Origin of the sequence: Flavobacterium collinsii (assembly GCF_902804485.1) — a bacterium.
Classification (GTDB): Bacteria; Bacteroidota; Bacteroidia; order Flavobacteriales; family Flavobacteriaceae; genus Flavobacterium; species Flavobacterium collinsii.
The window spans coordinates 1-101886 of record NZ_CADCST010000148.1; the positions used below are offsets into that span (position 1 = coordinate 1).

General features: G+C 33.1%; 89 protein-coding genes and 1 tRNA gene. 72 read left to right on the top strand and 18 right to left on the bottom strand.

The window, feature by feature from the left end; all coding sequences use genetic code 11:
- Nucleotides 1–24: 24 nt before the first annotated feature.
- The 38 genes from FLA105534_RS22030 to FLA105534_RS22215 all read left to right on the top strand — a co-directional run bounded on the left by FLA105534_RS22030 (nt 25) and on the right by FLA105534_RS22215 (nt 42033).
- Nucleotides 25–1170: a glycosyltransferase family 4 protein gene (locus tag FLA105534_RS22030; protein ID WP_173968232.1), complete on the top strand. Its 1146-nt coding sequence runs from the start codon at nt 25–27 to the stop codon at nt 1168–1170.
- On the top strand, nt 1171–2067 hold the full coding sequence (locus FLA105534_RS22035) for an NAD-dependent epimerase/dehydratase family protein (protein WP_173968233.1): 897 nt from the start codon (nt 1171–1173) through the stop codon (nt 2065–2067). It abuts the gene before it with no gap.
- 95 nt (nt 2068–2162) lie between these two features.
- Nucleotides 2163–3128 carry an MraY family glycosyltransferase gene (locus FLA105534_RS22040; protein WP_173968234.1) on the top strand — a complete coding sequence of 322 codons (966 nt, stop codon included), beginning with the start codon at nt 2163–2165 and terminating at the stop codon, nt 3126–3128.
- Nucleotides 3125–3553, top strand: a complete 429-nt coding sequence (locus tag FLA105534_RS22045) for a WxcM-like domain-containing protein (protein WP_173968235.1) — start codon at nt 3125–3127, stop codon at nt 3551–3553. The genes FLA105534_RS22040 and FLA105534_RS22045 overlap by 4 nt, the downstream gene beginning before the upstream one ends.
- Complete coding sequence (locus FLA105534_RS22050) at nt 3543–4682, top strand: DegT/DnrJ/EryC1/StrS family aminotransferase (RefSeq protein ID WP_173968236.1); 1140 nt, start codon at nt 3543–3545, stop codon at nt 4680–4682. The genes FLA105534_RS22045 and FLA105534_RS22050 overlap by 11 nt, the downstream gene beginning before the upstream one ends.
- Before the next feature lie 25 nt (nt 4683–4707).
- On the top strand, nt 4708–5256 hold the full coding sequence (gene rfbC / locus FLA105534_RS22055; RefSeq protein ID WP_173968237.1) for a dTDP-4-dehydrorhamnose 3,5-epimerase: 549 nt from the start codon (nt 4708–4710) through the stop codon (nt 5254–5256).
- Nucleotides 5256–6101, top strand: a complete 846-nt coding sequence (gene rfbD / locus FLA105534_RS22060) for a dTDP-4-dehydrorhamnose reductase (protein ID WP_173968238.1) — start codon at nt 5256–5258, stop codon at nt 6099–6101. Before rfbC ends, rfbD begins: the two co-directional genes overlap by 1 nt.
- 79 nt (nt 6102–6180) lie before the next feature.
- Nucleotides 6181–7065, top strand: a complete 885-nt coding sequence (gene rfbA, locus FLA105534_RS22065) for a glucose-1-phosphate thymidylyltransferase RfbA (protein WP_173968239.1) — start codon at nt 6181–6183, stop codon at nt 7063–7065.
- Nucleotides 7066–7149: 84 nt separating this feature from the next.
- Nucleotides 7150–9120 (top strand): polysaccharide biosynthesis protein, encoded by a 1971-nt coding sequence (locus FLA105534_RS22070; RefSeq protein ID WP_173968240.1) that lies wholly within the window; start codon nt 7150–7152, stop codon nt 9118–9120.
- 211 nt (nt 9121–9331) lie between these two features.
- On the top strand, nt 9332–10198 hold the full coding sequence (locus FLA105534_RS22075) for an ABC transporter permease (RefSeq protein ID WP_173968241.1): 867 nt from the start codon (nt 9332–9334) through the stop codon (nt 10196–10198).
- Between the two features lie 3 nt (nt 10199–10201).
- Nucleotides 10202–11488 (top strand): ABC transporter ATP-binding protein, encoded by a 1287-nt coding sequence (locus tag FLA105534_RS22080; RefSeq protein WP_173968242.1) that lies wholly within the window; start codon nt 10202–10204, stop codon nt 11486–11488.
- Between the two features lie 12 nt (nt 11489–11500).
- Nucleotides 11501–12388, top strand: a complete 888-nt coding sequence (locus FLA105534_RS22085) for a methionyl-tRNA formyltransferase (protein WP_173968243.1) — start codon at nt 11501–11503, stop codon at nt 12386–12388.
- Complete coding sequence (gene rffA / locus FLA105534_RS22090) at nt 12385–13521, top strand: dTDP-4-amino-4,6-dideoxygalactose transaminase (RefSeq protein ID WP_173968244.1); 1137 nt, start codon at nt 12385–12387, stop codon at nt 13519–13521. Before FLA105534_RS22085 ends, rffA begins: the two co-directional genes overlap by 4 nt.
- Entirely contained in the window at nt 13514–14674 is a 1161-nt protein-coding gene (locus FLA105534_RS22095; protein WP_173968245.1) for a glycosyltransferase family protein, read from the top strand. Before rffA ends, FLA105534_RS22095 begins: the two co-directional genes overlap by 8 nt.
- Before the next feature lie 2 nt (nt 14675–14676).
- A complete protein-coding gene (locus tag FLA105534_RS22100; protein WP_173968246.1) occupies nt 14677–15708 on the top strand; it encodes a glycosyltransferase family 2 protein in 1032 nt (343 codons plus the stop codon).
- A complete protein-coding gene (locus FLA105534_RS22105) occupies nt 15705–16547 on the top strand; it encodes a glycosyltransferase family 2 protein (RefSeq protein WP_173968247.1) in 843 nt (280 codons plus the stop codon). Before FLA105534_RS22100 ends, FLA105534_RS22105 begins: the two co-directional genes overlap by 4 nt.
- On the top strand, nt 16548–17450 hold the full coding sequence (locus FLA105534_RS22110) for a glycosyltransferase family A protein (RefSeq protein WP_173968248.1): 903 nt from the start codon (nt 16548–16550) through the stop codon (nt 17448–17450). It begins immediately after the preceding gene.
- Entirely contained in the window at nt 17447–18295 is an 849-nt protein-coding gene (locus FLA105534_RS22115) for a glycosyltransferase family 2 protein (RefSeq protein ID WP_173968249.1), read from the top strand. The genes FLA105534_RS22110 and FLA105534_RS22115 overlap by 4 nt, the downstream gene beginning before the upstream one ends.
- Nucleotides 18296–18302: 7 nt before the next feature.
- Nucleotides 18303–19082, top strand: coding sequence for a glycosyltransferase (locus FLA105534_RS22120; protein ID WP_173968250.1), 780 nt, complete (start codon nt 18303–18305; stop codon nt 19080–19082).
- 32 nt (nt 19083–19114) lie between these two features.
- A complete protein-coding gene (locus FLA105534_RS22125; RefSeq protein WP_173968251.1) occupies nt 19115–20137 on the top strand; it encodes an acyltransferase family protein in 1023 nt (340 codons plus the stop codon).
- A 221-nt stretch (nt 20138–20358) separates the two neighbouring features.
- On the top strand, nt 20359–21429 hold the full coding sequence (locus tag FLA105534_RS22130) for a glycosyltransferase family 2 protein (RefSeq protein WP_173968252.1): 1071 nt from the start codon (nt 20359–20361) through the stop codon (nt 21427–21429).
- Between the two features lie 2 nt (nt 21430–21431).
- Nucleotides 21432–22586 (top strand): glycosyltransferase, encoded by a 1155-nt coding sequence (locus tag FLA105534_RS22135; protein ID WP_173968253.1) that lies wholly within the window; start codon nt 21432–21434, stop codon nt 22584–22586.
- Between the two features lie 79 nt (nt 22587–22665).
- The gene (locus tag FLA105534_RS22140) at nt 22666–23826 is read left to right on the top strand and encodes an acylneuraminate cytidylyltransferase (protein WP_173968254.1); all 1161 of its coding nucleotides are present in this window, start codon (nt 22666–22668) and stop codon (nt 23824–23826) included.
- On the top strand, nt 23819–24697 hold the full coding sequence (locus FLA105534_RS22145) for an N-acetylneuraminate synthase family protein (RefSeq protein WP_173968255.1): 879 nt from the start codon (nt 23819–23821) through the stop codon (nt 24695–24697). The genes FLA105534_RS22140 and FLA105534_RS22145 overlap by 8 nt, the downstream gene beginning before the upstream one ends.
- Before the next feature lie 61 nt (nt 24698–24758).
- Complete coding sequence (locus tag FLA105534_RS22150; protein WP_173968256.1) at nt 24759–26156, top strand: glycosyltransferase family protein; 1398 nt, start codon at nt 24759–24761, stop codon at nt 26154–26156.
- A gap of 6 nt (nt 26157–26162) precedes the next feature.
- Nucleotides 26163–27596, top strand: coding sequence for an MBOAT family O-acyltransferase (locus tag FLA105534_RS22155; protein WP_173968257.1), 1434 nt, complete (start codon nt 26163–26165; stop codon nt 27594–27596).
- A complete protein-coding gene (locus tag FLA105534_RS22160) occupies nt 27596–28477 on the top strand; it encodes a hypothetical protein (RefSeq protein WP_173968258.1) in 882 nt (293 codons plus the stop codon). Before FLA105534_RS22155 ends, FLA105534_RS22160 begins: the two co-directional genes overlap by 1 nt.
- 34 nt (nt 28478–28511) lie before the next feature.
- On the top strand, nt 28512–29834 hold the full coding sequence (locus FLA105534_RS22165; protein WP_173968259.1) for an alpha-1,2-fucosyltransferase: 1323 nt from the start codon (nt 28512–28514) through the stop codon (nt 29832–29834).
- A 3-nt stretch (nt 29835–29837) separates the two neighbouring features.
- Nucleotides 29838–31010: a glycosyltransferase family 4 protein gene (locus FLA105534_RS22170; protein ID WP_173968260.1), complete on the top strand. Its 1173-nt coding sequence runs from the start codon at nt 29838–29840 to the stop codon at nt 31008–31010.
- On the top strand, nt 31010–32545 hold the full coding sequence (locus FLA105534_RS22175) for a glycosyltransferase family 2 protein (protein ID WP_173968261.1): 1536 nt from the start codon (nt 31010–31012) through the stop codon (nt 32543–32545). The genes FLA105534_RS22170 and FLA105534_RS22175 overlap by 1 nt, the downstream gene beginning before the upstream one ends.
- Before the next feature lie 192 nt (nt 32546–32737).
- Nucleotides 32738–34168 (top strand): hypothetical protein, encoded by a 1431-nt coding sequence (locus tag FLA105534_RS22180; RefSeq protein ID WP_173968262.1) that lies wholly within the window; start codon nt 32738–32740, stop codon nt 34166–34168.
- Between the two features lie 6 nt (nt 34169–34174).
- Nucleotides 34175–35044 (top strand): hypothetical protein, encoded by an 870-nt coding sequence (locus tag FLA105534_RS22185; protein ID WP_173968263.1) that lies wholly within the window; start codon nt 34175–34177, stop codon nt 35042–35044.
- Nucleotides 35045–35050: 6 nt separating this feature from the next.
- Nucleotides 35051–36064: a glycosyltransferase family 2 protein gene (locus FLA105534_RS22190; protein ID WP_173968264.1), complete on the top strand. Its 1014-nt coding sequence runs from the start codon at nt 35051–35053 to the stop codon at nt 36062–36064.
- Entirely contained in the window at nt 36061–37041 is a 981-nt protein-coding gene (locus tag FLA105534_RS22195) for a glycosyltransferase (protein WP_173968265.1), read from the top strand. The genes FLA105534_RS22190 and FLA105534_RS22195 overlap by 4 nt, the downstream gene beginning before the upstream one ends.
- Nucleotides 37042–38160, top strand: a complete 1119-nt coding sequence (locus FLA105534_RS22200; RefSeq protein ID WP_173968266.1) for a glycosyltransferase — start codon at nt 37042–37044, stop codon at nt 38158–38160.
- Complete coding sequence (locus tag FLA105534_RS22205) at nt 38157–39233, top strand: glycosyltransferase (protein WP_173968267.1); 1077 nt, start codon at nt 38157–38159, stop codon at nt 39231–39233. Before FLA105534_RS22200 ends, FLA105534_RS22205 begins: the two co-directional genes overlap by 4 nt.
- Nucleotides 39233–40582: an O-antigen ligase family protein gene (locus tag FLA105534_RS22210; protein WP_173968268.1), complete on the top strand. Its 1350-nt coding sequence runs from the start codon at nt 39233–39235 to the stop codon at nt 40580–40582. The genes FLA105534_RS22205 and FLA105534_RS22210 overlap by 1 nt, the downstream gene beginning before the upstream one ends.
- Nucleotides 40583–40638: 56 nt before the next feature.
- Entirely contained in the window at nt 40639–42033 is a 1395-nt protein-coding gene (locus FLA105534_RS22215; protein ID WP_173968269.1) for an exopolysaccharide biosynthesis polyprenyl glycosylphosphotransferase, read from the top strand.
- Nucleotide 42034: 1 nt separating this feature from the next.
- Here the strand turns inward: FLA105534_RS22215 and FLA105534_RS22220 are convergent, their stop codons facing one another.
- Both FLA105534_RS22220 and FLA105534_RS22225 read right to left on the bottom strand, forming a co-directional pair.
- A complete protein-coding gene (locus tag FLA105534_RS22220) occupies nt 42035–43171 on the bottom strand; it encodes a lipoprotein N-acyltransferase Lnb domain-containing protein (RefSeq protein WP_173968270.1) in 1137 nt (378 codons plus the stop codon).
- A 37-nt stretch (nt 43172–43208) separates the two neighbouring features.
- Complete coding sequence (locus FLA105534_RS22225; protein WP_455424121.1) at nt 43209–44276, bottom strand: putative type IX sorting system protein PorV2; 1068 nt, start codon at nt 44274–44276, stop codon at nt 43209–43211.
- 212 nt (nt 44277–44488) lie between these two features.
- Here FLA105534_RS22225 and FLA105534_RS22230 point away from each other — a divergent pair, with 212 nt between their 5' ends.
- Together FLA105534_RS22230 and FLA105534_RS22235 are read left to right on the top strand one after the other, a co-directional pair.
- Entirely contained in the window at nt 44489–45205 is a 717-nt protein-coding gene (locus FLA105534_RS22230; RefSeq protein WP_173968271.1) for a CDP-alcohol phosphatidyltransferase family protein, read from the top strand.
- Between the two features lie 10 nt (nt 45206–45215).
- Nucleotides 45216–46076 carry a glycoside hydrolase family 25 protein gene (locus FLA105534_RS22235; protein WP_173968272.1) on the top strand — a complete coding sequence of 287 codons (861 nt, stop codon included), beginning with the start codon at nt 45216–45218 and terminating at the stop codon, nt 46074–46076.
- A 21-nt stretch (nt 46077–46097) separates the two neighbouring features.
- Here the strand turns inward: FLA105534_RS22235 and FLA105534_RS22240 are convergent, their stop codons facing one another.
- From FLA105534_RS22240 to FLA105534_RS22260, 5 genes are all read right to left on the bottom strand, one after another.
- Nucleotides 46098–46322: a DUF5808 domain-containing protein gene (locus FLA105534_RS22240; protein ID WP_173968273.1), complete on the bottom strand. Its 225-nt coding sequence runs from the start codon at nt 46320–46322 to the stop codon at nt 46098–46100.
- Between the two features lie 82 nt (nt 46323–46404).
- A complete protein-coding gene (gene lptB / locus FLA105534_RS22245) occupies nt 46405–47145 on the bottom strand; it encodes an LPS export ABC transporter ATP-binding protein (protein ID WP_007803831.1) in 741 nt (246 codons plus the stop codon).
- 140 nt (nt 47146–47285) lie between these two features.
- Nucleotides 47286–47636, bottom strand: a complete 351-nt coding sequence (locus tag FLA105534_RS22250) for a carboxymuconolactone decarboxylase family protein (protein WP_173968274.1) — start codon at nt 47634–47636, stop codon at nt 47286–47288.
- Nucleotides 47629–48444 carry a twin-arginine translocase subunit TatC gene (tatC, locus tag FLA105534_RS22255; RefSeq protein ID WP_173968275.1) on the bottom strand — a complete coding sequence of 272 codons (816 nt, stop codon included), beginning with the start codon at nt 48442–48444 and terminating at the stop codon, nt 47629–47631. Before tatC ends, FLA105534_RS22250 begins: the two co-directional genes overlap by 8 nt.
- The gene (locus FLA105534_RS22260; RefSeq protein WP_173968276.1) at nt 48444–49409 is read right to left on the bottom strand and encodes a KpsF/GutQ family sugar-phosphate isomerase; all 966 of its coding nucleotides are present in this window, start codon (nt 49407–49409) and stop codon (nt 48444–48446) included. Before FLA105534_RS22260 ends, tatC begins: the two co-directional genes overlap by 1 nt.
- A gap of 87 nt (nt 49410–49496) precedes the next feature.
- Between FLA105534_RS22260 and recQ the strand changes: the two genes are divergently transcribed.
- A complete protein-coding gene (gene recQ / locus FLA105534_RS22265) occupies nt 49497–51692 on the top strand; it encodes a DNA helicase RecQ (RefSeq protein ID WP_173968277.1) in 2196 nt (731 codons plus the stop codon).
- Nucleotides 51693–51808: 116 nt separating this feature from the next.
- On the opposite strand, the gene FLA105534_RS22270 is transcribed toward recQ, so the two are convergent.
- Nucleotides 51809–52048, bottom strand: coding sequence for a hypothetical protein (locus FLA105534_RS22270; RefSeq protein WP_173968278.1), 240 nt, complete (start codon nt 52046–52048; stop codon nt 51809–51811).
- A 331-nt stretch (nt 52049–52379) separates the two neighbouring features.
- Here FLA105534_RS22270 and FLA105534_RS22275 point away from each other — a divergent pair, with 331 nt between their 5' ends.
- The 5 genes from FLA105534_RS22275 (at nt 52380) to FLA105534_RS22295 (ending at nt 56791) form a co-directional block, all read left to right on the top strand.
- The gene (locus FLA105534_RS22275; RefSeq protein ID WP_173968279.1) at nt 52380–52808 is read left to right on the top strand and encodes a hypothetical protein; all 429 of its coding nucleotides are present in this window, start codon (nt 52380–52382) and stop codon (nt 52806–52808) included.
- Nucleotides 52809–52827: 19 nt separating this feature from the next.
- Nucleotides 52828–54387, top strand: a complete 1560-nt coding sequence (locus FLA105534_RS22280) for an NAD(P)/FAD-dependent oxidoreductase (protein WP_173968280.1) — start codon at nt 52828–52830, stop codon at nt 54385–54387.
- 68 nt (nt 54388–54455) lie between these two features.
- The gene (locus FLA105534_RS22285; protein WP_173968281.1) at nt 54456–55154 is read left to right on the top strand and encodes an SMI1/KNR4 family protein; all 699 of its coding nucleotides are present in this window, start codon (nt 54456–54458) and stop codon (nt 55152–55154) included.
- Nucleotides 55155–55194: 40 nt separating this feature from the next.
- Nucleotides 55195–56274, top strand: a complete 1080-nt coding sequence (locus tag FLA105534_RS22290) for a DUF6630 family protein (RefSeq protein ID WP_173968282.1) — start codon at nt 55195–55197, stop codon at nt 56272–56274.
- 31 nt (nt 56275–56305) lie between these two features.
- Nucleotides 56306–56791 carry a hypothetical protein gene (locus FLA105534_RS22295; RefSeq protein WP_173968283.1) on the top strand — a complete coding sequence of 162 codons (486 nt, stop codon included), beginning with the start codon at nt 56306–56308 and terminating at the stop codon, nt 56789–56791.
- A gap of 93 nt (nt 56792–56884) precedes the next feature.
- Here FLA105534_RS22295 and FLA105534_RS22300 read toward each other — a convergent pair whose 3' ends face one another.
- The 3 genes from FLA105534_RS22300 to msrB all read right to left on the bottom strand — a co-directional run bounded on the left by FLA105534_RS22300 (nt 56885) and on the right by msrB (nt 59260).
- A complete protein-coding gene (locus tag FLA105534_RS22300) occupies nt 56885–57844 on the bottom strand; it encodes a quinone oxidoreductase family protein (RefSeq protein ID WP_173968284.1) in 960 nt (319 codons plus the stop codon).
- A 235-nt stretch (nt 57845–58079) separates the two neighbouring features.
- Nucleotides 58080–58697, bottom strand: coding sequence for a peptide-methionine (S)-S-oxide reductase MsrA (gene msrA / locus FLA105534_RS22305; protein WP_173968285.1), 618 nt, complete (start codon nt 58695–58697; stop codon nt 58080–58082).
- A gap of 8 nt (nt 58698–58705) precedes the next feature.
- Complete coding sequence (gene msrB, locus FLA105534_RS22310; RefSeq protein ID WP_173968286.1) at nt 58706–59260, bottom strand: peptide-methionine (R)-S-oxide reductase MsrB; 555 nt, start codon at nt 59258–59260, stop codon at nt 58706–58708.
- A gap of 293 nt (nt 59261–59553) precedes the next feature.
- Between msrB and idi the strand changes: the two genes are divergently transcribed.
- From idi to FLA105534_RS22345, 7 genes are all read left to right on the top strand, one after another.
- Nucleotides 59554–60081, top strand: a complete 528-nt coding sequence (gene idi / locus FLA105534_RS22315) for an isopentenyl-diphosphate Delta-isomerase (RefSeq protein WP_173968287.1) — start codon at nt 59554–59556, stop codon at nt 60079–60081.
- Between the two features lie 22 nt (nt 60082–60103).
- Nucleotides 60104–60517, top strand: coding sequence for a 6-carboxytetrahydropterin synthase (locus tag FLA105534_RS22320; RefSeq protein WP_173968288.1), 414 nt, complete (start codon nt 60104–60106; stop codon nt 60515–60517).
- Nucleotides 60518–60976, top strand: a complete 459-nt coding sequence (locus FLA105534_RS22325) for a peroxiredoxin (RefSeq protein WP_173968289.1) — start codon at nt 60518–60520, stop codon at nt 60974–60976.
- A 60-nt stretch (nt 60977–61036) separates the two neighbouring features.
- Nucleotides 61037–62005, top strand: coding sequence for a type I phosphomannose isomerase catalytic subunit (locus tag FLA105534_RS22330; protein WP_173968290.1), 969 nt, complete (start codon nt 61037–61039; stop codon nt 62003–62005).
- Nucleotides 62006–62062: 57 nt separating this feature from the next.
- On the top strand, nt 62063–62329 hold the full coding sequence (locus FLA105534_RS22335) for a hypothetical protein (RefSeq protein WP_026982865.1): 267 nt from the start codon (nt 62063–62065) through the stop codon (nt 62327–62329).
- Between the two features lie 78 nt (nt 62330–62407).
- Nucleotides 62408–62481, top strand: a tRNA-Thr gene (locus FLA105534_RS22340).
- An 851-nt stretch (nt 62482–63332) separates the two neighbouring features.
- Nucleotides 63333–63791 carry a hypothetical protein gene (locus FLA105534_RS22345; protein ID WP_173968291.1) on the top strand — a complete coding sequence of 153 codons (459 nt, stop codon included), beginning with the start codon at nt 63333–63335 and terminating at the stop codon, nt 63789–63791.
- 105 nt (nt 63792–63896) lie between these two features.
- Here FLA105534_RS22345 and FLA105534_RS22350 read toward each other — a convergent pair whose 3' ends face one another.
- The 3 genes from FLA105534_RS22350 to htpG form a co-directional block, all read right to left on the bottom strand.
- Complete coding sequence (locus tag FLA105534_RS22350) at nt 63897–64613, bottom strand: DUF4369 domain-containing protein (RefSeq protein WP_173968292.1); 717 nt, start codon at nt 64611–64613, stop codon at nt 63897–63899.
- Nucleotides 64614–64745: 132 nt separating this feature from the next.
- Nucleotides 64746–65576, bottom strand: a complete 831-nt coding sequence (locus FLA105534_RS22355; RefSeq protein ID WP_173968293.1) for a hypothetical protein — start codon at nt 65574–65576, stop codon at nt 64746–64748.
- 187 nt (nt 65577–65763) lie between these two features.
- A complete protein-coding gene (gene htpG / locus FLA105534_RS22360) occupies nt 65764–67647 on the bottom strand; it encodes a molecular chaperone HtpG (RefSeq protein ID WP_173968294.1) in 1884 nt (627 codons plus the stop codon).
- A 204-nt stretch (nt 67648–67851) separates the two neighbouring features.
- Here htpG and FLA105534_RS22365 point away from each other — a divergent pair, with 204 nt between their 5' ends.
- From FLA105534_RS22365 to FLA105534_RS22375, 3 genes are all read left to right on the top strand, one after another.
- On the top strand, nt 67852–68355 hold the full coding sequence (locus FLA105534_RS22365) for a lipocalin family protein (protein ID WP_173968295.1): 504 nt from the start codon (nt 67852–67854) through the stop codon (nt 68353–68355).
- An 18-nt stretch (nt 68356–68373) separates the two neighbouring features.
- Nucleotides 68374–69069: an OmpA family protein gene (locus tag FLA105534_RS22370; RefSeq protein ID WP_173968296.1), complete on the top strand. Its 696-nt coding sequence runs from the start codon at nt 68374–68376 to the stop codon at nt 69067–69069.
- Between the two features lie 105 nt (nt 69070–69174).
- On the top strand, nt 69175–70125 hold the full coding sequence (locus FLA105534_RS22375) for an ABC transporter ATP-binding protein (RefSeq protein WP_173968297.1): 951 nt from the start codon (nt 69175–69177) through the stop codon (nt 70123–70125).
- Between the two features lie 113 nt (nt 70126–70238).
- Here FLA105534_RS22375 and FLA105534_RS22380 read toward each other — a convergent pair whose 3' ends face one another.
- Nucleotides 70239–72653, bottom strand: a complete 2415-nt coding sequence (locus FLA105534_RS22380; RefSeq protein WP_173968298.1) for an alpha/beta hydrolase family protein — start codon at nt 72651–72653, stop codon at nt 70239–70241.
- Nucleotides 72654–72916: 263 nt separating this feature from the next.
- Between FLA105534_RS22380 and FLA105534_RS22385 the strand changes: the two genes are divergently transcribed.
- Together FLA105534_RS22385 and FLA105534_RS22390 are read left to right on the top strand one after the other, a co-directional pair.
- The gene (locus FLA105534_RS22385; protein WP_173968299.1) at nt 72917–73924 is read left to right on the top strand and encodes a 3-oxoacyl-ACP synthase III family protein; all 1008 of its coding nucleotides are present in this window, start codon (nt 72917–72919) and stop codon (nt 73922–73924) included.
- Nucleotides 73925–74116: 192 nt separating this feature from the next.
- Nucleotides 74117–74788 (top strand): copper homeostasis protein CutC, encoded by a 672-nt coding sequence (locus FLA105534_RS22390; protein WP_173968300.1) that lies wholly within the window; start codon nt 74117–74119, stop codon nt 74786–74788.
- Between the two features lie 95 nt (nt 74789–74883).
- Here FLA105534_RS22390 and FLA105534_RS22395 read toward each other — a convergent pair whose 3' ends face one another.
- Both FLA105534_RS22395 and FLA105534_RS22400 read right to left on the bottom strand, forming a co-directional pair.
- Entirely contained in the window at nt 74884–77298 is a 2415-nt protein-coding gene (locus FLA105534_RS22395; RefSeq protein ID WP_173968301.1) for a TonB-dependent receptor domain-containing protein, read from the bottom strand.
- Nucleotides 77299–77689: 391 nt separating this feature from the next.
- On the bottom strand, nt 77690–80104 hold the full coding sequence (locus FLA105534_RS22400; protein WP_173968302.1) for an outer membrane beta-barrel family protein: 2415 nt from the start codon (nt 80102–80104) through the stop codon (nt 77690–77692).
- Nucleotides 80105–80417: 313 nt separating this feature from the next.
- On the opposite strand from FLA105534_RS22400, the gene argS reads away from it, so the two are divergent.
- Together argS and FLA105534_RS22410 are read left to right on the top strand one after the other, a co-directional pair.
- Nucleotides 80418–82196, top strand: coding sequence for an arginine--tRNA ligase (gene argS / locus FLA105534_RS22405; protein ID WP_173968303.1), 1779 nt, complete (start codon nt 80418–80420; stop codon nt 82194–82196).
- Nucleotides 82197–82559: 363 nt separating this feature from the next.
- Entirely contained in the window at nt 82560–83270 is a 711-nt protein-coding gene (locus tag FLA105534_RS22410) for a hypothetical protein (protein ID WP_173968304.1), read from the top strand.
- 510 nt (nt 83271–83780) lie between these two features.
- Here FLA105534_RS22410 and FLA105534_RS22415 read toward each other — a convergent pair.
- A complete protein-coding gene (locus tag FLA105534_RS22415) occupies nt 83781–84683 on the bottom strand; it encodes a DUF6607 family protein (protein ID WP_173968305.1) in 903 nt (300 codons plus the stop codon).
- Nucleotides 84684–84787: 104 nt separating this feature from the next.
- Between FLA105534_RS22415 and FLA105534_RS22420 the strand changes: the two genes are divergently transcribed.
- From FLA105534_RS22420 to FLA105534_RS22475, 12 genes are all read left to right on the top strand, one after another.
- On the top strand, nt 84788–86941 hold the full coding sequence (locus FLA105534_RS22420) for a TonB-dependent receptor plug domain-containing protein (protein WP_173968306.1): 2154 nt from the start codon (nt 84788–84790) through the stop codon (nt 86939–86941).
- 8 nt (nt 86942–86949) lie between these two features.
- Entirely contained in the window at nt 86950–88356 is a 1407-nt protein-coding gene (locus FLA105534_RS22425) for an HmuY family protein (RefSeq protein WP_173968307.1), read from the top strand.
- A 77-nt stretch (nt 88357–88433) separates the two neighbouring features.
- Nucleotides 88434–90062 (top strand): T9SS type A sorting domain-containing protein, encoded by a 1629-nt coding sequence (locus FLA105534_RS22430; RefSeq protein WP_173968308.1) that lies wholly within the window; start codon nt 88434–88436, stop codon nt 90060–90062.
- A gap of 251 nt (nt 90063–90313) precedes the next feature.
- The gene (locus FLA105534_RS22435) at nt 90314–91798 is read left to right on the top strand and encodes an SGNH/GDSL hydrolase family protein (RefSeq protein WP_173968309.1); all 1485 of its coding nucleotides are present in this window, start codon (nt 90314–90316) and stop codon (nt 91796–91798) included.
- Entirely contained in the window at nt 91791–93212 is a 1422-nt protein-coding gene (locus FLA105534_RS22440; protein ID WP_173968310.1) for a GDSL-type esterase/lipase family protein, read from the top strand. The genes FLA105534_RS22435 and FLA105534_RS22440 overlap by 8 nt, the downstream gene beginning before the upstream one ends.
- A 1-nt stretch (nt 93213) precedes the next feature.
- A complete protein-coding gene (locus tag FLA105534_RS22445; RefSeq protein WP_173968311.1) occupies nt 93214–94899 on the top strand; it encodes an MBOAT family O-acyltransferase in 1686 nt (561 codons plus the stop codon).
- Nucleotides 94900–95101: 202 nt separating this feature from the next.
- Complete coding sequence (gene ffh / locus FLA105534_RS22450) at nt 95102–96454, top strand: signal recognition particle protein (RefSeq protein ID WP_173968312.1); 1353 nt, start codon at nt 95102–95104, stop codon at nt 96452–96454.
- A 129-nt stretch (nt 96455–96583) separates the two neighbouring features.
- A complete protein-coding gene (locus FLA105534_RS22455) occupies nt 96584–97468 on the top strand; it encodes a bifunctional 5,10-methylenetetrahydrofolate dehydrogenase/5,10-methenyltetrahydrofolate cyclohydrolase (RefSeq protein WP_173968313.1) in 885 nt (294 codons plus the stop codon).
- A 666-nt stretch (nt 97469–98134) separates the two neighbouring features.
- Nucleotides 98135–98752, top strand: a complete 618-nt coding sequence (locus FLA105534_RS22460; RefSeq protein ID WP_173968314.1) for a hypothetical protein — start codon at nt 98135–98137, stop codon at nt 98750–98752.
- 8 nt (nt 98753–98760) lie between these two features.
- Nucleotides 98761–99051 carry a winged helix-turn-helix domain-containing protein gene (locus tag FLA105534_RS22465; protein WP_173968315.1) on the top strand — a complete coding sequence of 97 codons (291 nt, stop codon included), beginning with the start codon at nt 98761–98763 and terminating at the stop codon, nt 99049–99051.
- 145 nt (nt 99052–99196) lie between these two features.
- Nucleotides 99197–100582 (top strand): DUF4153 domain-containing protein, encoded by a 1386-nt coding sequence (locus tag FLA105534_RS22470; protein ID WP_173968316.1) that lies wholly within the window; start codon nt 99197–99199, stop codon nt 100580–100582.
- 194 nt (nt 100583–100776) lie between these two features.
- A complete protein-coding gene (locus tag FLA105534_RS22475) occupies nt 100777–101703 on the top strand; it encodes a magnesium transporter CorA family protein (RefSeq protein ID WP_173968317.1) in 927 nt (308 codons plus the stop codon).
- Nucleotides 101704–101886: the final 183 nt, after the last annotated feature.

Genomic DNA, 101886 nt, shown 5'->3' on the forward strand with positions numbered 1-101886 from the left:
ATCATATTGGATTAGATTGTATTAATGGAAAAACAAAGAGTTCTACACATTATAACAGTATCGTTTGTTATAAACCATTTTTTTGGAAAACAGTTTCTATATTTAAAGAATAAGACTGGTAATGAATACCACTTAGGTTGTTCTCCTTCAGATGATTTTCTTGAATTTTCTGAAAGATTAGAATATATTCCATTTGAAGTTGAAATAACAAGATCTATTAGTCCATTAAAAGATATAAAGGCAATTATCAAGATTTATAGGTATATTAAAAAAAATAAAATTAATAAAGTCGTAGGGCATACGCCAAAAGGAGGAATGGTTGCGATGATCGCATCATTTGCTGCTGGTATTCCAGATCGAATTTACTTTAGACACGGAATAATCTATGAAACAAGTTTAGGATTTAAAAGAGTGTTACTTAAAAATATAGACCGTTTAACAGGTTTTTTTGCAACAAAAGTGGTTTGTGTTAGTAGATCTGTAATGGAATTTAGTGAAGTAGATAAACTTAACGATCCGAATAAAAACAGAATATTAGGATTAGGAACTTGCAATGGAATTGATACTGATGTAAAATTTAATCCAGCTTTGGCTAATGAAAAATTAGTAGATGATTTAAGAAATCTTTACAGTATTGGAGATTCTAAAATAGTAGGCTATGTTGGGCGTTTAGTTAAAGATAAAGGTGTTGATGAATTACTATTAGCTTGGGAAATAATAAATGAACAGTTTCCAGATGCAAAACTGTTGTTAGTTGGACCTATTGAAGAAAGAGATGAGATTTCGAATTATTCTAAAAAAATGATTATGGAAAATTCATCAATAATTTTTACAGATTTTGTAACTGATGCTTCTCCATTTTTCTCTATAATGGATGTCTTCGTTTTGCCAACTTACAGAGAAGGTTTCCCAACAGTTGCCTTAGAAGCCTCTTCGATGGAGATTCCAGTTTTGATCACAAAAGCAACAGGTTGTCAAGAAGCTATAATTAATAATATTACAGGAATGTTTATTTCTCATGATGTTCAAGATATAGCTCAAAAAACTTTATATTACTTGAAAAATAGTAATATCGCTTCTCAACATGGGAAACAAGGAAGGGTTTTTGTAAACGAAAATTTTGAACAATCTAAAATTTGGGATTTAATATCTAACCAGTTAAAAATATAGATGTTGAAAATTACTATAACAGGTGGAACAGGATTTGTTGGGATAAATTTGCATGATTTTCTCAAAGATGATTATCAGGTTGATCTTTTAAGTGTTCGATTCAAAGAAAATCAGAAAATTACAATTCATTCAGATATTGTGATTCATCTTGCTGGTAAAGCACACGATTTAAAAAAAGTTTCGAAACCAAACGAGTACTATGAGGCAAATTTTGAACTAACAAAGCAATTATTTGATGCGTTTTTAAAATCAGAAGCTTCTGTGTTTATTTTTATGAGTACAGTTAAGGCTGTTACCGACAAAGTTGATGGAATTTTGACAGAAGATTTTATTCCAAATCCTATAACGTATTATGGAAAAGCAAAACTTAAAGCAGAGGAGTATTTGCTTAGCAAAATATTACCTAAAGGTAAAAGAATATATATTCTTAGACCTTGTATGATTCATGGGCCGAAAAATAAAGGTAATCTCAATTTATTATATAAACTAGTTTCAAAAGGCTTGCCTTGGCCGTTAGGCGCATTTGAAAATCAACGCTCTTTTTTGAGTATTGATAACCTTTGTTTTGTAATTAAGGAATTGATTGATAATGATTTAGTTCCAACTGGGGTGTATAATTTATCTGACGATAAAGCTTTGTCTACCAATGAATTGATTAAGATTTTGGAAAAAAGTTTAGGAAAGCAAAATTTAATTTGGAATATTAATCCGTCTTTTATCATAATGCTTGCTAAGATCGGAGATTATACAGGTTTACCTTTGAATTCTGAACGTTTAGAAAAGTTGACAGAAAATTACGCAGTAAGTAACGATAAAATAGTTAATTCAATTGGTAAGTCATTTCCAATGTCAATTGAAGCTGGCTTAATAAAAACTTTTAGATCCTTCAAAGAATAAAATATTTAGGTATAAACTTTGAATTTTTTTGGGGAATTAATATTTATGAACCCTGGTAATAAAATATAAAAATGACTTTGGAATAATTAGTAAAAATGGAAAATATAGTAGTAGGATTTTTTTTGATAATTATGATTTTGCTTTATTTTAAAATAGCAGATCGTTTTAGTATTATTGACAAACCAAATGAAAGAAGCTCTCATACAGAAGTTACACTAAGAGGAGGAGGAATTGTTTTTTGGTTTGCGGCCTTAATTTATTTTTTACAACATCTTAAATCGAATTATTGTTTCTTTATCGGAATAACTTTGATCAGCTTAGTTAGTTTTTGGGATGACATTCAAAATTTGCCCAATAAAACCAGAATTATAGTTCATTTTTTCTCAATTACTCTGATTTTCTATGACTTAAATCTATTTTCCATATTTCCTATTTGGGGAATTATAATTGCCTACATACTATCTATCGGATTGATTAATGCTTACAATTTCATGGATGGAATAAATGGCATCACTGGTCTGTATACTTTAGCTGTAATGGGAGCGTTGTTATATGTTAATACAAAAATTCAGCTATTTATAGATGGTAATTTGATAAAATATGCAATGATTGCAAGTTTAGTTTTTTTATTTTTTAACTATAGAAAAAAAGCAAAATGTTTTGCAGGAGATGTGGGGAGTATTGCAATTGCTTTTTGGATTATTTATTTGGTTTTGAAACTTATTATTACTACCAATTCTTTAGTCTGGTCCTTGTTTTTAGCTGTATATGGAATAGACGCAGTTTGTACAATTATGCACAGGTTGTATTTAAGGCAGAACATTTTTGAGGCGCATCGTTTGCATTTATATCAGGTTTTAAGTAATGAGTATAAAATGCAACATAGATTAGTTGCCTTGTTTTATGCACTAATTCAAATCGCTGTTTCGACTTTAGTTATCTTGTTTTATCAGAAAGTTGGCGATATATTTTTGTTTGTAATTATTTTAGTACCCTTACTTTTGTTTTATACAGTGAAGTTTTATTTGTTAAATAAAATCAATTTGAAAGTAAGCATATGAATTCAAAAATAATTCAAGGTGGAAATTTTTCTGATCATCGCGGCATAATTTCATATGTTAATGATTTTAGCTTTGAAGGAATTGAGAGATTTTATATCATTAGTAATTCTGACGAAAATCCCATTCGTGCATGGCAAGGGCATAAATTAGATTCTAAAAATTTTTATTGCATAAATGGATCTTTCAAAATACATTATGTAAAAATTGATAATTGGGAAAATCCTTCAAAGGACTTGGTTGTCGAGACGGTTTTAATGTCAGAAGCAGAAAGTAAAATAGTTCATATTCCAGCAGGTTATGCTAATGCAATTGAGTCAGTGGAAAGCAATTCTAAATTGATATCGTTTTCAACTTTGCCATTGTCAAATGTTAGTGAAGATGATATTCGATATCCTTCAGATTATTGGAAAGTAAATGCAAAATAAACGTATTTTTCTATCCCTATCACAACAAAGTGGTTTTGAACAACAATATATTCAGAAGGCTTTAGAAACAAACTGGATCACATCTGGAGGTCCCAATGTAAATGATTTCGAATGTGTTTTAGAGAATTATTTAGTAGAGGGATCATTTGTTACTGCTTTAAATTCTGGAACTTCAGCAATTCATTTGGCATTAATTTTATTAGATGTAAAAGATGGTGATGAGGTCATTTGTCAAAGTATGACTTTTTCAGCATCAGCAAATCCAATTTTGTATCAAAGAGCAATTCCTGTTTTTGTAGATAGTGAGCCCGATACGTGGAATATTTGCCCAGATCAACTTGAAATTGCAATTAAGGCCAGAATTAAAAAAGGAAAAAAGCCAAAGGCCATAATTGCAGTTCATTTATATGGTAACCCATATAAAATAGATGAAATTCATGCAATTGCTGATCGATATGAGATTCCGATTATTGAAGATAGTGCAGAAGCGTTAGGAAGTATTTATAAAGGGAAAAAATGTGGAACTTTTGGTGAATTTGGCATCCTATCATTTAATGGAAATAAAATTATTTCCACCTCGAGTGGAGGTGCTTTAGTAACAAATTCAAATAATTTAAAAGAAAAATCTATCTTTTATGCTACGCAATCTAAGGACGATGCAGTACATTATCAACATAGTGAAATTGGATACAATTATAGAATGAGTAATATTTGTGCAGGAATTGGTCTTGCACAGATGCATATTTTGGATAAAAATTTAAAAGCTCGCGAAGAAATGTGTTTTTTTTACAAGAGTATTTTTAATAATATAAATGGGGTAAAGCTTTTTGAAAGTTTAAATAATCATTGTTTTTCTAATCATTGGTTAAGTACAATTGTTGTTGAACCAAATTTAAAAAAAGGTTTAAGTAGGGAAGAATTAAGAATCGCTTTTGAAAAAGAGAATATCGAAAGTAGGCCATTATGGAAGCCAATGCATTTACAGCCAATTTTCGAAAAATATCCATATTATGGTAATAAAGTTGCAGAAGAATTATTTGAAAAAGGATTATGCTTACCTTCGGGATCTAATTTGAGTGATGACGATAGGTTAAGAATTAAAAACGTTTTAGACGTATTTTTTAAATGAAGTTTAAAGTATTATTATTGATTAAATGAAATCAGAAAAAACTTTTATAGAGGATTTATTAATTATTGAGCCACTTGTTTTTGGAGATGAAAGAGGTTACTTTTTTGAATCTTACAGTAAAGCAAAATTTGCAGACTTAGGAATAAATATCGATTTCGTTCAAGATAATCAGTCTTTTTCAAAAAAGAATACCTTAAGGGGGTTGCATTATCAAAATCCACCATTTTCGCAGACTAAATTATTAAGTGTGTTGCAAGGTGAGATTATTGATGTTGCAGTCGATCTGAGAAAAGACTCTCCTACTTATGGAAAAGCATTCAGTGTTTTATTATCGGCGGAGAATAAAAAGCAATTATTAATCCCTAAAGGTTTTGCACATGGTTTTTCGGTCATAAGTGAGACCGCTTCAGTAATGTATAAATGCGATCAGTTTTATAATAAAGCTGCTGAGGGTGGAATTAAATACGATGATCCATCTTTAAATATTGATTGGGGAATGGATCTGAAAGAAGCTATTGTTTCTGAAAAAGATCAAGTGCTTCCTTTTATTGATAATTGCAATAGCTTATTTTAATGAGAAAAATACTTGTTACTGGAGCAAATGGACAATTAGGATCCGAAATTTCAGTTCTATCAGCATCTTATCCAGAATTTGAATGGATTTTTGCAGATAGAACTAAGATTACGCTAGATAATTTAGAGTTGCTGAAAGATCAGTTGAATGAGATTAAACCTGATATTGTTTTTAATTGTGGCGCTTATACAGCAGTAGATAAAGCTGAAACTGAAAAAGAATTGGCATTTACAATAAACCATTTGGCCATAGAGTTAATTGCAAAGTATACATTTGAAAATAATGTAATACTAATCCACATTTCAACAGATTATGTATTTGATGGATCTTCTTCTTCTGCTTTGAATGAAAAGGCAGTCACAAATCCGATAAATGTTTATGGCGCAAGTAAAAGAGCTGGTGAAATTGCTTGTTTGAAAGAGAATCCAAGTTCCATTATTATAAGAACCTCTTGGGTATATAGTAAATTTGGCAATAATTTTGTTAAGACTATGCAGCGATTAATGCATGAAAGAGAAACGCTTAATGTGGTTAACGATCAAATTGGCTCGCCAACTTATGCTGCTGATTTGGCTCAAACAATGATTGATATAGTAAAATTTGCGAATTGGATTCCGGGAATTTATAATTATTCAAATGAAGGAGAAATAAGTTGGTATGAATTTGCGTTGACCATAAAAGAACTGGGTGGATATAATTGTAATGTTAGTGGGATACCATCAGCATCATATCCAACACCGGCAAAACGTCCGGAATTTTCATTATTAGATAAAAAGAAGATTAAGGAAGTTTATAATGTGGATGTTCCTGACTATAAGGAAAGTCTAAAAAAAATGTTTGTTTAAAAATTTAGGATTAGAATTTTAGGTGCTTGAGCAATCAGAATCTAAAATCTTAAAACCTAAAGTCTAAAATTTAAGATTTATGAAAGGAATTATTTTAGCAGGAGGTTCTGGTACCCGTTTGCATCCTTTAACATTGGCAATGAGCAAACAGATGATGCCCGTTTATGATAAACCAATGATTTATTATCCTTTATCAACTTTGATGATGTCGGGTATTAATGAAATTTTGATTATATCGACACCTCATGATTTACCAAATTTTAAAAAATTATTGGGAGATGGATCAACGTTAGGTTGCAAATTTAGTTATGCAGAGCAAATAATTCCTAATGGATTAGCGCAAGCTTTTGTAATTGGTGAAGAATTTATAGGTAAAGATGATGTTGCCCTCATATTAGGAGATAATATCTTCTTTGGATCTAATATGCAGGAACTTTTGAAATCAAATACAAAACCTCAAGGAGGAGTTGTTTTTGCTTACCATGTTTCAGATCCTGAACGATATGGAGTTGTTGAATTTGATGAAAATTTTAAGGCGATTTCAATTGAAGAAAAGCCAATCAATCCGAAATCAAATTATGCCGTGCCAGGATTGTATTTTTATGATAATTCGGTTGTAGAAATTGCCAAGAATATTAAACCTAGTGCAAGAGGAGAGTACGAAATTACAGACGTGAATAAAGTATACTTAGAGAGAGGAGTACTAAAAGTTGGTATTTTAAGTAGAGGTACTGCTTGGTTAGATACAGGGACTTTTAATAGTTTAATGCAAGCAGGACAATTTGTTCAGGTGCTTGAAGAAAGACAAGGTTTAAAAGTAGGCTGTATTGAGGAGATTGCCTGGAGACTGGGGTTTATTAATGATTCTCAATTGGAAGAACTTGCTTTACCTCTTGTTAAATCGGGATACGGGGCTTATTTAATAGAATTTTTAAAACAAAAGAAAAAAGGTGTTAAAGTCTAATTTACCATATGAAATGATTTTTTAAAACCTTTAATTTGTATTTTTGTAAGTCGTACAAAGTTTACAAAATTAAACTGAACCAAATTGGATACAGATAAACAAACCAAAATAGCTTCTTTATTGCTTAATTTATTTTCACCTAGGAATTTACGAGCGAGTATTAATAACCTTAGTTATCTGCCTCGATGGATTATTGTTGCCATAGATATAATGGTACTGATTTTCTCGTTTACTTTTACCTATATGTTGTTTGAAGGTACAGCATTAGGGTATATTATTACCTCTCATCAGTTTTTCTTTGTCTCGAGTTTAATTGTTACTAATATATTTTTCTTTTGGTTGTTTAGAACTTATTCGGGGATTATTAGACATTCTTCTTATATAGATGCTATAAAATTGTTATTTTCTCAAATGTCAGTTTTAGTGTTTTTCTTATTTTTCAATTTAGTTTTTGAATTATATACAGGACATAAAGCATTTTTAAATACAGCACTTTTTATCAATTTAGTATTGTCATTTTGTGGACTGTTTTTATATCGAGTGATCGTAAAGCAGACATTTGAATTGTATTTTTCCGAAAAAACAACCACAAAGTTAATTCGTACAGTAATTTATGGAACAGATGCTAATGCAATTTCGGTTGCAAATGCTTTGAAGTTTGAAACTCCTTCGCGATTTAAAATCGTTGGATTTGTAGACAAAAATAATCAGAATGCTTCTAAGCGAATGCTTGATTTGCCCATTTTGATTTTAAGAAAAAAATTACCGGCTTTAATGCGTTCTGTGGCAGCTGAAGGAGTTATTATTGCTGATAAGAGTTTATCTAAAGATGAGCAGTTAATTATTGTAGATCAATGTTTGGAGTTTAATTATCGAGTATATACAGTTCCGTTGATTTCAGACTGGGAGAATCAAAAAGAAATTTCACAAAAAGTAAAGAACATTCAGATTGAAGATTTATTAGAAAGAAAACCTATTGTTCTAGATAGTAAATCGATTTCAAAACAGTTAAAAGACAAAACAGTTCTAATTACTGGTGCAGCGGGATCTATAGGCAGTGAAATAGTAAGACAGGTACTTGGTTTTAATCCTAAAATGGTGATTATTCTAGATCATGCTGAAACTCCACTTCATAATTTGTGTTTAGAGACTTTAACTTTAGGTTCTGAGTCAAAAATTATAGCAGTAATAGCCGATGTAAGAAGTAAAAAAGCATTGGAAAAAGTTTTCAAAAACTATAACCCTCATGTTGTTTTTCATGCCGCTGCGTACAAACATGTTCCGTTAATGGAAGAAAACCCTGCACAGGCTATTCAGACGAATATTAAGGGGACTAAGAACTTGGCAGATTTGTCTTGTAAGTATCATGTCAAAAAGTTTGTCATGGTTTCTACCGATAAAGCAGTGAATCCTAGTAATGTTATGGGTGCGAGTAAAAGAATTGCCGAAAAATATGTTCAATCTCTGTTCCTGAAAAATCAGAGAGAAAATGGAGGAGAGAGCGTTACTAAATTTATCACGACCCGTTTCGGAAATGTTTTAGGTTCGAATGGATCAGTAGTTCCGTTGTTTACCAAGCAAATTGCCGAAGGTGGCCCGGTTACTATAACGCATCAGGATATCATTCGTTATTTTATGACTATTCCTGAAGCTTGTCAATTAGTTTTAGAAGCTGGTGCTATGGGTAACGGAGGTGAGATTTATATTTTTGATATGGGCAAACCTGTAAAGATTATAGATTTGGCTAAAAAAATGATTAAACTGGCAGGTTTTATTCCGGATAAGGAAATAAAGATTAAAATTGTTGGGTTACGACCTGGGGAGAAATTATATGAAGAGTTATTAAACGATACTTCTAAAACATTGCCAACTTATCATAATAAGATTATGATTGCTCAGGAGATTCAAGACGAGTATGAAAATCTGCATATCGAGATCGATGAACTTATCGGAATAGCCGATTTTTATGACAATGAGGATATAGTAGCGAAAATGAAAAAAATTGTTCCCGAATTCAAAAGTATGAATTCTACTTTTGAGGTTTTAGATAAGTAATTTTACAATATTTGAATTAAGGTTTAATTCGATACAATAAAAAAGGTGTTTTTTTAGAAAACGCCTTTTTTGCTTTTTAAATAAATTTTAAGCATATAAAAATCTTGTTAATTAGACAGGGACGCTGTTCGAATTTTAAAGATTAAATTGATTTTTTGAGAAAAAGTTTTACCTACTGACTTAGTTGCAATCTGCTTGTGACAATTTTAAAATGAATAACAACAATACCCCCAATGATTGGTTGTTTGAAATAACACCTAAGAATAAGTTCTTCTCGTTAAACCTAAAAGAGGTTTGGCAATACCGTGACTTATTATTTCTTTTTGTAAAGAGAGATGTAATTACGGTTTATAAACAAACTGTGTTAGGTCCGCTTTGGTATCTCATACAGCCATTATTTACTTCTGTTACCTTTACAATTATATTCAATAATGTTGCTGGTATCAATACGGGAACAGTTCCACCATTTTTATTTAATCTGGCAGGAATAACCGTTTGGAATTATTTTACTTCATGCCTGACTGGGACGTCAGATACTTTTAAGGCTAATGCTGCAATTTTTGGGAAAGTATATTTTCCGCGAATCATTACACCTTTATCAGTTGTAATTTCAAATCTTGTAAAGTTCGGAATTCAATTTTTGATTTTTGTTGGATTCTATATTTTCTATTATTTTCAGGGAGCTGATTTAAGTTTAAATGGCCTAGTTTTATTTTTTCCTATTTTAATAATCATAATGGGGGTTTTAGGTTTGGGATTAGGGATGCTCATTTCGGCGATGGTTACAAAATATCGCGATTTCAGTCATCTAATTGGCTTCGGGATACAATTACTAATGTATTTGTCGGCAGTCATGTATCCTATGGAGCTTATTAAAGATAAATTACCTAGTTATGGTTGGCTAGTCGAATATAATCCATTAGCTTATATTATTGAGACTGCTCGTTTCATGTTATTGAATGTAGGTGATATTTCGGTTTTGGGATTGGCTTATACTTTAATTGTAACTATAACAGTATTTTTTATTGGACTACTGGTTTTTAATAGAACGGAGAAAAGCTTTATAGATACAGTTTAATTAATGATTTGTTATTCACAGTTGGAAAAAGATATAATATTAAAAGCCGAAAACATTTCTAAACAATATCGTTTAGGACAAGTAGGTACCGGAACCTTAAGTCATGATATTAATCGTTGGTGGCATAAGATTAGAGGTAAAGAGAATCCTTATTTAAAAATTGGGGATACAAATGATCGTTCTACAAAAGGAAATTCGGATTATGTCTGGGCACTGCAAGGCATTAATTTTGAGGTGGAACGAGGAGAAGTTCTCGGAATTATTGGTAAAAACGGAGCGGGAAAATCGACACTTTTGAAGATACTTTCAAAAGTTACAGCTCCAACTACCGGAAGTATAAAATCGCGAGGACGAATTGCTTCACTACTTGAAGTAGGAACTGGTTTTAATGGAGAAATGACAGGAAGGGAAAATATCTTCCTGAACGGTGCCATTCTTGGAATGACCAAAAAGGAAATTTCATCAAAATTAGCTGAAATAATTGAATTCTCAGGTTGTGAACGTTTTATTGATACACCAGTAAAAAGATATAGCTCCGGAATGACCGTTCGATTGGCTTTTGCGGTAGCAGCATTTTTGGAGCCCGAAATATTAGTGGTGGATGAGGTTTTGGCAGTTGGAGATGCCGAATTTCAAAAAAAGGCTATCGGTAAGATGCAGGATATTTCTAAGGGAGAGGGGCGTACTGTTTTATTTGTGAGCCATAATATGGCTGCAATTGAAACATTATGTACTCGGGTTATTAGTATGGAGTATGGTAGAATTTGCAGTAATGGAAATCCAACTAAAGTCATTTCGGATTATTTAAAAAATGCCTCTTTTTCTAAACGTAATATCAGTTTTGATACAATCGAAAAAGCCAAAGGTAATAATCATATACGTATTCTTTTTGCTTCAATTGAAAACGTTTCAGGAGATAATGTTGAGGATGTTATAGATGTGACATCAGCTATAGAATTTAAAATAAAAATTATTAATCAAACAGATAAGGATGAAATTTTTGTAGGTTATGATTTAAGAACAATAAAAGGAGATATCGTATTTAGCTCAATGAAGAATTTTGAATGCCATATAAATCAAATTACTTCTTTAAAGTGCAGTATCCCTGGCAATTTTTTAAATGATGATGTTTATCAGATCCATGTGTATATCCACACAAATAGTATGAATATGCTTTTTCAAGATACAGAATTATTAACATTTGAGATCAAAGATACTAAAAGAGAGTCAGGATACTTAGGAAAAGTTAATGGCTTTATTAGACCTCAATTACCATGGTGTAAATATTAAAAACGCTAAATAATGAATAGTATTTGTAATATTGGCCTTTTTTTAATGGGAAAAAAAGGATTTAAAAGATTGGATTTTATATTAGAAAAAAAAGGTAATTTTGATATAAAATATGTTGTTTGTTCTAGAGACAACTCTATTCTAGACGATTATTTTAAAGATATATATGATCTATGTTCCAGAAATAATATAAAATTTTTTGAAAGAAGTTTTTTTGAAAATGATAGTAATGTTGATATAATTTTTGCTGTTGGCTGGAGATGGCTAATGCACGAAAACTTAAATAAGATTATTGTTTTTCATGACGCATTGCTGCCAAAATATAGAGGGTTCAATCCCCTGGTAACTGCATTAATAGAAGGGGATACTGAGATCGGAGTAACTGCATTAATAGCAAATGAAAAAATGGATTCAGGGGATATTGTTGGTCAGGAAATTATAGAGATTAAGTACCCAATAAAAATTGAAAAAGCAATTGACTATGTTAGTGAGTTGTATTCAGTATTAATGTATAAGATTTTAATTAATTATATTAATAAGGATTTATCACGAAGAGTTCAGGATGAAAACGAAGCGACTTATAGTTTATGGAGAAATAATGATGATTATAGAATTAATTGGAGCGAGAGTTCGTCCAGAATTGAAAGATTTGTTAATGCTGTAGGTTTTCCGTATAATTTTGCGTCAACAATTTATGATGGTAAAGAAATAAAAATTTTAGAGGTGACAGAAACACAAGATTTAAAAATTATAAATCGTGTGCCGGGGAAAATTTTTCAGATATCAGAGAATAAGCCACTAGTAATTTGCGGAGAAGGAATTCTAAAAATAGAAAAAGCTATTTATCTTGATTCTAGAGAAGAAGTAAGGTTCAATTTGCTTAGAGTTAAAATGTCATGAGTATTCCGTTTAATAAGCCTTATCTATCAGGCAAAGAAACATATTATATAACAGATGCAGTGGCTTCAGGTAAAATATCGGGGAACGGTAAATACACTAAATTGTGTCAGCAATTTTTTGAGGAAAATTATGGTTTTAATAAATGTTTGTTAACAACTTCATGTACAGATGCTCTTGAAATGGCTGCTATTTTGATAGATATTAAGCTTGATGATGAAGTTATTATCCCATCCTATACTTTTGTTTCTACAGCAAATGCATTTGTCTTAAGAGGAGCAAAAATAATCTTTGCAGATTCTAGTCCCATAAATCCCAATATTGACGTGGAAAGAATAGAATCTTTAATAACGCCCAAAACTAAAGCAATTGTTGTAGTGCATTATGCAGGAATTGCTTGCGATATGGAAGCTATTTTGGATTTGGCAAATCGCTATAATTTATTTGTTATAGAAGATGCTGCGCAAGCTATTGATAGTTTCTATACTTTTAGAAATGGGATCAAAAAGGCATTGGGTTCAATAGGACATTTAGCAGCTTTCTCTTTTCATGAAACTAAAAATATAATTTCAGGAGAAGGCGGGATGTTGGTTATTAATGATATGAAATTTGCAGATCGGGCAGAAATAATTTGGGAGAAAGGAACAAATAGAACGGCCTTTTTTAAAGGAGAAGTTGATAAGTACGGTTGGGTTGATATCGGATCTTCTTTTTTACCCTCAGAAATTATTTCTGCATTTTTATGGGCGCAGATTGAGCATTTAAAAAATATTCAGGATAAAAGAAAAAAAAATTGGATGCAGTATTTTGAGGGGTTAAAAGAAGTTGCAGCAAATTGTAATTTTAAATTACCACAAATACCAAACTTTGCTACAAATAATGCTCATATGTTCTATTTGGTTTTTGACTCAACAGAAAAAAGAGCAAACTGTATAAAAAGACTAAAAAACAAAAACATTCTTTCAGTTTTTCATTATTTGAGCTTACATAAAAGCCCTTTTTATAAAAATAAGCATTCAGGTGAAGATTTAATGTGGAGTAATTACTATTCAGAGAATTTATTGCGATTGCCAATGTATTATGAATTATCGACTACGGATATTGAATTAATAATTAGTACGATTAAGAATGAATAAGATTAAAATAATATTTTTAGTTTCAGATTTTTATCATAACGGAGCTCAACGGGAAATGTACGAGTTTGATACATCGGTGGACAGGAGTAAATTTGATATTACTATTTTAAGTTTAACACCATTAAATACAAGAGCAGATCTGCCGGATTATTTTTACGAAAAACATTTAGAACTTGGATCGAAAGTTATTTTTTTGGATGATTACTTTAACAAGCCCAATAAATCATTGGCTTATAAAGTTTTAAATAAAGTATCAAGGAATTTTTTTAAAAAAAAGACTAGCTTAAAGAATAATAAAAGTGTAGCAGCTTTATTAAATGATTTTGATAAGGTTGTCTTTATGGGGGAATATGTATATCAATATTTAGCGACTTTTATACCGCATGATTTCTTTCAGACAGTAATTATTTTTGTAATGTGTTTCCGATTTCAATCGGAAAATTACAGGAACTTCAGTAAGGACAACAAGTATTCTTTTATTAGTGTATTTGATGATTTAGAACAAGTAGAATTTGAGTTTCAGGGTTTCAAAGATTATACTTATCAACATATGCCATTAAGTCTGAACATCTCTGATATATACAAAAAATGGAATTTTAAGGATAATAATGAAATAAAAAGAATCGGGATTTTTACGAGGTTACATAAAGATAAACCATTAGATCCATTTTTATATGCTTATCAAATATTGATAAGTCAGGGTGTAAATGTTGAATTACATATATTTGGAATTGGAGATTTTAAACAAGCAGAATATGATCGTTACATTAATCACCTTGGACTTAAGGATAAAGTATATTTTAGAGGACATCAGTCTGACATGAAACAGACAATTTTAGATGAAAAATTGGATTTAATATGGTTTCAGGGCTATAATAATATTCCTGGCGGATATGCCGGGTTAGATGCTTGCTTAACAGGTACCCCCCAGATTTTTTGGGACTTTTTCGTAGGAGAGAATGGTCAGATAAATAAGTTGGATGTTGTTTATCCGCATTATAAAGATGTATTGTTATTTGTTGAAGCAAGTAAGGCTATTTTGTATGATGAAAAAATTGCAAAGTCAATTTCAGACAGACAATTTCAAAATGTTGTGGATAATAGAGATATTGCAAAAAATATAAAAACCGTAGAAGAAATACTTTCAAAATAAGAATGATTATCTCTATTACTCCTAAAATCACAGTTTTGATGCCTGTATACAATTGCGAATCTTTTATAAAGGAAGCAATAGATAGTATTTTGAATCAGACTTTTTCAGATTTTGAGTTTATAATAATTGATGATGCTTCTTCAGACTCAACGGTATCAATTATAAAAAAATATAAAGATTCAAGAATACAATTAATAGTAAAACCCCAGAACTCGGGTTATACTAATAGCTTAAATTACGGATTAAGTATCGCCAAAGGAGAATATATTGCCAGAATGGATGGTGATGATATAAGTTTTCCTGAACGCTTTGCGAAACAAGTTGCTTTTTTAGACAAAAACCAGGAGACCGTTCTTTGCGGGACAGCATTTAAAATAATTGGAACGGATACTATTATTACTGTACCTGAGTATCATGATGATATAAAATTGGCAATGCTTAAAGATTGTTGCATAGGACATCCAACAGTAATGATGAGAAAAAGTTGCTTGAATAATTTTTCGTTAATTTATGATACAAAAAAAGAACCAGCTGAAGATTATGATATGTGGACACGATTGTTAGTTGTAGGGAAGCTACACAACTTGCAAGAAGTTTTACTTAATTATAGGGTTCATAACTCACAAGTGTCTCATAAAAGAAACGAACAACAAATAAATATCGCACTAGAGATTAAAGTTAATTTTTTGACTAATGTTGGTTTTGAAATAAATGATCAAACCCGAAATTTTTTAAAGAAGATAATATCACGTAGAGAATTAGTTTCGTTTAAAGAAATAATGCAGTTTGAAGATTTAAAAAATGAATTGCTTTTAGCGAATCAGATAACTTTTTTTGAAAAAACAGGTTTTGAAGAGTATCTGCTGGAGATTAAGAGCAATATATTTAAAGATTACTTTTTAGAAAGAGAAAAATATTCACCAACAGTTTATTTGCAATATTTGAAAATTTCAAAGAAAGGAGCCATTAAATTAAAAACGTGGCATGAAATTAAATTACTTGTGAAATCAATAATATGCTATAGTAAAGAATGAAAGAGCCAATAATTTCTATAGTAGTTCCATGTTATAATCAGGCTCAATATTTAAATGAAGCCTTACAATCTGTTTTAGACCAGACGTATGAAAACTGGGAATGTATTGTAATAAATGATGGAAGCCCCGATAACGCAGAAGAAATTGCAGAAGAATGGATTGCTAAAGACCAAAGATTTAAATACTATTATCAGAAAAATAAAGGAGTAAGTAGTGCCAGGAATTTAGGTATTACAAACAGCACCGGTAAATTTATTCTGCCACTTGACGGAGATGATAAAATCGCTAAAGATTACATAAAACAAGCTGTAGAAGCATTTGAAAATGATGAATCATTAAAACTTGTTTACTGTAAAGCAGAAAAATTTGGAGATGAATCTGGAATCTGGAATCTGATGCCATTTTCACTTAAAAAATTGGCATTAGACAATATGATTTTTTGCTCGGCAATATATCGAAAAACAGATTGGGAACTAACTGGCGGGTATGACAATACAATGCTGGAAGGTCTTGAGGATTGGGAATTTTGGATATCACTTTTAAAAAATGGAGGAAATGTCTTGTGCTTGAGTACGGTCGGTTTTTACTACAGAATAAAATTAGTGTCAAGACAAAAAAAACTCGACGCTACTATAAAAGAAAAACTCTTCAATTATTTAAGTATAAAGCATGCCGATTTTTTTGTAGAACATTTAGGGTCTTTTGTAATGTTAAATAATAATTTACAAAAGGAAAGACAGTCATTTTCTATAAAATTAAATAGCGAAAAATTTGTACTTGATTTGTTTTGCAAAACTTTTTTTGGGTTTACGATTTTTGGAAAAATAAACAAAAAATAAATGCTGGCTATAGTTATACCCTATTATAAACTCATTTTTTTTAAAGAGACATTAAAATCATTATCAGATCAGACCGATAAAAGATTCAAAGTATATATAGGAAATGACGCCAGTCCTGAAGATCCATCATTACTTTTAGAACAATACAGAAATAAGATCGATTTCGTCTATCATTTGTTTGACAATAATTTAGGAGGGGCATCATTAATACAGCACTGGGAACGCTGTATAGCACTTGTTGAAGATGAAGAGTGGGTTATGATATTGGGGGATGATGATGTGTTGGAACCTAATTTTGTAGAAGAATTTTATAGTAGTTTGGAGGAAGTAAGTACTTGTCAAAGTAACGTTATAAGATACGCTACAAAATTGATTGATGGTGAAGATAAGATACTGTCGCAGGTTTATAAGCATCCAAAGCATGAGAAAGCGACTGATTTTTTTTGCCGCAAATTTTCTGGAAAAACAAGAAGTTCTTTATCTGAGTATATTTTTAAAAAAGAAGTTTATGTAACGTATAGATTTACTTACTACCCTTTGGCATGGCATAGTGATGATATGGCTGTTTTGGAATTTTCCGAAAATAAAATCATATTTACGATTAATGAAAGTAGTGTTAAAATAAGAGTTTCGGAGGAGAGTTTATCCGGAAGTACTTTCAATATAGCCGAGAAGAGATTGGCAGCATCTTTTTTCTATATGGATCTCGTTAGAAAGAAATTAAGCTTGTTTAATAAAAAGGAACGTCTATTTCTATTGTATCAACTTGAGGACTCAATTAAAAAAAGCAGAAAATTAGATTTCAAAGAATGGTCCTTACTTTCTAAATGTTATATAGAAAATTTTTCGCCAATTCCCGTTTTGAAGTTTACACGAAGATTTATAATCAGTTTTACACAATGAATACACTAGTTTCAATAGTAGTACCTTGTTACAAGCAAGCAAAATATCTTGATGAATGTTTACGCTCCGTTCTGAATCAAACCTATTATAATTGGGAATGTATTATTATTAATGATGGAAGTCCTGACAAAACAGAAATTGTGGCTCAAAAGTGGGTAGAAAAAGACACTCGATTTAAGTACCTTTTTCAAGAAAATAAAGGAGTAAGTGCGGCAAGAAACAATGCGATTTCGAACGCTAGTGGAGAATTTATAGTAGCACTAGATGCCGACGACTCAATTGCTAAGGATTACTTAGAAAAGCTAGTTCCGGAATTAGAAAATGATGCTTCCTTAGCGATCGTGTCCTGTTATAGTGTTTTTTTTAAGAATAATATAGAAAATGTCATTACTGAATTTAAACCACATGGTGATAATTACCAGCATTTAAGGTATGTTAATCAATTAATTGTTACTTCTTTATTTAGAAAAGAATGCTGGCATGAAGTTAACGGTTTTGATGAAGATATGGAAGGTTTTGAAGACTGGGAGTTTTGGCTTAACATAACTAAGAGAGGTTGGAAATATAAAATAGTTGAAGATTTTTTGTTTTTTTATCGAAAAGCAAAAAAATCCAGACAAGTCGATGCTTTGGAAAAACATTTTTATACAACAAAGGAATACATCTTTAAAAAACACAAAGAGTGTTATATTGAAGACTTTGAAAATTGTATGATCGTACTTTTTTTTGAGCAGAATATGCTCAAAAACAGTCAAAATAAAATTCAGAATTCAATAGAATACAAAATAGTAAAGGCGATTTACAAACCCTACAGAGTACTTCAGAGAATATGGAACAAAAAATAATATTAAGATGATTTCAGTTGTTATTAGAGCTAGAAATCAATCTGTTTCGTTAGATTTTGCTTTAAGAAATCTAGTAGAACGATATCGCAATAGTATCTCTGAAATCATTGTTGTAGATAATGAATCGACAGATAACAGTAAAGAAATCGTTGCGAAATATGATGCTCGCTTTGTTACAATAAAAAACTTCAGCTACGGAGGAAGTGCAAATGTATGTGCCAGAGAAGCAAAATATCCAATTGTTGTTTTGTTCAGTGCGCATTCTTATCCGGTAAGTCATGATTTTTTTGAATTGATTCAGCAAAAATTTGAGCAAAATTCTAATTTAGCAGGCTTAAGATGTCTTCATAATCCAAATGATTATAAAAATTATATTAATCAGGTTTCAGTTCTGACAGATCCGAATAAATCAGGCTTAATATTTTCAGGTTCCGCTTTTAGTAAATTAGTATGGGAAAAGCACCCTTTTAAAGAAGATGTTGCAACTTTCGAAGACAAGGAATGGACTACCAGAGTAATTAAAAATGGGTACGAAATTGATTTTGTACCATCTATATTTTGTTATGACATTAAAAGAACAAAAAAACAACAATTGTTTAGATTTAAAAATGATATTGTAGGCAATTATCAATTATGGCATCAGGATATTACACTAGGAAATGCTTTGAGGGGTTTGTTGGGAGGAATTTATAATTTGTCGAAAAATTTTCTAATAGAGTTTTGGTATATAATTTTGCGTTTTTTTTATTTAATAAAATTCATAACAAACAAACCTAAAAAGTTTTAAAAGAACTTTCGCGGAAACTAGATAAGACTTTAATGACTAAAAATAATAATTTTGATTTTTTGCGATTTTTGTTCGCAATCTTAGTCGTCATTTCACATGCATTTCCATTGTCCGGAAGTATTGAAACAAAACAATGGATTTATGAGATTACAAATGGACAACTTGTTTTAGGTCAGATAGGTTTGAGCGGTTTTTTTGTGATTAGTGGTTTCTTTATATTTCAAAGTCTGGAAAGAAGTAAGAGTTTACAGGAATACTTCAAAAAGAGATTTTTAAGGCTTTTTCCTGCTCTGTTTTTCGTTTTACTTTTTTCGGTACTTTTAGCTCCCTTCGTTTATAATGGAAGTACGCCTTTTTTAAAAAATAAAGAAGTATTTACATACTTGCCCTATAATCTCACGCTGTTCGGATTTCAGTCTGGTATTAAGGGAATATTTGATACGAATTCATATCATGCTATAAACGGTTCTTTATGGACGATTAGATATGAATTTACCCTATATATTGCCCTGGCCTTACTTTTCTTTTTCAGAAACAATAAAAAACTAAATATCAGTATACTTTTATTTGTATATGTGTTTTTCATTATTCTTTACAATTTTTATTTGAGTAGATTTGCGGAATCTTCTCTTATGGGATTTCAAGGGGGACATGTAATTAATCTGGGAGCCTTTTTTATAGCCGGAAGTGTGCTGGCATCTTTAAAATTTCAAAATTGGAGGTATAAAAAAACATTATTAGTTATAGTGAGTTTACTTTCAGTGCTGTCTTTATATTTTAATTATTATGATGCAGTAAAACATATGATTTTCCCTGTTTTGGTAGTATTGATTGGTTTTATTCCGGTCAAATTTCTAAGTGGTTTTGGGAAAGCAGGAGATGCATCTTATGGGATTTATATTTACAGTTTTCCGATACAACAAACATTGATGTATTTTTTTAAGATGAATACTTATACCTTAATGTTTGTTTCAGTGATTATTTCCATAACATTTGGTTTTTTCTCGTGGCATTATATTGAAAAAAAGGCTTTGAAATATAAGAGAATAGACTAAACAATCTATTCTGTTTAACATCTGAATGAGAGCTGTCGTAAGGTTTTTTACTAATTTTTTAGATAGGAGAGATTGAAGTGAAAGTGGAAATCAGGAAAATATCTTCAGGATAAGAAATGAACTATGAGAAAGATACAGGAGTAAGGATTTAGAAAAAATTATTGCGGCTAAATAAATTGATTTGTTTCATGAAGCATCTCAAGAAATGAAAGTATCTTAAAATGATAACAATAACATTAACATATAGGAATCGGGATCTAAGAGTAGTTCAAAATTGTTTGGATTCTCTAAAAGATCAATCTAATCTCTCTTTTGAAGTTATTTTAATCGATTATGGAAGTGAAGATTCTAATGCGCTTTCTTTATGTAGCTTTGTAGGGGGGTATTCTTTTGTGCGTCTTATTTCATGCCCCGTAAAAAAACAACTTTGGAATAAGGCAAGAGCGATAAACATTGCTTTATTGCAATGTACAACTGATTACTTTTTTGTTGGAGATATTGATATGATTTTTCGGGAAGACTTTATTGAAAAATTAAACGAACTTAAGAGTGAAGATGAAATTACTTATTTTCAAGTTGGTTTTTTAGACCACGACGAATCAAAAAAAAGTAAATCTTTTAAGACATATAAAGTAAATCACTTATCCGGTAAAGAAGCAACAGGAATGACATTGTATGCTACTGCAATGTTAAAAAGTATAAACGGCTATGATGAGTTTTATCATGGTTGGGGAGCAGAAGATACAGATGTTCATATTCGGCTACAAAACAAAAAAGTTAAAGTCAATTTTTACAATGACGATCTCTATATCCTGCATCAATGGCATCCTAAAACTTATAGAAATAAAAGTAGTCTCGAACCCTTTCATAGTAGGCTTGAGAAAATAAATCATCAGTACATCCAGCAGATACAAAAAATGAATGTTATTCAAGCAAATCGTAATTCTAGTTGGGGGATTTTGCCCGTAAATCAGGATTATCTTAGTCTGAATCAACCGGATTACAGCTTGAAAATAACCAACGAAAAAAATGATATTGAAGCATTTTTATCAGGAACACTGGTAAACTTAAAAGATGTTGTGATAAATGTTGATGTTGAAAAACATGCACTTTGCAATAGTTTCAAAAATGAATGTAAAAGAATAATAGGAAAAAAACATTTTCAGTTTCTTTCCTTTGATATAATTAACGATACCATTTTGCTAACTATCGTTTCTTCTTTAAGAAACCAGCCTTATCAATATGAGTATTCAAAATTGGAACAAACTATTAATTTAAAAATTAAATTATAGTTATGAAGATTCTAATGGTTGCAATGGCTTCACAGCATTTTTTCAGATGGGTTGAACAGCTTGAAAATGCAGGACATGAAGTCTATTGGTTTGATGTTTTGGACAGTAAAAAAAAGGTAGAAAGAATTAGTTGGGTAAATCAAATTGTGGAATGGAAACTGTGTTGGAATTACCCGGGACGTGAATTTTTAAAAAGTAAATTTCGTAGTTTCTATAACTTTATACAACAGTTTAATGAGTACAACACAGCGACCATTTTTGAGGAAAAGTTGCTGGAAATAAAGCCAGATTTAGTACATAGCTTCGAAATGCAGCTTTCTTGTTTGCCAGTTTTGGAAGTAATGGAAAAATATTCTTCTATCCAATGGGTTTATTCCTCCTGGGGCAGTGATATGTTTTTTTCAGAACAGATAGGGATTTCAGACGTATTGATGTCCAAAACGTTAAAAAGAATCAATTACTTAATAACAGATTGTTTTAGAGATTTTAAAATTGCCACAGAAAAAGGCTTCGGAAACAAATTTCTGGGAGTTTTTCCGGGTAATGGAGGATTTGAATTTAAAGAGGAACGAATTATTCCTCCGGCATCCCGAAAAACAATTTTGATAAAAGGATATAACAATGAAATTGGTAAAGGAATTACTGTAGTTAAAGCCTTAAGCAGTGAGATTTTGCTATTACTCAACGAGTATCGCATTGTTGTATTTGGAGCAGATTTGGAAATTAAAGATTACATTCAAAATAATAGTCGATTTGCCAATAGTCAAATCACAGTTTATTTAAGATCCGAGTTTATTGAAAACAACGAACTAATGAGAATAATGGGAGAGAGTTATATTTACATTGGTAATAGTTTGTCAGATGGATTGCCCAATTCTTTAATCGAAGCAATGGGGATGGGGGCTTTTCCAATTCAGTCTAATCCGGGCGATGCAACAGCTGAACTTATAAACGATGGACAGAACGGATTACTTATTCAAGATGCGTTAAATGCTAAGCATATTGAAGAGTTACTAAAAAAGGCAATTTTAAACCCTGCAATGATAGAAAATGCTTTTTCGTATAATATCAATGTCATAAAAGAAAGATACGATAGAGAAAGTAACAGATTAAAGATAATAGAATTATACAGTTCTGTTGAAAAAGTAAAAAATTAAATTTTAAACATCACACATAAAATAGTTTAAGAATACTAGAAATAATGGATTCTTTATAAATTGATTAATATAATTTGCTATGAAAAAAATAGGAATTATTCCACTTCGAAAAGGTTCTAAAGGAATTGTTGGAAAAAATAAAAAGAAAATGGTAGGGCGTCTTCTTTTTTCATGGGTTCTTACGGAAGCTATTTTTTCTGATTTAGATGAGATATATGTTTTTACTGATGATTTAGAGATCATTGCCTTTATAGAAAAAGAATATACCTGGACCAATAAGGTAATTCCATTATTGCGCAACGAAGAAAATGCAAGTGATACTTCCTCAACAGAGAGTGCAATGTTAGAGTTTTCAGAGAAAATTAATCATAATTATAACATAATATGCCTGCTTCAGGCGACTTCTCCGCTAACTTTAACCGCTGATATTAATACTGCTCTTGCGCGAATAACAAATGAGTCTTTTGACTCTGCAATTAGCGTTGTAAAAACACATCGATTTATTTGGAATAAACAAGGTCAACCAATGAACTATGATATTTTTAATCGACCGAGGAGACAGGATTTTGAAGGTTTACTAATCGAAAATGGTGCTGTTTATTGCAGTACTAAGGAAGCTTTTTTGGATAAGAAAAACAGAATAAGCGGTAAGATAGGATTGGTCGAGATGTCTGAGGATACTTTGATTGAAATAGACAGTCTTTCCGATTGGAATAGTATAGAGGCGCTCTTAATAGGACGTCAGAAGGCACTGAAGCAAAATCAAAAAATAGAATATTTAGTTCTGGATGTCGATGGTGTTTTTACTGATGGTTCGGTTTATTACGATAAAGAGGGCGAAATGGCCAAAAAGTTTGATATGCGTGACGGAATGGGGCTCGAAATTTTAAGACAAAATGGGGTTGAGGTTGTAGTATTAACTTCAGAGAATTCAAAGTTGGTAGAGCAGAGAATGAAAAAACTTCAAATTAAAAATACTTTTTTAGGTGTTAAGGATAAATACTCCTTTTTAAAGCATTTTATTAAGGACAGAAATAGTAGTTTTGCGGCCGTTGCCTATGTAGGAGATGACGTAAATGATTTGACAAACATTTGTAGTTGTGGGTGGTCTTTTGCACCAGCAAACGCAGTAGATATTGTAAAAATGAATGCAGATATTGTATTGTCTCATCATTCCGGAAAAGGTGCCATCCGCGAAGTATGCGATATTATTAAAAAGTACAACAATAGATATGAATAAATTTGAGAAGCCTTTTGTAATTGCCGAAATAGGCTGTAACCATAAAGGAGATATGGAAATTGCAAAAGAGTTGATAAAAATAGCAGCCATTTTTTGTAATGTTGACGCAGTTAAATTTCAAAAACGAAATAACAAAGAATTATTGACAGCGGAACAATACAACGCACCGCATCCAAATGCATCTAATTCTTATGGTGATACATATGGAGAACACCGCGAGTATTTAGAATTTGACGTCGAACAGCATGCTGAATTAAAGCGATATTGTGAAGAGATCGGGATACTGTATTCTACTTCTGTTTGGGATACCACTTCTGCTAAAGAGATTACGTCTCTAAATCCCGCTTTTATCAAAATTCCTTCAGCTTGCAATAATAATTTTGAGATGTTGGAGTGGTTGTGTGACAATTATTCGGGAGAAATTCATATATCAACGGGAATGACTACAAAAGAGGAGATAGATACTTTAGTAAATTATTTCGTCGAAAAAAATAGAAATAAAGACCTGGTCTTATACAATTGTACATCAGGATATCCTGTTCCTTTTGAAGATGTATGTTTGCTGGATATCAGTTTTCTAAGTCAGAAGTATGGAGATAAAGTTAAACATATTGGTTTTTCAGGACATCATTTAGGAATTGCGGTAGATATTGCAGCATATACATTAGGTGCACCTGTTATTGAACGCCATTATACAATTGACAGAACCTGGAAAGGAACTGACCATGCAGCATCTTTAGAACCAATGGGACTTCGAAAATTGGCAAGAGATTTAAAAGCAGTGCATAGTGCTATGACTTTTAAAAACACTGATATTTTGCCTATTGAACAGGTGCAGCGTGAAAAACTTAAAAATAAAAAGATCAATTAATAAAAGACATTTTCGTAAAGAGATAAATCTTTTATAGATTTTAATGGTTTGATTTATTACAATGAAAAAAAAAATATTTATTTTTCTTCCGGATGGTGTAGGATTGCGAAATTTTGCGTTTACTCCTTTTAAAGAAATTGGAGAAAAAAAAGATTATCAAATCGTTTATTGGAATAACACGGTTTTTTCTCTGAAAGAAGAGTTGGGGTATGAGGAAGTTAAAATTGAAAATCATAAGACACATCATTTAACGCCCGTTCTTTCAAGAGTTCGAAAGCATATAGAGCTTAATGTCTCACAAAAAAAGTTTAACGATAAAGTATATGAGACCTATAAATTTCCTTTTAGTTATGACGGTTTAAAGAATACTTTAAAAACAGCTTATATTAAATTACTAATTGGCTGTAATTCATCTGAAAAAGGAATTTTAAGAATAAGAAAGCGTATCAATGCTCTCGAACGTTCGACTTCAAAATATCAATATTGTAAAGCACAATTAGAAGAGAACAAACCAGATTTAATTTTCTGTACGACTCAGCGAGCCACTCAATCGGTTAGTGCCTTATTAGCAGCCAAAGATCTAAAAATTCCGGTCGTTGCTTTTGTGTATTCATGGGATAATGTTCCTAAAGCAATGCAAGTAGTCGAAGCCGATTATTATTTTGTCTGGAGTGATTTAATGAAAGAAGAGATTTTGAAATATTATCCTTTTGTAACATCATCTCAGGTTTTTGTAACAGGGACACCACAATTTGAGCCTCATTATGATAAAAAATTGTTTAAAAGCAGAGAGGTTTTTTTTAATGAAAACAACTTAGATAACTCCAAAAGATACATTTGTTTTTCTGGAGACGATGAAACAACATCTCCTTTGGATCAATATTATTTGGAAGATCTTGCAACTGCCGTACGGAATTTAAATGCTAAAGGAGAAAATATTGGTATTATTTACCGCAAATGCCCTGTTGACACTACAAATCGTTACGATACTATACTTGATTCTTATGTAGATGTTATATCAGTTCTGGATCCATTGTGGAAACCGGTAGGTAAAAATTGGAACGAGATTTTTCCAACAAAAGAAGATCTTGCATTGTTGCACAATATTTGTGCTCATTCAGAATTTGTTACTAATGTATGCTCTTCTACTGTATTTGATTTTATCGCACATGACAAACCTTGTATTTATTTTAATTATGAGCAACCACAGTTAAAAAAGGGGATCAGAGATATAGGCCAAAATTACAAATATGTCCATTTCAGAAGTATGCCTAGTCAGGAAGCAGTGATATTCTGTACCAATAAAACAGATTTAGAAAACCAGGTAAAACAGATCTTGGACAGCAAATTATCGAATGTTCCGGACGGTAAAAAATGGTATGAAATTGTTGGAGGGAGAAATCCAACTACATCATCACTAACAATCTGGGACAATATTGATTCTATATTAAAACAATAATATTCTATGTTTTTTAATTCAATAGCTTTTGCTATTTTTTTACCAATCGTTTTTTTTCTGTATTGGTTTGTTTTTAATAAAAACAAAAGCACTCAAAATGCTTTATTAATTGTTGCCAGTTACTATTTCTATTCCTGTTGGGATTGGAGATTTCTGTTTTTGTTAGTTTTTTCAACTTTTCTGGATTACTACACTGGAATTCAGATCGAAAAAGGAAAATCAGATAAAAGCCGTAAGTTTTGGTTCTGGCTTAGTATTTTAGTCAATTTAGGATTTTTAGGAATCTTTAAATACTATAACTTTTTTGCCTCTTCGTTTTCAGAATTATTAAATTCAGCAGGATTAAAAGCAAGCCCAATTTTATTGAATGTAATTCTGCCGGTCGGAATTTCATTTTATACCTTCCACGGATTATCGTACGTTATTGATATTTATTACAAACGTATCAAAGCAGAACATAATTTTGTTGATTATTCTTTATTTGTGAGCTATTTTCCTCTTTTGGTTGCTGGTCCCATAGAAAGAGCAACCCATTTATTGCCTCAGGTAAAAGTAAAACGGGAGTTTGATTTTGAAAAAGCTAAAGAAGGGGTTTATCAAATTATTTGGGGACTGGTTAAAAAAGTAGTTATTGCAGATACTTGCGCTACTTATGCCAATGCCATTTTTGATCATTACCCTACAATGAATTCCTTCTCTTTAATTATGGGAGCCATTTATTTTGCTTTTCAAATATATGGAGATTTCTCAGGATACTCAGATATTGCGCTGGGAGTATCAAAATTGTTTGGATTAGATTTATTGAGAAATTTCAATTATCCCTATTTTTCAAGAGATATTGCAGAGTTTTGGCGACGTTGGCATATTTCGCTTTCATCGTGGTTTCGTGATTATCTCTATATACCATTGGGAGGAAGTAAGGGAGGGCTTTGGATGAAAGTTAGAAATACTTTTATCATTTTTGTTGTAAGCGGATTTTGGCATGGTGCCAATTGGACGTACATTACTTGGGGATTTATTAATGCAGCTTATTTTCTTCCATTACTTTTGTCCAATAAGAATCGAAATAATATAGATACCGTAGAGTTAAAATGGAATTTGGATTCAGTAAAAGTAATGTTCAGTATTCTTATTACTTTTTTTATCACTTGTATTGCGTGGGTATTTTTTAGGGCAAAAACTGTAACGGACGCGGTTTTGTATTTAAAAAGAATCATCTCTAATGGAGAGTTTAAATTTCAATATTTGGCAAACGATAGGAGTAATTATGAATTAATAACAATGATTGGTTTGTTCGTTTTGGTAGAATGGAATAACCGTAACAAAGTTGAGCCTATTTCCGGAAAAAGAAACTTCTTAAAATTGGCCTTGGCAATAACAGCTATTTTGGCTTTTGGAACTTTTTCTGATTACAAAGAATTTATATATTTTCAGTTTTAATGAAGAATTTTCTATTTTATATATTCAAAATATTGATAATAACTATTTTGATTGCCATATTTTTAGATGGTTTGTATACTTATGTTTTTCTGCAATCTAATAATAGAGGAAAAGTAGAAACAGTTTTTAACGCAAAGGCACAAAACTACGATGTTGTAATTTTAGGGACTTCTAGGGCACAAAATCATTTTGTAGCAGAGATGTTTAAAGACAAGGGACTAGAAACAGTTAATTATGGAATGAGTGGCGGGCATTTATTTGAAACAGCCTTACTATTAAAATTAATGGTTGAAAGAAAGTATCGTATTAAAAATATCATACTTGAAGCAGATTTAAACCTTGCAAATGATCATGAATCTGAAGGGGTTGCAGCTAAATTTTTACCCTATATTCATAATTCTGATGTCATAAAAGAACATTTCAGAGCCTATGAAAATTTTAATGAATTGTATTATGTTCCGTTTTATAGATATATAAAATACGAAAAAGGTATTGGTTTCAGAGAAGTTTTTTGCATTGCGATTAACAAAAGAACTAATGTATGGGAAAATTTAGGTTATTACCCATTAGAGAAGCATAAAAACGGGAACATGAAAAATAATATTGTTAATCTGAATCCGTTGCCGCACAATAAATACTATGAAGAAATTAAAAAGATTTGCAAAGAAAATAAAATCAATTTAATAACTGTGATGACACCTATGTGTGAAAATGTTGTTGGAATGGATTATTTCGATAAGGTAAAAAAGGCTTATCCTGAAATTTATAACTACGAAAATGTTGTGATAGAAAATAAATATTTTTCATCTTGTGGACATATGAATGATGCTGGAGCTAAGATGTTTACAGCTGAAATAATAAAGGATTTTTTTAATAAATAATTTTAGGAGATTTAGTAGTACATATTTTTACAAAATGATTACATATAGTAAACTAGGTAAGAAAGGAAATTTAGGGAATCAGCTTTTTCAAATTGCATCTACTATAGGATTGGCAGTTGAAAACAGACAAGATTTTCTTTTCCCAGAATGGAAATATCAGTCCTATTTTAAGAATAAATTGCCGCTATTAGAACCAGATCTGCTTAGTTTTGTAGCTGTTGAAGAAAAAGAATACAATTATTATAAAAGAGAATTAGGAAAAGAGAACTATGATATTTCAGGTTGGCTTCAGACAGAAAAGTACTTTGATAAAGAATTAGTGAAGCATTATTTTGAGTTTTCAGAAGTTTTAATTGACCGGTTAATGGAAAAATATCAGGAAGCCTTTACTAAACCTACAATCTTAATTTCAATTCGAAGAGGAGATTTTGTAGACCATCCAGATTATCTTCAATTACCTATACATTATTACCTTAACAGTTTAGCTCGTTTTTTTCCCGACTGGCAGGCCCGCAATTTGATTGTTTTAAGTGATGATATTAAATATTGTAAATTTCATTTTTCATTTTTAGAAAATGCCTTTTTTGGGGATCAGTTAAATGAAGCCGAACAATTATGTTTAGGATCATTATGCGATGATTTCGTAATTAGTAATTCTACTTTTTCATGGTGGTCAGCATGGTTAGGGCAAAAAAGCAATTCAAAAATAGTAAGACCTTATAAAAATTTTGATGGATTAAAAAGTTTAGAATTAGATGATAAAGATTATTATCCGGAGAGCTGGATAAATTACAATCATAGTGATGATAAACCTAAACTGGAAAATTTAGCTTTTTGCATAGAAACGAAAAATAATACAGAAGCGATTAAAAATTATATCAGTGATTATTTTGATGTGAATATTGTTTTTGGAAAAAATGAGATAGATGTACATGAGGATATCTACTTTTTAAAGAAAGATTATTTTTTGCCGCCTTTTTTACTGTATGTTGGCTGGTTAAAACTTAAAAATTCTGGAAGTAAAATTGTTATTAATAGAGTTGTTAAAACGTTCAAAGTTTCGAAAAGATTTGATTACAACGAGTTTTTAGTTCAAAAAGATTTTGGCCTGTTCTCGAGAATTTTTTCATTTCCAAAACTAGCAACAACAGGCAAACATAATTTTGATATTTACTTGCAGCGAAACAAATGTAAACTTCTAGAATCAGAGAATGTTTTTTCAGATGATATTGTATTGTATTCTTGTGTAGGTGAATTCTTTGGTATAGGCGGATATCATTATAGTCTTAAAAAATATGTAATGCGAAAAGAAATACAACTAAAAAAGAGAATCAAAAAAATTCTTTCGATTAAATAAATTATGACAGACAAATTACATATAGCTTATATAGTATCACATTATCCGCATAAGGCATTTGGTCACGACGGAGGTTTAGGTACAAGTGTTTATAATCTAGTGGAGAAACTTAATGTTTTGGGAATTAAAGTTTCAGTTTTTATATACGGTCAAAAAAAAGAATTTATTCTTGAAGAAGAAAATGTAACGATTTATAGTTTAACCGATAGCAGAACACGTTTTTTTAGATTTTATTTTAACAGAAAAAAAATTGAAACAGTCATAAACGAAACCATTACTAAAAAAAAGATTGATATTATTGAAGCGCCGGATTGGACCGGAATAACAGCGCTTATGAATTTTAAAATTCCGTTAGTAATTAGATTTCATGGCAGTGATGCCTATTTTTGTCATTTAGAAGGAAGAAAGCAGAAATCGAAAAATTATTGGTCTGAAAAACTAGCACTCAAAACAGCAAAAGGATTTGTAGCGCCAACTACTTTTGCAGGAGCGCTTTCGAAGAAAATATTTAAGTTAAAAAATAAAGAAATAAAGACAATTCATTATGGACTAAAACTGCAAAACTTTACAAACGATTCTCCTGCGATTTACGAAAAAGGGTTGGTTTTGTATGTTGGAACCTTAATTCGTAAAAAAGGAGTTTTAGAACTGCCTGCTATTTTTAACAAAGTGCGTAACGATTTTCCCAACGCAAAACTAATTTTAATTGGCAGTGACTCCAGAGACATCAAGACAAATTCAAGCTCTACCTGGCAATTGATGCAAAGTCAATTTGAAAAGGATGATTTGAGTAGTGTAGAATACCTGGGTAAAATTCCATACAATGAAGTCGAAAACTATATAAAGAAAGCAAATGTTTGTGTATTTCCAACCTTTGCCGAAACATTGGGAATGGTTACGATAGAGTCTATGGCGATGAAAAAAGGAGTCGTTAATAGTAATATTGGCTGGGCGCAAGAACTTATAGTCGACGGAGAAAGCGGTTATCTGGTACATCCTACAGATCATGATTTATTTGCCAATAGAATTAAAGCATTGCTTAAAGAAGAATCGCTTTGCTTAAAGATAGGAGAACAAGCCAGAGAAAGAGTGGAAGCTAAATTTGATATTAATAAGGTTGTACAAGAGAATATTGAATTTTATAAAACAATAATCAACCAAAATTTAAAGCCATAATGATAATTATTTATCATAAAAAAAATAAGGTTGTTGAGGTAGAGTTCGAAAAGAAAATAGTGCATTTTTCGCAAGTTAATATCGCAAAAACGCTATTTGAAATGGCTGACCTGCATCCCCATAGTTTAATAGTTTGGTGCCATATTGATTTTAAAACGAATTTAAATATTTCAAAATTTCAGGATGTTTTTCATCATTCTAAAGTAATGGCGTCTTATAATCCATTTTCTAAATCGTTCTTGTCAGATTCTATTGGTTATGTCGAGGAATCACCATTTATAAAAATTAATAAAAAAGTTAGTTATCCAACCTGGCAGACAAGTAGTCTTGTTGGCGGTCTTAATGCCTCTGTTTTATTGGCTCTGAACGGAAAAATTAAAACGACTTTTAATTTTGATTATTTTTTACATTCTATGGCAAAATTGACCATGGAGAAAGGACTTTTTTGTTACTCAGAGCCATCATTACTAATTGATAATACTGTAGAATTAAAAGAGCAGAAAACAAACACCTATACTTTATTTCGATTTGTAAAACAGCATTATAGAACCCGCTGGGTATTTTTGTTGTTTTTGAACTTGTTGCTGTTTAAAAGAAAACTGAGTATTATTCCATTACTGTATTGTCTTATTTATCGAAGACGAAAATTGCAAAATGATTTGTTAGAGCATATTGAAGTTCAATCGTCAAAGCAAGTATTTAGTACAGAAACTATTGATGTAATAATTCCAACTATTGGACGAAAACAATATTTATACGATGTTTTGAAAGATTTATCAGTACAGAGTCATTTGCCCAAAAATGTTATAATTGTAGAACAAAATACAAATTTAGAAAGTGTTTCAGAACTTGACTATCTTCAAACCGAAAGTTGGCCATTTAAAATTAAACATACATTTACACATCAGGCAGGAGCTTGTAATGCGAGAAATTTAGCATTAGCACAAGTAGAGAGCGAATGGGTTTTTTTGAATGACGATGACAACAGATTTGCTCCTGACTTAATCAAAGAAACTTTAGAAAAATGTAGAAAATTTGGTGTAACAGTTGTAAATAACTGTTATTTAAAGAAAAACGAGACAAAAGAGTTTGATGTTGTAAATCAGGCTTCGATATTTGGGTCAGGAAATAGTTTTATGACTAGCGTGCTACTTAAAAAAGTTTCTTTTAGAATGGGGTTTGAATTTGGTTATGGAGAGGATAGTGATTTTGGAATGCAATTGCGTAATACAGGAGCAGACGTCGTATATTTTCCTGGTCCTGAAATTTTACATTTAAGTGCCCCAATGGGAGGGTTTAGGACAAAACCTGTTTTAGTCTGGAAAGAGGATCTAATTCAGCCCAAACCTTCGCCTACAATAATGTTGTATAAACAATTACACTTAACAGAAGAACAAATAAGTGGATATAAAATAATCTTATTTTTCAAATTTTATAAGGTTCAGGCAATTAAAAATCCATTATGTTATTATAAAAATTTCCAAAAGCAGTGGAAACAAAGCCTGTATTGGGCAAATGAATTAATTAGTAAATAAAAAAACTTGATAAAATCTATTACTGTTATAAAACCTTTGCAAAGTCAGACACTCGTGTTTGATAATCAGTCGCGCAAAGTTAGTATTGATTTAGCTCAGGTTAATCTTTCAGATTGTAATTCATTCGATATAAAAATTGTTTTTTCAAAGCCGGTAATACAATTTCGCAGTCACGAATATACATGGCAAAAAATGAAAAATAATTTTATCGCAAATGAATTTAGTCCCAAAATTGTAAAATTCCAAAATGAAAAGGTTATTCAGGCAAACATAACAAGTGGAATTTGGGAAATTGATCATCGTGATCCAACTGTTTTACTATGGAGATTCAATCCCGAATCAGCGTCGCCTATTACAATCTTTTCAGGGAGCCAAAATAGAAAAACTACAGTACAGGCCAAACAAGAGTTTAGTTTTGTCGAAAGCCCTGCTTTATTATTTCCTGAAAAAGAAGCTATTGAATTAAGTAGATCAATATATCCATTTTCGGCAGTTGCATGTTTTACGGATCATTGTGATTTTGATACAGCTGAAAATTTAACCATTCAGAGAACGTTTTTTAAAGAAAATCAGATAAAGATAACAAAAGGATTTTTCTTAAACCATTTTTCTAAAAGAGCAAATAACGCATCCTTCCAAAATCAAAAAGAGGAACTTTTAGAATGGAGTAAGGACGGACATGAATTGTGTTACCATTCACTTTCACAATCTATAAAATCAAATGCTGAAAGTTTACATGATTTTAAATACTTTGTTCCACCATCAAGTAATTTAAAAGTTTGGATTGATCACGGATATCAACCCTATAATTTATCACTCTTTAAAAAAAACGATATCAACGAAGGAGAATTTGGGACAATTTTGAAAAATAAAAACATTGATGTTTTGTGGAACTACATAGATTCCGGAACCGCAACAAATGGGGTGATAAATCAATTTAACCCACAACATTTTACTCTGTCAGTCTTTTTAAAAGGGATTAAAGATTTTGGACTGATTAAGAAAATGCAATTGATGATTAAAAACAGTATTTTTCATTATTACAATGACGAGGATAATATTCAGAAATATAGGAATACCGTAACAAACTTTAAAAAAATAGTCTTTCAAAGAAAATGGGAATCGATTTTTCTATTAATGAAAGATTCTCTTAAACTTGGCGCTTCTGTTTTCTCCGTCTTTTTATTTTGGAATACCAATAAGTTTAGACCTTATAGATTGGCTAAATATTCGCCAATTCTATTTAAACATAATTTTGAAGATAAAGAATTCTATATATTTCAGACCCTAGAAATGTTAGATTTTAAAAAATCGTTATCAGAAGAAAATATAAAAACATTGATAAACGAAAAAGGAGTTTTTATTGCACATACCTATTTTTCAGTTCCAATGGAATACCATAGCGGGAAATTATTTTCATCCCCAACAAAAATAGACGAGAAAGTTGCCGAGAGATTCCAATTTCTATCAGAGAAAATCAAAAATAAGGAAGTTTGGAATCCAACACTTTCAGAGCTTATTGCGTATTGGAAAGGTTTTGAGAAAATAGTTTTTGATATAGATATAGATGGGAACTTGTTTGAAAAAAGCGCCACAGGTTTAGAAATGCGAAAAGTAATTTAATATAAAATGAATCATAAACTAAAAACAATATTGTTTAAAACTCTCGCTTTGTTGCCCAATAAAGTAGATGATTATTGCTATCATAAAATTCAGAGTTCTTTTGATAAAATGACGTTAGAAGACCGCCTAAAAAGTGTCGAATCGACTTATTCCAGGCTTTCAAAAGTTTTAAATGATTTGAATATTGATTTAAAAGATAAAACAGTTTTTGAGTTTGGTTCAGGTTGGTTTCCGGGAATGCCCTATTTCTTTAAGTATAAATTGGAGGTTAAAAGGATAGCTACTTATGATATTAACAAACACTTTAAAAAAGAAACGATTCTGAAATTAAATGGTCTTTTTTCTGAAAGATATGGATTTGATGTGATACCCAATTTTAGTAGTAAATATGCACTTCCAAACGGAATTGAGTATTTTCCGGATCATAACATTGTAACAAATGAACTTCCGGATATTGATGTTGTGTTTTCGCGTTATGTTCTTTCGCATATGAACGAGAATGATGTAGATATTTTACATCGGAAGATGAGAGCCGAACTTAAAAAAGGAACCTACATTATTCATTTTATTTCGCCAAGCGATTTAAGGCAACATGGTGATAGTACTTTATCCTTACAGGATTTTTTGCAGTACAGCAAAGAACAATGGAATAGAATTCACACTAAATTTGATTATCACAATCGTTTAAGATTGCCTCAGTTTTTGGAAATTTTTAAGAAATACAATTACGAAATTGTTCATTTAGAATCTGACAGTTTGATATCAGGAACACCAAAGTATGATTTGTTTAAGAAAGTTCAACTTCATGAGGATTATCGCAAATATTCAGATAAAGAATTAACAGCAGGAAATATTTTCGTGGTTTTAAAAGTATAAAATACAATGAATTTACAAGTACACTTTTCCTTAGTAGTTTGTACCTACATGCGCCCGAAACAATTATTAAATCTGCTGCAATCTGTTCAGAAACAAAAACTATATCCGAATGAGATACTAGTTATTGATGGTTCTACAAATAAAGAAACAGAAAAGATAATTAATGAAAATTCATTTCAGGGGTTACAATATATTTTAGTTTCGCAAGAAAACAGAGGGCTGACAAAACAAAGAAATATCGGTATATCTAAAATAAATAAAGACAGCGAAATAGTTTGTTTTTTGGACGATGATACGGTTTTAGAACCGGATTATTTTTCTGAGATTATTAAAACCTTTCAAAATCACTTAGATGTTACTGGAGTTGGAGGAGTGGCTGTTAATGATTATAAATGGAGACCTCAAATTAAAGACTCTTTCTATAACAGAAAAAAGTATTTTCTATTTGAAAATTATTTTTATAAAGAGGGAACTCGCAATGTTGTTAGAAATTATTTAGGTCTTGGTGCCGGTTTAGGTTCTGGAAAGATGCCAAATTTTTCACATGGAAGAACTTCTGGATTTCCTTTGACAGGAAAAATATATGAAGTCGATTTGCTAATTGGAATGTCAATGGCATTTAGAAGAACTGTTGTTGAGAATATTAAATTTTCCAAATTTTTTGAAGGTTATGGGTTATATGAAGATGCAGATTTTAGTATAAGAGCGTTGAGTTTTGGTAAAAACACAATCAATACCAAAGCACAGTTGTCACATTTTCATGCTCCTTCAGGACGTCCCAACCAATATCAGTACGGAAAAATGGTAGTAAGAAACGGATGGTACGTTTGGCGCGTTAAAAACGCAAATCCAAGTTTAAAAGATCGTTTCAAATGGAATGCAATAACTGTTTTACTAACCTTAATACGATTTACGAACATACTTACAGCTGAGAATAAGAAAATGCCTTTTACTGAGGCAATAGGCAGAAGTATTGGCTGGTGTACTTTAGTATATAATAAACCCAAAGTATTGCGATGAAAACAAAAGTTTATGTTTATGGACTTTGTGATGTTTTTTATGATGGATATTATATTCAAGGGATTAAAGAACTTTATAAAGAATTTGAATTTAATATTGCTAAGTTTCCCAAATTCAATCAGGGTACCTTTGCATTTATTGTTGAAAAGGAAAATTATTCAAAGAAAATTATTATTGATTCAAAAGATTCTAATCAGATTCATTTAGCTGAATTAGAGTGGTGTGATGTTTATGGGAAAGTGAATTGTAATGAGTATCATTTACCTATCGAAAGCTCAAGAAAAATTATGGCTATTGGGCCAAGTTTTGGGGTTAGAATCTGGAGTTTATTGAAAACATTGTATTATTTATTTCTAAATTTTATTCGATTTAAAAATTCTATCACTAATAAAAGAGAGTTTGTTGCCAACTATTGGAGGCAATATAAAAGGCTGCAACTAAAAAGTTACCATTTAACTCAATCCTCAAAAAACGAAGTCTTTTTTTTAAATAGCATATGGAAAAAGGAAAGCGAAACCAATAAAAACAGAGCTTTATTTATAGAAACTTGTAAGAACAGTCCGTTACTTCGTTTTGAAGGGGGGTTTGTAGCAAGAAGTAATGGAGACAATTTAGGGTTGGATGATTTGGTGTACTCAAAAACAATTCCTTTGAGGCTGTATATAAAAAAGAGTAAAAGGTCGGCTTTTGTATTTAATACACCGGCAGTTTTATCTTGTCATGGTTGGAAATTAGCTGAATTTCTGGCTCTGGGAAAAGCAATTATCACCACTTCTCATCGCAATAAATTGCCAGAAGTTTTAGTAAATGAAAAGCACTTAATGTACGTTGAAAATCAAAGTGAAATTAACCAGGCAATTGAAAAATTAACTACTGATGTCAGCTTTAAAAGAAAACTGGAAGTCGAAAGTAGAAATTATTTTGATACGTATCTTACTCCATGTAAAGTTATTTCCAGATTAATAGAAAAAAAATAAATGAAATTTGTATTAATTAGTCATGTCTCGCACCTTTCTAAACAGGGACTGTTTTTTGGTTACGCACCCTATATTCGGGAAATGAATATATGGCTTAGAGCTGTTGATGAGGTGATTATTGTAGCTCCATTGCAAAAAGGGGAGCCAACAGCAATAGATATTCCCTACAAGCACAATAAAATCGATTTTAGAGAAACAGCCGATTTTAATTTTATTACGATTAAGAATAGTTTGAGTTCAATTTTGAAATTACCAACGATTTTTTGGGAGGTATTTAAGGCTATGAAAAATGCCGATTACATTCATTTACGTTGCCCGGGGAATATGGGACTAATTGGTTGTTTGGTTCAGATTTTATTTCCGTGGAAAATGAAAACAGCAAAATATGCCGGAAATTGGGATCCAAAAAGTAAACAGCCTTTGACTTATAAAATTCAAAAATGGATTTTGAGTAATGAATTTTTAACACGAAAAATGCAGGTGCTGGTGTATGGAAGTTGGGAAAACCAGTCAAAAAACATAAAGCCTTTTTTTACAGCCACCTATTTAGAGTCTGAGAAAGAAATCGTTGCGAAAACAAGTTTTGATTCGTCAATAAAATTCATTTTTGTTGGTAGTTTAGTTTTGGGAAAAAACCCGCTGTATAGTATAAAATTAGTGGAAAAACTGTCAAAAAAAGAAGCAAATGTAGTTTTGAATTTATACGGTGAAGGGCCAGAAAGAAAGAAAATAGAAAGTTACATTCAGAGCAATAACCTTCAGAACTTCATTTTTTTACATGGGAACCAAAATCATGAAATAATTAAAAAAGCATATCAAAACAGCCATTTTGTGATCTTGCCTTCAAAAAGTGAAGGTTGGCCAAAAGCCATTGCTGAGGGCATGTTTTGGGGATGTGTTCCTATTGTAAGTAAGGTTTCATGTTTGCCTTTTATGTTAGATTTTGGGAAGAGAGGTATTTTGTTAGAAATGAATTTAGACCAGGATATAAAACAAATTGAAAAATTAATTGATGTTCATAGTAGTTTTGATATGAAAAGTCAATTAGCTGCAAGTTGGTCTCAAAATTATACCGCAGATGTTTTTGAAGCTGAGATACAAAAGCTGTTAGTAAAATGAGAATTGTTCAAATCATAGACTCTTTAAATGCTGGCGGAGCAGAGCGAATGGCTGTTAATTATGCTAATGCATTGGGGAAGAAAGTACAGTTTTCGGGCTTAATAGCAACGAGAAGCGAAGGAGCTTTAAAGAAACAAATCGATCCTCAAGTATCTTATTTATTCCTAAAAAAGAAAAATCGAATAGATTTTAGTGCAATTTTTCGTTTAAGAAATTACTTAACCACAAATAAAATTGAGATAATTCATGCACACAGTTCTTCTTTTTTTATTGCTGTATTGGTTAAATTGACACTGCCGGGAATAAAAATTATCTGGCATGACCATTATGGGATTAGAGCTAAAGAAGCTAAGGAAGAAAACAAAGTTTTAATTTTTTTATCCGTTTTTTTTTCTTCCATTTTTGTAGTGAATCATCAATTAGAAAGCTGGAGTAAAAAAAATATGAAGTGTTCAAGAGTGGTTTTTATTCCTAATTTTGCAGTTTCAGAATTGGAAAGTCGGCAAATTACTAATCTGAAAGGCAAAGAAGGTAAAAGGATTGTTTTTTTAGCAAATTTAAAAAGACCCAAAAATCATATTTTAATACTGGAGGTATTTCTGGATTTAAAATTAAGGGAATATGGCTGGACTCTTCACTTGATAGGTAAAGATTATAATGATTCTTATTCCTGTATTTTAAAAGAATTTATAGAATCAAATTCTTTGCAGGACTGCATACATCTGTATGGAGAACAGAACGATGTTAAAAATATACTGTCTCAAGCTTCAATAGGAGTTTTGGCATCAACAGACGAAGGGTTTCCAGTGACATTAATAGAGTATGCATTAGCGAATCTGGCAGTTATTTCGACAAATGCTGGGTATTGCTCCATAATTATTCAAAATAATCGTAATGGGTTGTTGTTTGATCCGTCCTCAATTTCTGAAGTAAAGAATCAATTGTTAAAATTAATAGAAGACGAAATTTTTAGAGAGAAAATGGGAGATAATTTTAATAAATCTGTTTTAGAGAATTATTCGGAAGAAATTGTAATCGAAAAGTTAATTTTGGCCTATAAAATAAGTAAATAATGAAAAGTTTTTCTTTGTCTTATAATTACCTTCTTTTACTACACGCAGTAATTGCTCTAGTGATTTTTGCAGTTCCTTTTTTATCTAAAATATACGCTCTTTTAATTCCTGTTGTTGGTTTTTTTATTGTTTATCGAAGTAGAAATAAAAATAATGAGGTCATTTTTGTTGCCGCTTATTTAGTTGGAGTTGAGGTTCTTTTAAGGATGACAGGTGGAAACTTTAATAATGAATTTGTAAAGGTTACGGTAATTTTTTTCATGTTACTAGGCATGATATATAGTAATTTTTCAACTACTGCATTACTATATTGTTTCTTTTTGATGCTGTTAATTCCAGGGGTTTTAATTACGGCTACAGTTCTTAATGCTTCTGTAGATGTTAAAAAATCACTAGTTTTCAATTTGTCGGGCCCCGTCTGTTTGGCAGTATGTTCTTTATACATGTATAAAAGAAAAATTTTATTTGTTGATTTACAAAATGTCCTAATTGCAATGGGATTACCAATCGTTAGCACTACTGTTTATTTGTTTTTATATAATCCAAGCGTTAGAGATGTCGTTACCGGAACCCAATCTAATTTTGAGACTTCAGGGGGGTTTGGACCAAATCAGGTTTCAACGATTTTAGGATTGGGGATCTTTATTTTTTTTACTCAACTGATACTATTCTCTAAATCGAAAAAGATGCTGATCTTGAATGGAGGATTACTGATTTTTTTGACCTACAGAGGTATCGTGACTTTTTCAAGGGGTGGGGTTATAACAGCATTGGTTATGATTGTTTGTTTATTGCTTCTGTTGTACCGCTTTTCTAATACCAGAGGGAAAAAGAAGTTTGTTCTGGTTTTTATTCTAACAGGACTAATGGGTATTGGAGTATGGGGATACTCTTCTTTTCAAACGAATGGACTTATTGAGAAACGTTATGCCAATCAGGATGAGAGAGGTAGACAAAAAAAAGATCGTTTGGGCGGAAGAGAGCAAATCATTAATGAAGAATTAAAACTTTTTGTAGAAAACCCCATTTTAGGAGTCGGAGCCGGAATGGGTAAACAAATTCGAAAAGAAGTATTCGGTGAAGAAGTTGCTTCACACAATGAGATTACCCGAATGCTTAGTGAGCATGGTTTGTTTGGCGTTTTGGGAATTTTATTGATTTTTGTAGCACCTTTGATTTTGTATCTTAAAAATCGGCAGCATTTATACTTTTTTTCGTTTTTCGTTTTTTGGCTTTTAACCATAAATCACGCTGCTATGCGTACTGCAGCACCGGCTTTCGTATATGCACTGTCATTACTTTTTGTTCAGGTTAAAATTCCTGAAAAAACAGAAAATTCCGTCGATTAAGTTCTTTTTTTTATAATACATTTGTCTCAAGTTTAAGCCCCTAACAAACTTACTAAATGTTTACAAATCGTAAAATGCATTTCGAAATTTCGGAAAGGAGAGTATTACTTCTTGTTTTCGATGTTGTTTTTATTTTGTCAGCATTATATCTGTTGAGTTTATTATTTCACTATAATTACTTTGTTTTTGATAAAAGCAATTTCCCTGGTATACTATTGCTTCTAAGTTATGTATATGCTTTTGGAGTAATATTCGAAATGTACAATTTACAGGTAGCCAGTAATCAGTTGCAAATTCTTCAAAGTGTAATTTTTACGGCTACAGCTTCAAGCCTGGCCTATTTGTTTACTCCGATTTTAGCACCTGTATTGCCTAAGCAGCGATTGATTATCGTAATTTTTTATTTTACGATACTTGTTACATTGCTATTGTGGCGTTTGTTTTATGTTTACTTTTTGGCATCACATCGTTTTTCTCAGAATGTAGTTTTAATATGTGACCAGAATCAGGTTGAAGAATTGGTTTTAGGACTTGAGAATGTTGATCCGCACTATAGAATTATTGGTTTTGTAAATTCAGATACTATTTCAGAAGAAGATTTAAACTTCCACTACGTAAAAGAAATTAAGAAGAAAGATTTAGAAGAGTTTGTTATTCAGAATCAGGTTTCAGAGATTGTTATCGCTTCTCAAAAAACAGATGGAATTACAGCCGATCTATACCAACAATTACTTCATTTATTAGAATCAGGAAATATTATTCGGGAATATACGCAGGTTTACGAAAGCAAAACACAACGTATTCCGGTTCATTATATAGCCCGAGATTTTTATAGATTTTTCCCTTTTAGCAGAAATAATAACAATAAGCTATACCTGTTTTTTGTTCGCCTATTAGAATTTTTGTTTTCAATCACGGGGTTGTTTATTTGCTTCCTTTTTATTCCTTTTATTTTTATCACGAATCTAGTAGCTAATAAAGGAGCTTTGTTTTACACACAGGAACGTGTAGGTAAAAACGGAGTTATTTTTAAAATCTATAAGTTTAGAACCATGGTAGAAAACTCAGAGTCTAATGGGATTGTTTTCGCCAGTTCAAATGATAAACGGGTTACTCCTTTTGGTAAAATGATGCGTAAATCAAGAATAGATGAATTACCGCAGTTTTTTAATGTTCTAAAAGGCGATATGGCTGTTATCGGACCAAGACCTGAACGACCATTTTTCGTGGATGAAATAGCGCGAATTATGCCTTTTTATGAAACCAGACATGTTGTGAAACCGGGACTTACCGGTTGGGCACAAGTGAATTATTCTTATGGCGAATCTATTGATGAAAGTTTAATAAAGCTGCAATACGACTTGTACTACATCAAACACCGCAGCATATTTCTCGATTTAAGTATTACTTTTAAAACGATTACTACCGTTTTATTTTATCGTGGACAGTAGTTTAAATAATAATCGGAATACGCTTTTTATTTCGAATGGCTACTCTTACTAAAACAAATCCGCTTGTGATTATCATTGGTAAAACAATGAAAAAATGCGCTTTATTAATCATAAAAATGGCGTAAACTACCAAAAGTAGTAAATGTAAAGCTGCCAATCGGTATGTCCATCTTTTGTTCTTTAAAAATGAAAAAAAGATTAATACCAATAAAAGTGGGTTAAATAAAAGTACATTGTAATTCATCGTCAATTCCTGGTGAAGCGAATAGAATCCGATAGTAACAAAAAAGATTCCTATAAAAGATAAGATCAAAAGATAGATTTTATCAACTACTTTATTGTGCGCCAAAACAACAAAAGCTAGTATAAGGAGATAGGTATAAATATTATTCCACCATGAACTTGGTGTTTCTTTTTCAAAATTTAGCACAGTTTTGCTTTTGCTGACTAAAGGATGATTCTGAAAAGTAGTTTTCTCTAAACTGCTTTTTAATTCGAAAGGTAAAAAGATCCTGGTTCCCGGTTGGTCTACTTTGGTTCCGAAAATAATGCTAGTTCCAAGCTGATCATAAAAATGCTCATTGAAATATGGAAATAGGATTGATCGATACGTTTCAGTTGTATCTCCTTTTTTAGTTACAACATTTCCATTTAGCGATTTATTGATGACATCAACTACCATTGAAGTACAGTTTTTGTCAATAAATTTATAAGTGTAATAACGATCTTCAGAGAGTGCGGTTGCATTTAAGTTGTCGAAAAGTTTTTGTTTCTGATCTTGAGGTATAATAAGCTCTTGTTCAAAAACACTTCTCTTTTCGGTAGTATAATCATTTACAAAATCTGGAAATGATCGTACGCTTACAAAATATTGTAAATCACCTTTTGCGAACTTAGCAACAAAATTAGGTGTTCTAAAATCAAAATTACCATAATTGTAAACAACATCTATATTGTTAACCGGGTCAGCGACACGAATTGCAGTATGACCAAAATAAGTATAACTTTCATTACCCAGTCCGCAGGTAATAACACTTATTTTAGCTTCTTTTGATAAAGGTATATTCTGGCTAAACCCCACATAACTTAGTAATGATAGTAAACTAAAAAGTGTTTTTTTGAAAAGGACATTTTTCATAATTTAAAATGTTAAGAAGTTTAAAGGTCAACAAATATTATCTAAAGATACCTAAATCTACTTTTAAAGAAAAAATATTAGAGTACAAAGCTGTACTTTGATTTCCTAAATCTGTCAAAGCATAGTCGACCTGAATGCCTTTGTACTTGAAACCAAGGCCTATATTAGGCTGGAAGTTTAGCTTTTCAGTGTTGTCTAATTGAGTTACATTTTGAAAATTTCCTGCTCCTGCTCTTAAAAAAACAAGATCGGTATAACCAAACTCAAAACCCAGAGCAGGATCAATACTGACTGCTTTTGTCGAAATAATATCATTGGTTTGCTCAAAGCGCATATTCAAATTGGTTGCAACCAAAAGACTATAATCGTTGTGGAATTCAATTTTTTTAGAAATTCCCAGTTGAGCTTTCGGTAAAGTAATCTCAGTGCTCTCTGGTAATTCATTGTTTTCTCCTGGAATAGCATTGGCAATTTTTTCATATTCCTTCTCATCAATATTCCATACATTATAAGTAGTGGTAATATCGCGAAGCATCAAACCAAAATTCCACCCATTTCTTTCAAATTGAAGACCAAAGTCAAAACCAAAACCCCAGGAATTGGCGAATTTTCCAATAATTCGTCTGATTACTTTAGCATTCACTCCATATTGAAAACCGTCTACGGGTAATTTTCTTGCGTATGAAAAAGTAAAACCATAATCTGCAGTCGAAAATAGTCTGATTCGATTGTAATCGATATTTCCCTGATTATCGATCAACTGAGTGGTATCCATAATATCATCAACTCCAAAACGAATCATCGAAATTCCCCAGGCACTTCTGTCATCAATCGGACTTGCGTATCCTATGTAGTCATATTGTGCAATATTCGCAAAATAATTGGCGTGCATCAATGAAATTTGATGATCTTCAAGATGGGTCAGGCCGGCTGGATTCCAATAAACAGAATTAACATCATTTGTAGAAGAAACTACAGCACCCGACATCCCCAAAGCAGCTGCGTCAACACCAATATTCATAAATTCATTCGAATACTTTCGAACGGTTTGTGCATACTGTAGCGTACAACTCCAAAATAATAAAAACACAAAGATTTTCTTCAACGGATATTTTTTTGCAAACCGAAGTCTGTTTTAATTTTTATCAAAAATATAATATTTTAGTCATCTAATTCAAATTATTGTAAAACTTAAATTTTTCATATAAAAATGTTTACAAAGCTTTTGAAAGGAGAGAATTTTAATAGAAATTTTTGCTATTAATGTCGCTTATTTATACGAAATTTGCCCTTCACCATTTGTTAAAAATATAAATCATGAACATTAAAAAACACATTCCTAATTTAATCACATTAATCAACTTATTCTGCGGCTGTATTGCTGTTGTTTTTGTTTCGCAAGAGAACTTTTTAATGGCTTTTTGCATGGTTTCCTTAGGGATCTTTTTTGATTTTTTTGATGGTTTTTTTGCCCGATTGTTCAAAGTTTCAAGTCCGCTTGGATTGCAGTTAGATTCGTTAGCAGATATGGTAACCAGTGGTGTTGTTCCGGGTTATGTAATGTACAGTTTGTTTTTAAAAAGTGCTGACCCGAACAATGAAGTTGCCTTAACAATCGTTCCTTTTCTTGGATTTATTGTAACATTAGGTTCTTGTTACCGATTGGCTAATTTTAATATTGATACACGTCAGACTGATTCGTTTATAGGTTTGCCAACTCCGGCGAATGCGCTTTTTATTTTAAGCCTTCCATTAGTTATCGATTTCTCTGATTCATTATTTATATTTGAAATGTTAACCAATCATTGGGTTCTTTTGGGAATTACTTTATGCAGTGCTTATATTTTAAATGCCGAAATTCCATTGTTCGCTTTAAAGATTAAAAAGTTTACTGTAAAAGATAATGTCCTGCAAGTTGTATTTTTATTGATTTGTTTGGTTTTGGTGGTGTTATTGCAGTACATGGCAATTCCGTTAATTATTATCATTTATGTGTTGCTTTCAGTAGTGAATAATATCTTTTTGAAAAAGTAGTTTTATTGGAATGGCAAGAAAAACGACCACCCGAAGAGCTTCTTACTCCCGAAAATCGAAACCTCAGAGGTCGATTTTAGCGAGCGGACTTCGTTTTATTATTTACTCTTTTTTAGTATTGCTTTTTTTTGCGACAGTTTATCATTATCGTGATGGGCTTGCTTATTATCTGGGCTTTAAATCAAATAAAGTTCTGGAAGAAGATGCTGTAGAGAAACATCTTTCTGATGTTAGAAATGTTCAGGTTCTGGAAAATCACAAAGGAAAAGTAATCGGTATTGACGTTTCTGAATTTCAGGGAACCGTACATTGGAGTGAAGTTGAGGTTTTGGAAGAAAAATACCCGGTCCAGTTTGTTTTTATCCGGGCTACTGCAGGAAATAACAAAGTCGATAGGCAGTTTATGCACAATTGGTTAGGTGCGAAAAAGCATAAAATTATTCGAGGGGCTTATCACTATTACCGTCCCAACGAAAATTCGATAGAACAGGCAGATTTGTTTATTAAAACAGTAAAATTACAAAAAGGGGATCTGCCTCCGGTTTTAGATATCGAAAGATTGCCTAAAAACCAATCACTAGACAGTTTAAAGAAAGGATTAAAACGCTGGTTGAATAAGGTTGAGGCGCATTATCAGGTGCGTCCGATTATTTATACCGGAGAGCGTTATTATGGTGATTTTCTGAAAGAAGAATTTGGAGAGTATTTATTCTGGATTGCCAACTATAATTTCTACAGAGAGAAGATTGAAGAAGACTGGTTGTTCTGGCAATTTACAGAAAAAGCCTCTTTGCCGGGAATCAAGCACAGTGTAGATGTGAATATCTATAATGGAGATTTAGAGCAATTACAGTTTATAACAGTGGAGTGAGAGTCTGGTCTCAGGTGTGATTTATTTCAATAAAACCAAAACGATCATTATTAAGAGCGGTAATAAAAGTAAAACGGAGTAAGGATTGGCGAAGTTTATTGTATAGCCCATCCATTGAATCCTTTTCGGAGGGAGTAATCGTTTGTCTTTTGGATTGTAGTAAAAACAGCCTAAATACCAATTATTTGGGTCTTTATGCCAATTGTTGTAATCTTCCTGAGTTGGTTTTTGTTCTTCTGATTTCATACTAATTGTAAAATATAAGATGTAAAAAAAAATGGTAAAAAGTAATTTACATTTTACTTTTTACCATTCACATATAACTTCCTTAAAATTCAAGTTTCTTTTTACGAAGTTCAAAATTTTGTCCCAGGTAAACACGACGAACCATTTCATCTTCGACTAATTCTTCCGGAATTCCGGCTTTTAAGATTCCACCTTCAAACATTAAGTATGTTTTATCTGTGATGGCTAAAGTTTCCTGAACGTTGTGGTCGGTAATTAAAATTCCGATGTTTTTATTTTTCAACTGTGCTACAATTCTCTGAATGTCTTCAACCGCAACCGGGTCAACTCCTGCAAAAGGTTCATCTAGTAAAATGAATTTTGGATCTGTTGCCAGAGCACGTGCAATCTCAGTACGACGACGTTCTCCTCCCGACAGTAAATCTCCTCTGTTCGTGCGAATATGTTCTAAGCTGAATTCTTCAATTAAACTCTCCATTTTTGCAATTTGCTCTTCTTTCGATAGTTTGGTCAATTGCAAAACACTCAGAATGTTGTCTTCAATGCTTAATTTTCTAAAAACAGAAGCTTCTTGTGCTAAATAACCAATTCCTTGCTGTGCACGTTTGTACATAGGATAATCGGTAATGTTTAAATCGTCCAGATAAATATTTCCTGAGTTTGGTTTTACCAATCCCACGATCATATAAAACGAAGTTGTTTTTCCTGCACCATTAGGTCCTAAAAGCCCTACGATTTCACCTTGATTAACTTCAACAGAAATCCCTTTTACAACACTACGTCCTTTATAGGTTTTTATTAAATTATCCGCTCTTAGCTTCATTTTTTTTAATTAGATAATAGTCAGTTTGATAATGAGATAATTATATCTCTAATGAGCAAAATAAAAGAAAATAAATCAATAGAATAAATGAATTAACATATTGTCAAGAAAATTATCTAATTGACTAATTGTCTCATTTTTTAATTCTCTTGCTCTTCTAAAGCTTCCCAGAATTCATAAGCTCTTCTCAAATGTGGAATTACGATGGTTCCGCCAACTAAAGTTGCGATTCCCATGGCTTCCATCATTTCTTCTTTGGTAACCCCTTCTTTATGGCTCGTTTCGAGATGGTATTTTACACAATCGTCACAACGTAAAACCGCTGAAGCTACTAATCCTAAAAGCTCTTTTGTTTTTACATCAAGCGCTCCCGGGGCGTAAGCATTCGTATCAAGGTTAAAAATTCTTTTTACAATTTTATTGTTGTCAGCCAATAATTTTTCGTTCATTTTAGAACGGTAATCATTAAATTCATGTATGATATCAGACATTTTCTTTCAATTTATTTTTATAAACTACTTTTGAAATCAGGATACTCACTTCGTAAATAAGCAGCATTGGTATGGCTACTATAGTTTGACTTACTACATCAGGAGGTGTTACGATTGCTGCAATAATTAAAATGATTATTACGGCGTATTTCCAATATTTTCTCAAGAATTCAGGAGTTACTAATCCCAATTTGGTTAAGAAATAAATAGCGATTGGTAACTCAAAAAAGATAGCGCTACCTAATATACTTGTTTTTACCATCCCCATATAAGAGTCTAGCGTGAATTGATTTTTTACAACATCACTTACAGAGAAAGTAGCCACGAAATTTACCGACATCGGAATAACCACAAAATACCCGAACAACACTCCTAAGAAGAAAAGTAAAGAGGATGTGAAAATGAATACTTTAGCATTTTTTCGCTCTTTCTCATACAAAGCAGGACTGATAAATTTCCAAATCTCCCATAAAATATAAGGAAAGCTCAAAATAAAACCGGCTAAAAGACACATCCAGACAAAAATATTTACCTGACCTTCCATTTCTGTATTTTGGATGATAAAATTTAGTTGTGTGATGCAAATACTATCAGCGAAACCTAATTGGTGTGATAAATCACAAAACCAGATGTAGGTAAAAAAAGTTGGTCTGGTTGGGCCCAGAATAATTTCATCAAACAAATAATCACTTACAAAATACGTGACAAATGCCATTATCATAATTGCAATTGTACTTCTAACCAGTAACCATCTTAATTCTTCAAGATGATCTAGAAATGACATCTCGCCAAGGTTTTTTTTTGCCATTATACGATTCCTTCTTTTAAAATGTCATGTAAATGTAGTACTCCTTTGTACTCTCCATTATCAGCAACAATAAGCTGTGTTATCGAAAAATCTTCTAAAATATTCAAAGCGTCAACTGCCATTGTTTCTGAAGATACGAATTTAGGATTTTTAGACATAATATCTTTTGCAGTTAAATCAGCAATAGTATCTACGTCATTTAGCATTCTTCGGATGTCTCCGTCAGTAATAATTCCGATAATTTTATCGTTTTCGATTACCGCAGTTACACCCAGTCTTTTTTCAGAGATCTCAAAAATAGCTTTTTTGATTGAGGTATCCGGACCTACCATTGGTTTTAACGAATGTTCGATCATGTCTTTAACACGAAGGAGTAATTTCTTTCCTAAAGCGCCGCCAGGATGATAAACTGCAAAATCTTCGGGTTTAAAATCACGCATTTCCATCAAACAGACTGCTAAAGCGTCACCCATAACAAGTTGAGCGGTGGTGCTGTTTGTTGGTGCCAGATTTATTGGGCAGGCCTCCATTTCGACAGTGGTATTAAGAACATAATCAGAACCTTTGGCTAAAAAGGAAGTTACATTTCCGGTTATTCCAATCAAAATGTTTCCAAAACGTTTCAACAGGGGAACTAGTACTTTTATCTCAGGGCTGTTTCCGCTTTTTGAAATGCAGATTACGATGTCTTCGTTTTGTATCATTCCTAAATCGCCATGGATGGCTTCTGAGGCGTGAAGGAACATAGATGGAGTACCAGTTGAGTTAAAAGTAGCTACCATTTTTTGAGCAATAATTGCACTTTTTCCGATGCCTGTAACGACCAATCGGCCCTTAGTTTCATAAATGCGTTGGACAGCTTCGTAGAAATTTTCATCCAGAAAATCAATTAGCTTTGTAATTGCTTCGCTTTCAGAGAGTATGGTTTTTTTGGCGATCGCCAATATATTTTCTTTTGTGATCAAAACAGAATATTTAAAATTTGTATGTATAAAAGAAAGTTGTATCTTTATGTGTTGCAAATTTATACAAAATATCCATTAATATAAAGAATGAATTCAAACGAAATTGAAATACACAAGGAATTAAAGAAGTATTTCGGCTTTAGCCAATTTAAGGGCTTGCAGGAGCAAGTCATTACGAGTATTTTAGATAAGAAGAATACTTTTGTAATTATGCCAACTGGCGGTGGAAAGTCTCTTTGTTATCAATTACCCGCTTTAATTCAGGACGGAACGGCTATAGTTGTTTCTCCCTTGATAGCTTTGATGAAAAATCAGGTTGATGCTATTCGAAGCCTTTCTTCAGAAAACGGAATTGCCCATGTGCTAAATTCCTCCCTTACCAAAACAGAAATTGCTCAGGTTAAAAAAGACATCACTTCAGGTTTGACCAAACTTTTGTATGTCGCACCAGAATCGTTGACAAAAGAAGAATATGTAGCCTTTTTGCAAAGTGTGCCCATTTCATTTGTAGCTATTGACGAAGCGCATTGTATTTCAGAATGGGGTCATGACTTTAGGCCGGAATACCGTAATCTGAAAAATATAATCAAACAATTAGGTAAAGTGCCTATTATTGGACTTACCGCAACTGCAACCCCAAAAGTTCAGGAAGATATACTAAAAAATCTTGAAATGTCTGATGCTAATACTTTTAAAGCATCATTCAACAGACCGAACTTGTACTACGAAGTTCGTACGAAAACGAAAAATATAGAGTCGGATATCATTCGATTTATCAAACAACATAAAGGCAAGTCCGGGATTATTTACTGCTTAAGCCGTAAAAAAGTAGAATCGATTGCCGAAGTTTTACAGGTTAATGGCATTAGTGCTGTTCCATATCATGCTGGTTTAGACGCTAAAACCCGTGCAAAACATCAGGATATGTTTCTGATGGAAGATGTAGATGTGGTAGTAGCAACTATTGCCTTTGGAATGGGGATTGATAAACCGGACGTTCGTTTTGTAATTCATCACGATATTCCAAAATCACTTGAAAGTTATTACCAGGAAACGGGTCGTGCCGGCCGTGATGGAGGAGAAGGACATTGTTTGGCCTATTACTCCTATAAAGATGTAGAGAAACTGGAGAAATTCATGTCTGGAAAACCAGTGGCAGAACAGGAAATTGGATTTGCTCTTTTGCAGGAAGTGGTTGCGTATGCCGAAACTTCGATGTCCCGTCGAAAATTCCTGTTACATTACTTTGGTGAAGAATTTGACAGTGAAACCGGTGAAGGTGCCGATATGGATGATAACGTTCGTAATCCCAAAACAAGAGTTGAAGCCAAAGATCAGGTGGTTAAATTGTTGGAGATTGTTCGGGATACCAAGCACATTTATAAATCAAAAGAAATTGTGTTTACTTTAATTGGTCGCGTAAATGCAGTAATTAAAGCACACAAAACAGATACACAATCGTTTTTTGGATCAGGTTCAGATCACGATGAAAAATATTGGATGGCCCTGCTTCGACAGGTTTTAGTAGCAGGATATCTATCTAAAGATATTGAAACTTATGGTGTAGTGAAAATTACTAAAGAAGGTTTGAACTTTATTAAAAAGCCAGTTTCATTTTTAATGTCTGAAGATCATGAATACAATGAGTCTGAAGATGAAGCCATCGTAACGGCAGCAAAATCATCAGGAACTGCCGATGAAGTTTTAATGGGTATGTTGCGTGAATTGCGTAAAAAAGTAGCCAAGAAATTAGGAGTGCCTCCGTTTGTTGTTTTTCAGGATCCATCTCTTGAGGATATGGCTTTGAAATATCCAATTACTTTAACCGAATTATTCAATATTCATGGTGTTGGTGAAGGAAAGGCTAAAAAGTATGGAGGTGAGTTTGTGTCTTTAATCAGCAGATATGTTGAAGATAATGATATTATTCGTCCAGATGATTTGGTGGTAAAATCTACCGGAGTCAATTCGGCCAATAAACTATACATCATTCAGAATATCGATAGGAAATTACCGTTGAGTGATATTGCTTCTGCAAAAGGACTTTCGATGGATGCTTTGATTAAAGAAATGGAGCAAATCGTTTATTCGGGAACAAAACTGAATATCAAATACTGGGTTGATGATATGTTGGATGACGACCAGCAGGAAGAAATTCACGATTATTTCATGGAATCGGAATCTGATAAAATCGAAGACGCATTAAAAGAATTCGATGGAGATTATGATATCGATGAATTGCGCTTAATGCGAATTAAATTTATCAGTGAAGTCGCGAACTAAAGCTAAATTCTAAAATAAAGAAAAATATAAATTCCAAATTCCAAGCTGGTTAAGCAATTGGAATTTGGGATTTTTTTATTGGAGTTTGGAATTTGAAATTTAAAAAAAATCTAAATTTACCCTTCAAATACTTCCCCTCTATGTGGTTTCAATGCATCACGTACAGCAATCATATTTTCATCTGTAACTACCATAAAAGCGGTTGCATGCATGTCGTTTATGATTTTAAATCCTGTAATGTTTAACGCAAGCTTTTCGATAGCGATATATTCTTTTAAATGAATTTCGTGGTGTTCGGCTGTTTTTTCGGCAGCTGGACCACGGAAATCCCAAATTAGTTTTATTTTTCTAGACATTTTTTTTAAAGGTACAAAGGTTCAGAGTGGCAAAGGTACAAAGTCTATTTTTAAAACAAAGGTTCTAAGCTTCTGAGATGCTAAGGTTCTAAGTTTTTTTGTAAAGATGGGCAGTATTAAGTTTTACTACCGTTAAAAGAAATCTTTTTTAATTCAAATAATCTGCGATTAAAAAATAAATCAAGATTTACTTAAAAAAACAAATGTAAAATCTTCTGAGATCTGTGCTAATCTGTGTGTAAATTTTTCGGTGGAGTTATATTCTCATTTCAAAATAGTACTTTTGCAAGGTAGTTTTATTTTCTATAGTAATAAAAATTGATGATTTAAAATGGATAATAATTCGGTTGGAGCAGAATTAGTATTAAATGAATCCGCTAGAGATCATCTAAAGACGGCCAGAAAATGGGTTTTTGCAATCTCGATTATTGGCTTAATTGTGGTGCTGTTTTTAATAAGCAGTTCAATTTATAGCTATATTTCGCTATCAAGATGGGGCAGTGTCCCTACAGGGGGTGGAGTTGGATATTTAATTGGAATAGTTTTTACTTATGTCTTTTTCTTAATCGGTGTATCTTGTTTTTTTCCGTTTTATTATTTGTATAAATTTTCTTTATATCTGAAAATGGCTTTAGATGTTGATGACTCAGAGTTATTGGAAGGCTCTTTTAGGTATTTAAAACTGCATTACAAATCAATAGGGATTTTAGTATTGGTATTTACTTTGTCGTATTTATTAGTATTTAAAGTCATATTATAATATTATTTTTCAAAATACAATGCCAAGAGAACTTTTACTTCAGGTAACGCCGGAAATAGCAGCAAACGAATTGTTGCTGAAAGACCATTTGTCTAAACAAATAAAGGTTTCTCCCAAAGAAATTCAACATGTTTCGATTCTGAAACGATCTATTGATGCACGTCAAAAAGCGATTAAAATCAATCTAAAAGTTGTTATCTATTTGCAGGGTGAATCTTTTCAGGAAACAAAAATTGAGCTACCTATATATAAAGATGTCTCTTTGGCGCAGGAAGTGATTGTTGTTGGCGCTGGTCCGGCCGGGCTTTTTGCAGCTCTACAATTAATAGAATTGGGTTTAAAGCCAATTGTAATTGAGCGCGGAAAAGACGTTCGTGGTCGTCGTCGCGATTTAAAGGCGATAAATGTCGATCATTTGGTTAACGAAGATTCTAATTATTGTTTTGGCGAAGGCGGCGCAGGCACGTATTCGGATGGAAAATTGTATACACGTTCTAAAAAACGTGGAGATGTGACTAGAATCTTAGAACTTCTCGTCGCTTTTGGTGCTTCAGAGGATATTCTGGTAGAAGCACATCCGCACATTGGAACCAATAAGCTGCCAAAAATCATTGAAGATATTCGAAATAAAATCATCGAGTTTGGTGGTCAGGTTCTATTTGATACACGCGTTATTGACATTTTGGTAAAAAATAATGAAGTTGAAGGAATTGTTACTCAAAACGGAGATAAGATTCTGGCAAATAAATTAATCCTCGCAACAGGGCATTCAGCACGTGATATTTTTGAATTATTAGATAAAAAGAAAATTTTTATAGAAGCAAAACCTTTTGCTTTAGGAGTTCGTGCAGAACATTCTCAGCAATTAATTGACAGTATTCAGTATAGTTGTGATTATCGCGGTGAACATTTGCCTCCTGCGCCATATTCTATTGTGAAACAAGTTAACGGTCGTGGCATGTATTCGTTTTGCATGTGTCCGGGTGGTGTAATTGCGCCTTGTGCAACGAGTCCGGGTGAAGTTGTCACGAATGGATGGTCTCCATCAAAACGAGATCAGGTCACAGCAAACTCAGGAATTGTAATTGAATTAAAACTGGAAGATTTTAAACCTTTTGCAAAATTTGGAGCTTTGGCTGGAATGGAATTTCAGAAAAGTATTGAACAAAAGGCCTGGCATTTGGCTGGAGAAACTCAGAAGGTTCCTGCACAACGAATGGTGGACTTTACACAGAATAAAGTTTCGGCTGATATTCCAAAAACGTCTTATGTTCCCGGAACAACTTCGGTTGAAATGGGGCAGGTTTTTCCGGGATTTTTGTCGCAAATTTTACGTGAAGGTTTTAAGGAATTTGGGAAATCAATGCGCGGTTATTTAACCAATGAGGCTATTTTACATGCTCCGGAAAGTCGTACGTCATCTCCTGTTCGAATCCCTAGAGATCCTATGACTTATGAGCATTTGCAAATCAAAGGACTGTATCCGTGTGGAGAAGGTGCCGGATATGCGGGTGGTATTATCTCCGCAGCCATTGATGGAGAAAAATGCGCTTTAATGATTGCTGAAACTTTAAAATAAAAATTTTGTAGTAAAAAGATTGCTTTTTGTAAAAGTGCTATATTTGTGGTGCAATTAAATGTTATTAGATGATACTACAAGATGTTGAGAAAAGATACGAGTTTGAGTATCCACCTTTGTATAAACAGTTATACGAAGATGGAATGCTTGATATAGGTGAATATGGGCCTAATTGGTATTCCGATGTTTATCCGAAATTAAAAGAAAATCCGCCATTACTTCTGCATTCGTATGATTTTGAATTGCTCAGTTTAAAAGGAGTTAGTAGAGAAATTGAACGGCTTACTAATCCTGATGATTACCGCCAGATCAAAAAAGAGTTTAGATTCATCCCTTTTGCTAAAAGTGGTGCTGGTGATCATTTTTGTTTTTTTCTGAATGGAGAAGAAGATGGAAATGTGCCGATAGTTTTTGTATGGCATGATAATAATGAGGTGAATTATCTGGCAAAGAATCTGGAAGACTTTGTTTTTAGAACCTTATTAACTGATATGTCTCAGCAAGATATTTATAATGAGGAAAGTGAAGAGGAGTTTAAGAGTAATATTGAAGAGGTGTTTAAATCTCATGAAAAATATCTAACTGAGGAACGAAAGGAAGTTCTGCAAAAACTATTAAAGCGTGATATTATTGATTACCAGATTTTTGTCGAAAAAAGCAAAGAAGATGCAAGAGGATTCCTGACAGATCTTGAATTGCAAAAGTTGCTAGTTGAAAATATTTGGTTCGATAAAATGGATGTTACTTTTAAATATTCAAATGAATAAAAAATACTTAATTTAGATTCGAAAACTTATTGTATCTAAAATGAAAAACTTCTTCTCTAACTTCTTCGGAAGAAATAACGATGCGGAATCAATCGTTTCTTTTGATGTGCTGAATTCAATTTATACTTATCTGCAAAATGGGCCAGGTCGTGTGGATTTTAAAATGAAAGGAATTCATGATGCGGTTTCTGCGACGATGTATTCTTTTCCGGATTCATTTGATCATGAAGATAGCAGAATTGAAATCGAAAAAAGCGGATTCAAAAACGCGTATGAAATTTTAAACGAATTGTATAAAAAGGTAAATATTGCCCCACTTTCGAATGAAGAAATGCTCGAGGAGCCCGTGTACAATTATCTTCATATTGAATTTTACTCAGAGCCTTCGTCAGAAATGAAAAAGCACCTGAAGCATGTTTTACAAAACTTTATTGTCATCTTTTGTTGTACCAATAGCTTAGAGTCAAATGATTTTAAAATGTTATACTCTAACAGTTATTTCTTTGATTATACAAAAGGACTTCTGGAAGCTGAGCCAGTAGATATTGAAGCGCCTAATAATGAAATTGAAAAAATAGGTTTTAAAGATTTCAAAACAGTGCTACAGGGAATTTGTCAGTATATGGAAATTGAATTGCCGTCGACAATTATTCTACCTTCTGCTGAAAGTCTAATGACGGATGAAGTTTCGATAGATCATTTTAAAGAGTTTTTACAATTAATTTCGAGAGGAGAAATAGAAGAAGAGTTGCTGGAAGATCAATCTCAAGTTCTTTTTGATAATTTTGGATTAGAGGAAGGGGATGAAGAATATGATTACGAATTTGATTTTTTTGAAGGAATAAACTCCTGGCACAGTGACTGGAAATTTGATCCCGAAGACGCTGAATATTTTATCTCAGAAATGATTGGTGAAACTTTTACTTTTGAATATCCTGAAGAAACGTACAGTCATGATTTGTTTCCGTATATTCAAGAGGAATTGGCAAAACAAGATTTAGAATTAATGAGCTATGATACCCAAGGAGATAGCTATTTGTTTTTTGTGGCGAATAAAAACGATGTTAACAGGATCTTAGAATTATCTGAATTGATAAAGATTGAAATTGATCAGTTATAATTTATGGTTTTATAGTTAATAAATATTAAAAATGAAATCAGCATTTTATCTGTACCGAGAATTAGATAATAAATTTGAGTTGTGTTTAGGTGGATTTTCTATAATTGACGCAATAATGTTGTGTGAAAGAAATGAACCTGTCAAATTAATCTTTTTTGGAGCAACTAATTATAGAAAAATTGGATGGGCAACGGAGAAAGATGTTCCAAAATTTACTGTAATTAATGATTTGATCCTTTTTTTTGAGAATGAGCTTAATTTGGGACTTATAGAATTTGAAATTGAGTTTGGAAATAATGATAAATTATCAGCACATGATGATGAAGGATGTAAAATGGTTATAAGTTCTAGAGATAAAATGTTTAAATTAATAAAGACTATTTTTCCTTTAGGGAATCAAAATAAAATTTTGTCAGCATTACTTAACAATCAAAATAGTTATATTGTAATTGATGAAAATGATAATATCAAAGTGTTTAAAACTTTTGAGCAATATAAAAAAAGCTTGAAGTCTTAGAATGTTTTTTTTGTTTTGTTGATTGCATAAAAAAAAACTGCCACGAATTCTCAAATTTTGCCTTAGATAATTCGTGAATTTGGGGCAAAAAAATCAAGGAATCAGGATAATCTTTCCTGTGCTTTTTCTGCTTTCCAGATAGTCGTGTGCTAATTTTCCTTCTGATAATTTAAAAGAGGTTGGTTCTGAAAGTTTGATTTTTCCGTCAGAAATCCAGTGGAATAATTGAGTCGCTCTTTTGATTCTTTCTTCTTTGGAATTTAAGTAACTCCATAAATCTCCTCCGGTGAGCGTTTTAGAACCGTCCATCAGCATTCTCGGATCTACCGGTTCCGGATCACCTCCTGCCATTCCAAAGAAAACTACTTGTCCGCATTCCTTCGTAACTTCAAAACTCTCACTTAAAGTACTTCCGATACTGTCGTAAACAACATCTACACCATTTTGAATTGTTTTAAAAACCTGTGATTTCCAGTCTTCGCTATAAAGAAAAACCTGATCTGCCCCTTGGTCAAATGCTACTTTTGCTTTTTCTGAAGATGAGGTTAAACCAATTACTTTCGCTCCTAAAAGCTTGCTGATTTGAGTTAGAATCTGTCCAACTCCACCAGCTACAGCATGAATTAATACTGTTTCGTCTTTTACGGTTTTATGGCTGTCAGTCGCTAAGTAATGTGCTGTTAAACCTTGCAGTAAAACTGAGGCAGCGGTTTCAAACGAAATTGTATCAGGCAAAGGTAAAACATGGTTTGTATTTACTGCGACTAATTCTGCATTTGCAAAAGGGGCATCGGCGAAAGCCACGCGATCCCCAACTTTATATTCGGAATGATTGTTGGCATCAACTATAATTCCGGCACCTTCATAACCCGCAATAAAAGGAGGATTTCCTTTTAAATGATAGTTCCCTTTTCGTCTGTAAACATCGGCAAAGTTTAATCCGATGGCTTTCATTTCGACTAAAATCTCATCGTTTTTTAATTGTGGATTCGGAATTTCAATATAGTCCAAAACATCAGAATTTCCGAAAGAAGAAAAGGTAAGTGCTTTCATTTTACATTATTTTGAGAATACAAATTACGGTAAAATTAGTTTGCGGTTTTGAAAAGAGTTCTTAAAGACGTGTAAAAAGTTAATGTGCTTTGTATTGCGTGGCTTTTCGTAAAATTAGACATAGATTTTATAAGATTAGACCCTGTGGAAGAGGTGTGTTTTGGGGAGAAAAGATAATAAAAAAAACCGTCCACGAGAGTGAACGGTAACTTGCATTAACCTTTATAAACAAGTATTATTTCTTTTTGAGTTTGTCTTTAAAAACTTTTTCAAATTTTTCAATTTTAGGCTGGATCACCATTTTACAATACGGTTGGTTTTTGTTGTTGGCATAATAATTTTGGTGATAATCTTCGGCTTTGTAAAAAGCTCTAAAAGGCTCTATTTTTGTTACAATCGGACTGCTGTAGACTTTTGCTTTGTTCAGTTCGGCAATAATACTTTCTGCGGCCTTTTTTTGTTCGTCATTTTTGTAAAAAATAACAGAACGATATTGAGTACCAACATCAGCGCCTTGTCTGTTTAAGGTTGTTGGATCGTGTACGGTAAAGAAAACTTTGAAAATTTCATTGATATCCGTTATGTTTTTATCGTAAGTAATCTGGACTACTTCGGCATGCCCCGTTGTTCCTGTGCAAACCTCTTCATAGGTTGGATTAGCGACTTTTCCTCCTGAAAAACCGGAGACTACAGATTTTACGCCATCTAAATTTTCGTAAACGGCTTCTACGCACCAGTAGCAACCACCTCCAAGTGTAATTGTTTCAAGATTTGAAGTGCTTTTTGTTTTGCTATTTTGTGCAAATCCGTTTATAGATAAGACAAAAATGCTAATCAGAAATATATTTTTCATCTTTAATTTTATTTAGTGTCAGGAATAAAGTCAAGGGCAATTGAATTCATGCAGTAACGTTTTCCGGTTGGTGGAGGTCCGTCATCAAATAAATGGCCTAAATGCCCGCCACAGCGCCCGCATAACGCTTCGATTCTTTCCATTCCCAGAGAATTATCATTTTTGTAAACCACGCTGTTTTTATTTTCTTGTTCAAAAAAACTTGGCCATCCACAGCTGCTGGCAAATTTAGCACCGGATCGAAAGAGTTTATTGCCACAAGAGGCACAATAATAAGTTCCTTTTTCGTCTGATTTCCAGTATTTTCCTGTAAAAGGTCTTTCGGTATCGGCTTCACGCATTACAGCATATACATCTTCGGGTAATACTTTTTTCCATTCGGAATTACTAACATTGAGTTTAGTAGTGTCGGTATTTGAATAATAAGGATTTCCGGGTTTGCTGATTTTGTTTTCCATGACTGCCGTTTTTGTATTTTGTTTTTTTGCGTTTTGTCCGCATGCCTGTAAAATAAAGAGCGGAATTAAAAAGCAAAGACTGAGAAATTGTGTTTTTGTTTTCATTTTTTTGAGTGCTTTAATTCTGTATTTCAAAGATACGTTTAGATTTCGCCCAGAAATGTCGCGTACTTTACAATTCAGATTTTTTTAAGTATGTTTTAACTTTTATTATGTACGCAAAATAAAGAGATTCAGTTTTTAAGGCTTATTTTTAAAGAGGTTTGAAGATTAATCGGTTTGTATTTTTCTGACAGTCAGTTTTTTGTGAAAATCCAGGCTCGTTAAACTTTTCACAATCTCCTCTGAGATTTTCAAGCCATTTCTTTTTTCGTATTTTTGTTTGATCAATAAGCCCTATGATAGAAGAAAACGTAATACTCGTAAACCAACAAGATGAGCAAATTGGCCTAATGCCAAAATTAGAAGCGCATGAAAAGGCTCTTTTGCACCGTGCCTTTTCAGTTTTTGTCCTAAATGATAAAAATGAAATAATGTTACAACAACGTGCTCATCAAAAATATCACTCACCTTTACTCTGGACCAATACATGTTGCAGCCATCAACGTGAAGGAGAAACAAATGTTGAAGCCGGAAGCAGGAGACTGTTTGAAGAAATGGGGTTTAAAACAGACTTGAAAGAGCTCTTTCATTTTATTTATAAAGCGCCTTTTGATAATGGTTTGACAGAACATGAGCTCGATCACGTTATGATTGGATATTTTAATAATGATCCGGCTATCAATCGTGACGAAGTTGAAGATTGGAAATGGATGAAAATAGAAGATGTAAAAATAGATATTGAGAGACAGCCTGAAATTTATACAGTATGGTTCAAAATAATTTTTGATGAGTTTTATCATTATTTAGAAGATCATAAACTTTAAACCAAACTAACCACCAACCCAAATGAAAGTAACCATATCAAGAAAAGCACATTTTAATGCTGCACATCGATTGCACAGGAAAGATTGGACATTTGAAAAAAACGATGCTGTTTTTGGAAAATGTAATAATCCCAATTTTCATGGTCATAATTATGGTTTAACAGTAAGTGTTACAGGGAAAATTGACCCGGAAACCGGTTTTGTTTTAGATGTGAAAGTATTAGCGGATATCATACGAGAAGAAGTAGAGATTCCGTTTGATCACAAAAACCTGAATCTGGACGTTCCGGAATTTCAGGATTTGAATCCAACAGCTGAAAATATTGCTGTTGTGATATGGAATAAAATTAAAAAAAGAATTCAACCTGATTTTGATTTAGAAATTGTTTTGAATGAAACGGACCGCAATTTTGTAACTTATAAAGGAGAAGAATAAATGTCATTAAAAATAGGAGATATAGTTCCGAATTTTACTGCAAAAGATAGTCATGGAGAAGTTTTTGAAAGCCAAAGTGTTTTGGGGCGAAAGCCGCTCGTGATCTATTTTTATCCAAAAGATAATACGCCGGGATGTACTACTGAAGCCTGTAGTTTTAGAGATCAATACGAAGATTTTAAAGACTTAGGTGCTGAAGTTATTGGTATAAGTAGCGATAGTGTAAAATCACATCATAAATTTGCCAACAAACATCAACTGCCTTTTATACTATTGTCAGATCAGGATAAAAAGCTGCGCAATCTTTTTGGAGTGCGCAATAACTTGTTTGGTCTTTTACCGGGAAGGGTTACTTACATTATTGATAAAAATGGAGTAGTCATTTTGATTTTTGATAGCATGAATGCAGCAAAGCATATTCAGAAAGCAATGGAAACAATCAAAGAATTAGTACTGTAGAAGTAGAAAATAGTATCAGGCCGCTGATATAATAATTAAGATTTTAGCCCTGAATAATACATGAATATAAAATTATATCCTTTACAGTTTGTTCCTATTTTAAAAGATAGGATTTGGGGTGGGGAGAAATTAAAAACGATTCTCAATAAACCGACGACGTCAAAGAATACAGGGGAGAGTTGGGAATTATCTACTGTTGACGGAGATGTAAGTGTTGTTTCAAACGGAGTTTTGAAAGGACGATCGCTTATGAGGCTTATTGCCGAAATGCCTAACGAAATTTTAGGAACAAAAGTTTACAGTCAGTTTGGAAAACAGTTTCCGTTACTTTTTAAATATCTGGATGCTCATGAAGATCTTTCGATTCAGGTACATCCAAATGATGAATTGGCCAAAAAGCGACACAACTCTTTTGGTAAAACGGAAATGTGGTATGTGATGCAGGCTGATCCCGATGCCAGAATTATTGTGGGATTTAAGGAAGATTCTAATAAAGAAGAATATCTGAAACATTTAAATGATAAAACGTTGGTTTCAATCTTAGATGAAGTGAAAGCAAATGCGGGTGATGTTTTCTTTTTAGAAACGGGAACTGTTCATGCAATTGGCGCTGGATTGGTAGTTGCTGAAATTCAACAAACATCTGATGTAACTTATCGTTTATATGATTTTGACCGTACAGATGCTCAGGGAAATAAAAGAGAACTCCATATAGATTTGGCGTTGGATGCTATAAATTACAAAAAAGTAGAAACACAAAAGGAATATGAGACAAAAGTAAACACTTCTAATGTTGTGGTAGATTGTCCTTATTTTACAACTAATCTTATTCCGTTAGAAAGTAAGGTTAAAATTTCTAAATCTGGAGAAACTTTTACGGTGTATATGTGCATTGATGGGGATTTTAAAATCGAATATGAAGGTTTTGAAGGATTCTATAGAAAAGGAGATACCGTTTTGGTTCCGGCTGAGATAAATACATTTATTTTAGTTGGAAATGCTTCAATTTTAGAAATTTACATTTCATAGCGTGTAATAAAAAGATAATGTGTACTTTTGCAGTCGCAAATTAAAATAAAAATAAAAATGGCAAACGTTAAAAACTTAAAGAAAGACATCAATTTTGTATTAGGAGATATTATTGAGGCAATTTACTTGTTTGAAATGTCAACAACAGGAAATCCTACTCCAGAAACGAATGCTTTGATCGATCAGGCTATTGCTGCATTTGATACTTTGATCACAAAAGTAAATGCTAAGAACGTTGAAAACAAAAAAGCACACTTCAAACAAATCAACGTTGAATTGGAAGAAACTGCTAATCAATTGATTGCTAAAATCAACGAATTGTAAGCAAAAAAAAGTATAAAAAAGTGCAAATTTATTTTGGTAAAACGAAAAACCGCTTTATATTTGCACCCGTAATGAGTCGCCAGCGTAGCTCAGTTGGCTAGAGCAGCTGATTTGTAATCAGCAGGTCGTGGGTTCGAGTCCCTCCGCCGGCTCAACGTAAAACCATCACTTTTTTAGTGATGGTTTTTTTTTACCCCTAAACGAAGTAAATGAAGAAGATGGGGAGGAAGAGTTTAGAATCTGTGGATCAATTTGAAAACCTGTGGATTTATAAAATTGGACATAAGTATTAGTCGGTCTAAAAAGAATCAGGTTCAAAAGTTGTGGAGTGATAAAAAAAGTATTCTCTACCGTAAAGCTCTTTAGGAATAAAAGTGGCGGCCTTTTTACAATCTTTTAAAGTTTTGCATTTTCCTAAAATTTCTTAATTGTAAAAATAATAATAATTTACAGCTTACCCCATAAGAGACAAGTATTTGGAATCTGTTGCTCTGAAAGAGCCTTAGTAGTAACATGGCACGAAGTGCCATGAATACTGGTGAGCGCTTCTTTAAGCCCTGTAAGGGCAAAAGTATAACCCAAAAAGCATATGCCTTATTTTATGACATTTCCGAAAGTTAGCAACTTTTAGCCAAAATCTTATGCTTTATTTATAACTGCTTAAGCCCCTTCAGGGCAATATGATTCATTATCTTAATTTATAGTGCGTTGCACTTTTTTATGCTTTTGGGCTTTCGGCCCTTTTTAAACATTTAAAATATTTATACCGAAAGAGGACACTAATTATAAAATCAGCTGTAATAAAATGATCTCTTAAATGAAGAGCTGAAATCGTTAATAAAAGGAATAGCTTCTATCAACCCCCACAATGTTTTGTGTTGACTTAAATCTGTATTTGAAGCGATAGGTATCTTACTGGTTTAAGTATTCGGATTTCTTTTAAATATATCGTAATACTATTTTTCTTATGTTTGTTGCTTAACCAAAAAAAAACAAATTAAAAATGGAAGAAACGTCAGTTTTTGAAAAATTTGAGTTGCAGCTTGACCAAACTGCAAAAGACTTTTTAAAGGAAACCGCTAAATGGGCTTACTTTTTGTCAATTTTAGGATTCATAGGAATTGGATTAATTATTGTGATTGCTGTTTTCGCTGGAACTATTTTTTCGGTAATGGGAAATAGTATGCCTGGAATGGGAGGGTTTGGGAACTCGTTTGGAGTGTTTATGGGATTCTTGTATGTTTTTATTGCGGCGATTTATTTTTTCCCAGTTTATTATCTATACAAGTTTGCTGCAACTACGAAGAGAGCTTTTAGAGATAACGATTCGGAGTTGTTGACGAATTCTTTGGGTTATCTTAAATCACATTATAAGTTTATAGGTGTCTTAATGCTGGCGATTTTTGCATTATACGGACTTTTATTTGTGTTTGGAATTCTGGGTGCCCTGCTTGGGAGGTAGGAGTAGTGTGAGGATTTATTTGGGGAGCTTCGGATTATAATCTATGATTTTAAAATTTAGTATAAAAAAAATGTCCTGAATAGTCAGGACATTTTTTATTAGGATTTATTTTTGTTGCTCTTTTTTGATGTCAGCAACGTATTTTGTTAGTTTTTTGCCGTATAGTGAACTTGCTACTTTTGGTGTCATTGATTTTTGAATTGTATCCAAAAACTTAATATTGATGTCGTAGATCTCAGCTAAAGCAATATAAGGGGCTATTTCGTGATCTTTATTATTAAGGGCAAAGTTGGTAGCGTATAAGTACTTTCTTTTGATGTTAGACTCCTGTTTGATGTTAATGCTGTCAATGGCTTTTTGATCTTGTCTTTTTACAGCTTTAAATTTAGATTCTACCATGGCAAGGCTTTCGTCATTAAAACGGGAATTGATTTTTTTATATTCTTCGTATAATTCCTGGTTTTTAGATCCTGTGATTTTTGCGCCATAAATGAAGTTGTCTAAGTTCGTGTCAATGTTGATGTTTCCGGGTTCTGCAAAAAACATAACATTGTTATCCAGTGAATTGGTTACCCCACGATCCAGGAATAAATAAAGCATTTCAGGTGACTCTAGTTTTACATTGCTTTCAAACGAAGAATTTCCGTCTATTTTGATGCTGTCAATAGCAACGAGTGTAGTGTCAACAATTCTTTGAATGTATAAAGTCCCGTTTTTTAATCCTTTTATATTTCCTGTAAGGTGCAAGCCGTCAGTTGATTCTTTTTTGCTGCAAGATGCTAATAGGGCAAGTGTAACAAAAGCAATAATTGATTTTTTCATTGGTTTTTTAGATTTTGCTGCAAAATAAAGAAAATAGTTTGAATGTACTGTGGTAGCATTTAAATTTTGCGAAAAAATAAATCCCAATTTATTTCTAAATTGGGATTTGATATTTTTGGGAATTAAAGAGTATTACATGGAGAGATTAAAGGTAGTTCCGTTTTCGTTCGTATAAGTGAATTTTTTGTCGCAATCATTGTTGCCATAATCAACGACTCCGTTTAGTAAATTGCCCTGAACTTTTAGTTTTCCTTTGGAAATAAAATCGCAAGCATATTTTTTTATCAATGATTCCTGAACGGTTAAAGTTAGTACGGCTCCGTTTGAACGGGTGATGGAGTGGTTTCCTTCAGTCATTTCATACGTATTGTCTTCCAGAACATAAGGGGTGTCGACACCTGCAGTTTGTTTTACAGTCCAGTTTCCTGAGTTAAGGTAAACTCGGCCTTCTAAATCAGTGAACTTTCCGTTGGTCACTTTTCTGCTCCATTGTGGTACAGTTGCCACAGTTGTTGTGTTGGTGTATTCTATTGTTCCTTCCAATTTTATGCCATTAAAAGAATAGTCGATTCTTTCGATGGTTATTTTGCTTCCGGTAGTAATTATTGGTCCTGAAAGCGTGATTTTTAATTTTCCTTTTCTGTTGATCAGATTGTCGGTACATCCGGTTCCGTAATCAACGGTGAAAACTTTAGGATAAGAGGTTGGGCTTTGTTGTGTAATTGTAATTGCGCCACAGATTCCAGGCGTTGTCTCGTTTGATTTTGCTGAGGAGGTGTTTTTTGTTGTAACAATTAACCCGGTTTTGATGTCCATATCATTTATGGCATCAATGGTAAGAGAGGCTCCAACTGAAGTAATGTCGGATTCAGATTGTTTGTTTGTCTCGTCATTGCCTGAACAGGAAATTTGTGTTAGTGTTGTTGCACAAATGGTTAGGAGTAAAAATGCTGTTTTTTTCATAGTAGTTTTTGTTTTTTGATTAGATTAAAAGGCGATCAAATGTAATGAAAAAAATGAAATGCAATAAAAAAATCAATTGGATTCAAAGGGGCTTGATTGAGGGCTGTTTTTTCTAAAAGTAAAAAGCCCTGCAAGTTTATTTGCAGGGCCTAAATTCTAATTTTGTAAACTTGTATTACTATAAGCCTTATTTAATCATTTCAAAACTTCTTTTCACAAAAGCAGTTAAAGCTTCTCCTTTTAATAGATTTTGCGATAATTTAGCTAAATCTAAGGCTTGTTTTACCAAGTGTTCCTGATGTGTTTTGTCTTCTGTGTTCAGGATGTTTGTTGCTAAATCAGAATTAGTGTTTACAATTAAATTGTACATTTCCGGCATATTGCCCATTCCGAACATTCCGCCTCCACCTGACTGGCTCATTTCTTTCATTCTGCGCATAAATTCAGGTTGCGTGATGATAAATGGAGCGGCCTGACTGTCCATAGCTTCCAGTTGTACAGAGTATGCTTTAGGGATATATGTTTCTAAAGATGTTTTTAAAGCTTCTTTTTCTTCATCAGACAATTTAGAAATCGTGTTTTCGTCTTTTTTGATCAAATTATCAATGTGATCAGAATCTACACGTACAAAAGTTAAATCGCTGTTGTCACCTTCAATTTTTTGAATTAAGTGTGAGATAATAGGTGAATCTAAAAGCAATACTTCATATCCTTTTTCTTTTGCTGTTTCAATATAAGAGTGCTGTGCGTCTTTGTTTCCAGCGTAAAGGACTACCAGTTTTCCGTCTTTGTCGGTTTGGTTTTCTTTTAGTTTTTCTTTTAATTCTTCAAGAGTAAAATAAGTACCGTCAACTGTTGGGTATAATACAAACGCACCAGCTTTTTCGTAGAATTTATCTTCAGAAAGCATTCCGTACTCTAAAACAATTTTAATATCGTTCCATTTTTGCTCAAAATCAGCACGATTTTCATTGAATAAAGTTTTCAGTTTATCCGCTACTTTACGAGTAATGTAGTTGGAGATTTTCTTAACTGCACCATCAGCTTGTAAGCCTGAACGAGAAACGTTCAATGGGATGTCCGGAGAGTCAATAACACCTTTCAACATCGTTAAAAATTCAGGTACAATTCCTTCTACGTTATCTGTAACGTAAACCTGGTTTTGATACAATTGAATTTTATCTTTCTGAATCTGCATGTCCGAACCTAACTTAGGGAAGTACAAAATTCCGGTTAAGTTAAAAGGGTAGTCTACATTTAAATGAATATTGAACAACGGATCTTCGAACTGCATTGGATACAATTCTCTGTAGAAGTTTTTATAGTCTTCGTCAGATAATTCGCTAGGTTGTTTAGTCCATGCCGGATTTGGATTGTTGATGATGTTGTCAGTTTCAACAGTTTCATTTACGTAATCCTCAGGAGCATCTTCCGGTTTTGGAAGTGTTTCTGTTCTGGTTCCAAATTTAATTGGAACTGGCATAAATTTATTGTATTTATTTAATAATCCGCTGATTTTTGAATCTTCTAAAAATTCAAGAGAATCTTCGGCAATATGCAAAATAATTTCAGTACCACGTGAAGTCTTGTCAGCTGGCTCTAGAGTAAATTCAGGGCTTCCGTCACAAGTCCAGTGTGCAGCCGGTTCGTCTTTGTATGATTTTGTGATGATTTCTACTTTCTCTGCAACCATAAACGCAGAATAGAAACCAAGACCAAAGTGACCAATAATTCCGGAATCTTTAGCAGAATCTTTGTATTTGTCCAGGAATTCTTCAGCTCCTGAAAAGGCAACCTGGTTGATGTATTTTTCAACCTCGTCAGCTGTCATTCCAAGACCCTGATCGATAATGTGGATTTTTTTACCTTCTTTGTCTACTTTAATTTCAATAATCGGATTTCCGTACTCTACTTTGGCTTCGCCAATACTAATAAGGTGTTTTAGCTTTAAAGTAGCATCAGTTCCGTTTGAAACCAGCTCACGCAAGAAAATTTCGTGATCGCTGTATAAGAATTTTTTGATTAAGGGAAAGATGTTTTCTACCGAAACATTAATTTTACCTGTTGTCATATTTTTTATTTTTTTAGTTTAATGTGATGATTTTCATTTCTTCAAATAGAATACCAATGTTTTTTTGGGTGACAAAATGGCGCAAGTGTTAATCTTGAAAGAAAATAATTAGATTCTGAAACGGAAGGTATCCCTATGAATTGTATCTTTGTGGTATAATAATTGTTAAACGTGTCAGTATTAACTCTAAAAAAAATGTACAAAATGAAGAAAATTATTTTCATTTGCATGATCGCCACGATGTTTTTCGCGTGTAAATCAGCTTCGTCTACAACAGCTTCATCTGGAGCAACTACGTTATCGACTAAACTTGACAGACCTTCTCAAGTAGCTCTTAAAGGAAATTGGGTGTTAACCAATGTGTCTTATCCAGGTTCTGAATATATCAAGGTAAATTCTTTCGATCTTGCAGATTCTAAATGTTTTATTGGAAGTACGTGGAGTTTTATCTCCAATAATAATAAGGGAACAATGGCTTTGACAGCAGCAAGCTGCACCGGATTTAGTTCTCCGATTGTTTGGAGTATTAACAATCAGGGATTGTTTGTGCTTAAGATTCTGGATGCCGGTATCAAAGCAAAAAAAGTGAGAGATGGTTACTTACTAAAAGTTGCAGGTTTAACTGAGAGTTCATTTCAGTTGATCGATAACATTAATGTGGGTGGACAAACGAAAGATGTAGTTTACCAGTTTCAAAGAGCCAATTAATATTAAAAATAGAGAAAGATGAGAAAAATAACAGTTTTAGGTTTGAGTAGTTTACTTGTATTGGCAAGTTTTTTTACAAGTTGTGATTCCGTAAAAAATGCAAATAATACTCAAAAAGGAGCCGGAATTGGAGTAGTTGCGGGTGGTATTATAGGGGCTGTTTTAGGAAATAACCTAGGAAAAGGCGGAAACGCTGCCTTAGGAGCTGCAATTGGAGCTGCTGTAGGTGGAGGAACAGGTGCTCTAATTGGAAATAAAATGGACAAACAAGCCCGTGAAATTGATCAGGCTTTACCAGGTGCAGATGTAGAAAGAGTAGGAGAAGGAATTCACTTAACCTTAAATGAAAATGCAGTTCGTTTTGATACGAATAAATCTTCTTTAACACCGCAGGCTAAAGCTAATCTAGATAAATTGGTACCAGTATTTAGCGAATATGGAGATACTGATATTCAAATTTTTGGATACACTGATAATACTGGAAGACCAGAGTACAACCTGACGCTTTCAGGACAAAGAGCTGCTTCTGTACAGGCTTATTTAGTTTCTAAAGGATTAAAATCAAGCCGTTTTAAAACTTCAGGTCTAGGTATTGTTGATCCAATTGCACCAAACGATACTCCTGAAGGAAGAGCACAAAACCGTCGTGTAGAGTTTTCGATCACTGCAAATGATAAAATGGTAAATGACGCTAAAGCTCAGGCTGGAAAATAATTTTCGAACGCAATAAAATTTCTTAAAAGCTGTTTCATAATTGAAGCAGCTTTTTTTTGACTTTAGAAATTAAACATTGTAAATTTGGCCTTTCAAATATAACCCATGCTTGACATTCAAAATATTTCTTTTTCGTATACCGAAAACCCTGTTATAAAAAATGTTTCTTTTACTATAAATAAAGGTGAGAATATTGCCATTATTGGTGAGAGCGGCTGCGGAAAAAGTACACTCCTAAAGTTAATGTACGGCTTGTACAACTTAGACGAAGGCAAGATTTTTTACAATGAAAAACCTATTTTAGGTCCAAAATACAATCTGATTCCCGGAATGCCTTTTATGAAATATCTGGCACAGGATTTTGATTTGTCTCCTTTTGAAACAGTGGCCGAAAATGTAGGGAAGTTTCTGTCGAATGGTTTTGCAAATATGAAAAAATTGCGCGTTCAGGAATTGTTGGAAATGGTAGAAATGGAGCAGTTCTCGAACGTAAAAGCTAAGTTTTTGAGCGGTGGACAGCAGCAAAGAGTGGCGCTGGTGCGAGTTCTGGCTTTGGAACCCGAAGTGATTTTATTGGACGAACCCTTCAGTCAAATTGATGCTTTCAGAAAAAATGCATTACGCCGAAATTTATTTCGTTACTTAAAGCAAAAAGGAATTACCTGCATCATTGCAACACACGACAGTACAGATGCTTTGTCATTTGCCGATGAAGCAATTGTGATGCGAAATGGAGAGGTTCTGGTTAAGGATAATCCAACTAAAATTTATGAAGATCCTGAAACGAAGTACGTAGCATCTCTTTTTGGAGAGGTTAACGAAGTTCCTACTTATCTGTTGGTTCCTTATGAAGATCAAACGCATAAAACCCTGGTATATCCACATCAATTTAAAATGGTTACAGAATCGAATCTGCCAGTAAAAATCAGGAGAACTTATTTTAGAGGGAATCATTATCTTATTGAAACAGTTTATAAAAGACAGCTGGTGTTTTTTGAAAGTGAAATCGATTTGCCTCTTGAACAGGAAATATTTTTAGGTTTGAATTATTTGTAATTAGATAATTTGTCCATTAGAAAATTAGATAATTCTTTTTAATATTATAAAAATAAAAATCCCGACAGCTTTTTTAACTGTCGGGGTTTTATTTATACATTATTTAAAGAAGTCTAGTTTTTTAAATACTTTTCTAAAAACTGATCTTGTTCCCAAAGTAGGTGTAGGATGTTTTCTTTGGCAACATAACTATGTGCCTCTTTAGGCAGGATAACCATTCTTGCGGTAGCTCCCAAACCTTTCAAAGCCTGATAATAACGCTCTGTCTGTAAAGTAAAAGTTCCTGGATTATTGTCGGCTTCACCATGTACTAACAAAAGAGGTGTTTTCATTTTGTCTGCATTCATAAAAGGAGACATTGCTGTGTAAACTTCTGGAACTTCCCAGTAATTACGTTGTTCAGTCTGGAATCCAAATGGGGTCAGCGTTCTGTTGTAAGCACCGCTTCGGGCAATTCCACAAGCAAAAAGGTTCGAGTGTGTCAGTAAGTTTGCAGTCATAAAAGCACCATAGGAATGTCCTCCAACAGCTACTTTTTTGCGGTTGATGTATCCTAAAGCATCAACGGCATCAATTGCCGCAGCAGCGTTGTCTACCAACTGAGAAATGAAATTATCATTTGGTTCCGTAGTACCTTCACCAATGATTGGGAAAGCAGCATCGTCTAAAACCACATATCCTTTAGTTACCCAATAGACGAATGATCCGTAATAAGGAGTTGTGAATTCGTTTGAATTTTGAGTTGATTGTCCCGCGCTGTTTTTGTCCTTGTATTCAGCAGGGTAAGCCCAGATCAATAAAGGTAATTTTTCTTTTTTTACTTTATCATAACCAGCTGGTAAGTATAAAGTTCCTGAAAGTTCAACACCATCTTTACGTTTGTATTTGATCACTTCTTTGCTCACATTTTTAATGCTTTCAAACGGATTCTTGAAAGAAGTAATCGGTGTTAAGCTGTTTTGCTTTTTAATATTTCTAAAGTAATAATTCGGATATTCACTCTTAGACTGAATTTGTACTAAAACTTTTCCTGATTTAAAATCTTCAATTTCGATTAAATCTTCTTTTTTGTCTTTGTAAGCTGAAGTATAGATGCGTTTTGATTGTAATGTTTTTAGATTGAATTCATCTATAAAAGGAAATTGTCCTTCTTTTGTGTATCCTTCTCCAATACGATAAGCATTGTCTTTTTCAATTGCCAGAACATATTTGTTGTATTCGTTCTTTCTGGTTTCAAAAACTCCCGGATCTGAATAAACATCCTGTTGGTTTCTGTCTGTAATCACTTTTGGTTGTTGGGCAGGATTTGATGGATTGATCAAATAGATTTTTGTATTACGGGTGTCGTACCATTGATCCGTTAAAAAAGCAATGTTGTCGTTCCCCCATGTAATATCGGCGTAACGTTGTGGTACTTTTACTAAAGAAGTTCCTTCATTTGTAAAAGGAGCGTCCCAAAGAAAAACTTCATCTCTAAAATCGACTTTGTTTGCAGGATCTCCTTCGTCCAAAGCCACTACATAAGATAAGGTTGCCGGTTTGTCATTTCTCCAGGCCATTTCTCTTTTCCCTTTTCGAACAGCCATAAAACCTTTTGGGATTATTTCGTTTAACGGAACGTCGTTAACTAATTTAATCTCTTTTCCTCTTGCATCATAAACAATAGTTCGGGATGGGAATCTGTATAAAGGCACCACATATGAAAACGGTTTTTGAATCGTTGTTAACATAATGAAGTTACCGTCTGGCGAAATTCTTTCACCGGAATACATTGCTGCTTCTTTAAATAAAGTGGCAGTTCCGTTAAGATTAACTTTATACAGTTCAGAAGTAATGATATTTTCAAAATTAATTTCGTCATTTTGATTTTTCAACATATCAGGGTATGTTCTGTTTTGAGATTTTGTTCCCGCAGTGTTAGAGACAATCGGACCTGTTGGAAGATCTTTTTTAGCATCCAACAGTGGTTTTCTGTTTTTCGGAAGCATTTTCACCAAAATAGTTTCGTTGTCTAAAAACCAGCTAAACGGATTTCCCAGATTGGCATTGACCGTTGCCTCGGTAAGTTTTGTTGCTTTTGCAGTTGCAACATCCACAAACCAAAGTTCAACACCAGTACTTGTGGTGTGCGAAAACAATATTTTCTTGTCATTTGGAGACCAAAGGATATTGCTTATTTTTGGGTTTTCCGGTAATCCTGCAACCTGAACTTCTCCTTCTTTACCGTTAATTTTTTTTAATTTAAGATTGGTGGTATACGTTACCGAACTGGAAATGTTTGTTACCGGATTAATTCTTAAACCTCCCAAACGAAGTTCGTCCTGATTTAAATCATCAAGTGTTTTGTATGTGCTCCTGTACAACAGTAGCATATTTTCTTTTTTAGTATCCATAGATACCGTAGGAGCTTTTTCGTAATCGGCTAAATCTAAAATAGATTTCGATGGTTTTTGGTAGGTGAGATTTTCCTGTGCAAAGGCAAAAAAGCCAACGTTAAGAAATAAGAGTAATGTGACCTTTAATTTCATAATTTGAATTTTAGGGATTTAAAATAGGTATTCGTATATGTTTGACTAAAGTACTTTAAACTTGTTACATTTTATGCGTTATTTTTGATACTTTTCATGTATTTGAGGCTAAAACTGTTTTTTCGGAATTTAATCTGTCAGAATTCGGTGTATAATTAAAGTATATTAAATTGCCAATTACGAAAAAAACACTAATTTGGACGCTAATGTTTTAAAGTATACTTAAATTTGCATTACAATTTTTTAACAAATAATAAAACAATATGTATCATTCAAAAATAGCGGGCTTAGGATATTATGTCCCTTCAAATGTTGTGACCAACGATGATTTGTCTAAGATAATTGATACCAATGATGAATGGATTCAGGAGAGAACTGGAATTCAGGAGCGTAGACATATTATTCGTGGAGAAGACACCACAACTACAATGGGAGTAAAAGCAGCTAAAATTGCTATAGAACGTTCTGGCGTAGCCAAAGAAGATATTGATTTTGTAGTTTTTGCGACCTTAAGTCCCGATTATTATTTTCCAGGGCCGGGAGTTTTGGTACAACGTGATTTAGGATTGCGTACGGTAGGAGCGCTGGATGTTAGAAATCAATGTTCAGGTTTTGTGTACGCATTGTCGGTAGCTGATCAATATATCAAAACCGGAATGTACAAAAATATTCTGGTGATTGGTTCGGAAGTACATTCGACAGGACTGGATATGACTACTCGTGGTCGTGGCGTGTCGGTAATTTTTGGAGATGGAGCAGGAGCAGCGGTTTTAAGCCGTGAAGAAGATTTGACAAAAGGAATTTTATCTACGCATTTGCATTCAGAAGGACAGCATGCCGAAGAATTGGCTTTGCAGGCACCGGGAATGGGAGCGCGTTGGGTGACTGATATTATTGCGGATAATGATCCAAATGACGAAAGTTATTATCCGTACATGAATGGACAATTTGTATTTAAAAATGCTGTAGTTCGTTTTGCGGAAGTAATCAATGAAGGATTAGAAGCAAACGGCTTACAGGTTTCAGATATCGATATGTTGATTCCACATCAGGCTAATTTAAGAATTTCGCAATTCATTCAAAATAAATTCAAATTGAGTGATGATCAGGTACATAATAATATTCAAAAGTACGGAAATACTACTGCTGCCTCTATTCCGATTGCTTTGACTGAAGCATGGGAGCAAGGAAAAATTAAATCAGGAGATACAGTGGTTTTGGCTGCTTTTGGTAGTGGTTTTACCTGGGCAAGCGCAATTATTAAATGGTAATTAATTCATCTTGCATTATATTTCAAAACCTGCTCTTTTTTAGAGCAGGTTTTTTTTATGTCAGGCTGAGCGGAGTCGAAGTCATCGTTCTTGCTTCCCTAACCTTTGACTTCTCTCGCTTTGACCGTTCCGTTTTTAATTTATATTTTTGTTCAGCATCATCAAGCCGATGCAATTTTTTAAATCAATCAAATGAAAAAAAATCAACTGGAAATAGCCTGTTTCAATTACGAATCGGCAATAATTTCACAAGACAATGGTGCGGACAGAATCGAATTGTGCGATGATATGCAGGTTGGCGGGACAACGCCAAATTTGATAACAGCAGAAAGAGTTCGGGAAAAACTAACCATTAAAATGCATGTAATCATCCGGCCTCGCGGTGGTGATTTTGTTTATACAGAAGAAGAGTTTCTGGAAATGAAACAAGATATTAAACAATTTAAAGCACTTGGAGTTGATGGTTTTGTTTTTGGAATTTTAAATCAGGACGGTAGTGTTAATAAAGAGCAGAATCTGGAATTGGTACAATTAGCTAGTCCGCTTTCGTGTACTTTTCACCGTGCTTTTGATGTTGTAAATTCTATCGAACAAGGATTGGAAGATGTAATTGGATGCGGTTTTCAAACAATACTAACTTCCGGAAGGGGTAAAAATGTTGAAGAAGGAATTTTTGATTTAGCAGTTATCCAAAAATTAGCGGCTGACCGAATTGAAATTATGCCCGGAGGCGGTTTGCGCTCTTCAAATATCAAATTATTACAGGAAAAATTGCAGCCTACTTTTTATCACTCGTCTGCGATTACAGATCAAACCGAAAAAGCAAATCCTGAGGAAATAAAAGAATTAAAAAACTTCCTGTAAACGGAATCAATATATAAATGACAAAAGTCCGGAGTTTCGTAACTCCGGACTTTTATTTTCAAATAAATAACTAAACTTTGGTTATGAAAACGGTATTAAAGGACTCCACTGCTGCTGCCGATATTGTTTTCCCCTCTTTCTTTACGGTTCATACCGGTAATTTTTGCCCCTCCAAAATTATAAGTCAGACCTAAATAAACAGTTTGGTTTTCCCAAGTGTTCTGTCCTGCGTGCGGATAAGGATATTGCGCATCAAAAGAATATTTCATAGTATCGAAAATATCATTAAAGCGAAGGCTTATATTCATTTTGTCGTTTAGCAAAGTATAACGAGCGCCTGCATCGATTTTGTACATTTCATGACTGTTACTTTGCAGGCCGTCAGTTGGCATGGTGTAGAATCCGAATAGTAAAAAGCTCATGCGTTTGTTGAGTTTAAAATTAGAACTGATACGGCTGTTTAAAGCCGAAACTGTAATTTTTCGCTCAAGTGGTATTCCTATGTTTGTTGTAGGATTCAGTGAAAAAACAATTCCTTGTTGATTGATACTTGAAAAGTCAATAGACGGAGAGATGTCCCACCATTTTGTGATTTTGTAATTAAAAGAAGCTTCAAATCCATAAGCAGAGTTACGGTCAAAGTTGGTATAAGATTCGATTAGTTTATTACCTGCAGTATCCGTCTTGTCCGGATATGTGATCCTGCTGATCTGATCGTTGATACTTCTGACGTAAACTCCAAAAGTAAAACTTCCCTTTTCTAAGGTTTTAGTATAATTAAGCTCTACTGAATTAGTAAATTGAGGTCTTAGTTCCGGATTTCCTAATGTCGTTACCAGTGGGGTAGAAAACTCACGAATTGGTCTTGTCTGCTCTAAACTAGGGCGGTCTACACGACGGCTATAACTAAGCTGTATGGTGTTTTTTGCATTTAGAGTATAGGTAAAATAGGCCGATGGATAGAGCGTTAAATAATCATCATTAAACTTATCCTGGCCAGAATTAAAATTAGCAGCTGCTTTATAGCTTTCAAAACGAGCTCCTAATTGATAACTGAATTTACTGAATTTCTGACCAAAGGTGGCATAAGCAGAATAAATATCAGTATCATAAGTATAATGTATCGGTTGATTTCCGGTAAGATCAGAAGGGTTTGTTAGGGCATAATTATTCTCAGATTTTGTGATCCTGGCTTCGGCACCCAGTTCGAGAGTTGTCTTTTCGTTTATAGGATTAACATAGTCCAGGTTTACTGTACTTAGTTTGCGATGGCTTTTGTTTAAATCAGTATGGCTTACCTTTTTTACGGTATGGTCAGGAGAACTGTTTTGAGTGTTAAAATTTCCTTGTTGAGTTGCATTGTAATTACTGTAGTTTCCTTCAATGTCCAGGGTGTGGCCTTCTTTTTTAAAGAGATGTTTGTACGCCAGATTATAAGTTCCCAGTTTTTGAGGTCCAAAGTATCTGGAATTTTGCAAGATGTTGGTGATTTCAGGATTATTATTGTAGTTTATATTGGCGTCAACAAATACGTCCTGATTGTATTTACTTTGATTAGTGTAAAAAGAAATAGTGTTTTGTGCGTCAATAAAATAATCCATACCAATTTTATAGAGATGTGAATCGGCATTTGATTTAAAGTCTATTTGTTGACGAGTATCCTGATCGAATCTTTGAAGAGAGCTATCGAAAAAATAGGTTCCGAAATTTTGACCGGCGTTTCCATAAAAATTTACTTTTCCGTTTTTGTAATTCAAATTCAGAGATTGATTATGTTTCGTAGCTTCGCCAATAGTTATTCCACCGCTGTAACTCCCGTTAAAACCTATATTGGTATTTTTAAGTAAAATAATGTTGATGATTCCTGACATTCCCTCCGGATTGTATTTGGCACTTGGATTGGTAATCAACTCAATTTTTTTGATAGAGGTAGACGGGATTTGTTTTAGCAATTGAGCCGGATCAATATTACTGGGTCTTCCGTCAATTAATACTCTTACATTTTCATTGCCACGAAGTGAAATTTTCCCGTTCTGATCTACATTGACAGATGGAATATTATTCATAATCTCAGAAGCTGTTGCTCCGGCGGTGGTCAGGTCTTTACCAACTGTAATTACTTTTCGATCCAGTTTTTGTTCAATGGTTGAACGCTCGCTAATAATGTTTACACCTTTAAGCTGAGTTGCTTCTTCTTCAAGAGCGATCTTGATAATAGCCTCTTTTTGATTTTCGCTTAAAATAACAGATCCCGTGTATTTCTTAAATCCGATATATTGAATTTCGATCGTGTAATTTTTTAAAGCCAGATTTTTAATGGTAAAATTGCCATTATCATCAGTGTTAACTCCTAAGACAATTTTTCCATTGTCTTTAAGTGAAACGGTAGCATAAGAGATAGGAGCATGGTTTGATTTTTCGGTAACTTTTCCGGAAACAGTTCCGAAAGTTTGTGCCTGAAGAGTTGTCATTGTAGTCAGTAAGACTAGTAAAAGTAATTTTAATTTCATGAACATGTGATTGATTTGATTGATGATTGTTTCTTTTGAAATATTTCAAAATGTATCAGTAGAGACCTTCTTTCCAATCCGATGTTACAGTAAAAATTAAAATTAAAAGTGTATTTTTTGTGAGGTGCTGTTTTAGAGTAAATTAGTTTTTAAATTTTTGATAATTTTAACAATTTGTAGGTTTAGATTCCGGATGATTTTTTATTTTCTTCAATAGAATAAGGAGGTAACACAGGAGGCGAGTCTTAATTATTGTAAGTATGGCAGGAATAAAACAGCGATTCAATTTTAACTAAAGTTGTCCAATACTCATAAAAAAAGCCCGGAGTTGGCAAACTCCAGGCTTCTTCATTTTTATACAAAACTATTAAAATCGATTGGTAATGTTAGATTAGAATAATCCTCCACCGCCTTTATTCGTATTGTCTTCTCTTTGTTTACGTTGTAGGTTTTTGATTTTCGCCCCTCCAAAGTTGTATGTTAAACCTAAATAAACCGTCTGACTCTCCCATGTAAATTGTCCTGAGTGTGAATAAGGATACTGAGAATCAAAAGCATATTTCATTGTATTGAATACGTCGTTAAAACGTAAGCTAATGTTCATTTTATTGTTTAACAAAGTATAACGGGATCCCATATCCATTTTATACATTGCATGGCTGTTATTTTGAAGACCTTCAACTTCTCCTCTGTAAAATCCGAATAATAAAAAGCTTAAACGTTTATTTACTTTGAAGTTTGAATTCATACGTCCATTAAAAGCACCAACAGTAATTTTTCTATCCAGAGGGCTGCTTTTTTGAGTTACCGGATCGTATACAAACACTATACCTTGTTGGTTAATGCTTGAGAAGTCAATAGATGGTGAAATATCCCACCATTTTGCAATTTTATAAGTGAACGAAGCTTCAAAACCATAAGAAGTATTGTTATCAAAGTTCGAATACGTCAGGATTTGTTTGTTACCACTTGGGTCAGTGTCATCCGGAAGTAAAACTCTGCTGATTTGGTCGTTGATGCTTCTTACAAAAACACCTGCCGTAAAGCTTCCTTTTTCGAAAGTTTTAGTATAGTTTACTTCAACTGAATTCGTAAATTGAGGTCTTAATTCAGGATTTCCTAATGCTGTGATTAACGGCGTAGAAAATTCACGAATAGGTTTTGTTTGTTCTAAACTCGGACGGTCAACACGACGGCTGTAGCTCAATTGGAAAGTGTTTTTCTCATTCAGGTTATACGTCAAATAAGCAGATGGGTATAAGGTGATATAATCATCATTAAATTTATCCAGACCATGATTTAAGTTGGCTACAACTTTATAGCTTTCAAAACGAGCTCCTACCTGATAACTAAATTTTTTAAATTTCTGACCAAATGTTACATAAGCAGAGTAAATATCAGTATCGTAAGTGTAATTAGAAACTGGAAGTGCTGCAAGCGGATTACCAGTGATATAATCGTTATCCGTTTTTGTAATTCTGGCTTCGGCACCTGCTTCAAGAGTTGTTTTGTCGTTTAATGGATTTACGTAATCAACATTTAAAGTACTTAATTTACGAGTACCAGCAATATAATCGATATAAGACTGGTTGTCTGTAGTATTGTCTTTTTTTCTTATTTGTGTATCAAAACCAGCATTTTGCGTTTCTTTATTGTTGCTGTAGTTGGCTTCAAAATCTAAAGTATGACCTTCTTTTTTAAAGATATGTTTGTAAGCCAAATTGTAAGTTCCTACGTTATCCGGACCTGTATATTTTGATTTCTGTAACATATTCTTAATGTCAGAACTGTTTACATTGCTGTAATCAATATTCGTGTCTACAAAAAACTTACCGTTTGATTTGTTCTGATTGGTATAAAAAGATATAGTATTGTGGTCATTGATAAAATAATCCATTCCAATTTTATACAGGTAAGAATCATTTTCGTTCACAACATCAATTTTCTGACGAATGTCCTGATCGTATCTGTTGATGAAACCATCGTTATAATAAGTTCCGAAATTTTGTCCTACGTTACCAAAGAAATTTACTTTTCCGGTTTTATAGTTCAAATCTAAAGACTGATTGTATTTGGCAACTTCTCCAAAAGTGATTCCGCCACTGTAGCTTCCGTTGAAACCAGTATTGCTGTTTTTGTGTAAAATGATATTGATAATACCTGACATTCCTTCCGGATTGTACTTGGCACTTGGGTTGGTAATCAACTCAATTTTTTTGATAGAGGTAGATGGAATTTGTTTCAACAACTGAGCAGGATCAATATTCGAAGGTCTTCCGTCAATCAATACACGAACATTATCGTTTCCGCGAAGCGAAAGTTTTCCGTCCTGATCTACATTCACAGATGGAATGTTGTTCATAATATCAGATGCCGAAGCTCCGGCAGTAGTCAAATCTTTTCCGACAGTAATTACTTTTCGGTCAATTTTTTGTTCGATTGTCGAACGCTCGCTTACGATATTAACTCCTTTAAGTTGAGTTGCCTCTTCTTCAAGCGATACATTAATTGTAGCTGTTTTTTTGTTGTCGCTCAAAATTAAAGAACCTATATATTTTCTAAATCCAATATATTGAATTTCGATCGTATAACTTTTTAAAGCCAGGTTTTTGATAGAGAAATCTCCGTGATCATCAGAATTAACTCCCGCGACTACTTTTCCGTTCTCTTTAACCGAGATGGTCGCGTAAGAAATAGGAGCATTGTTTGATTTTTCAGTAATTTTTCCGGAAACACTTCCTGAATTCTGTGCATTTGCTGTTGTTATTACACCCAGTAATACAAACAGAAAGAATTTTAGTTTCATAATGTAATAATGATTTTTTGATGGATTGATGATGATTGTTTTTTTGTTTTTGTTTTTTGCCTTCAAACCAATTTGAAGTCTTTATTAAGACTCGTTTGCCAAAGATATGTTACAAGAAAAAGTGAAAAAAAAATAAAATTTTGTAAGACTGGCTGTTTTATAAGAGGTTAGCGTTTTTGTTTTTGGATAATTTTAACACTTAAAGACGAAGAGTTTTTAAGAAATTAGAATTGTTTTATATGATTTAATATGTTTTTGATTTTCTGTAATTGACGAATAAGCAGTATATTTGCTCACTTTAAAATAAGTTTACATGTCATTATCACAAATTCTTACTCCTTCTATACAAAAAGCAATACAAGCATTATTTGATGTTACTGTTGAAAAAATCGAATTTCAAACTACCCGAAAAGAATTTGAAGGCGATATCACAATGGTGATTTTTCCTTTGTTGAAAGTGATCAAAAGCAATCCTGCTGAACTAGGCAGTAAAATTGGAAATTATTTAGTTGAAAATGTTTCAGAAGTAGCTCGATTTAATGTGGTTTCGGGATTTTTGAACATCGTCATTGCCGATAGTTATTATTTGAATTTCTTCAATGAAATAAAAGACAATACAAAGTTTGGGTATGTAACACCAAATCCGGAGGACAAAGCAATTATGGTCGAATATTCTTCGCCAAATACAAATAAACCTTTGCATTTAGGTCACGTGCGTAACAACTTGTTGGGATATTCTGTAGCTGAAATTATCAAAGCATCAGGAAAAAAAGTATATAAAACACAGATTATTAACGACCGTGGAATCCATATTTGTAAATCGATGCTGGCTTGGCAGAAGTTTGGAAATGGTGAAACTCTCGAAAGTTCAAATTTGAAAGGTGATAAATTAGTAGGTAAATATTATGTCGAGTTTGATAAAGCTTATAAAGCTGAAATTTCTCAACTAATGGAAACTGGTAAAACCGAAGAGGAAGCCAAAAAACAATCTCCAATTATTATTGAAGCACAAGAGATGCTTAAAAAATGGGAGTCGGGAGATGAAGCGGTAATTTCGCTTTGGAAAATGATGAACCAATGGGTTTACGATGGTTTTGCTATTACTTATAAAAATCTGGGCGTTAATTTCGATAAATACTATTACGAAAGCAATACTTATTTGCTAGGAAAAGACGTAGTTCAGGTAGGTCTGGACAAAGGAGTTTTTGAAAAAGATCCGGACGGTTCCGTTTGGATTGATCTTACCGATGAAGGTTTGGATCGTAAAATTGTTTTGCGTTCAGATGGAACTGCTGTATATATGACACAGGATATCGGAACCGCAATTCAGCGTGTAAAAGATATGCCGGATGTGGGCGGAATGGTTTACACAGTTGGTAATGAACAGGATTACCACTTTAAAGTATTATTCCTGATTTTGAAAAAACTAGGTTTTGACTGGGCTTCAAGCTTGTATCATTTATCATACGGAATGGTTGATTTACCTTCAGGAAAAATGAAAAGCCGTGAAGGAACCGTTGTAGATGCCGATGATTTGATGCAGGATATGACGGACACAGCCAAACAAATTTCGGAAGATTTAGGAAAATTGGATAGTTATTCGGCGGAAGAAAAAGCAAAATTGTACCAAACCATTGGTCTGGGAGCGTTGAAATATTATATTTTAAAAGTAGATCCTAAAAAACGTATTTTGTTTAATCCGGAAGAATCTGTTGATTTTGCCGGAAATACAGGGCCGTTTATTCAGTATACTTACGCGAGAATCCAGTCGATAATCCGTAAAGCCGATTTTGATTTTTCGGCTAAAACCAATACCGAAGAATTACACGAAAAAGAAAAAGAGCTGGTAAAACAAATCGAGCTTTTCCCGGAAGTAATTCAAAATGCAGCACAGAATCACAGCCCGGCTCTGATTGCTAATTATACATATGATTTGGTAAAAGAGTATAATTCGTTTTATCAGTCGGTACATATATTAGGAGAGACGGATTTAACTAAAAAGGTATTCAGAGTGCAGCTTTCGCAAAAAGTTGCTGAGGTAATTAAAGCAGCGTTTACTTTATTAGGAATTGAAGTTCCGGAGCGAATGTAATTTTTTTTGCCCAATAGATAAAATGTAAAGAGTCGATAATTGAAATTATCGACTCTTTTTTTTTGTGTTTTTTTACACGTTTTAAAATCTATGTTTCTATGTGTTAGATTAGTGTTTTGCTCAAAAATGTAAAGCAATTAAGACGAAAATAATGAATGTTTTTGAGTTGAATTTTCGCGTAAAAAATACAATTTAACATTTGTAAATCTCGTTTTTATGGTTATGTTTACAGTAAGAAAATGATTTATAAAAAAGATTTGTAAAGTCAGTAAATACAGGGCGTCACGTAGAGAATTCTGTTAAAAAAATAATCGAGTAAGCCGAAAACAGCAAGAGTAGGCAAAAAATTTAACCAAAAAACAAATGATTAAAAATTCCTTTTTACTACTAGTGCTTCTGGTAGCGTGCTGCACGGTAAATGCGCAAGATTTGATTTCGCCTTCTTATGGATTTTCCCACAGTAAAACAGCTTACATTACTTTGGCTGATGGTACTGAAATTAATGGTACTATTAAAGATATTGATAGAGACAAAGGTTTGATCGAGTACATCAAATTACAAGACGGAGCTGGAAAAAAACACAAACTAAAACCAGAAGATATTAAATTTATGTACTTACCTCCAAGTGGATTGGATAACTTAGGAAAGAAACTTAATTTTCTTGAGGATTTCAAAAAATGGAATGATACTAAGTTAAACCAGGATTTTTTAAATGATGGATATGCTTACTTTGAAACTGCGGATGTAAAAATCAAGAAGAAAAACAGCAAATTGTTAATGCAGTTGCTTAATCCTTCATTCAGTAAAGAGTTTAAAGTGTACTGTGATCCTTATGCAAAAGAAACTACTTCTTTAGGAGTTGGCGGAGTGAAATTTATTGGTGGAGATGCAAAATCTTACTACGTAGCTAAAAAAGATTCACCGGCATTTTTATTAAAGAAAAAAGATTATAAAAAAGAATTCGTGCCATTATGGGGAAGTTGTGAGAAAGTAATTGCTGCAAATCCTGAGCCTAAATGGACAGATTTAACAAAACACATTGTTTTGTATTCTGAATGTAAAGAAACTAACTAATATTTTTATAGGAAGCTAGTTTTTGATTCTGAAAGAAATAAAGAGCCGATAGTTGTAAAACTATCGGCTCTTTTTGTTTTAGCTCTTTTGTCGATTCTTATTTAGTTTCTCCCATATTTAGAAGTCAAAATACTGGATTTTAGTCTTCTATAAAAATATAAAAAAAAGACTAAGATTTATTTGTGTATCAATAAATAATATATTAATTTTCCTACTTTAAATAAAGAAATATAATGGAATCTTAATGCCTTTATTTACAGACTCTAAACACCACCTCAAGAGTTTTTTCTGTTGTATCCAAAGCAAATAATCCCAATACCTATTACAAAAGATTAAAGATATTCACCTTTTATTAGTTAATTTATGCTGTTTTGAATTAGTAAGCTAATAGCTTTTAATTAAACATAGAAGGTAATAGACCGTTTGAATTCATTTTCAGACGGTTTTTTTATGCATAAAAAAGCCGATAGTTTCAATAACTATCGGCTTTTGTAACTAACACAACTATTTTTATTTTACGAACTTGTTGATGATCGCATCAGTTTCTGCTTTTGTAGCGGTTGGTTTTAAATCAAATAAAAGAGAATAAAGAGCTTTTCTGTCTACTTTAGCTTCTAAGTTTAAATCCTGGTGTCTGTCAAAAAGTGTTTGCCATTTGTCACGAACATTTTTCCAAAGAGCGTTGTTTTCCTTCCACCATTTTTGACCGGCGATACATTTAATGTCTGCTACTTTAGTATAAACATCCATCCCTTTTTCTTGTGCTAACAAAACATCTTTTCCGCTGTCATCACGAACTAATTTGTCATTGTCTTGCTCATGATTCCAACCTGTAGCAGTAATTTCGTGAATGTTTCTTCTTTTTAAAACATTATAATCGTTACGTTTTGTTTGCTCTCTTCTTGGTAGTGGCGCATCAGCAATGTTTGCCCAGTAGTTTTGTCCGTCTACATGTACCCAAGTTGAAGATCCTTCATAACGCGGACTATCGTCTACCTGATATACTTTTTGAGTCCATTGTCCTTTAACTGCTTTTTTGTCCAGTTTTTTATATTTCCATGAAGTTCCTTTGTCAAAACTGTATAAATCAGTGTTTTCATACAACCAGTCTTGTCTCCAGTGTTTGATGATCATATCGTCACTTACTATTAATAAGTGTTGCATTACAATTTTGTTAGGAGTGTCTTCTAATAACTCAACCCATTCCAAAGCAGATTCGTGTTTCGTTTCTGATGGTTTATAAGTTGCTGAATCTTTAGCGTATTGAAAAGTTTCTGCGAAATTAAACTTCACTTCGTAGCAACCACACATAGATTTGATGGATTTGATGTCTTGTTGTTTTTTATCCTGACTGAAACCAAGGCTACAAGTCAAAGCCATAACAGCTGAAAAATAGAGGCTTTTTGAAATCATAACGTATTATTTTGTTTTTAAATTTTCGCAAATATATGTATTTTATTTAGAACAAATAAAAATAGTTTATATATTTGCGCCATTATTAAGAATGAATAAAAATAATGAAAATCAAATTTATCTTTTTTGCAGCTTTTCTTTTTTGTCAAATAACTTTTGCACAAAAGAAAGATACCACGGCTGTAAATAAACTTTCTGAAGTGGTGGTCACCGGGCAGTTAGAACCTCAGTCTATAAAAAAATCAGTGTTTAATGTTCGTGTGATTTCAAAGGAAGATATTAAGCAATTGGCAGCAAACAATCTTGCAGATGTTTTGAATCAGTACTTAAATATAACAATTAGGAATAGCGGGAGTGATGGACGTTCAACCGTTTCTATGTTTGGATTGGATTCGCAATATTTTAAAATATTAATTGATAACATTCCATTAGTAAGTGATACCGGAATGGGAACTAATGTCGATTTAACACAAGTAAATCTTGACGATGTTGAACGTATCGAAATTATTGAAGGTTCAATGGGAGTAACTCATGGAGCAAATGCTGTAAGTGGTATTTTGAATATCATAACTAAAAAAGGCGGAGGATACAGATGGCAGATCAGCACGACTGTTCAGGAAGAGACTGTAGGTAATGAATACGCTCTTTTTGATAAAGGCCGTCATATTCAATCAGCCAAAATAGCTCATAATTTTAACGAAAACTGGTTCGTTAATATAGGTGGGAACCGTAATGATTTTGCCGGTTTTTATGATAATATGAAGGGGAAAGATTATGCCATGAATAATGGGTCACGAGGATATAAATGGCTTCCGAAAGATCAGTTAGTTGGTAATGGGCTTTTAGGTTATCAAAAAGGAAATTTTAAAATATTTTACAAATTTGATTATTATGGTGAGGATGTTCATTTTTATAATCCAATTTTAATTCCACAAGATAATTACCCTTTTCCTGAAACCTATTATGCAAATGATAAACGTTTTATAACCAATAGATTTTATCATCATTTAAATTCTAACGGAAAATTGTTTTCGAAGTTAAATTATAATGTTTCTCTTTCACATCAGAAACAAGAACGTGATTTAGAAAGGTTTAACTATCAAATGGAAACAGGAAAAGAGTTTGATAATAACAGGCAGACTTACCAATCAAAAGAAGTTTTCTATTCTACAGGAACGTTGAGTAATTTTTTCAATAGTAAAAAGGTCGATTTTCAATTGGGTTATGAAATTACAAATGAAAATGGATTTTATGATGCGACTGCAGGCACTTTTAAAGACGATCAGCAACAGCTTAAAGACATAAGAAAGCGACTTGAAAATTATGATATTTTTACTGTGGCGGAGGTTAATCTGACCGATAAATTTTCTATCCGTCCAGGACTTCGTTATTCGATTCAATCTAATTTTGACAATCAGTATGCTAGTTCGTTAGGATTAAGATATATTTTTAAACAGGGATTAGAGACGAGAGCTTCAATGGGTAAATCATACCGTACTCCTAACTTTGATGAGCTTTATACTTATTTTGTAGATTCTAATCATAATGTTCAGGGGAATCCCGATTTAGTTCCTGAGAATAGCACCTCATATGAGCTTAGTTTTAAAAGATCTTGTCAACTTCGTTCTGGAGCACAAATTTCAAATAATGTAGCCTTTACCTTTATGAATGTCGATGATAGAATCGATATGGTTTTGACTCAAGTTGTTCCTTCATTAAGTTATCGATATGTTAATATCAATGCCTATAAAATGTGGAATGCATCAACTACTGAGCAATATTCATATAAAAACTGGAACGTAAAAATTGGGGCGGCTTTAGTTGGTGTTTCCAGAAAATTAGATTTGGCGGCACTAAATCTGACTACTGATGATAAGTATCTGTATTCATTTCAGTTAAATTCAAGTATTTCTTATAATATCCCGAAATGGAACACTCTAGTAGCATTGTACTATAAGTATAATGGACAGCAACAGCAATTTGTGGCAGGAACAGATACGGATGGAAGTGCTAAATTCTTTTTAAATGAAATAAAGCCCTATAGTTGGATGGATGCTTCTGTTCGCAAATTGTTTTTCAAAAATCAGTTTGAAGTAATGGTTGGCGCCAGAAACTTATTTAACATTACAGACGTTCAGTCAGTGAGGAATGGGGGAGGTTCAACCGGAGGGGCACATGGTTCCACAAGTTCAGACTTAATGCTTGGATATGGGCGCTCTTACTTTATTAAACTTACGTATAATCTAAATTTTAATTAATATATATCATGAAAAAAAACTTTATTTTAATACTCTCTTTCGTATTGCTGGCTTTTACGGCTTGTAATAATGATGATAATGACGGACAATCTGTGGCTGTCGCATTTGCGGAGTCTTCCTATAATTTAACAAGTGCCGCAACTCCAGTTCAGATTAAGTTTGCCACTCCGGCACCTTCTGCAGGAACAATTACAGTTTCGTACACGGTTACGGCTGCAGCTTATACTACAGATTTTACAACTGCTCCCGCAGCAGCTGCAAATAAAATAGTAATACCTTTTGCTCAAAATGCGACGTCTGCTGAATTCACTTTTAATAAAATTAAAAATGCAGTAGGTGCGGAGGTTAAGAATGTAATTTTTACAATTGATGGTTCTTCTATTAATGTTGATATAGTAGGGAATAAAACCATACAGTTAAACTTTAATGAAACAGCTTCATTAGGTACAGCTTTGGCTCCTTTGGTTGGAGGTTCTGCAGAACCAAATCAGGTTTATGTTGATTTAAGCACAGGAAAATTAACAACAGTTGTAAGAACTTCTTGGGACTTAGGTTTTTATTCTGGTTCAGATTTTAGAGTAGTACTGAATGGTTCATTAAAAATGTCAGCAAAGAAATTGACAACAACAAATATTGATGAAGTACAAACACCGGACGAAACTATGATTATTACTCCTGGAAATGGAATTGTAAGTCAAGTTGACGGTCCGGCAGGGGATATTCTTCAAACAGCTATTGCAGGTGTTTCATCAACTGATTCTGAAAATAAAGTTTATTTAATTAACATGGGAAGTAACCCTGCTACTGCAACTTTAGGTTCTGAAGGTGTTGGAGCTGGAACTTCTAGAGGATGGAAAAAAATTAGAGTTCTGAAAAGCGGAAGTGATTATAAGATTCAATATGCAGATATAGCTGCTACGACGCATGATGAAATTGTAATTTCGAAAAATAGTGCATACAATTTTACATTCTTTAGTTTATTGGGTAAGAAAACGGTTAATGTTGAGCCACAAAAGAATCAATGGGATCTTAACTTCACTTCATTTACAAATGTAATTCCTGGCCCGACAGGTTCGTCACCTTATCTTTTTGCTGATTATGTTGTTAATAACGTAAAAGGTGGGGCGCAAACATATCAAGTTCTTACAAGTGCTTTTTCATATGACAATTTTGCATTAGCGAATGTAGAAACTTCAAAGTTTAATGACGATCAAAGAAATATTGGATCTAACTGGAGAGGAACAAGTGTCGTTGGTCCTAATGGTACTCCAGTTTCGCAATTTGTTTTAAGAACTGATCGTTTCTATGTAGTTAAAGATCCTGCTGGAAATATCTACAAATTGAAATTTACTGGTGGAACAAAAGAAGATGGTGAGAGAGGATTTCCTAAATTTCAATATGCATTGTTGAAATAATACTATAATATAGTAACCCCGAACTAGCTAAATTTAGTTGGTTCGGGGTTATTTTTTAACCTTTAATTCGATTTAACATGAAAAAAATTACACTTGTTTTTTTGCTTCTTTTTAGTATTTTTTCTTATGGTCAGTTTAATGTTAATGTTACTAACATGACTGTTAATAACACAAATGCTACGGCAATAAATTTCGGGACTAATATATCCCAAGTCAATATAGCTTTAACTGTAAATATTAGTGCGGGTTCAATACCTAGTGATAGTGCCCCTGGTAGTGTAAATGTATATTACAAAAGGAATTCTTCATTATCAGCATCGCCAATTAGTCCTTCTGGAGGGAATGGAGGGCAAGTCTTTTTTTTAGGGGGGTATAGTGCGATAAGGAGCTTTCAGCTTGCATTAAATGCATCTGAATTTGATAACACAGATGGATTCTTATACGTAGAGTATAAGAGTTATTCAGGAGTATCTTATACAAGCAATAAAATAAATGTTACGAAAGCGACTACTACAACTCCTACTACACCAACAACTCCTAACTCTAATTGGAATATTATTAGTTTTGATTATCTTTTTAGTCAATTTAACTTAACTATTAATGAAGGTGAGTCGGTACCTCTTATAGTTGGTACCGATGCAGACCAAATTTTAGGGAAGTTATATCAGAGATATAGTTATAGTTATCAATGGAGTAAAGAAACAGGTGGTGGGGTATTTGTACCTATTGAAGGAGCAACAAGTATGCACTACTATCCACAAGAAGTTTTGGTAACTACGAAATTTAAAAGAACGGTAACGTATCATCATTACGGTATTACTAGTACAGTTGATAGTAATGTGAGAACTGTTACTGTAAATCCAGCACCAGAATTAAAGAACAATTCAATTACATTAAATGGCTCAATTATTAGTGGTAGTCTGCCAACAGGTGGGCTTGGTCACTATGAGTACTCTTGGATGTTATTGGGGGCTGAAGACCCTTATACTTTTCCGGAAACAGGTAAGGATTTAGAACTTTCTGAAAGTCTTTATAATTATTTACTTTGGTATCCCAATGCATTTATAAAAAGATTTATAAAATCAGGAAGTCAAACTATTGTTAGCGGAAGTGTTAAAGTGCCTCCTATTTCTTTGCCTGTTTTGGAAATACAAAATAATACAATTGCAATTAATGGATATCAAGTAACGGGAAGCCAGCCGACAGGCGGTGGCGGCGACTATAGATACTCATGGTTTTTGGGTAGTCAAGAAGATCCGATTTGGTTTGAAGAAACTAGTAAAGATTTAAATCTGGCACCTTATTTCCGTGCTATTTCAATTTTGCAGACTGATCCTTCTGCGATGTTAGTTAGAATTGTTAGGTCAATAAAGAGTTCGACAAGTAACAAAATAAACTTGTATGGAGTTTCTGCACTTAAAAAACAAAATTTAAGAACTTTATCAGAAGAGGATTCGATATTGGTATATCCAAACCCAACAACCGAAGTTGTGAATTTTGTTACTAATTTTTCAACCAATAAAGAAATTGAAATAGTAGTTTATTCTGAAACAATACGAAACGAAAAATCAGTTTTTAAAGGCACTGTGACACCAAATCAGGTGGTAAGCTGGAATATTCCTTCGGGTTATGCAAAAGGAATTTACTTCTACAAAATCCGTTCAGGGAATGAAGAAATTAAAACAGGTAAAATTATAGTTCAATAAGAATACATTGAGCCAATTAGGCTCCATTCACTTTAAAATTTAGTTAATCATTAACTTTGTTTTTTTTATTTTTTTTTTTGATCAAGAGGCTGGATTCGTTCAGCCTCTTTTTTTTGTATTATTTTAATGTTAAAAAGAACCTAGAAATTAATTGTTTAATTCTATCTTTGCCCGTACTTTTTTATAAGGAATTAGTAGGAATTTTGAAATGAAATTTTTAACGAATCCTTTCTTCAAATTTATTATTACGAGTGAATACAAAATCTTACTTCTTTCAGTCTTTTGCAATTGTGGCATTGGCATTCATCGCTTTCATTGGATTTAAGCAAATCTTGCCCGACAAAATTTTTTCGGATAGTAAAGTAAATTCTAAAAACGTACTTATCGATAGTCTGCTTTTGGAGTCAGTCGCAAATGATTCTCTGGAACAGGATGGAGACAGTCTGACTGAAGAGGAGAAAAATGAAATGAGGGAGAAGATTGTTTTTGACGCTTCAGAAGGAATTGAGTTTCCATCGGAAACTTTCGATAACTATAAAGGATATCAATACCTGATTTCTTTTTACGAAAAATTATACCAGCTTGAAAAAAATCCGCAAGCCAAAGTCAGAATTGCCTACTACGGAGATTCCATGACTGATGGTGATTTAATTGTGCAGGATGTTCGTGCCAATTACCAGGAGCGTTTTGGTGGAAGCGGAGTTGGTTTTGTTTCTATTAATTCAGAATCTGCTGCGTCAAGAGGTTCAGTGAAGTCTTCGGCTTCCAAGAATTGGAAAATGCAATCGTATCTAAACGTAAAACATCCAACGAGTCCATTTGGAGTAAACGGGCATGTGTTCTTTGCAAATGATAAATCAAATACAACCTGGGTTCAATATGAAGCCGGTTTGAATAAATATGCAACTACTTTAGACAATCCAACATTGTATTATGGAAGGGGATCTAAAAAAGGAAATGTAAATTTCATAGTAGGAAGAGATACATTGCGCAAAAGCCTTGTTCCAAGCAATCTGATCAATACACTGAAAGTAACTTCAGGAAGTATAAAAGCATTCAAGGCTAACTTTATTCATGCCGATTCGATTCCAATTTACGGATTTAATTTTGATAACGGAAGCGGAATTCACGTAGACAACTTCTCACAAAGAGGGAACTCAGGTTTGCCGATTTCTATGTTTAATGCCAATGTAATGCAGGGATTCAATAACAGTTTGAAGTATGATTTGGTTATTTTGCATTACGGAACCAACGTTTTAAATTACGGAACCAAGAATTACAATTGGTACCAAAGAGGTATGACCAAAGCCGTTAATAAAATTAAGGAATCTTTTCCGGGAGTTTCTATTTTGATTATCTCGACCGCAGATAAATCGACCAAATACGATTTGGAGATGAAAACCGATTCGGCTGTTGTTCCATTAATGAGAGCGCAAAAAAGATACGCTCTTGAAACCGAATCTGGATTTGTGAATTTGTACACCTTAATGGGAGGTGACGGTTCTATGGTGAAATGGGTAGACGAATCTCCGGCAAAAGCCAATAAAGATTACACGCACTTTAACCAACGTGGAGCAAAAGCTATTGGTAAATTATTATACGATCAATTAAATAAAGGATACGAGCAATATAAAGTATTACGAGTAAATAGAGAAACTGATGCGACTAAGCGGAAAGCAGTCAGAAAAACTAATGCAGATTCCGTAGCTGTAAAAACAGATAGCGTAGATGAATAGACTAATTATTTTCTTTTGTTGTCTTTTTTTCTCAACAAACGATAAAACACCAAAAACAGATCCAATTCCAATTCCACAAAATATGATTCATAAAGTCGATACAGCAGCTGTTGATTCTTTTTCGGGAGACAGAATCTATAATGCAGAAGTTCTGGTGCCGTTTTTTTTGAAATTAAAGTCGAGCGAAACTCAAAATAGTCAAAAAATTAATATTGTTCACATAGGAGATTCTCATATTCAGAGTGATTTAATGACAAATGAGATTAGGAAAAACCTGCAACAAAAATTTGGTAATGGCGGTCGCGGACTTGTTTTTCCGCATCAGCTGGCCAAAACAAACGGTTCTTATAACGAGCGGTTCCGTTCGAACAGAGGATGGGAAAGTTATCGAAACATTCACCCTTTCAAAAATGTTCCGGTTGGATTAAGCGGAATTGCACTTTGGAGAGACAATGGCGGTTTTACGCTTGAGCTGAATATTAAAGATGCAGCGTATAATTTCAATACCATTAAGATTATTACGCCTCAGAATCAGAATATGTTTGATTTGGCAACATCTTCTCAGACCAGAACAATTCAGTCTACAGAGCGAAAGGTGATCACGCATAAAATCAAAAAAGGGGAGGCTATTTCTACAATTGCAGACAAGTACAATGTTTCGGTGGCCGATATCAGAAGAGATAATCATCTAAAGTCTAATAATATTCGGGCGGGACGAACACTGAAAATCAGAACCAACGAAACCAAACCCAGAAATATTACGAGTTCCGAATTTGTTCCGCTAAATCTGGAGTCCGATTCGTTTACTCATTATTACAATTCTGAAAAGACACTGAATCGTATTTTTTTGCTTCCAAATAAAGAGGCATCAAAGTATGAACTGAACGGGATAGTTTTGGAAAAAGATACCCCGGGTTTAATCTACAGTAGTATCGGCGTCAACGGAGCGAAGTTTTCTGATTATAATAAATACCCATTATTTTTTGAACAACTAAAAGCGCTGCATGCCGATCTTATGATTTTGTCGTTAGGAACAAACGAAAGTTACGATCACATGGAGGCTTCGGCTTATATAAAGGAACTGCGTGATTTTATAAAAAATGTAAAAGAACAAAATAGTAAGGTTTCTATCATTGTAATGACTCCGCCTCCGTCTTTACTTAAAGCGAGGAGGCCTAATGTTTATGTTCGCGATTATGCAAAAAGTATTATTGAAATTGCAAAGACAGATGGTTTTGCCGTTTGGGATTTATACGACGAACTTGGAGGGATGGATGGAATCCGGGGGTTAAAATCTGCAGGATTAATTGGGCCGGATTGGGTTCATTATTCTAAAAAAGGATACGAAAAACAAGGAAACTTGTTTACAGAAGCATTTTTAAAAGCATACGATAATTTTAAATTAAAGAATTAAGTTGATTACAATTGATAGCATAAATAATTGGTTTATTCAGAATTTTGGCGAAGTTACTTTAGAGCAGGCCAAAAGTTGGTTTATATACAATCCTGAAGAAAAATTACTCTTTAACACTGGTTTGTTCCTGGGACTATTTCTCGTTTTTTATTTTGTGTATGCTTTTTTACGCAAAACATTTTATTTGAGATTAACATACGTCATTCTCTTTTCGCTTTTCTTTTATTACAAGTCAAGCGGTATTTACTTTTTACTATTACTACTTTCGTCTGTTGTTGATTATGGTCTTAGTCAGATTATTTATAGAGAAGCAAAAGACAGTACAAAGAAAATTTACTTGGTGATCAGTGTAATCCTGAATCTGGGATTATTGGGGTATTTCAAATACATGAACTTCATGATTGTTACTTTCAATGATATGTTTCATGGGAATTACGAACTTCATGATATCTTTCTTCCGGTTGGAATCTCATTTTATACCTTCCAGTCGATGAGTTATATTATTGAGATTTATCGTGAAGAAATTAAGCCAACCAAAAACTACATCGAATACTTGTTTTTCGTTTCGTTTTTCCCGCAGCTGGTAGCTGGGCCAATTGTTAGAGCAAAAGACTTCCTGCCGCAGATTTATCAAAAATTAAACCTGACCAAGGAAGATGTAAACAACGCTTTGTTCCTGATTATTGGCGGATTGATTAAGAAAACCGTAATTTCAAATTACATCTCCATAAACTTCGTCGATCGTGTTTTTGATACACCGATGAATTATACCTCGTTCGAAAATTTAATGGCTTCTTATGGATACGCTATTCAGATTTATTGCGATTTTTCAGGATATTCAGACATGGCAATCGGAATCGCTTTGCTGTTAGGATTTAAATTGCCGGCCAACTTTAGAACACCTTATAAGTCAACTTCTATTACAGATTTCTGGAGAAGATGGCACATTTCATTATCGACCTGGCTGAAAGACTTCTTATACATTTCTATTGGAGGAAACCGTGAAGGAACATTTGCGGGGTTTTTGTTCCCGAGTTTATTCTTCTTTGGATTGCTCCTTTGGGGGATTTCAAACATAAACGAGAGTTTTATTCCGTTAGGAATAGCGATTGGTGCAATAGTCCTTTTTTGTCTGACATTTTTACTTTCGAAGAAGAAAAACCAAACTCTGGTTACCAATTTTAATTTGTTTACCACCATGCTTTTGGGTGGATTGTGGCATGGAGCCGGTGCGCAATTTATCGTTTGGGGAGCATTACATGGTTTGGCATTAGCGGTTCATAAAATTTTCATGGAATTTTTTCCGTCCAAAAAAGATGGTAAAGGTCCCGGATTTTTATGGAAATTCTTTTCAATAATCGTTACGTTCCATTTTGTTGTATTTTGTTGGATATTTTTCCGTGCCAGAGATTTTGAAACAGCCTTGCAGGTAATCAATAATATTGGTCAGTTAACATTCGAGCCTGAGAATTGGCAGGCAATCGTGTTAGGATATAAAAATGTATTTTTATTAATGCTTTTCGGATACGTGTGGCACTTCTTACCGGAAGTGATTACTTCTAAAATGAAATTGGTCTTTGATAAAACACCACTGATTGGAAAAGCAATCATACTAGGATTTGTATATTGGATTGTTTACGCAACAGCAGTTGCAGGTTCACAGCCGTTTATTTATTTCCAATTTTAAAGAAGGATTGATAATCTCGCAAAGACGCAAAGTCGCAAAGTTTTTTTCTTACTTATAGATTTAAACTTTGCGACTTTGCGTCTTTGCAAGCAAAAAAACTTCGCGCACTTTACGGTAAAATCAAAACGCTCTTTGTCCTTAAATAAAAATTGCCTGAAATGTCTAATTAGATTATCTTTGCACTTCAAATAAAGAAAAAAGTATGTTTGATAATTTAAGTGATAAGTTAGATAAAGCCTTCCATATATTAAAAGGACACGGTAAAATTACAGAAGTAAACGTTGCCGATACTTTAAAAGAAGTTCGTCGTGCCTTACTTGACGCCGATGTTAACTTTAAAATTGCTAAAGATTTTACAACCAAAGTAAAAGAAAAAGCAATTGGTCAGGATGTTTTAACCACGCTTCAGCCAGGACAATTGTTGGTTAAGTTGGTTAAAGATGAACTTACCGAATTAATGGGTGGTGATGTTGCCGGTGTTAATCTTTCCGGGAATCCTTCAGTTATTTTAATGTCAGGACTTCAGGGTTCGGGAAAAACTACCTTCTCAGGAAAACTGGCCAATTTCTTAAAGACAAAGAAAAATAAAAATCCACTTTTAGTAGCGTGTGATATCTACCGTCCTGCGGCGATAAATCAGTTACATGTTGTGGGAGATCAAATAGGTGTTGAGGTTTACTCAGAGCCGGAGAATAAAAATCCTGTTGAAATTGCTCAAAACGCAATTAAACATGCAAAAGCAAACGGTTTTAATGTCGTGATCGTCGATACGGCAGGTCGTTTGGCAGTAGATCAGGAAATGATGGATGAGATTGCTCGTGTTCATAAAGCAATTCAGCCACAGGAAACCTTGTTTGTTGTGGACGCCATGACAGGGCAAGATGCTGTAAATACAGCTAAAGCCTTCAATGATATTCTGAATTTTGATGGAGTTATTTTAACAAAATTAGACGGTGATACACGTGGTGGAGCTGCAATTTCGATTAAATCGGTTGTAAACAAGCCAATCAAATTTGTAGGTACAGGTGAGAAGATGGAAGCAATTGATGTTTTCTATCCGGATCGTATGGCCGAGCGTATCTTAGGTATGGGTGACGTTGTGTCGCTTGTAGAAAGAGCGCAGGAACAATTTGATGAAGAAGAAGCCAGAAAACTTCAAAAGAAAATCGCTAAGAACGAATTTGGTTTTGATGATTTCCTTACGCAAATTCAGCAAGTGAAGAAAATGGGTAATATGAAAGATCTGGTTGGAATGATACCGGGGGCTTCAAAAGCCATGAAAGATGTAGAGATAGAAGATGATGCGTTTAAACATATTGAGGCAATCATCCACTCGATGACCCCGATAGAAAGAAGCAAACCTTCGATTATCGACGTAAAAAGAAAAGCCAGAATCGCTAAAGGTTCCGGAACCAAAGTCGAGCAGGTGAATCAGTTAATGAAGCAGTTCGACCAAATGAGTAAGATGATGAAGATGATGCAGGGTCCGGGCGGAAAAAATCTGATGAAGATGATGGGCGGAATGAAAGGAATGCCGGGAGGAATGCCGAGATAAAATAAAAAAGTTTCAAGTTTAAAGTTTCAAGTTATGAAACTAAAACTTGAAACTTTTTTGATTAATATAAATATATGTTTCGCTTTTAATGCGAAACTTGAAACTTTAAATCTGAAACTAAAATAAACAATGCAACTACTAGACGGTAAAAAAACAGCTGAAGACATTAAAAACGAAATTGCAGCCGAAGTTCAATCGATAAAAGACGCCGGAGGGAAAGTGCCTCACTTGGCAGCAGTAATCGTTGGAACTGATGGAGCAAGTTTAACTTACGTAGGAAGTAAAGTGAGATCTTGCCAGCAAATAGGCTTTGATTCGACTTTGGTGAGTTTACCCGAAACAATTACTGAAACAGAACTACTGGAAAAAATTAAAGAACTGAATGAAGATGATAACCTGGATGGTTTTATTGTTCAGTTACCTTTGCCAAAACACATCAGCGAGCAAAAGATTCTGATGGCTATCGATCCGGATAAAGATGTGGATGGTTTTCATCCTGCTAACTTTGGAAAAATGGCTTTAGAGATGGATAGCTTCATTCCTGCAACACCATTCGGAATTATGCAATTGTTGGAGCGTTACAACATTGAAACTGCAGGAAAACACACTGTTGTTATTGGTAGAAGTCATATCGTTGGCCGACCAATGAGTCTTTTAATGAGCCGCAAAGGAAATCCGGGAGATTCGACGGTTACGCTAACACACAGCAGAACTCAAAACATCGAAGAATACACCAGAAGTGCCGATATTATTATCACTGCATTAGGAGTTCCGAATTACTTAAAAGCCGACATGGTAAAAGATGGAGTAGTGGTAATTGACGTTGGTATTACAAGAGTTGAAGATACTTCAAATCCAAAAGGTTATGTTATTACCGGTGATGTTGATTTTGACGGTGTAAGTAAAAAATCGTCATTTATCACACCTGTTCCAGGTGGAGTAGGACCAATGACAATTGCAATGCTACTTAAAAATACACTTTTAGCAAGAAAGATGCGAAGCGCTAAAAATTAATAGTGTAGAAATAAATTTTATATAATAGCCTGTTCGAGAGAACAGGCTATTTTTTTTGGATGGAGTGAAGTTATTGTTGGAATCTCGAGGTGTAGTCCCTACGGGACAAGGCGGGTCAGGCTAGTTTTTGTGTTACCTGTATTTGATCCCTTCGGGATAAGCTCTTTTCTTAGTATAATGCTAATGTAAAAAAATGCTGTATTGGTTGTTGTGTCATCATTATTCATTCTCTACAATATTAAACTCCGCTAGGAGTCAGGTATCGGGAGAAAAAAAGTTATGTTTAATGTTGTATTGTTATTATTTATTCTCTGGGATATTAAACTCCGCCAGGAGTCAGACACCGACAGAAAAGAAGGTATGTTATCTGTTGTCGCTCTCGTTATTTATTCTCTACAATATTAAACTCCGCCAGGAGTCAGGCATCGGGAGAAAAAAAGTTATGTTTAATGTTGTATTGTTATTATTTATTTTCTAGGATATTAAACTCCGCTAGGAGTCAGATATCGGTAGAAAAAAAGATAAAATTCATATGGAAAAATGTCCCGTAGGGACTACACATGTTTTATAAAGTTGAAATTTTGATCAAAAAAGTAAAAAAAAGATCATTTTTAGAATGGTCAATTCAAAATAAAATATAACTTTGTATCTCAAAGTACTTTATTTATGAATCAGAAGCACCAAGAAGATTTAGCACATATTCGTTCCATGATGGAGCGTTCTTCAAGATTTATATCGTTAAGCGGACTCTCGGGGGTATTTGCAGGACTTTCTGCTTTGATTGGTGGATTGTATGTTTATCAATTATTTAAAGCAAAAGGGCTCGAGTATTTTGGTGCAGAGTATGAACAAAATTATTCTGTTGATTTAGTATCGGAACTAGTTTTTACAGGCTTGATCATTTTGATTTTTGCTTTTAGTTTCGGTCTGTTTTTTACAGTTAGAAAAAGCAGAAAGTATAATTTGCCTATTTGGACTTCGGCTACTAAACACATGCTTTTTAATCTGATAGTTCCTTTATTAGCGGGAGGCATATTTTGTCTTGCATTAATTTATCATCAGGTTTATGGCTTAATTGCACCGGCTACTTTAATCTTTTACGGACTTGCCTTGATCAATGCTGAAAAATACACTTTTTCGGATATTAAATATTTGGGTTTTTGTGAGTTGGTTCTAGGATTTATTTCTCTTTTTTTTATTGGATATGGTTTGGTTTTTTGGATCATTGGATTTGGTATTTTGCATATCTTGTACGGATTAATAATGTTCAAAAAATATAAATAATCCATTCCATGGGAATTATTGACAAATTAAATAAAGATTTTGAAAGCCGTGTCAGATTGGGTATAATGTCCATACTGATGGTGAACGAGTGGGTGGATTTTACGGAGATGAAAAGCCTCCTGAATATCACCGATGGAAATTTGGCGAGTCATTCCTCAGCGCTTGAAAAAGCAGAATATATTGAAGTAAAAAAAGAATTTGTGGGTAAAAAGCCTAAAACGTCCTATCAGGTAACTCCTAAAGGACGTGCAGCTTTCAAAGAGCACCTGTCTTATCTTGAAAAATTGATGAAATCGTAATAACTCTATTTTTTTACCTATATACTTTGAAATACAAAGTACTTTTAAAATTAAAATAATAAAATCGCCACTAAAAAAAGCAAAACAAAAGCAATAAAGAAAGGGCGATAACCTACTGGAATCCTATTAACTTAACGCAATACTTATGAAAAAACATCAAATTATCCCAGCCTGCAGTTTAATTTTTTTACTGCTTTTTTACAATGAATCAATGGGAGTTAACCTCGCTATTTTTGGATTATTATTAATTGGATTAATCTGTTACTTTTTTCAGGACAGGTTTACCGAAAGATCTCATTTGATTTTGGTTGTAACTTCGGTCTTATCATGTCTGGCTTTTGCCTGGTACGGAGATTTTGCATCATTTTTGGCGCTTTCAATGTCGGTTTTATTTTTACAATTCAGAACACAGGATTCAGATCTTAAACTGATTCAGGTTTTTCCACTTGTCTTTTTAAACGCATTTGCCACTTTAGGGCGTGTTTTTATGTTCAACCAATGGCTTCCGGAACGAAAAATCCACAATAATTTTGCGAAAAAACTAGTGGCTTATTTTGTTATTCCATTGATTTTTCTCGGCGTATTTTTTACCGCTTATTCCTTTGGGAGTGAACATTTTTCATCTCTGCTAACGGATTATACTTTAGATCTTGATATTTTCGAGGTTCTTCTGATTGGAACTTTAGGGTTTTATATTTCATTCAGTTTTTGGAATTATTGGATTCCTGAAGTATGTTATGAAAAAAATGAACTTTTAGATAATGAATTTAATAACATAACCGAAATCAAAAATCAGCAGACATTTTCGTTTCTGGATTTGGATTTTGAAAGAAAGAGTGGTGAAATTACATTAGTCTTGTTGAATTTCATGTTGCTGGTTTTTATCATTACCTATAATTATGAACAATTTTTTGAAACTGTTGAGACTTCTAAGCTCAGTTCAGGAACTCACGATAGAGTAAATGCCGTAATCTTTTCGATTATTATGGCGGTTGGAGTGATACTGTTCTATTTTAAAGGAGGATTTAATTTTGATAAAAAAGCGGCTTCTCTTAAAAAACTGGCTAAAATATGGATTGTTTTAAATGGTGTTTTAATTGTCAGCACTATTATTAAGAACTCAGAGTATGTTTCATTCTTTGGGTTAACCTACAAAAGATTGGGAGTTTATGCATTTTTGATTCTGGCAGTGATTGGTTTGATTTTTACATTTTTAAAAATTACCAGACAAAAAACAAATGTTTATCTCATCAATCAAATGGTCTGGTGCTTTTATGGAACGATACTGTTATGTAGTTTTGTGAATTGGGGAAATCTAATTACATATTATAATGTATCAGTAAATAAAGGAGTGGAGCCCTGGTTTTTAAGGAGCTTGCACTTTAATGATGAGAGCCGCAATGCTTACTTTTCAACCATAAATATTGTTGGTGAAGGACAGGGTTATCTGGAAGAGAATCGTGTAGAAGACCACAAGAATGATCCTTTTCTGTCGAAAGCGCTCTATTATGAATTTGTGAATACTAAATAGTTGATAAAAACCGTCTTAATATGGTATTAAGACGGTTTTTTAATGTCCAATTGTTTTTGGTTATAAAAATAAAGGATACTTTTGCAGCACTTAAAAAAAAACTTCTCCAATGGACGATTATGATTCGTTAGTATTTAATTAAAGTAGCTTTTTGAATTTTTTCAAATTGCTGCAATAACCTCTGCAATTTTGAAATGAAAGCCTTTTACAAAAACAATAACGGATTAGTCGAAACTCAGGAATGGACTCCAAACTGCTGGATCAGCATTGAATCTCCAACAGAAACTGAAAAAAAGTATTTACTGGACGAACTTCAAATTCCTGAAGCCTTTTATAATGATATTGAAGATATTGATGAAAGACCTCGTATGGAGTCTGAAGATGGCTGGAATCTGTTTATCATGCGCGTACCTATAAAAAGTAACGACGTTAAACTTCCTTTTCAGACTATTCCGATGGGTTTGATTTTTAAAGAAGATATTTGTGTGACCATTAGTTTTTATGAAACACAAATCATTTCTGATTTTGTGCAATACACCAAAAGGAAAAATATACCAATAAAAGACAATTTCGATTTAGTCTTAAGATTGTTATTGTCGTCAAGTGTCTGGTATTTAAAATATCTGAAGCAAATCAATCAAAAGATAAAACTGGCCGAGGATAATCTGGAGAAATCAATTAAAAACCAAGAGTTGCAGGCACTTTTGCAAATCGAAAAATGTTTGGTGTTTTTTATTACTTCCTTAAAAGGAAACGATGTTTTATTTCATAGAATTAAAAATCTAAAGGCGCACAGAGAGCATTTTGATCCTGATTTGCTGGAAGACGTAGATATCGAATTAAGTCAGGCGCAGGATACCGCTAATATTTACAGTAATATTTTGACGGGAATGATGGATGCCTATGCTTCGGTGATTTCTAATAACATGAATAACATTATGAAGCAAATGACTTCGATTTCTATTATTCTAATGATTCCTACTTTGATAGCCAGTTTGTACGGAATGAACGTGCCAAATGGTTTGGAAGAAAGCAAGTTCGGTTTTTGGATTTTGCTTTTTATATCTGTTATTTTGTCTTCTTGTGGGGCATTTCTATTTAAAAGAAGAAGATGGTTCTGACAATGTGTTTACTGCAAAAACACATAGCAATATGGTTTTTTGATATATAAATTATGTTGTCTCGTCCTAAAAAAGCGATACAGGTTATTACATAAAAATAATTAATTAAACAGTTGCAAGAACCCTCTTGCAACTGTTTTTTGTTTTATATCTTCTCATTTGAATTTGATTTTGAGAATGCAT

What these genes read in the sequence shown, in the direction of transcription:
- FLA105534_RS22335 (WP_026982865.1), top strand. Translation starts at nt 62,063, where the DNA reads ATGGCAAACGTTAAAAACTTAAAGAAAGACATCAATTTTGTATTAGGA.
- FLA105534_RS22030 (WP_173968232.1), top strand. Translation starts at nt 25, where the DNA reads ATGGAAAAACAAAGAGTTCTACACATTATAACAGTATCGTTTGTTATA.
- FLA105534_RS22295 (WP_173968283.1), top strand. Translation starts at nt 56,306, where the DNA reads ATGAAATCAGCATTTTATCTGTACCGAGAATTAGATAATAAATTTGAG.
- FLA105534_RS22145 (WP_173968255.1), top strand. Translation starts at nt 23,819, where the DNA reads ATGAATAAATTTGAGAAGCCTTTTGTAATTGCCGAAATAGGCTGTAAC.
- FLA105534_RS22270 (WP_173968278.1), bottom strand. Translation starts at nt 52,048, where the DNA reads ATGTCTAGAAAAATAAAACTAATTTGGGATTTCCGTGGTCCAGCTGCC.
- FLA105534_RS22120 (WP_173968250.1), top strand. Translation starts at nt 18,303, where the DNA reads ATGATTTCAGTTGTTATTAGAGCTAGAAATCAATCTGTTTCGTTAGAT.
- FLA105534_RS22475 (WP_173968317.1), top strand. Translation starts at nt 100,777, where the DNA reads ATGAAAGCCTTTTACAAAAACAATAACGGATTAGTCGAAACTCAGGAA.
- FLA105534_RS22050 (WP_173968236.1), top strand. Translation starts at nt 3,543, where the DNA reads ATGCAAAATAAACGTATTTTTCTATCCCTATCACAACAAAGTGGTTTT.
- FLA105534_RS22230 (WP_173968271.1), top strand. Translation starts at nt 44,489, where the DNA reads ATGAACATTAAAAAACACATTCCTAATTTAATCACATTAATCAACTTA.
- FLA105534_RS22155 (WP_173968257.1), top strand. Translation starts at nt 26,163, where the DNA reads ATGTTTTTTAATTCAATAGCTTTTGCTATTTTTTTACCAATCGTTTTT.
- FLA105534_RS22080 (WP_173968242.1), top strand. Translation starts at nt 10,202, where the DNA reads ATGATTTGTTATTCACAGTTGGAAAAAGATATAATATTAAAAGCCGAA.
- FLA105534_RS22345 (WP_173968291.1), top strand. Translation starts at nt 63,333, where the DNA reads ATGGAAGAAACGTCAGTTTTTGAAAAATTTGAGTTGCAGCTTGACCAA.
- FLA105534_RS22235 (WP_173968272.1), top strand. Translation starts at nt 45,216, where the DNA reads ATGGCAAGAAAAACGACCACCCGAAGAGCTTCTTACTCCCGAAAATCG.
- argS (WP_173968303.1), top strand. Translation starts at nt 80,418, where the DNA reads ATGTCATTATCACAAATTCTTACTCCTTCTATACAAAAAGCAATACAA.
- FLA105534_RS22415 (WP_173968305.1), bottom strand. Translation starts at nt 84,683, where the DNA reads ATGATTTCAAAAAGCCTCTATTTTTCAGCTGTTATGGCTTTGACTTGT.
- FLA105534_RS22190 (WP_173968264.1), top strand. Translation starts at nt 35,051, where the DNA reads ATGAATTTACAAGTACACTTTTCCTTAGTAGTTTGTACCTACATGCGC.
- FLA105534_RS22105 (WP_173968247.1), top strand. Translation starts at nt 15,705, where the DNA reads ATGAAAGAGCCAATAATTTCTATAGTAGTTCCATGTTATAATCAGGCT.
- FLA105534_RS22275 (WP_173968279.1), top strand. Translation starts at nt 52,380, where the DNA reads ATGGATAATAATTCGGTTGGAGCAGAATTAGTATTAAATGAATCCGCT.
- FLA105534_RS22280 (WP_173968280.1), top strand. Translation starts at nt 52,828, where the DNA reads ATGCCAAGAGAACTTTTACTTCAGGTAACGCCGGAAATAGCAGCAAAC.
- FLA105534_RS22170 (WP_173968260.1), top strand. Translation starts at nt 29,838, where the DNA reads ATGACAGACAAATTACATATAGCTTATATAGTATCACATTATCCGCAT.
- FLA105534_RS22410 (WP_173968304.1), top strand. Translation starts at nt 82,560, where the DNA reads ATGATTAAAAATTCCTTTTTACTACTAGTGCTTCTGGTAGCGTGCTGC.
- FLA105534_RS22325 (WP_173968289.1), top strand. Translation starts at nt 60,518, where the DNA reads ATGTCATTAAAAATAGGAGATATAGTTCCGAATTTTACTGCAAAAGAT.
- FLA105534_RS22460 (WP_173968314.1), top strand. Translation starts at nt 98,135, where the DNA reads ATGAATCAGAAGCACCAAGAAGATTTAGCACATATTCGTTCCATGATG.
- FLA105534_RS22365 (WP_173968295.1), top strand. Translation starts at nt 67,852, where the DNA reads ATGAAGAAAATTATTTTCATTTGCATGATCGCCACGATGTTTTTCGCG.
- FLA105534_RS22355 (WP_173968293.1), bottom strand. Translation starts at nt 65,576, where the DNA reads ATGAAAAAAACAGCATTTTTACTCCTAACCATTTGTGCAACAACACTA.
- FLA105534_RS22300 (WP_173968284.1), bottom strand. Translation starts at nt 57,844, where the DNA reads ATGAAAGCACTTACCTTTTCTTCTTTCGGAAATTCTGATGTTTTGGAC.
- FLA105534_RS22125 (WP_173968251.1), top strand. Translation starts at nt 19,115, where the DNA reads ATGACTAAAAATAATAATTTTGATTTTTTGCGATTTTTGTTCGCAATC.
- FLA105534_RS22350 (WP_173968292.1), bottom strand. Translation starts at nt 64,613, where the DNA reads ATGAAAAAATCAATTATTGCTTTTGTTACACTTGCCCTATTAGCATCT.
- FLA105534_RS22465 (WP_173968315.1), top strand. Translation starts at nt 98,761, where the DNA reads ATGGGAATTATTGACAAATTAAATAAAGATTTTGAAAGCCGTGTCAGA.
- rfbD (WP_173968238.1), top strand. Translation starts at nt 5,256, where the DNA reads ATGAGAAAAATACTTGTTACTGGAGCAAATGGACAATTAGGATCCGAA.
- idi (WP_173968287.1), top strand. Translation starts at nt 59,554, where the DNA reads ATGATAGAAGAAAACGTAATACTCGTAAACCAACAAGATGAGCAAATT.
- FLA105534_RS22180 (WP_173968262.1), top strand. Translation starts at nt 32,738, where the DNA reads ATGAAAAATAATTTTATCGCAAATGAATTTAGTCCCAAAATTGTAAAA.
- rfbA (WP_173968239.1), top strand. Translation starts at nt 6,181, where the DNA reads ATGAAAGGAATTATTTTAGCAGGAGGTTCTGGTACCCGTTTGCATCCT.
- FLA105534_RS22075 (WP_173968241.1), top strand. Translation starts at nt 9,332, where the DNA reads ATGAATAACAACAATACCCCCAATGATTGGTTGTTTGAAATAACACCT.
- FLA105534_RS22290 (WP_173968282.1), top strand. Translation starts at nt 55,195, where the DNA reads ATGAAAAACTTCTTCTCTAACTTCTTCGGAAGAAATAACGATGCGGAA.
- FLA105534_RS22175 (WP_173968261.1), top strand. Translation starts at nt 31,010, where the DNA reads ATGATAATTATTTATCATAAAAAAAATAAGGTTGTTGAGGTAGAGTTC.
- FLA105534_RS22430 (WP_173968308.1), top strand. Translation starts at nt 88,434, where the DNA reads ATGAAAAAAATTACACTTGTTTTTTTGCTTCTTTTTAGTATTTTTTCT.
- FLA105534_RS22200 (WP_173968266.1), top strand. Translation starts at nt 37,042, where the DNA reads ATGAAATTTGTATTAATTAGTCATGTCTCGCACCTTTCTAAACAGGGA.
- FLA105534_RS22470 (WP_173968316.1), top strand. Translation starts at nt 99,197, where the DNA reads ATGAAAAAACATCAAATTATCCCAGCCTGCAGTTTAATTTTTTTACTG.
- FLA105534_RS22135 (WP_173968253.1), top strand. Translation starts at nt 21,432, where the DNA reads ATGAAGATTCTAATGGTTGCAATGGCTTCACAGCATTTTTTCAGATGG.
- FLA105534_RS22420 (WP_173968306.1), top strand. Translation starts at nt 84,788, where the DNA reads ATGAAAATCAAATTTATCTTTTTTGCAGCTTTTCTTTTTTGTCAAATA.
- FLA105534_RS22370 (WP_173968296.1), top strand. Translation starts at nt 68,374, where the DNA reads ATGAGAAAAATAACAGTTTTAGGTTTGAGTAGTTTACTTGTATTGGCA.
- FLA105534_RS22095 (WP_173968245.1), top strand. Translation starts at nt 13,514, where the DNA reads ATGAATAAGATTAAAATAATATTTTTAGTTTCAGATTTTTATCATAAC.
- rfbC (WP_173968237.1), top strand. Translation starts at nt 4,708, where the DNA reads ATGAAATCAGAAAAAACTTTTATAGAGGATTTATTAATTATTGAGCCA.
- FLA105534_RS22440 (WP_173968310.1), top strand. Translation starts at nt 91,791, where the DNA reads ATGAATAGACTAATTATTTTCTTTTGTTGTCTTTTTTTCTCAACAAAC.
- FLA105534_RS22210 (WP_173968268.1), top strand. Translation starts at nt 39,233, where the DNA reads ATGAAAAGTTTTTCTTTGTCTTATAATTACCTTCTTTTACTACACGCA.
- FLA105534_RS22220 (WP_173968270.1), bottom strand. Translation starts at nt 43,171, where the DNA reads ATGAAAAATGTCCTTTTCAAAAAAACACTTTTTAGTTTACTATCATTA.
- FLA105534_RS22390 (WP_173968300.1), top strand. Translation starts at nt 74,117, where the DNA reads ATGAAAAAAAATCAACTGGAAATAGCCTGTTTCAATTACGAATCGGCA.
- FLA105534_RS22130 (WP_173968252.1), top strand. Translation starts at nt 20,359, where the DNA reads ATGATAACAATAACATTAACATATAGGAATCGGGATCTAAGAGTAGTT.
- FLA105534_RS22040 (WP_173968234.1), top strand. Translation starts at nt 2,163, where the DNA reads ATGGAAAATATAGTAGTAGGATTTTTTTTGATAATTATGATTTTGCTT.
- FLA105534_RS22425 (WP_173968307.1), top strand. Translation starts at nt 86,950, where the DNA reads ATGAAAAAAAACTTTATTTTAATACTCTCTTTCGTATTGCTGGCTTTT.
- FLA105534_RS22215 (WP_173968269.1), top strand. Translation starts at nt 40,639, where the DNA reads ATGTTTACAAATCGTAAAATGCATTTCGAAATTTCGGAAAGGAGAGTA.
- lptB (WP_007803831.1), bottom strand. Translation starts at nt 47,145, where the DNA reads ATGAAGCTAAGAGCGGATAATTTAATAAAAACCTATAAAGGACGTAGT.
- FLA105534_RS22045 (WP_173968235.1), top strand. Translation starts at nt 3,125, where the DNA reads ATGAATTCAAAAATAATTCAAGGTGGAAATTTTTCTGATCATCGCGGC.
- FLA105534_RS22400 (WP_173968302.1), bottom strand. Translation starts at nt 80,104, where the DNA reads ATGAAACTAAAATTCTTTCTGTTTGTATTACTGGGTGTAATAACAACA.
- FLA105534_RS22250 (WP_173968274.1), bottom strand. Translation starts at nt 47,636, where the DNA reads ATGTCTGATATCATACATGAATTTAATGATTACCGTTCTAAAATGAAC.
- FLA105534_RS22285 (WP_173968281.1), top strand. Translation starts at nt 54,456, where the DNA reads ATGATACTACAAGATGTTGAGAAAAGATACGAGTTTGAGTATCCACCT.
- recQ (WP_173968277.1), top strand. Translation starts at nt 49,497, where the DNA reads ATGAATTCAAACGAAATTGAAATACACAAGGAATTAAAGAAGTATTTC.
- msrB (WP_173968286.1), bottom strand. Translation starts at nt 59,260, where the DNA reads ATGAAAACAAAAACACAATTTCTCAGTCTTTGCTTTTTAATTCCGCTC.
- FLA105534_RS22165 (WP_173968259.1), top strand. Translation starts at nt 28,512, where the DNA reads ATGATTACATATAGTAAACTAGGTAAGAAAGGAAATTTAGGGAATCAG.
- FLA105534_RS22160 (WP_173968258.1), top strand. Translation starts at nt 27,596, where the DNA reads ATGAAGAATTTTCTATTTTATATATTCAAAATATTGATAATAACTATT.
- FLA105534_RS22140 (WP_173968254.1), top strand. Translation starts at nt 22,666, where the DNA reads ATGAAAAAAATAGGAATTATTCCACTTCGAAAAGGTTCTAAAGGAATT.
- FLA105534_RS22320 (WP_173968288.1), top strand. Translation starts at nt 60,104, where the DNA reads ATGAAAGTAACCATATCAAGAAAAGCACATTTTAATGCTGCACATCGA.
- FLA105534_RS22150 (WP_173968256.1), top strand. Translation starts at nt 24,759, where the DNA reads ATGAAAAAAAAAATATTTATTTTTCTTCCGGATGGTGTAGGATTGCGA.
- FLA105534_RS22085 (WP_173968243.1), top strand. Translation starts at nt 11,501, where the DNA reads ATGAATAGTATTTGTAATATTGGCCTTTTTTTAATGGGAAAAAAAGGA.
- msrA (WP_173968285.1), bottom strand. Translation starts at nt 58,697, where the DNA reads ATGAAAAATATATTTCTGATTAGCATTTTTGTCTTATCTATAAACGGA.
- FLA105534_RS22455 (WP_173968313.1), top strand. Translation starts at nt 96,584, where the DNA reads ATGCAACTACTAGACGGTAAAAAAACAGCTGAAGACATTAAAAACGAA.
- FLA105534_RS22205 (WP_173968267.1), top strand. Translation starts at nt 38,157, where the DNA reads ATGAGAATTGTTCAAATCATAGACTCTTTAAATGCTGGCGGAGCAGAG.
- FLA105534_RS22195 (WP_173968265.1), top strand. Translation starts at nt 36,061, where the DNA reads ATGAAAACAAAAGTTTATGTTTATGGACTTTGTGATGTTTTTTATGAT.
- rffA (WP_173968244.1), top strand. Translation starts at nt 12,385, where the DNA reads ATGAGTATTCCGTTTAATAAGCCTTATCTATCAGGCAAAGAAACATAT.
- FLA105534_RS22115 (WP_173968249.1), top strand. Translation starts at nt 17,447, where the DNA reads ATGAATACACTAGTTTCAATAGTAGTACCTTGTTACAAGCAAGCAAAA.
- htpG (WP_173968294.1), bottom strand. Translation starts at nt 67,647, where the DNA reads ATGACAACAGGTAAAATTAATGTTTCGGTAGAAAACATCTTTCCCTTA.
- tatC (WP_173968275.1), bottom strand. Translation starts at nt 48,444, where the DNA reads ATGGCAAAAAAAAACCTTGGCGAGATGTCATTTCTAGATCATCTTGAA.
- ffh (WP_173968312.1), top strand. Translation starts at nt 95,102, where the DNA reads ATGTTTGATAATTTAAGTGATAAGTTAGATAAAGCCTTCCATATATTA.
- FLA105534_RS22375 (WP_173968297.1), top strand. Translation starts at nt 69,175, where the DNA reads ATGCTTGACATTCAAAATATTTCTTTTTCGTATACCGAAAACCCTGTT.
- FLA105534_RS22380 (WP_173968298.1), bottom strand. Translation starts at nt 72,653, where the DNA reads ATGAAATTAAAGGTCACATTACTCTTATTTCTTAACGTTGGCTTTTTT.
- FLA105534_RS22035 (WP_173968233.1), top strand. Translation starts at nt 1,171, where the DNA reads ATGTTGAAAATTACTATAACAGGTGGAACAGGATTTGTTGGGATAAAT.
- FLA105534_RS22110 (WP_173968248.1), top strand. Translation starts at nt 16,548, where the DNA reads ATGCTGGCTATAGTTATACCCTATTATAAACTCATTTTTTTTAAAGAG.
- FLA105534_RS22385 (WP_173968299.1), top strand. Translation starts at nt 72,917, where the DNA reads ATGTATCATTCAAAAATAGCGGGCTTAGGATATTATGTCCCTTCAAAT.
- FLA105534_RS22185 (WP_173968263.1), top strand. Translation starts at nt 34,175, where the DNA reads ATGAATCATAAACTAAAAACAATATTGTTTAAAACTCTCGCTTTGTTG.
- FLA105534_RS22240 (WP_173968273.1), bottom strand. Translation starts at nt 46,322, where the DNA reads ATGAAATCAGAAGAACAAAAACCAACTCAGGAAGATTACAACAATTGG.
- FLA105534_RS22100 (WP_173968246.1), top strand. Translation starts at nt 14,677, where the DNA reads ATGATTATCTCTATTACTCCTAAAATCACAGTTTTGATGCCTGTATAC.
- FLA105534_RS22395 (WP_173968301.1), bottom strand. Translation starts at nt 77,298, where the DNA reads ATGAAATTAAAATTACTTTTACTAGTCTTACTGACTACAATGACAACT.
- FLA105534_RS22330 (WP_173968290.1), top strand. Translation starts at nt 61,037, where the DNA reads ATGAATATAAAATTATATCCTTTACAGTTTGTTCCTATTTTAAAAGAT.